This window comes from Mesorhizobium sp. WSM4310, assembly GCF_007003935.1.
Taxonomy (GTDB): Bacteria; Pseudomonadota; Alphaproteobacteria; order Rhizobiales; family Rhizobiaceae; genus Mesorhizobium.
Genome location: NZ_VFTA01000015.1, coordinates 1 through 112,882, shown reverse-complemented (window position 1 = coordinate 112,882; position 112,882 = coordinate 1). Strand labels below are relative to the sequence as shown.

Annotated in this window: 106 protein-coding genes (1 of these 106 cut by a window edge); 54 read left to right on the top strand and 52 right to left on the bottom strand. The window is 63.6% G+C overall.

Annotated features, from left to right (window positions below):
• Window positions 1–1,324: the 3' portion of a phenylalanine--tRNA ligase subunit beta gene (pheT, locus tag FJV80_RS17905; protein ID WP_142877081.1), read on the top strand. The gene continues 1,085 nt to the left of window position 1, outside the view; only the last 1,324 of its 2,409 coding nucleotides appear in the window; its start codon lies beyond the left edge, outside the window; it ends in the stop codon at window positions 1,322–1,324.
• Between the two features lie 94 nt (window positions 1,325–1,418).
• Entirely contained in the window at window positions 1,419–2,021 is a 603-nt protein-coding gene (locus FJV80_RS17900; protein WP_095789400.1) for a nucleotidyltransferase family protein, read from the top strand.
• A 144-nt stretch (window positions 2,022–2,165) separates the two neighbouring features.
• Here FJV80_RS17900 and FJV80_RS17895 read toward each other — a convergent pair whose 3' ends face one another.
• Window positions 2,166–3,161, bottom strand: coding sequence for an aldo/keto reductase (locus FJV80_RS17895; RefSeq protein ID WP_142877080.1), 996 nt, complete (start codon window positions 3,159–3,161; stop codon window positions 2,166–2,168).
• 96 nt (window positions 3,162–3,257) lie between these two features.
• Here FJV80_RS17895 and FJV80_RS17890 point away from each other — a divergent pair, with 96 nt between their 5' ends.
• From FJV80_RS17890 to FJV80_RS17870, 5 genes are all read left to right on the top strand, one after another.
• On the top strand, window positions 3,258–4,148 hold the full coding sequence (locus FJV80_RS17890; RefSeq protein WP_095771518.1) for a LysR family transcriptional regulator: 891 nt from the start codon (window positions 3,258–3,260) through the stop codon (window positions 4,146–4,148).
• Between the two features lie 192 nt (window positions 4,149–4,340).
• Window positions 4,341–4,913 (top strand): cytochrome b, encoded by a 573-nt coding sequence (locus FJV80_RS17885; RefSeq protein ID WP_142877079.1) that lies wholly within the window; start codon window positions 4,341–4,343, stop codon window positions 4,911–4,913.
• Between the two features lie 68 nt (window positions 4,914–4,981).
• A complete protein-coding gene (locus FJV80_RS17880; protein WP_142877078.1) occupies window positions 4,982–5,557 on the top strand; it encodes a YceI family protein in 576 nt (191 codons plus the stop codon).
• 80 nt (window positions 5,558–5,637) lie between these two features.
• On the top strand, window positions 5,638–6,624 hold the full coding sequence (locus FJV80_RS17875) for a Gfo/Idh/MocA family oxidoreductase (protein ID WP_142877077.1): 987 nt from the start codon (window positions 5,638–5,640) through the stop codon (window positions 6,622–6,624).
• Window positions 6,625–6,664: 40 nt separating this feature from the next.
• Window positions 6,665–8,323, top strand: a complete 1,659-nt coding sequence (locus FJV80_RS17870) for an FAD-binding dehydrogenase (protein ID WP_142877076.1) — start codon at window positions 6,665–6,667, stop codon at window positions 8,321–8,323.
• Between the two features lie 39 nt (window positions 8,324–8,362).
• Here FJV80_RS17870 and FJV80_RS17865 read toward each other — a convergent pair whose 3' ends face one another.
• From FJV80_RS17865 to FJV80_RS17830, 7 genes are all read right to left on the bottom strand, one after another.
• Entirely contained in the window at window positions 8,363–9,301 is a 939-nt protein-coding gene (locus FJV80_RS17865) for an alpha/beta hydrolase (RefSeq protein WP_142877075.1), read from the bottom strand.
• Window positions 9,302–9,517: 216 nt separating this feature from the next.
• Window positions 9,518–10,300 carry a carnitinyl-CoA dehydratase gene (locus FJV80_RS17855; protein ID WP_095771512.1) on the bottom strand — a complete coding sequence of 261 codons (783 nt, stop codon included), beginning with the start codon at window positions 10,298–10,300 and terminating at the stop codon, window positions 9,518–9,520.
• Window positions 10,293–12,371 carry an acetate--CoA ligase family protein gene (locus FJV80_RS17850; RefSeq protein WP_142877074.1) on the bottom strand — a complete coding sequence of 693 codons (2,079 nt, stop codon included), beginning with the start codon at window positions 12,369–12,371 and terminating at the stop codon, window positions 10,293–10,295. Before FJV80_RS17850 ends, FJV80_RS17855 begins: the two co-directional genes overlap by 8 nt.
• Before the next feature lie 83 nt (window positions 12,372–12,454).
• Window positions 12,455–13,618: an acyl-CoA dehydrogenase gene (locus FJV80_RS17845; protein ID WP_142877073.1), complete on the bottom strand. Its 1,164-nt coding sequence runs from the start codon at window positions 13,616–13,618 to the stop codon at window positions 12,455–12,457.
• Between the two features lie 4 nt (window positions 13,619–13,622).
• The gene (locus tag FJV80_RS17840) at window positions 13,623–14,717 is read right to left on the bottom strand and encodes a carnitine 3-dehydrogenase (RefSeq protein WP_142877072.1); all 1,095 of its coding nucleotides are present in this window, start codon (window positions 14,715–14,717) and stop codon (window positions 13,623–13,625) included.
• Window positions 14,714–15,346, bottom strand: coding sequence for an HD domain-containing protein (locus FJV80_RS17835; RefSeq protein ID WP_142877071.1), 633 nt, complete (start codon window positions 15,344–15,346; stop codon window positions 14,714–14,716). Before FJV80_RS17835 ends, FJV80_RS17840 begins: the two co-directional genes overlap by 4 nt.
• A gap of 13 nt (window positions 15,347–15,359) precedes the next feature.
• Entirely contained in the window at window positions 15,360–16,283 is a 924-nt protein-coding gene (locus FJV80_RS17830) for a 3-keto-5-aminohexanoate cleavage protein (protein WP_095771917.1), read from the bottom strand.
• 136 nt (window positions 16,284–16,419) lie between these two features.
• Between FJV80_RS17830 and FJV80_RS17825 the strand changes: the two genes are divergently transcribed.
• The gene (locus tag FJV80_RS17825) at window positions 16,420–17,400 is read left to right on the top strand and encodes a GlxA family transcriptional regulator (RefSeq protein WP_095771508.1); all 981 of its coding nucleotides are present in this window, start codon (window positions 16,420–16,422) and stop codon (window positions 17,398–17,400) included.
• Window positions 17,401–17,415: 15 nt separating this feature from the next.
• Here FJV80_RS17825 and FJV80_RS17820 read toward each other — a convergent pair whose 3' ends face one another.
• Window positions 17,416–17,619: a hypothetical protein gene (locus FJV80_RS17820; RefSeq protein WP_095771507.1), complete on the bottom strand. Its 204-nt coding sequence runs from the start codon at window positions 17,617–17,619 to the stop codon at window positions 17,416–17,418.
• A 420-nt stretch (window positions 17,620–18,039) separates the two neighbouring features.
• Complete coding sequence (gene xylA, locus FJV80_RS17815) at window positions 18,040–19,365, bottom strand: xylose isomerase (RefSeq protein WP_038651459.1); 1,326 nt, start codon at window positions 19,363–19,365, stop codon at window positions 18,040–18,042.
• A 113-nt stretch (window positions 19,366–19,478) separates the two neighbouring features.
• Here xylA and FJV80_RS17810 point away from each other — a divergent pair, with 113 nt between their 5' ends.
• Complete coding sequence (locus FJV80_RS17810) at window positions 19,479–19,841, top strand: nuclear transport factor 2 family protein (RefSeq protein WP_095789393.1); 363 nt, start codon at window positions 19,479–19,481, stop codon at window positions 19,839–19,841.
• A gap of 32 nt (window positions 19,842–19,873) precedes the next feature.
• Here the strand turns inward: FJV80_RS17810 and xylB are convergent, their stop codons facing one another.
• Together xylB and FJV80_RS17800 are read right to left on the bottom strand one after the other, a co-directional pair.
• Window positions 19,874–21,328, bottom strand: a complete 1,455-nt coding sequence (gene xylB / locus FJV80_RS17805) for a xylulokinase (protein WP_095789392.1) — start codon at window positions 21,326–21,328, stop codon at window positions 19,874–19,876.
• A gap of 82 nt (window positions 21,329–21,410) precedes the next feature.
• Entirely contained in the window at window positions 21,411–22,733 is a 1,323-nt protein-coding gene (locus FJV80_RS17800) for a tetratricopeptide repeat protein (protein ID WP_142877070.1), read from the bottom strand.
• Window positions 22,734–22,961: 228 nt separating this feature from the next.
• On the opposite strand from FJV80_RS17800, the gene FJV80_RS17795 reads away from it, so the two are divergent.
• On the top strand, window positions 22,962–25,808 hold the full coding sequence (locus tag FJV80_RS17795) for an autotransporter outer membrane beta-barrel domain-containing protein (RefSeq protein ID WP_142877069.1): 2,847 nt from the start codon (window positions 22,962–22,964) through the stop codon (window positions 25,806–25,808).
• Between the two features lie 36 nt (window positions 25,809–25,844).
• On the opposite strand, the gene FJV80_RS17790 is transcribed toward FJV80_RS17795, so the two are convergent.
• Window positions 25,845–26,468 (bottom strand): LysE family translocator, encoded by a 624-nt coding sequence (locus tag FJV80_RS17790; RefSeq protein ID WP_095771502.1) that lies wholly within the window; start codon window positions 26,466–26,468, stop codon window positions 25,845–25,847.
• Window positions 26,469–26,624: 156 nt separating this feature from the next.
• Window positions 26,625–26,747, bottom strand: a complete 123-nt coding sequence (locus FJV80_RS35580; RefSeq protein ID WP_095771501.1) for a hypothetical protein — start codon at window positions 26,745–26,747, stop codon at window positions 26,625–26,627.
• A 239-nt stretch (window positions 26,748–26,986) separates the two neighbouring features.
• Here FJV80_RS35580 and FJV80_RS17780 point away from each other — a divergent pair, with 239 nt between their 5' ends.
• From FJV80_RS17780 to FJV80_RS17765, 4 genes are all read left to right on the top strand, one after another.
• Window positions 26,987–27,754: a L,D-transpeptidase gene (locus FJV80_RS17780; protein WP_142877068.1), complete on the top strand. Its 768-nt coding sequence runs from the start codon at window positions 26,987–26,989 to the stop codon at window positions 27,752–27,754.
• Between the two features lie 165 nt (window positions 27,755–27,919).
• Window positions 27,920–29,086, top strand: a complete 1,167-nt coding sequence (locus tag FJV80_RS17775; RefSeq protein ID WP_142877067.1) for a diphosphate--fructose-6-phosphate 1-phosphotransferase — start codon at window positions 27,920–27,922, stop codon at window positions 29,084–29,086.
• The gene (locus tag FJV80_RS17770; protein WP_142877066.1) at window positions 29,086–29,802 is read left to right on the top strand and encodes an MBL fold metallo-hydrolase; all 717 of its coding nucleotides are present in this window, start codon (window positions 29,086–29,088) and stop codon (window positions 29,800–29,802) included. The genes FJV80_RS17775 and FJV80_RS17770 overlap by 1 nt, the downstream gene beginning before the upstream one ends.
• A gap of 199 nt (window positions 29,803–30,001) precedes the next feature.
• On the top strand, window positions 30,002–31,546 hold the full coding sequence (locus FJV80_RS17765) for a DegQ family serine endoprotease (RefSeq protein ID WP_142877065.1): 1,545 nt from the start codon (window positions 30,002–30,004) through the stop codon (window positions 31,544–31,546).
• A 75-nt stretch (window positions 31,547–31,621) separates the two neighbouring features.
• On the opposite strand, the gene coaA is transcribed toward FJV80_RS17765, so the two are convergent.
• From coaA to hisB, 8 genes are read right to left on the bottom strand one after another with little or no spacing between them, the layout of a single operon-like run.
• A complete protein-coding gene (coaA, locus tag FJV80_RS17760) occupies window positions 31,622–32,581 on the bottom strand; it encodes a type I pantothenate kinase (protein ID WP_095771496.1) in 960 nt (319 codons plus the stop codon).
• Between the two features lie 24 nt (window positions 32,582–32,605).
• The gene (locus tag FJV80_RS17755; protein WP_142877064.1) at window positions 32,606–32,929 is read right to left on the bottom strand and encodes a phosphoribosyl-ATP diphosphatase; all 324 of its coding nucleotides are present in this window, start codon (window positions 32,927–32,929) and stop codon (window positions 32,606–32,608) included.
• 35 nt (window positions 32,930–32,964) lie between these two features.
• Entirely contained in the window at window positions 32,965–33,759 is a 795-nt protein-coding gene (gene hisF, locus FJV80_RS17750; protein WP_179296026.1) for an imidazole glycerol phosphate synthase subunit HisF, read from the bottom strand.
• On the bottom strand, window positions 33,756–34,592 hold the full coding sequence (locus FJV80_RS17745; RefSeq protein ID WP_142877063.1) for an arginase family protein: 837 nt from the start codon (window positions 34,590–34,592) through the stop codon (window positions 33,756–33,758). Before FJV80_RS17745 ends, hisF begins: the two co-directional genes overlap by 4 nt.
• Window positions 34,589–35,338, bottom strand: coding sequence for a 1-(5-phosphoribosyl)-5-[(5-phosphoribosylamino)methylideneamino]imidazole-4-carboxamide isomerase (hisA, locus tag FJV80_RS17740; RefSeq protein WP_142877062.1), 750 nt, complete (start codon window positions 35,336–35,338; stop codon window positions 34,589–34,591). The genes FJV80_RS17745 and hisA overlap by 4 nt, the downstream gene beginning before the upstream one ends.
• Before the next feature lie 26 nt (window positions 35,339–35,364).
• Window positions 35,365–36,015, bottom strand: a complete 651-nt coding sequence (gene hisH, locus FJV80_RS17735; RefSeq protein ID WP_142877061.1) for an imidazole glycerol phosphate synthase subunit HisH — start codon at window positions 36,013–36,015, stop codon at window positions 35,365–35,367.
• A 1-nt stretch (window position 36,016) separates the two neighbouring features.
• Entirely contained in the window at window positions 36,017–36,493 is a 477-nt protein-coding gene (locus FJV80_RS17730; protein WP_142877060.1) for a DUF2628 domain-containing protein, read from the bottom strand.
• Between the two features lie 3 nt (window positions 36,494–36,496).
• The gene (gene hisB / locus FJV80_RS17725) at window positions 36,497–37,096 is read right to left on the bottom strand and encodes an imidazoleglycerol-phosphate dehydratase HisB (protein ID WP_095771489.1); all 600 of its coding nucleotides are present in this window, start codon (window positions 37,094–37,096) and stop codon (window positions 36,497–36,499) included.
• A gap of 237 nt (window positions 37,097–37,333) precedes the next feature.
• Here hisB and hslV point away from each other — a divergent pair, with 237 nt between their 5' ends.
• From hslV to FJV80_RS17695, 6 genes are all read left to right on the top strand, one after another.
• A complete protein-coding gene (gene hslV / locus FJV80_RS17720; RefSeq protein WP_095771488.1) occupies window positions 37,334–37,885 on the top strand; it encodes an ATP-dependent protease subunit HslV in 552 nt (183 codons plus the stop codon).
• The gene (locus FJV80_RS17715; protein WP_142877059.1) at window positions 37,875–38,390 is read left to right on the top strand and encodes a GNAT family N-acetyltransferase; all 516 of its coding nucleotides are present in this window, start codon (window positions 37,875–37,877) and stop codon (window positions 38,388–38,390) included. The genes hslV and FJV80_RS17715 overlap by 11 nt, the downstream gene beginning before the upstream one ends.
• The gene (locus FJV80_RS17710) at window positions 38,387–39,547 is read left to right on the top strand and encodes a hypothetical protein (RefSeq protein WP_185975230.1); all 1,161 of its coding nucleotides are present in this window, start codon (window positions 38,387–38,389) and stop codon (window positions 39,545–39,547) included. The genes FJV80_RS17715 and FJV80_RS17710 overlap by 4 nt, the downstream gene beginning before the upstream one ends.
• Before the next feature lie 49 nt (window positions 39,548–39,596).
• On the top strand, window positions 39,597–40,196 hold the full coding sequence (locus FJV80_RS17705) for a DUF2585 domain-containing protein (protein WP_095792116.1): 600 nt from the start codon (window positions 39,597–39,599) through the stop codon (window positions 40,194–40,196).
• Between the two features lie 4 nt (window positions 40,197–40,200).
• A complete protein-coding gene (gene hslU, locus FJV80_RS17700; protein ID WP_095771485.1) occupies window positions 40,201–41,511 on the top strand; it encodes an ATP-dependent protease ATPase subunit HslU in 1,311 nt (436 codons plus the stop codon).
• A 166-nt stretch (window positions 41,512–41,677) separates the two neighbouring features.
• On the top strand, window positions 41,678–42,637 hold the full coding sequence (locus tag FJV80_RS17695; protein WP_095771484.1) for a DUF1402 family protein: 960 nt from the start codon (window positions 41,678–41,680) through the stop codon (window positions 42,635–42,637).
• 6 nt (window positions 42,638–42,643) lie between these two features.
• Here FJV80_RS17695 and FJV80_RS17690 read toward each other — a convergent pair whose 3' ends face one another.
• The 3 genes from FJV80_RS17690 to FJV80_RS17680 are packed head-to-tail and all read right to left on the bottom strand — an operon-like array spanning window position 42,644 to window position 45,318.
• Window positions 42,644–43,882, bottom strand: coding sequence for an FAD-dependent oxidoreductase (locus FJV80_RS17690; protein WP_185973444.1), 1,239 nt, complete (start codon window positions 43,880–43,882; stop codon window positions 42,644–42,646).
• Window positions 43,879–44,193 (bottom strand): MocE family 2Fe-2S type ferredoxin, encoded by a 315-nt coding sequence (locus FJV80_RS17685; RefSeq protein ID WP_095771483.1) that lies wholly within the window; start codon window positions 44,191–44,193, stop codon window positions 43,879–43,881. Before FJV80_RS17685 ends, FJV80_RS17690 begins: the two co-directional genes overlap by 4 nt.
• Window positions 44,194–44,226: 33 nt before the next feature.
• Window positions 44,227–45,318: a fatty acid desaturase family protein gene (locus FJV80_RS17680; protein WP_095792186.1), complete on the bottom strand. Its 1,092-nt coding sequence runs from the start codon at window positions 45,316–45,318 to the stop codon at window positions 44,227–44,229.
• 166 nt (window positions 45,319–45,484) lie between these two features.
• Between FJV80_RS17680 and FJV80_RS17675 the strand changes: the two genes are divergently transcribed.
• From FJV80_RS17675 to FJV80_RS17640, 8 genes are all read left to right on the top strand, one after another.
• Entirely contained in the window at window positions 45,485–46,516 is a 1,032-nt protein-coding gene (locus FJV80_RS17675; protein ID WP_095771914.1) for a LacI family DNA-binding transcriptional regulator, read from the top strand.
• Window positions 46,517–46,811: 295 nt separating this feature from the next.
• A complete protein-coding gene (locus FJV80_RS17670) occupies window positions 46,812–47,753 on the top strand; it encodes a sugar ABC transporter substrate-binding protein (RefSeq protein ID WP_095771482.1) in 942 nt (313 codons plus the stop codon).
• 103 nt (window positions 47,754–47,856) lie between these two features.
• On the top strand, window positions 47,857–48,933 hold the full coding sequence (locus FJV80_RS17665) for an ABC transporter permease (RefSeq protein WP_095771481.1): 1,077 nt from the start codon (window positions 47,857–47,859) through the stop codon (window positions 48,931–48,933).
• 2 nt (window positions 48,934–48,935) lie between these two features.
• A complete protein-coding gene (locus tag FJV80_RS17660; RefSeq protein ID WP_095771480.1) occupies window positions 48,936–49,703 on the top strand; it encodes an ATP-binding cassette domain-containing protein in 768 nt (255 codons plus the stop codon).
• Window positions 49,704–49,824: 121 nt separating this feature from the next.
• On the top strand, window positions 49,825–50,820 hold the full coding sequence (gene iolG / locus FJV80_RS17655) for an inositol 2-dehydrogenase (RefSeq protein WP_142877057.1): 996 nt from the start codon (window positions 49,825–49,827) through the stop codon (window positions 50,818–50,820).
• 37 nt (window positions 50,821–50,857) lie between these two features.
• Window positions 50,858–51,652, top strand: a complete 795-nt coding sequence (locus tag FJV80_RS17650) for an SDR family oxidoreductase (protein WP_142877056.1) — start codon at window positions 50,858–50,860, stop codon at window positions 51,650–51,652.
• Between the two features lie 181 nt (window positions 51,653–51,833).
• Entirely contained in the window at window positions 51,834–52,070 is a 237-nt protein-coding gene (locus FJV80_RS17645) for a type II toxin-antitoxin system Phd/YefM family antitoxin (RefSeq protein ID WP_142877055.1), read from the top strand.
• A 190-nt stretch (window positions 52,071–52,260) separates the two neighbouring features.
• Window positions 52,261–53,352 carry a 3-deoxy-7-phosphoheptulonate synthase gene (locus FJV80_RS17640; RefSeq protein WP_010912860.1) on the top strand — a complete coding sequence of 364 codons (1,092 nt, stop codon included), beginning with the start codon at window positions 52,261–52,263 and terminating at the stop codon, window positions 53,350–53,352.
• A 115-nt stretch (window positions 53,353–53,467) separates the two neighbouring features.
• Here FJV80_RS17640 and FJV80_RS17635 read toward each other — a convergent pair whose 3' ends face one another.
• Window positions 53,468–54,103, bottom strand: coding sequence for a LysE family translocator (locus tag FJV80_RS17635; RefSeq protein ID WP_142877054.1), 636 nt, complete (start codon window positions 54,101–54,103; stop codon window positions 53,468–53,470).
• A 129-nt stretch (window positions 54,104–54,232) separates the two neighbouring features.
• On the opposite strand from FJV80_RS17635, the gene FJV80_RS17630 reads away from it, so the two are divergent.
• Entirely contained in the window at window positions 54,233–54,928 is a 696-nt protein-coding gene (locus FJV80_RS17630) for a YafY family protein (protein ID WP_142877053.1), read from the top strand.
• Between the two features lie 12 nt (window positions 54,929–54,940).
• Here the strand turns inward: FJV80_RS17630 and FJV80_RS17625 are convergent, their stop codons facing one another.
• The gene (locus tag FJV80_RS17625) at window positions 54,941–56,050 is read right to left on the bottom strand and encodes a Gfo/Idh/MocA family oxidoreductase (RefSeq protein WP_142877052.1); all 1,110 of its coding nucleotides are present in this window, start codon (window positions 56,048–56,050) and stop codon (window positions 54,941–54,943) included.
• Between the two features lie 156 nt (window positions 56,051–56,206).
• Here FJV80_RS17625 and FJV80_RS17620 point away from each other — a divergent pair, with 156 nt between their 5' ends.
• The 11 genes from FJV80_RS17620 (at window position 56,207) to FJV80_RS17570 (ending at window position 67,046) form a co-directional block, all read left to right on the top strand.
• The gene (locus FJV80_RS17620; protein ID WP_179296099.1) at window positions 56,207–57,052 is read left to right on the top strand and encodes a MurR/RpiR family transcriptional regulator; all 846 of its coding nucleotides are present in this window, start codon (window positions 56,207–56,209) and stop codon (window positions 57,050–57,052) included.
• Window positions 57,053–57,283: 231 nt separating this feature from the next.
• On the top strand, window positions 57,284–59,218 hold the full coding sequence (gene iolC / locus FJV80_RS17615; RefSeq protein WP_095792122.1) for a 5-dehydro-2-deoxygluconokinase: 1,935 nt from the start codon (window positions 57,284–57,286) through the stop codon (window positions 59,216–59,218).
• Between the two features lie 35 nt (window positions 59,219–59,253).
• The gene (gene iolD / locus FJV80_RS17610; RefSeq protein ID WP_142877051.1) at window positions 59,254–61,104 is read left to right on the top strand and encodes a 3D-(3,5/4)-trihydroxycyclohexane-1,2-dione acylhydrolase (decyclizing); all 1,851 of its coding nucleotides are present in this window, start codon (window positions 59,254–59,256) and stop codon (window positions 61,102–61,104) included.
• Between the two features lie 110 nt (window positions 61,105–61,214).
• The gene (iolE, locus tag FJV80_RS17605) at window positions 61,215–62,132 is read left to right on the top strand and encodes a myo-inosose-2 dehydratase (RefSeq protein ID WP_142877050.1); all 918 of its coding nucleotides are present in this window, start codon (window positions 61,215–61,217) and stop codon (window positions 62,130–62,132) included.
• A 43-nt stretch (window positions 62,133–62,175) separates the two neighbouring features.
• Window positions 62,176–62,394, top strand: a complete 219-nt coding sequence (locus tag FJV80_RS17600; RefSeq protein WP_142877049.1) for a DUF3329 domain-containing protein — start codon at window positions 62,176–62,178, stop codon at window positions 62,392–62,394.
• 4 nt (window positions 62,395–62,398) lie between these two features.
• On the top strand, window positions 62,399–63,211 hold the full coding sequence (gene iolB, locus FJV80_RS17595; protein WP_142877048.1) for a 5-deoxy-glucuronate isomerase: 813 nt from the start codon (window positions 62,399–62,401) through the stop codon (window positions 63,209–63,211).
• Window positions 63,212–63,362: 151 nt separating this feature from the next.
• On the top strand, window positions 63,363–64,070 hold the full coding sequence (locus FJV80_RS17590; protein ID WP_142877047.1) for a DUF1045 domain-containing protein: 708 nt from the start codon (window positions 63,363–63,365) through the stop codon (window positions 64,068–64,070).
• Between the two features lie 35 nt (window positions 64,071–64,105).
• Window positions 64,106–65,260, top strand: coding sequence for an alpha-D-ribose 1-methylphosphonate 5-triphosphate diphosphatase (locus tag FJV80_RS17585; protein ID WP_095773133.1), 1,155 nt, complete (start codon window positions 64,106–64,108; stop codon window positions 65,258–65,260).
• Window positions 65,257–65,886 (top strand): phosphonate metabolism protein/1,5-bisphosphokinase (PRPP-forming) PhnN, encoded by a 630-nt coding sequence (gene phnN, locus FJV80_RS17580; protein ID WP_185973445.1) that lies wholly within the window; start codon window positions 65,257–65,259, stop codon window positions 65,884–65,886. The genes FJV80_RS17585 and phnN overlap by 4 nt, the downstream gene beginning before the upstream one ends.
• A 192-nt stretch (window positions 65,887–66,078) precedes the next feature.
• Window positions 66,079–66,834 (top strand): COG4280 domain-containing protein, encoded by a 756-nt coding sequence (locus FJV80_RS17575; protein WP_095773134.1) that lies wholly within the window; start codon window positions 66,079–66,081, stop codon window positions 66,832–66,834.
• Window positions 66,831–67,046, top strand: a complete 216-nt coding sequence (locus tag FJV80_RS17570) for a hypothetical protein (RefSeq protein ID WP_095773135.1) — start codon at window positions 66,831–66,833, stop codon at window positions 67,044–67,046. The genes FJV80_RS17575 and FJV80_RS17570 overlap by 4 nt, the downstream gene beginning before the upstream one ends.
• A 67-nt stretch (window positions 67,047–67,113) precedes the next feature.
• On the opposite strand, the gene FJV80_RS17565 is transcribed toward FJV80_RS17570, so the two are convergent.
• The 11 genes from FJV80_RS17565 to FJV80_RS17515 all read right to left on the bottom strand — a co-directional run bounded on the left by FJV80_RS17565 (window position 67,114) and on the right by FJV80_RS17515 (window position 80,372).
• Window positions 67,114–67,995: an SMP-30/gluconolactonase/LRE family protein gene (locus FJV80_RS17565; protein WP_142877046.1), complete on the bottom strand. Its 882-nt coding sequence runs from the start codon at window positions 67,993–67,995 to the stop codon at window positions 67,114–67,116.
• 2 nt (window positions 67,996–67,997) lie between these two features.
• Window positions 67,998–68,966 (bottom strand): ABC transporter permease, encoded by a 969-nt coding sequence (locus tag FJV80_RS17560; protein WP_142877045.1) that lies wholly within the window; start codon window positions 68,964–68,966, stop codon window positions 67,998–68,000.
• Window positions 68,963–69,985 (bottom strand): ABC transporter permease, encoded by a 1,023-nt coding sequence (locus FJV80_RS17555; protein ID WP_246688992.1) that lies wholly within the window; start codon window positions 69,983–69,985, stop codon window positions 68,963–68,965. The genes FJV80_RS17560 and FJV80_RS17555 overlap by 4 nt, the downstream gene beginning before the upstream one ends.
• Window positions 69,986–69,994: 9 nt before the next feature.
• Window positions 69,995–71,497, bottom strand: coding sequence for a sugar ABC transporter ATP-binding protein (locus tag FJV80_RS17550; RefSeq protein ID WP_246688990.1), 1,503 nt, complete (start codon window positions 71,495–71,497; stop codon window positions 69,995–69,997).
• A 67-nt stretch (window positions 71,498–71,564) separates the two neighbouring features.
• Window positions 71,565–72,632, bottom strand: coding sequence for a sugar ABC transporter substrate-binding protein (locus tag FJV80_RS17545; protein ID WP_095792127.1), 1,068 nt, complete (start codon window positions 72,630–72,632; stop codon window positions 71,565–71,567).
• A gap of 57 nt (window positions 72,633–72,689) precedes the next feature.
• The gene (locus FJV80_RS17540; RefSeq protein ID WP_245437744.1) at window positions 72,690–73,754 is read right to left on the bottom strand and encodes a substrate-binding domain-containing protein; all 1,065 of its coding nucleotides are present in this window, start codon (window positions 73,752–73,754) and stop codon (window positions 72,690–72,692) included.
• A gap of 262 nt (window positions 73,755–74,016) precedes the next feature.
• On the bottom strand, window positions 74,017–74,781 hold the full coding sequence (locus tag FJV80_RS17535; RefSeq protein WP_095773141.1) for a GntR family transcriptional regulator: 765 nt from the start codon (window positions 74,779–74,781) through the stop codon (window positions 74,017–74,019).
• An 82-nt stretch (window positions 74,782–74,863) separates the two neighbouring features.
• Entirely contained in the window at window positions 74,864–75,589 is a 726-nt protein-coding gene (locus FJV80_RS17530) for an E3 binding domain-containing protein (protein ID WP_142877042.1), read from the bottom strand.
• Entirely contained in the window at window positions 75,586–76,596 is a 1,011-nt protein-coding gene (locus FJV80_RS17525; protein WP_142877041.1) for a C-terminal binding protein, read from the bottom strand. The genes FJV80_RS17530 and FJV80_RS17525 overlap by 4 nt, the downstream gene beginning before the upstream one ends.
• A 34-nt stretch (window positions 76,597–76,630) precedes the next feature.
• Window positions 76,631–79,015 (bottom strand): thiamine pyrophosphate-dependent enzyme, encoded by a 2,385-nt coding sequence (locus FJV80_RS17520; RefSeq protein ID WP_246688991.1) that lies wholly within the window; start codon window positions 79,013–79,015, stop codon window positions 76,631–76,633.
• Window positions 79,016–79,151: 136 nt separating this feature from the next.
• Window positions 79,152–80,372 carry a mandelate racemase/muconate lactonizing enzyme family protein gene (locus tag FJV80_RS17515; RefSeq protein WP_185975229.1) on the bottom strand — a complete coding sequence of 407 codons (1,221 nt, stop codon included), beginning with the start codon at window positions 80,370–80,372 and terminating at the stop codon, window positions 79,152–79,154.
• 116 nt (window positions 80,373–80,488) lie between these two features.
• On the opposite strand from FJV80_RS17515, the gene FJV80_RS17510 reads away from it, so the two are divergent.
• The 4 genes from FJV80_RS17510 to FJV80_RS17495 are packed head-to-tail and all read left to right on the top strand — an operon-like array spanning window position 80,489 to window position 84,313.
• Entirely contained in the window at window positions 80,489–81,283 is a 795-nt protein-coding gene (locus tag FJV80_RS17510) for an SDR family oxidoreductase (protein WP_142877038.1), read from the top strand.
• 4 nt (window positions 81,284–81,287) lie between these two features.
• Window positions 81,288–82,136 carry a transketolase gene (locus tag FJV80_RS17505; protein ID WP_142877037.1) on the top strand — a complete coding sequence of 283 codons (849 nt, stop codon included), beginning with the start codon at window positions 81,288–81,290 and terminating at the stop codon, window positions 82,134–82,136.
• Window positions 82,133–83,122 carry a transketolase C-terminal domain-containing protein gene (locus tag FJV80_RS17500; RefSeq protein WP_142877036.1) on the top strand — a complete coding sequence of 330 codons (990 nt, stop codon included), beginning with the start codon at window positions 82,133–82,135 and terminating at the stop codon, window positions 83,120–83,122. The genes FJV80_RS17505 and FJV80_RS17500 overlap by 4 nt, the downstream gene beginning before the upstream one ends.
• Before the next feature lie 9 nt (window positions 83,123–83,131).
• A complete protein-coding gene (locus FJV80_RS17495) occupies window positions 83,132–84,313 on the top strand; it encodes a mandelate racemase/muconate lactonizing enzyme family protein (RefSeq protein ID WP_142877035.1) in 1,182 nt (393 codons plus the stop codon).
• 4 nt (window positions 84,314–84,317) lie between these two features.
• On the opposite strand, the gene FJV80_RS17490 is transcribed toward FJV80_RS17495, so the two are convergent.
• Window positions 84,318–85,349: a LacI family DNA-binding transcriptional regulator gene (locus FJV80_RS17490; protein WP_179296094.1), complete on the bottom strand. Its 1,032-nt coding sequence runs from the start codon at window positions 85,347–85,349 to the stop codon at window positions 84,318–84,320.
• A 245-nt stretch (window positions 85,350–85,594) separates the two neighbouring features.
• On the opposite strand from FJV80_RS17490, the gene FJV80_RS17485 reads away from it, so the two are divergent.
• From FJV80_RS17485 to FJV80_RS17465, 5 genes are all read left to right on the top strand, one after another.
• Window positions 85,595–86,605, top strand: a complete 1,011-nt coding sequence (locus FJV80_RS17485) for an ABC transporter permease (RefSeq protein WP_095773150.1) — start codon at window positions 85,595–85,597, stop codon at window positions 86,603–86,605.
• Window positions 86,606–86,659: 54 nt separating this feature from the next.
• Window positions 86,660–87,634 carry a substrate-binding domain-containing protein gene (locus FJV80_RS17480; protein WP_095792132.1) on the top strand — a complete coding sequence of 325 codons (975 nt, stop codon included), beginning with the start codon at window positions 86,660–86,662 and terminating at the stop codon, window positions 87,632–87,634.
• A 55-nt stretch (window positions 87,635–87,689) separates the two neighbouring features.
• A complete protein-coding gene (locus FJV80_RS17475; RefSeq protein WP_142877034.1) occupies window positions 87,690–89,252 on the top strand; it encodes a sugar ABC transporter ATP-binding protein in 1,563 nt (520 codons plus the stop codon).
• Entirely contained in the window at window positions 89,249–90,010 is a 762-nt protein-coding gene (locus tag FJV80_RS17470) for an SDR family NAD(P)-dependent oxidoreductase (RefSeq protein ID WP_142877033.1), read from the top strand. Before FJV80_RS17475 ends, FJV80_RS17470 begins: the two co-directional genes overlap by 4 nt.
• A 127-nt stretch (window positions 90,011–90,137) precedes the next feature.
• Window positions 90,138–91,127, top strand: a complete 990-nt coding sequence (locus FJV80_RS17465; RefSeq protein ID WP_245438144.1) for a methyltransferase domain-containing protein — start codon at window positions 90,138–90,140, stop codon at window positions 91,125–91,127.
• Here the strand turns inward: FJV80_RS17465 and FJV80_RS17460 are convergent.
• Entirely contained in the window at window positions 91,113–92,771 is a 1,659-nt protein-coding gene (locus tag FJV80_RS17460; protein ID WP_245318134.1) for a methyltransferase domain-containing protein, read from the bottom strand. The two genes, FJV80_RS17465 and FJV80_RS17460, sit on opposite strands and share 15 nt — an antisense overlap.
• 97 nt (window positions 92,772–92,868) lie before the next feature.
• On the opposite strand from FJV80_RS17460, the gene FJV80_RS17455 reads away from it, so the two are divergent.
• Window positions 92,869–94,146 (top strand): rhamnan synthesis F family protein, encoded by a 1,278-nt coding sequence (locus tag FJV80_RS17455; RefSeq protein ID WP_142877032.1) that lies wholly within the window; start codon window positions 92,869–92,871, stop codon window positions 94,144–94,146.
• A 29-nt stretch (window positions 94,147–94,175) separates the two neighbouring features.
• On the opposite strand, the gene FJV80_RS17450 is transcribed toward FJV80_RS17455, so the two are convergent.
• The 6 genes from FJV80_RS17450 to FJV80_RS17425 all read right to left on the bottom strand — a co-directional run bounded on the left by FJV80_RS17450 (window position 94,176) and on the right by FJV80_RS17425 (window position 100,188).
• Window positions 94,176–95,081 (bottom strand): aldose 1-epimerase, encoded by a 906-nt coding sequence (locus tag FJV80_RS17450; RefSeq protein ID WP_142877031.1) that lies wholly within the window; start codon window positions 95,079–95,081, stop codon window positions 94,176–94,178.
• Entirely contained in the window at window positions 95,065–95,655 is a 591-nt protein-coding gene (locus FJV80_RS17445) for an SDR family oxidoreductase (RefSeq protein WP_246688989.1), read from the bottom strand. Before FJV80_RS17445 ends, FJV80_RS17450 begins: the two co-directional genes overlap by 17 nt.
• Complete coding sequence (locus FJV80_RS17440) at window positions 95,652–96,431, bottom strand: SDR family NAD(P)-dependent oxidoreductase (protein ID WP_142877030.1); 780 nt, start codon at window positions 96,429–96,431, stop codon at window positions 95,652–95,654. The genes FJV80_RS17445 and FJV80_RS17440 overlap by 4 nt, the downstream gene beginning before the upstream one ends.
• A gap of 84 nt (window positions 96,432–96,515) precedes the next feature.
• Window positions 96,516–97,511, bottom strand: coding sequence for an ABC transporter permease (locus tag FJV80_RS17435; protein ID WP_095773158.1), 996 nt, complete (start codon window positions 97,509–97,511; stop codon window positions 96,516–96,518).
• A 60-nt stretch (window positions 97,512–97,571) separates the two neighbouring features.
• Window positions 97,572–99,110: a sugar ABC transporter ATP-binding protein gene (locus FJV80_RS17430; protein ID WP_095792189.1), complete on the bottom strand. Its 1,539-nt coding sequence runs from the start codon at window positions 99,108–99,110 to the stop codon at window positions 97,572–97,574.
• Between the two features lie 115 nt (window positions 99,111–99,225).
• Window positions 99,226–100,188 carry a sugar-binding protein gene (locus tag FJV80_RS17425; protein ID WP_095773159.1) on the bottom strand — a complete coding sequence of 321 codons (963 nt, stop codon included), beginning with the start codon at window positions 100,186–100,188 and terminating at the stop codon, window positions 99,226–99,228.
• Between the two features lie 604 nt (window positions 100,189–100,792).
• Between FJV80_RS17425 and FJV80_RS17420 the strand changes: the two genes are divergently transcribed.
• Window positions 100,793–101,893 (top strand): LacI family DNA-binding transcriptional regulator, encoded by a 1,101-nt coding sequence (locus tag FJV80_RS17420; protein ID WP_179296093.1) that lies wholly within the window; start codon window positions 100,793–100,795, stop codon window positions 101,891–101,893.
• Between the two features lie 245 nt (window positions 101,894–102,138).
• Complete coding sequence (locus FJV80_RS17415; RefSeq protein WP_142877029.1) at window positions 102,139–103,473, top strand: site-specific integrase; 1,335 nt, start codon at window positions 102,139–102,141, stop codon at window positions 103,471–103,473.
• A 136-nt stretch (window positions 103,474–103,609) separates the two neighbouring features.
• Here FJV80_RS17415 and FJV80_RS35070 read toward each other — a convergent pair whose 3' ends face one another.
• Both FJV80_RS35070 and FJV80_RS17405 read right to left on the bottom strand, forming a co-directional pair.
• Window positions 103,610–103,948 carry a hypothetical protein gene (locus FJV80_RS35070; RefSeq protein ID WP_142877028.1) on the bottom strand — a complete coding sequence of 113 codons (339 nt, stop codon included), beginning with the start codon at window positions 103,946–103,948 and terminating at the stop codon, window positions 103,610–103,612.
• 30 nt (window positions 103,949–103,978) lie between these two features.
• Window positions 103,979–104,188, bottom strand: a complete 210-nt coding sequence (locus FJV80_RS17405) for a hypothetical protein (protein ID WP_348643976.1) — start codon at window positions 104,186–104,188, stop codon at window positions 103,979–103,981.
• Window positions 104,189–104,407: 219 nt separating this feature from the next.
• On the opposite strand from FJV80_RS17405, the gene FJV80_RS17400 reads away from it, so the two are divergent.
• Window positions 104,408–106,150 carry a DNA methyltransferase gene (locus tag FJV80_RS17400; protein WP_142877027.1) on the top strand — a complete coding sequence of 581 codons (1,743 nt, stop codon included), beginning with the start codon at window positions 104,408–104,410 and terminating at the stop codon, window positions 106,148–106,150.
• A gap of 204 nt (window positions 106,151–106,354) precedes the next feature.
• Here the strand turns inward: FJV80_RS17400 and FJV80_RS17395 are convergent, their stop codons facing one another.
• Both FJV80_RS17395 and FJV80_RS17390 read right to left on the bottom strand, forming a co-directional pair.
• Window positions 106,355–106,603: a hypothetical protein gene (locus tag FJV80_RS17395; RefSeq protein ID WP_142877026.1), complete on the bottom strand. Its 249-nt coding sequence runs from the start codon at window positions 106,601–106,603 to the stop codon at window positions 106,355–106,357.
• A 38-nt stretch (window positions 106,604–106,641) separates the two neighbouring features.
• Window positions 106,642–107,187, bottom strand: a complete 546-nt coding sequence (locus FJV80_RS17390) for a hypothetical protein (RefSeq protein WP_142877025.1) — start codon at window positions 107,185–107,187, stop codon at window positions 106,642–106,644.
• A gap of 533 nt (window positions 107,188–107,720) precedes the next feature.
• Between FJV80_RS17390 and FJV80_RS17385 the strand changes: the two genes are divergently transcribed.
• Entirely contained in the window at window positions 107,721–109,442 is a 1,722-nt protein-coding gene (locus FJV80_RS17385; protein ID WP_142877024.1) for a hypothetical protein, read from the top strand.
• 36 nt (window positions 109,443–109,478) lie between these two features.
• Here FJV80_RS17385 and FJV80_RS17380 read toward each other — a convergent pair whose 3' ends face one another.
• Together FJV80_RS17380 and traA are read right to left on the bottom strand one after the other, a co-directional pair.
• On the bottom strand, window positions 109,479–109,685 hold the full coding sequence (locus FJV80_RS17380; RefSeq protein WP_142877023.1) for an AlpA family phage regulatory protein: 207 nt from the start codon (window positions 109,683–109,685) through the stop codon (window positions 109,479–109,481).
• A gap of 128 nt (window positions 109,686–109,813) precedes the next feature.
• Window positions 109,814–112,861 carry a Ti-type conjugative transfer relaxase TraA gene (traA, locus tag FJV80_RS17375; protein WP_142877095.1) on the bottom strand — a complete coding sequence of 1,016 codons (3,048 nt, stop codon included), beginning with the start codon at window positions 112,859–112,861 and terminating at the stop codon, window positions 109,814–109,816.
• Window positions 112,862–112,882 lie beyond the last annotated feature (21 nt).

Genomic DNA, 112,882 nt, shown 5'->3' with positions numbered 1-112,882 from the left:
CGGCGTCGACCCTGAATTCATGGTCCCCGGCATCGAGCTGGCGACGAGGCTGGTGCTCGATCTCTGCGGCGGTGAGCCGGCCGAGACCGAAGTCGTCGGTTATGCCGGCCACAAGCCCAAGATCGTCTCCTTCCCGCTGTCGGAAGTGACGCGGCTGACCGGCATCGAGGTGCCTGAGGCGGAAAGCCTCGACATCCTGTCGCGCCTCGGCTTCAAGCCGCAGGGTTCGGGCGATGTCGTCGATGTGGCGGTGCCGTCCTGGCGTCCCGATGTCGACGGCAAGGCCGACCTGGTCGAGGAGGTGATGCGCATCCACGGCGTCGACAACATCGCGCCGCAGCCGCTCGGCGCGCATGACGCGGTCAATTCGAAGATCCTGACCACGCTGCAGGTCCGCACCCGCACCGCCAAGCGCGCGCTCGCCGTGCGCGGCATGATGGAGGCCGTCACCTGGTCGTTCATCCCGGCCAAGCATGCCGAGCTGTTCGGCGGCGGCCAGAAGGCGCTGAAGCTTGCCAACCCGATCGCCGCCGACATGTCCGACATGCGGCCGTCGCTGCTGCCGGGGCTGATCGCCGCCGCGCAGCGCAATGCCGACAAGGGCATTGGCGATGTCGCGCTGTTCGAGGTGTCGGGCACCTATGAGGGCGACGGCGCCGACCAGCAGCGGCGCGTCGCCGCCGGCGTGCGCCGCGGCACCGCCAAGCTCGACGGCTCGGGCCGCAGCTGGGCCGGCAATTCCGGCCCCGTCGGCGTGTTCGACGCCAAGGCCGATGCGATCGCGGCGCTCGAAGCCTGCGGCGCGCCGGTCGAGCGGCTGCAGATCGAGGCGGGCGGTCCAGCCTGGTACCATCCCGGCCGGTCCGGCACGATCAAGCTCGGGCCGAAGACCGTGCTCGGCACGTTCGGCGAATTCCATCCCAAGACGATGGAAGGGCTCGACGTTTCCGGCCCGCTCTGCGGCTTCGAAGTGTTCGTCGACGCCGTGCCGGAGCCGAAGGCCAAGCCGACGAAGACCAAGCCGAAGCTGGAACTCTCCGCCTTTCAGGCGGTGAAGCGCGACTTCGCCTTCGTCGTCGACAAAGCGATCGAGGCCGGCGCGCTGGTGCGCGCAGCACTTGCCGCCGACAAGAAGCTGATCACAGCCGTCACGGTCTTCGACATTTTCGAAGGAGCGTCGCTCGGCGCCGACAAAAAATCGATCGCCATCGAAGTGTCGATCCAGCCGGTCGAGAAGACGCTGACCGACGAGGATTTCGAGGCGCTGGCCAAGCGCATCGTCGAGAATGTCGGCAAGCAGATGGGTGGCGTGCTGCGCGGCTGAAGCAATTCCAGGAAAAGTGCTTGGCGGTTTTCCGTCCGGAATTGCGCAGAAACCACGGCTTGCAGGCAGATGGCGAATCGTCCTCCAAAGGGCGATGGATCATCTGCGCTATTCCGGGCTGCCGTTCGAAGCACAGCGCGCGGCGTTCCTCGACATCATCTTGGGGGACCCGCTCGTCCATGAGGCGCTGGCGCGGGCCCGCACGCTTGAGCTGCCGGACTGGCTGGTGGTTTCTGGGGCGCTCTACAATACAGTCTGGAACCATCTGACCGGCAAGCCGTCGGGTTACGGCATCAAGGATGTCGACCTGTTCTATTTCGACGACAGCGACCTGTCCTATGAGGCCGAGGATGCTGTCATCCGCCGGGCGGCGCGGCATTTCGAGAGGCTGGCGCTGCCGGTCGAGGTGCGCAACCAGGCGCGGGTGCATCTGTGGTATCCGCAGAAATTCGGGCAGCCCTGCCCGCGCTATACGAGTTCCAGCGAACCCATCAGCTATTTTGCCTCGAAGACGCATGGGGTCGGGGTGCGCTACGATGCCGGCGGGCAGATGGAGCTGGTGGCGCCGTTCGGGCTTGATGACGTCTTCTCGTTTCGCATCACGCCGAACCGGGTGACGGACAACCAGCGAACGCATGAGGCGAAGGGCAAGCGGGCAAAGGAGAACTGGCCTGAGATTATTGTGGTGCCTTGGTGACTTTACCCTCCCCCTTGTGAGGAGGGTCGATCCGCGCAGCGGATCGGGGCGGGGTACTCGTAGGGCGCTCCCCCACCCCGTCTCGCTGCCTCCGCTTCGCTGCGGCCGCGAGCCGACCCTCCCCACAAGGGGGAGGGTGAAGGCTTACCCATTCACCAGAGCCAGCAGCTCCTCGGTGTAGCGCTTGCCGACCACCTTATCCGGCGACAGCGCATCGCCGATCGCCGCCACTTCGGCCGCGCTCAGTTCAATCCCGGCCGCCGCCGTGTTCTGCTCCAGGTGGCGGATTTTTCGCGCACCCGGGATCGGTACGATGAAATCGCCCTGGTGCAGCACCCAGGCCAGCGCCAGCTGCGCCGAGGTCACGCCCTTTTCCGCCGCCATCCCTTCCAGCGTGGCGATGACCTTGGCATTGGCTTGCATGGCCTCGGCCTGGAAGCGCGGCAAGGTCCGGCGCCAGTCGCCATCGTCAAGTGTTTCGGGCCTGGCGATCTTGCCCGTCAAAAGACCACGGCCGAGCGGGCTGTAGGGAACGAAGCCTATGCCGAGTTCGCGGCAGACGGCGAAGACCTCCTCTTCCGGGTCGCGGCTCCACAGCGAGTATTCGCTCTGCACGGCAGCGATCGGATGCACGGCATGCGCCCGGCGGATGGTCGCCGCACTTGCCTCCGACAGGCCGAGCGCGCGCACCTTGCCCTCGCGCACCAGCTCTGCCATGGCGCCGACCGTATCCTCGATCGGCACGTTGGGATCGACGCGGTGCTGGTAATAGAGGTCGATGACATCGGTGCCCAACCGCTTCAGCGAGGCCTCGGCCACCGCCTTGACGTGCTCGGGGCGGCTGTCGACGCCGGCCATGCGGTCGAGGCCGGTGCCTTCCTCCAGAATCTTGAAGCCGAATTTGGTGGCGATCGTCACTTTGTTCCGCACCGACTTCAGCGCCTTGCCGAGCAGGATCTCGTTCTCGTAAGGACCATAGACTTCCGCCGTGTCGAAGAAGTCGACGCCGATCTCGACGGCGCGGTGCAGCGTGGCGATCGCCTCTGCCTCCGGCTGGCCGCCATAGGCGAAGCTCATGCCCATGCAGCCGAGGCCGACGGGATAGACGTTCAATTCAGTTCCTAGCTTGCGGGCTTGCATCACGCGTCTCCTTGTTGTGATGCAGCAGAAATAGCGCCTTGCAGTCTGTTCGATAATCGGCTCTCATTTGTACGGGCTGTTCCAAGAAATAGATCAATGAACCGAGCACATCTTTCCCAACTTGCCGTGCTGGCAACCGTTGCCCAATGCGGCAGTTTTCGCGGCGCGGCCAGGGAATTGGCCATCGCGCCGTCGGCGGTCAGCCATGCGGTGTCCAGCCTGGAGGCACGGCTCGGCGTGCGGCTGCTGGCGCGCAGCACCCGCAGCGTCGCGCCGACGGAAGAGGGTGCGCAATTGCTGGAGCGGTTACGTCCTGCCCTTTCCGAAATCGACCTGGCGCTGGAGACGGCACTCGAGGCGCGCGACCGGCCGGCCGGGAATCTCCGGCTCAGCGTGCCGCGCACGGCGGCGCATCTGGTGCTGACGCCACGGCTCGGCGCCTTTGCCAAGGCCTATCCCGACATCGTGCTGGAGATCCTCATCGAGGATCGTTTCACCGATGTGGTGGAAGGCGGTTTCGACGCCGGCGTGCGGCTTGGCGAGAGCCTGCAGCGCGACATGATCGCGGTGCGTATCGGGCCGGACATTCGCGGCGCTGTGGTCGGCGCGCCATCCTATTTCGCGGCCATGCCGAGACCGCATCATCCGCGCGACCTTGCCGATCATCGCTGCATCCGCTTCCGCTTCTCCAGCGGCGTTCTCTATCGCTGGGAATTCGCGAAGGGCGGCGAGGAAATCGAGATCGCCGCGCAAGGGCCGCTGATCCTCGACGAGGATCATCTGATCGCGCAAGCAGCAATCGACGGCACCGGCCTCGCCTTCGTCTTCGAAGACTATGTCCGCGCGCCGCTGGCCGACGGCAGGCTGATCCGCGTGCTCGAGGACTGGTGCCCGCCCTTCGACGGGTTCTTCGTCTATTACCCCAGCCGCCGGCAGATGCGCCCGGCGCTCAGGGCATTTGTGGATTTCTTCAAGGTGAGCGGTTAGGCAACGTCCCTCACCCTCCCGGTTGTGGGGAGGGTCGGCTCGCAGTCGCAGCGAAGCGGAGATTGCGCGCCGGGGTGGGGGGTAGCGCCCTACGAGGACCCCGACCCCGATCCGCGTTGCGGATCGACCCTCCCCACACGGGGGAGGGTGAGGGCGCCGGAAGAAAGCCGACCCGGCATTCGTTCACACGCCATGCAGACTTCAATCACAAACACGCCAACCCGCTACGGCTGGGCGACGATCCTCCTTCACTGGCTGATCGGCATCATCTTCATCGGCCAGTTCGCCCTCGGCTTCATCATGGTGCGGCTGACCAGCCAGCGCACCGCTTTCGAGCTTATCCAGTTGCACAAATCGTTGGGCTTTCTGCTGCTTGGCCTCATCATCCTGCGCATCGCCTGGCGGATTGGCAATGCGACGCCGCCTCTGCCGCCTTCGGTCGGCACGCTGGAACGGCGTACGGCGCCGCTCGCACATCTGGCGCTCTATGCATTCCAGATCGCCTTGCCCCTGTCCGGCTGGGCGCTGGTTTCGGTCTCGACGCTGGAAATCCCGACCATGCCGTTCAACCTGTTCGTGATGCCCAATCTGCCGCTCGCCGAATCCGATGCCGCCGAAAGCTTCTGGGCGGCCGCACACTGGTATCTCGCCTATCTGGGCATCGCACTGGTCGCGCTGCATATCGCGGCCGCCCTGCGCCACCACTTCCTGCTTCACGACAGCGTGCTCACGCGCATGATCACGCCTTCGTCAGAAGGGGAATAGAGCGGGGACCTCCCGCGTTTGTGAGGTGAGGACGCCAAACGCGTTGCCTCCAGGAAAGGAACAATCCCATGCATGCGCGCATCCTTGGATTCGCGGCTTTTGCCGCATGCCTTGCCGTGCCCGCAGCCGCGGCGGTGGCGTTGAGCGACGCCGCCGGCAGCTACACGGTCAGCCCGGCAGGCTCCAGCATCCGTTTCACCATAGGCAAGGCCGGCGGCGGCGGCTTCGACGGCGCCTTCGCCCGCTTCAAGGGCACGATCCGCATCGACAATGGCGATGTCGGGCGCTCGAAGGTCGACCTTACCATCTATCCCGAAAGCGTCGGTACCGGCCAGAGCCGCATCGATGCCTTCCTGCGCTCCGACGCGGTGTTCGATGCGGCAAACAGCCCGGAGATCCAGTTCCGATCGACCAGCGTGACCCGCACCGGCGATACGTCAGCGCTTGTCACCGGCAGGCTGACGGCGCGCGGCAAGACGTTTGCGGAAAAGTTTACCGCCGAACTCGACGGCTTGAAGGGCGGCACAATCAAATTTCATGTCACCGGCAATGTGCTGCGGTCGCGCTACGGCATGGATGTCGGCACGCCGCTCTATTCCAACGTCGTCAACTTCGACATGACGCTGATGGGGAAGCGGGGCTGAGCTAGGGTCAGCCCCGGTCATTGGCTTTTCCGTCGATTTCGGGCAAACCTCGCCTGATGTAACCGACATGGAGAAGCGTGATGTTCCGATGGGGTGTGTTGTCGACGGCCAAGATCGGCCGCGAGCAGTTGTTGCCGGCAATCGTCGAGGCGGAGAACGGCGTGCTGTCGGCGATCGCCAGCCGCGACCTGTCGAAAGCCAAGGCCTTGGCCGAGCGCTTCGGCGCCCGCCACGCCTTTGGCTCCTATGAGGAACTCCTGGCCTCCAAGGATATTGACGGCGTCTATATCCCGCTGCCGACCTCGCAGCATGTCGAATGGACGGCGAAGGCGATCGAGGCGGGAAAACATGTGCTGGTCGAGAAGCCGCTCGCGCTTGACGCCAAGGATATTCTCCCCCTGATCAAGCTGCGCGATGCCAAGAAAGTGCTGGTCTGCGAGGCCTTCATGGTCATCTACCATCCGCAATGGATCAAGGTGCACGATCTCATCGCCAGCGGCGCCATCGGCCGGCTGCGCCATGTGCAAGGCGCGTTCTCCTACTACAATGTCGACCCCAACAACATGCGCAACCAGCTCGACCTCGGCGGCGGCGCATTGCCCGACATCGGCGTCTACCCGACCGTGTCGACGCGCTTCTCGACCGGCAAGGAGCCTAGCCGCGTGCAGGCGACGATCGAGCGCGACAAGAAATTCGGCACCGACATCTACTCCTCGATCCGCGCCGATTTCGGCGATTTCGAACTGTCCTTCTATTTGTCGACGCAGATGGCTGCGCGTCAGGTGATGGTGTTCCACGGCGAGAAGGGTTTCATCGAGGTCTTTTCGCCCTTCAATGCCGGGCTCTACGATCATCACCGCGTCGAACTGCACAACCAGAACCACACCGAGGCGCAGGTGTTCCGCTTTCCCGGCACGCAGCAGTACCGGCTGGAGGTCGAGACTTTCGCGCGCGCGGCACAGGGCGGCAAGGAACGTGTCTTCACGCTGGAGGAATCCGTGCTCAACCAGAAGGTCATCGACGCCATCTTCCGCGCCGGCGGCAAGGACGGCTGGGAGGCTGTCTAACTCTCCGCAATAAAGTAGCCGGCTAATTCTGGGAGGAAAAATGGCTGACGAAGCGGACGTGATCATTGTCGGCGCCGGCCTTGCCGGGCTGGTTGCCGCCGCCGAGCTTGCCAAGGCCGGCAAGAGGACCATCATCGTTGACCAGGAGCCGGAGCAGTCGCTGGGTGGCCAGGCATTCTGGTCGTTCGGCGGGCTTTTCCTCGTCGATTCCCCAGAGCAGCGGCGCATGCGCATCCGCGATTCGCATGATCTGGCGCTCGAGGACTGGATGGGCACCGCCGCTTTCGACCGGCCGGAGGATTTCTGGCCGCGCAGATGGGCGGAAGCCTATGTCGGTTTCGCCGCCGGCGAGAAACGCTCCTGGCTGCTGCAGCGCGGCCTGAAATTCTTTCCCGTGGTCGGCTGGGCCGAGCGCGGCGGCGGCAATGCCATCGGCCATGGCAATTCGGTGCCGCGCTTCCACATCACCTGGGGCACCGGCCCCGGCGTGCTCGAGCCGTTCGTGCAGCGCGTGCGCGAGGCGCAAAAGCGCGGATTGATCAGCTTCAAGTTCCGTCACCGGGTCAACGAATTGACGCGGACGGGCGCCGTGGTGACCGGCGTGCGCGGCGATATCCTCGAACCCAGCACCGTCGAGCGCGGCCACAAGAGCTCGCGTGACATATCGGGCGATTTCGAGCTGCATGCGCAAGCGGTGATCGTGGCCTCCGGTGGCATCGGCGGTAATCACCAGCTGGTGCGGGAAAACTGGCCGAAGCGCCTGGGCACGGCGCCGAAGCGCATGATCACCGGCGTGCCCGACCATGTCGACGGCCGCATGCTGGCGATCACGGAACAGGCCGGCGGCTCGATCATCAACCGTGACCGCATGTGGCACTATGTCGAGGGCATCAGGAACTGGGCGCCGATCTGGACCGAACACGCGATCCGCATCCTGCCCGGCCCGTCGTCGCTCTGGCTCGATGCCAGAGGAAAACGCCTGCCGGTACCGCTCTATCCCGGCTTCGACACACTGGGCACGCTCAGCCACATCATGAGCACCGGCTTCGACTATTCCTGGTTCATCCTGACCAGGAAGATCATCCAGAAGGAGTTCGCGCTGTCGGGTTCCGAACAGAACCCGGACCTGACCGGCAAGAGCTGGCGCCAGGTGCTCGGCCGCGCGACATCAGGCATTCCGGGTCCGGTGAAGGCCTTCATGGAGAAGGGCGAGGATTTCATCGTCGAGGCCGACCTTTCGAAGCTGGTGGCGCGCATGAACGCGCTGGCAGGCGGCGAGCCGCTGCTCGAGCTCGCGCAGGTGGAACGCGAGATCCGCGCCCGCGATCGCCAACTCGACAATCCGTTCTCCAAGGACATGCAGATCACCGCGCTGCGCGGCGCCCGCGCCTATCTCGGCGACAAGCTCATCCGCACGGCCAAGCCGCACAAGATGCTCGATCCGGCAAACGGCCCGCTGATCGCGGTGCGCCTCAACATCCTGACCCGCAAGACGCTGGGCGGCCTGCAGACCGATCTCGACAGCCGCGTGCTGGATGCGGATGGCCAGCCGGTCACAGGGCTCTATGCGGTGGGCGAAGCGGCCGGCTTCGGCGGCGGCGGCGTGCACGGCTATGCCGCACTGGAAGGCACGTTCCTCGGCGGCTGCATCTTCTCGGGCCGCAGCGCCGGCCGGGCGGCGGGACGCTCGGTGGCGTGAACCGACGTCACCGTAGCCCGTCGTGAGACGGGAAACCGCTCACCAGAGCCAGGCGCCTCGTCCAAGTGCGGCCACCGCTTCGACAATCCGCGTGAAACTTTCGCGGGCGCGACCGACCGTGTGGCGGGCCCTGAGATAGCCGTGCACCAGACCCGGTTCCTCGAACCAGGTGGCTCGCCCGCCCGCTGCGATGATGCGGTCACGATAGGCCTCGCCGTCCGAAGACAGCGGGTCACACTGCGCGGTGATCAGCACGGTCGGCGGCAGTTTGGCGAAGTCGGTATCGGCAAGCGGCGCCAGCGTCGCATCGCCGCTGCGATCCTGCCCGCCGGTGCGGATGTGCTTGTAGAATTCGAGATCGCGCATGGTCAGCATCGGCGCTTCGGCATGCGTGATATAGGAGCCCTTCGAGCGGTCGCCGCCAAGGCCGGGATAGATCAGCAACTGGCCCGCCGGCCGTTTCGCATGGCCGCGCGTGGCGTGGCCGACGGCGGCGCAGAGATTGCCGCCGGCGCTGTCGCCGCAAAGCAGGATGGGTCGGTCGCGCGTGGAAGCGGCCCATGCAAAGGCGCTCATCGCGTCGTCAAAGGCGGCCGGATGCAGATGCTCCGGTGCCAGCCGGTAATCGACGGAGACAATTTCGTAGGTGGTGCGGGCGCAGAGCTCGGCGCAGACGTCGTCATGGCTCTCCAGCCCGCCAAGGATGAAGCCGCCGCCATGGATGTAGAGCACAGTCGCCGCCGGTTGCGGGGCGCTTCGGTAGATGCGGGTCGGAATATCGCGCTCGGGCGTTGCAATGGCCGAGGTTTCGACCGTCACGCCCTGGGGATAGCCGGCAAAGAATTCCCGGCACATGCGGTCATAGATCTCGCGCTGCTGGGTGATCGTGTAATCGATTGTATCGGGCGGATAATAGGAATTGGTCCGCTCGATGAAGGCCCAGGTCTCTGCGTCGATGAGTTTTGTGTAATCGGTCATGGCATCTGGACCGACTTGAAAGGTTGAGCCCAAGCACCCCCCTCTGGCCTGCCGGCCATCTCCCCCTCAAGGGGGGAGATCGGATGTCGGGAAGGGTTTCGCCAATCTTCTGCGTCGCGAGAAGAGCGTCGAGACCGAGGCTGCCAATCTCCCCGCTTGCGGGGGATATGCCCGGCAGGGCAGAGGGGGGTGCTTCGCGCTGTCATCTCAGCAGAGTCACTTCCCCTTCCACACCGGATCGCGCTTTTCGGCGAAGGCGCGGAACCCTTCCATATTGTCTTCCGACCCATAGAGCGCGTCGACCGTCGCCAACTGCCGGCGCGTAACCTTGTTCATGGCGTCCTGGAAGGTCAGCGCCTCGGCCACTCGCGCGGTCTCCTTGATGGCTGCAAACACCAGCGGCGGGCCGCTGGCGAGCAGGCGAGCGATCTCCCAGACGCGGTCCTCGAGCTTTTCCTTGGGCAGCACTTCGTTGACCAGGCCCCAGCGATGCGCTTCCGCGACATCCATCCAACGGCCGGTGAACAGAAGGTCCATGGCGACATGATAGGGAATGCGCTTCGGCAGCTTGATCGTCGCCGCGTCGGCCAACGTGCCGGCGCGGATTTCGGGCAGCGCGAAGGAGGAGTGGTCGGAGGCGTAGATGAGATCGCAGGACAGCGCGAGTTCGAAGCCGCCACCCACCGCCATACCGTTGACGCAAGCGATGACCGGCTTGTTCAAGTCGCGCAATTCCTGCAGGCCGGCGAAGCCGCCGACGCCATAGTCGCCGTCGACCGCGTCGCCGCCGGCGGCCGCCTTCAGGTCCCAGCCGGCGCAGAAGAACTTGTCGCCGGATGTCTTGACGATGGCGACGCGCAATTCCGGATCGTCGCGGAACGCCTTGAAGGTTTGCCCCATCAGCCGCGAGGTCTTCAGGTCGATGGCGTTGGCCTTGGGCCGGTCAAGGGTGACCTCGAGGATCGAGCCTTCGCGACGGGTCGAAATGACATCAGACATTCTTGTTCTCTCCCAGCACCAGCAGCGCGTCTGCGATCCAGGCACCCTTGCCTTCGACGCAGACGATCAACGGGTTGATGTCGAGTTCCTCGATCTCGCCGGCATTCTTCTGCACGAAGCCGGCAATGCCCGCGATGGCGTCGATGGCGGCCGCGACGTCGGCCTTCGGCCGGCCGCGATAGCCTTCGAGCAGCGGGAACAGCTTCAGGCCGCGCAAAGCCGCCTCGATGTCGTCGCGGGTCGCCGGCAACATCAAGGTGACGCTGTCGCGCAGCAGTTCGACCAGCACGCCGCCAGTGCCCAGCGTCATGACAGCGCCGAACATCGGATCCCTGGTGAAACCGACGATCAGTTCGGCGACGCCGTCGCGCACCATGCGCTCGACATAGAGGCCGGTGCCAAGCGGCAGCAGATCATGCGCCGCCGTGCTGACGGATTCGGCGTCCTTGAGGTTGAGCCGGACAGCGCCGACCTCGGATTTGTGGGTGACGCCCAGCGCCTTCAGGGCAACGGGAAAGCCGAGCGCCATCGAGGAAATCACCGCCTCGACCGCGTTGCCGGCGCGCTCGCCCTTGGGCACGGGAAGCCCGGCCTTGATCAGCCGCGCCTTGGCCTCGGCCTCGTCGGGCGTGACATGCGCGCCGCCGGCGGCGCCGGCAGCGGAGGTGTCGACCGGCTGCGCCTGCGGTTCGGCCCATGCCCAGCCGATGAAGGCCGCTGCGCCTGCGGCATCCATGGCCTCGGAAATGCCGAACAGCGGCACCATGCCGCGCGCCATCAGCTCCGCGGTGTATTCCTCCGGCAGGTTCTCCGGCAGCGAGGAGACGATCGCGCCATGCGCCTTGTTGGTCTTCAGCGCCGATTCGAAGGCGCGCAGCGTCGCCCACCAGTCGGTGACCGAGCAACGGTCCGGGCGCGGAAAGTCGAGCACCAGCATGTTCAAGTCAAAGCCGCCCGACACCATGGCGGTGAAGGTGGCGGTCATCGCCGGCTCATTGTTCCAGATGAAGGTGTGGTAGTCGAGCGGGTTGGCGACCGCGACCAGCGGCCCGAGCGTCGACTTGACATGGGCACGGTGTTTTTCCGTCAAAACCGGGAAATTGACCCAGCGACCTTCGGCGCTGTCGGCCATGACAGAAGCCTCGCCGCCAGAACAGCTCATAGACGACAGGCGATAGCCCGGGAGCGGACCAGTGATGTGCAGCAGCTTCAGCGCCTCGATGAAGGCCGGAATGGAATCGACGCGCGCAATGCCCAGCCGCCTCAGGAAAGCGCCGGACGCCGCGTCCGAACCGGCCAGCGACGCGGTGTGCGAGACAGTGGCCTGCCGCGCCTGTTCGGAGCGACCGACCTTCATGGCGATGATCGGCTTCTTCAGTTCGCGTGCCCGCGCAGCCAACCGTTCGAAGCCGGCTACCGAATCGAAGGCCTCGATATGCAGGCCGAGCGATGTCACCCGCTCATCCTCGATCAGGCCGAGCGCCATTTCGGAGAGGCCGGTCTGCGCCTGGTTGCCGGCGGTCATCAGGAAGGCGATCGGCAGGCCGCGCTTCTGCATCGTCATGTTGATGGCGATGTTGGAGGATTGGGTGATGATGGCGACGCCCTTGCCGCCCTCCTCCAGCCGGATGCCGCCATGCTGGTCGGGCCACAAAAGCGCGCCATCGGCATAGTTGATCAGGCCGTAGCAATTCGGCCCGATGATCGGCATCTCGCCGGCGGCCGCGACCAGTTCGGCCTGCAGCCGCTCGCCGTCATCGTCATAGGCCTCGGTCTCGAGGAAGCCGGCGGCAAAGCAGACGGCACCGCCGGCGCCGCGTTCGGCCAGCGCCTTGACCACCTCGATGGTCAGATGCCGGTTGACGCCGACAAAGGCGGCATCCGGCGCGCCGGGCAGATCGGCGACCGACCGATAGGCCTTGCGTCCGGCAACCTCGTCCTTGGTCGGGTGCACCGGCCAGATATCGCCGGCAAAACCCATCTTGATCGATTGTGCGACGACGGCGGCGGCCTGCACGCCACCGAAGACGGCGATGGATTTCGGGCGCAGGAGACGTTCGAGTTTATGCATGGTCATCTTTTCGTTTGAGCATCTCAGGACAAACGATCTCGTTTGCCCGACAAAACCGAATCTCGGCTTTGGGCGATCATGCTCTAAGCACCGAACGGACGCAGCAGCGCCCGCGAAATAATATGTCGCTGAATCTCGGACGTGCCCTCCCAGATGCGTTCGACGCGGGCGTCGCGCCAGATGCGTTCCAGCGGCAGGTCGTCCATCAGCCCCATGCCGCCATGGATCTGGATGGCCTCGTCGGCAACAAATGCAAGCATTTCGGTGGCCTTCAGCTTGGCCATGGCCATGTCCTGGTCGGTGACGGTGCCCTGATCGTACTTCCAGCCGGCTTCGAAGACCATGAGGTCGGCGGCCTTCAACTCGGTCGCCATGTCGGCGAGCTTGAACGACACGCCCTGGAACTTGCCGATCTGCTGGCCGAATTGCTGGCGCTGCGCGGCATATTCCACCGCATGGCCAAGCGCCCGCTCTGCGCGGCCGAGGCAGGTGGCGCCGACCTGCAGGCGGGTGGCGCCAAGCCAGGAATTGGCGACGTCGAAGCCCTTGTGCACTTCGCCGAGAACCTGGCTGGCCGGCAGCCGGCAATCGTCGAATTCGAGGATGGCGTTGGTGTAGCCGCGATGCGAGACGTTGCGGTAGCCATCGCGCACCGTGAAACCCTTGGTGCCCTTGTCGACGAAGAAGGCGGTGATCTTCTTGCGCTTGCCACGCGGTGAATCCTCTTCGCCGGAAGCCATGAAGACGATGGCAAAATCGGCGAGATCGGCGTGGCTGATGAAATGCTTGGTGCCGTTGAGCACCCAGTCGTCGCCGTCCTGCACGGCTGACGCCTTCATGCCGCGCAGGTCGGAGCCGGCGCCCGGCTCGGTCATCGCCAGGCAGTCCCATTTCTCGCCGCGGATGCAAGGAAACAGATATTTTTCGCGCTGCTCGGGCGTGCCGGCCAGCAGGATGTTGGAAGGCCGCGCCACGCAGGTCCAGTGCAGCGCGTAATTGGCGCGGCCGAGTTCCTTTTCGTAGAGCAGCCAGGTCACCGTATCGAGCCCCGCGCCGCCGACATCCGCCGGCATGTTGGCGGCATAGAGCCCGGCCGCGATCGCCTTGGCCTTGAGCTCCTCGATCAGCTCGCGGCGTAGCACACCGGTGCGCTCGACCTCTCGCTCATGCGGGTAGAGCTCATTCTCGACGAAGGCGCGCGTCGTCTCGACGATCAGCTTCTGCTCTTCCGAAAGACCGAAATCCATCGTCTCAGCCCTTCTTCTTTTTCTTCGGCTTTTCCGCCTTCTTCACCGGCTTGGAGGCCTTGGCCTTTTCGGCGGCCGTGGAAGCAGCCGGCCTCTTTGCCGCCAGCTTGGCCAACTGTTTGGTGTAATCCTTGTGCAAGGCGCCGGCGCCCCAGCCCTTGCCCTTGTTCTGCTTCGACAGCGCATCCATGATCGCGACCAGATTGTCGTCGCGGGTCTTTTCCAGCTCGCGGATCGACAGGCCATGCGCCTGGTCGTCCGACTGGGTGGCGATCAGGTCGACCAGTTCGTCGTTGAATTCCGGCACGTCCATCAGCTTGGTCCACGGCCATTTCAGGCATGGCCCGAACTGCGCCATGAAGTGGCGCATGCCGGCCTCGCCGCCGGCGACGCGATAGACCTGGAACATCCCCATCTGCGCCCAGCGCAGGCCGAAGCCGTAGCGCATGATGTCGTCGAGTTCCTCGACCGTGCAGATGCCGTCCTTGATCAGCCACAGCGCCTCGCGCCAGGCGGCCTCCAGCAGGCGGTCGCCGACGAAGGCCTCGATCTCCTTGCGGATGACGACAGGCTTCATGCCGATCGAGGCATAGATCTCCTTGGCGACCTCGATCGCCTCGGGGAAGGTCTGCTCGCCGCCGACGACTTCGACCAGCGGCAGGAGATAGACAGGGTTGAACGGATGGCCGACGACCAGCCGCTCCGGGTGCTTCTTCATCGCCACCTGCATGTCGGTCGGCTTGATGCCGGAGGTCGAGGAGCCGACAATGGCGTTGGCCGGCGCATGGGCGTCGATCTCGGCCAGCACCTTGTGTTTGAGGTCGAGCCGCTCCGGCACGCTTTCCTGGATGAAATCGGCGTCCGCGACCGCCTCGGCGATGGTCTTGGCGAAGGTGAGCTTGCCCTCTTTCGGCAAGCCGCCGGGCACCATCTGCTTGTAGGCGCGGCGCGCGCCCTTCATCACTTCCGAGACCTTGCGCGAGGCTTCCGGATCGGGATCGAAGATCGACACGTCGATGCCGTTGAGCAGCAGCCGCGCCACCCAGCCGGCGCCGATGACACCGCCGCCAATGGCGGCCGCCTTGTTGATGATGCTCATGCGCAAGCTCCGGTTCTTGTCCTGGCTGTTTCGGGATCGATGAGAGGCACGCGCTCGCCGGCGCGGATCACGGATGCGTCGTAGGCCTTGCGGGCGAAGACCTCGAGCACGAAGGGCCGAAAGAAGTCGATCGACAGCGTCTCATAGTCGGGATCGAAGCTCGACTGGTCCCAGCGCTCGCAGAACTGGTCACAATCGTCGAAATAGGCGTGGCCGGCGAAGCGGTCGCGGGCATGGCGGTTGCCGCCGAGATGATGGGCGTAATAGAGCCGCTGGAAGTCGCCATGCTTTTCCACCACCCAGGTGCATTGCTCGCGCACGAAGGGCTTCAGTATCGAAGCGGCGTATTCGTCGTGATTGTACGGCGCGTAGATGTCACCAATGTCATGCAGCAGCGCACAGGCGATCCAGTCGATGTCGGCGCCGTCGCGCCAGGCGCGCGTCGCCGCCTGCAACGAATGGCCGAGCCGGGTGATCTTGTAGCCGGACAGACCCTCGTCGAGCTGGACCAGCGCGTCGAGCAGCCGCTCGCCGGTCCTGGCGGCATAGTCGGTCTCATGGGCGGTCAGGAACTCGTAGTCTTGCCTGTCGCCATCCTTCATCGCGGTGAATTTGACGGTAGTAGCCATCGCCAGCCCCCGCCTATGCCGCGGCTGCGATCGGCGCCCGCTTGGTCAGGTTGAGCTTCTTGCGCACTTCCTCCGGACCGAGGATCCTGGCGCCGAGATTGGTGACGATGCTGGCAGCGCGCTCGACGAGCTGCGCATTGGTGGCCAGCACGCCCTTGTCGAGCCAGAGATTGTCCTCCAGACCGACGCGGACGTTGCCGCCGGCGATCACGGCCGCCGCAGCATAGGCCATCTGGTTGCGGCCGATGGAAAAGGCCGACCAGTTCCAGGTCGACGGCACATTGTTGACCATGGCCATGAAGGTGTTGAGATCGTCCGGCGCGCCCCACGGCACGCCCATGCAAAGCTGCACCAGCGCATCGGGGTTCAGCACCTTTTCCTCGACCAGCTGCTTGGCGAACCAGAGGTGGCCGGTGTCGAAAGCCTCGATCTCGGGCTTGACGCCGAGCGCCGTCATCATGCCGCCCATGGCGCGCAGCATGCCGGGCGTGTTGGTCATGACGTAGTCGGCTTCGGCGAAGTTCATGGTGCCGCAGTCAAGCGTGCAGATTTCCGGCAGGCACTGGCGCACATGTTCCATGCGGTTGGTGGCGCCGCCCATGTCGGTGCCTTTTTCGTTGAGCGGCAGCGGCGCTTCCGGCGACCCGAACACCATGTCGCCGCCCATGCCGGCGGTGAGGTTCAGCACGACGTCGACGTTGGCGTCGCGGATACGCTCGGTCACTTCGCGGTAGAGATGCACATCGCGGCGCGGCTTGCCGGTCTCGGGGTCGCGGACATGGCAATGGACGATGGCCGCGCCGGCCTTGGCGGCGTCGATGGCCGAATCGGCGATCTGCTTGGGCGAACGCGGCACATGCGGAGAGCGATCCTGCGAGCCGCCGGATCCGGTCACGGCACAGGTAATGAAGACCTCACGGTTCATCGCGAGCGGCATGGAATTCTCCTCCCAATTCGAACAGCCATGCATGTCGCCCAAAAGTGGGAACCGGCTTCGGAACAACGACATGCACAGGGACCCGCATAACATTGCGCGACTTGCAGGCGGCTGCTTTGCGCTTTACGAAGGCTGAATGACAAAAAACGAAAAAGCGACAATCTTTCGCGCCGAGCAGTCGCCGCTCAAGGTGACGCTGCTGGTGTTTTCCGGGGCATCCATCATGTGCGTGGCGTGCGCCGTCGATCCGCTGCGGGCCGCCAACCGCATCGCCGGCGAAACCCTGTTCGACTTCAAGCTGGTTTCGGTAACCGGGGAGGCGCCGGTCACAACATGCGGCCTGCCCGTGGCGGTCAGCGGCCGATTCGATGCAACGGAACCGACCGATGTCCTGGTCGTGGTCGCGGGCTTCGGTACGCAGAATTATGCGACGTCGGCCTTGCTCGCCGGGTTGCGCCGCGCGGCGCGGTCGGCCCGCGCCTGCGGCGGCGTCGAGGCGGGCACTTGGCTGGTGGCGCGCGCCGGCTTGCTGGAAGGGCGCAGCGCCACCACCCATTGGGAGGACATGGAGGATTTTTCCTCCGCATTTCCGGGCGTCGACGTGCGCCCCGACCGATACATCATCGATGGGCCCGTCTTCACCACGGGCGGCGCGTCGCCGACCCTGGACCTGATGCTGCACCTGATCCGCACCCGGCTCGGCATGGCCGTGGCGCTCGATGTGGCAAGCGCGTTCATCTACGACCAGGCGCGCGTGGCGACCGATGCGCAGCCGCTGGTCTCGCTCGGCCGGCTTGATGGCTACGATCCGCGCCTGGCGCAGGCCATCCGGCTGATGGAAGCGCATGTCGACCAGCCGCTGACCATAGAAGCCATCGCCAAGCGCGCCGGCGTGACGGCACGGACCCTGGAAAGCATCTTTCGCAAGTCGATCGGCGAGACGCCGGGCGCCTATTATCTGAGGCTGCGGCTGGGGGCCGCGCGCCGGCTGGTGGTCGACACGCGCGTGGCCATGGCGGATATTGCCGGGCGGACCGGATTCTCGTCCGCCGCGGCATTTTCCAGAGCGTTTTCAAGAGCGTTTGGCGAAGCCCCGGTGAGGTTGCGCCGGGGCTAAGTCAGTTCAGGGGAATCAGGCGGCGTTCTGGCGATCGCTGCCGGCGTCGATCTGCGAGCGCATCTGTCGCACCAGCCGGATTTCAAAGCGGTTGCTGACGGCGCGATCCCATTGGTTTTTCACATCGTCGGTCGGCCGCGGCAGCGCCATCAGCCCGTCGATGATCGATCCGGTCTCACCGGATGAGAGCAGGGCGTCGATTTCGCGTTCGTGCTGCATATCGGTTCGCCTCCTTCCTTTTCACCCGCCACAGGTCCCTTTTATACGAGATACGTGACGGCAGTTTGAAGGCAAGAGCGAGGTCATTGAGGGGCGGCGCGGGCAAACCTTTTGGTATTGCGCTACATTGACTCCGGACATTCCGGCGCAGGCCCGCGGGCGGACAATGCCTCGAGAAGACGCAATGACACGCATTCCGGCACTGGCGGAATTCCCCGACGCGGCGCAGTGCTACAAGGCCGGCGCAACCCTCAGCGTCGTGTTCCGGCGACAGGCTCGTCCCCACGCGTCCACGCCCGGCGCCGATCGCCGGCGAGGTGGTCAACGCCTCGCCGAGTTCTATCATGCTCGTGTGGCTCCACCCCGCGCGGAATGCAATTTTCAGCTCTGCGGCGCCCGAATCGGGCACCGCAAGACACCTCACACGTAGCGGTTGACGATGTTTTCCAGCAATTCCTGACGGCCGGAGCGCGGCTGCGGTTCGATCTTCTTCTTGACCACGCGCTCGGCGATGTCCTCCAGCGTGCGCTTGCCCGACAGCATTGCCTTGCCCTCTGCCGTGTTCCAGCCGGCATAGCGCTCGGCCAGCGGCGCCGACAGCGCCTTGTCCTCGACCATGCGGGCCGCGGCCTTGAGGCCGCGCGCACAAGAATCCATGCCGCCGATATGGCCGATCAGCAGGTCCTGCGGGTCGAGCGACTGACGGCGCAGCTTGGCGTCGAAATTGGTGCCGCCGGTCTTGAAGCCACCAGCCTGCAGGACCTGGTAGTAGGCCAGCGCCATTTCCGGCACGTTGTTGGGGAACTGGTCGGTGTCCCAGCCCGACTGGTAGTCGTTGCGGTTCATGTCGATCGAACCGAAGACGCCGAGGGCATTGGCGAGCGCCAGTTCGTGCTCGAAGGAGTGGCCGGCGAGGATGGCGTGGCCCTGCTCGATGTTGAGCTTGACCTCCTTCTCCAGGCCGAAGCGCTTGAGGAAGCCGTAAACGGTTGCGACGTCATAGTCGTACTGATGCTTTGTCGGCTCCTGCGGCTTCGGCTCGATCAGGATGGTGCCCTTGAAGCCGATCTTGTGCTTGTAGTCGACGACGAGGCTGAGGAAGCGGCCGGCCTGTTCCTGCTCGCGGGCAAGGTCGGTGTTGAGCAGCGTCTCATAGCCTTCGCGCCCGCCCCACAGCACATAGTTCTCACCCTTCAGCCGCTTGGTGACGTCGATGCAGCTTTTCACCGTCGCCGCCGCATAGGCAAAGACATCCGGATCGGGATTGGTGGCGGCGCCCGACATGAAGCGGCGATGCGAAAAAAGGTTCGCCGTGCCCCAGAGCAGCTTGACCCCGGTCTGCTTCATCTTGCCGGCGAAATAGTCAGCGATCTCGTCGAGGCGGGCGGCACTTTCTGAAAAGTCCTTGCCCTCGGGCCGGACATCGGCGTCGTGGAAGCAGAAATAGGGCGCGCCGAGCAGCGAGAACATCTCGAAGGCGACATCGGCCTTGAGCTTCGCCAGTTCCATCGTGTCGATGCCGCCCGCCTTGGGGAACCAGGGGCGGTCGAAGGTCTGGCCGCCGAACGGGTCGCCACCCGGCCAGGCAAAGGAGTGCCAGTAGGCGACGGCGAAGCGCAGATGGTCTTCCAGCCGCTTGCCGGCCACCACCTCGTCAGGATTGTAGAAGCGGTAGGCCAGCGGATTGGTCGAATCCGGCCCCTCATATTTGATCTTCTGGATGTCGCCGAAAAATCCGCTGCTCATGATTTCCGTCCTCTCTCGAATAGTTCGCCCTGATTACCTCAGGCGTAATTGGTTTCGGTCCCAGGCTGGTCGAAAAGGCTGATGTCAAAGCCATCAAACAAAGGAGACAGACCATGACCGACCTCAACAAGATCGCCGAGGGCTACATCACCGCCTGGAACGAAAGCGATGCCGGCCGCCGCGCCGAATTGCTGAACGCCACCTTCACCGAAGACGTCAGCTATCGCGATCCGGTCATGCAGGGCGACGGCCATGACGGTGTCGCGGCGCTCATCGACGGCGTGCAGCAACGCTTTGCCGGCTTCCGCTTCTCGCTGAAGGGCACGCCGGACGGCTTCGCCGACAAGATCCGCTTCTCCTGGAACCTCGGGCCTGAAGGCGTTCCTTCGGTGATCGAAGGCACCGACATCGGCGTCATCGAAAACGGCCGCCTGAAGAGCATCACCGGTTTTCTGGACAAAGTGCCGGCGCAGTGAGGCCGGAAGTCGCGGCGTGGGCGAGAAATCGTTCACGCCGTGGCACTCCTGATTGCCGGATAGAGCGCCCGGTAGCGATGATAGGCGTCCGCATAGGCGCCGCCGAGCTTGGCATCCGGTTCGATCGTGGCATCCGTCCTTGGGGCGGAGCAGACGGCCAGCGGAGCGGCACCCGTCGCCGCGATCAGACCGAGCCTGGCGGCACCGAAGGCGGCGCCGAAATCGCCGTCGGCGGGAATGTCCACCGGCACCTGCAGCGCGGTGGCGATCGATTTCAGCCAGTAGCGCGAGCGTGAGCCGCCGCCGATCGCCGTCACCCGCGTCAATGTGGTGCCGGCCGTCTTCAGGGCTTCGAGACTATCGCGGAAGGCGAAGGCGACGCCCTCGAGCACCGCTTGCGTCAGCACTGCGCGGCTCGATTCATGCGCCAGCCCGGTGAAGGAACCGCGGATGGCGGAATCATTATGCGGCGTGCGCTCGCCAGAGAGGTAGGGCAGGAAGGATACACCGGTCGGCGCCTTCAGCGCGTCGCCGAGTTCGGCGGTCAGTTCACCCGCGCCCTTTCCAGTGATCTCCGACAGCCAGTTGAGCGAATCGGTCGCCGACAGGATCACGCCCATCTGGTGCCAAGTGTTGGGCAGCGCATGGCAGAAAGTGTGGACAGCACTTGCCGGGTTGGGCAGATAGGACGCGTTGGCGGCAAACAGCACGCCCGACGTACCGAGAGAGACAAAGGCATGGCCAGCGCCGACCGTGCCCATGCCGCAGGCCGAGGCTGCATTGTCGCCGGCGCCACCGGCAATCGGGATGCCGGCCTCGACGCCCCATTTCGATGCCAATTCAGCGCGCAAACCGCCGGCCTTCTCGGTGCCTTCGACCAGCGACGGCATCTGCTTCTCGTCGAGCGACGTTGCCGCCAGCAATTCGGGCGACCAGCGGCGCTCCCCGACATCAAGCCAGGACGTGCCGGCGGAGTCGGACATTTCGGAAATGTGCTCGCCGGTCAGCCAAAGCCGCAGGAAATCCTTCGGCAGCAGCACCTGCGCCACTTTGGCGAAGACGGCGGGTTCGTTGTTCTTAACCCAGGCGAGCTTGGGCGCGGTGAAGCCGGGGAAAACGATGTTGCCTGTGAGCTTGCGGAAGCGCGGATCGGCGTCGAGCGCCGCCGCCTCGACATGGCTGCGCGTGTCGTTCCACAGGATGCAGGGGCGCAACACTTTGTCAGCTGAATCGAGCAAGGTCGCGCCGTGCATCTGGCCGGACAGGCCGATGCCTTTCACCGCCGCGAATTGCCTGGGATGGGAAGCCTTGAGTTCGGCGATCGCATCTTCGCAGGCGCGTATCCAGTGGGACGGATCCTGTTCGGACCAGCCGGGATGCGGCCGCGAGACGTCAAGCGAGCCATGGCCGGAACCGACGACGGTCTGTCCGGCATCGATCAGCAGCGCCTTGACGCCCGACGTGCCCAGGTCGAGGCCGAGATACATGTCATCCTCCCATGCCAATTATTTTTTTCGGATCTCGAAAAAATCTGGCTGAGCCAGTTTTTAAGGCAAGATCGGCTTGCGGTCAATTCTCTGACAAATCGGCCGCGCGTCGCGCAAGCAGCACGGAGAGTGGGCTATCCGGCCGCGCCATCGAACGCTCGGCCGCGAGCGCCCCGGCGAGCGCGCGGTCACCGGCCCGCAAGGCCGCTTCGATCAGCGTCAGGTCGATGACGTCGCGCTGTGCGTGGCTGCCGCCGAAGCGGTTGGCGATCGTCCGGATCGGCCGGATCAGGTGCACGGCCTCTGTGTAGTTGCCCTCGCCGAACGCCTTGATTGCCAGCGTCAGCGGATGGCCGACATCGCGCGTGAAAGCGGCGTTGTCGCCATTGCCGCGCATGGCCTCGCGCTGGGCATCGAGCAAGGTCCGCGCCGGGGTGTCGAGCCCGGCGCCAACGAAGGCCATCATCGCATGCGCATCGTTGAAGGCATAATCGCCGGCGCCGGCCTTGGGCCAATTGGCGGCGAGCGCCGTCCAGCGGTCACCGACATCGATGCCGCCGAGATGCAGCCGCCACAGGATTGCCGACGCATCGACCATGTTCAGCGCCATCGCCGATGGCGCGCCATAGATCGGTCCGTCATAGAGCGCCAGCACCTGGTCGATCTCGCCGAGATCGTAATGGAACAGCGCCAGGTGCCACCAATTGTGCACCTGCAGGAAGCTCTCCTTTGTCCAGGCTTCGGGATTGGCGCGCATCCAGGCGATCCCGTCCCTTTGCCGGCTTTGCATTTCCATGACATGCGCGACCGCATGCTGCGCCCAGCCGTCGCGCGGCTCGATCTCGACCGCTGCGCGACCGAGCTGTTCGGCCCTGGCATAGTCGCCCATTTCCTCCAGCCCGAAGGCCTGCATTCCGAGAATAGCGTGGTAGCCCGGCATGCCGCCCTGCCATGACGGCAAGGCACGGGCGATGCGGTCACGCAGCATGCGGGCATTGCCGGTGAAGAAGTCGATCTGGTGCCCGACCTGCAGCGCCAGTGCGTCGAGGGGGGTCTCGATGGCGATATCCTCGAGGATCCTGGCGGCGTCATGCCAGCGCCCGTTGGCGAGGTGGCCAAGGGCCAAGACATGCGCCTCTTCGCGCGTCGTCGCGGCAAGCGGCAGCGCCGCCTCGTGGCAAGCCCTGGCCACCGCCGTCGCGTCGCGCTCGGTGGCGAGGCCGAAGAGATAGCCCTTGAAAACATGCGCCATGACGAAACCGGGATCCTCCGATATGGCACGGTCGACGGAGGCGACCGGATCGCCGATGAAGCACAGCAATTCACGCACGGCCTGGCCGTAGGGCGTGAATCCCGCTTCGGTGGCGCCCGAAAATGTCAGGCCGAATGCGTCCCTGATTGCCATGCAACATCCTCTGATCGACCTGGGACAAGCCCCAGACCCTTCGGGCCAAGGCGATCTTAAATCATGGGCCACGGACGTGCCAATCCATGCACTGCACAAGGTTCATGCCAGCTGCCTTTGCAGTTCATCAACCATCGGATGCAGATTAGGCTTTGTAAAAGCGAACGAATTGTGGCTTCATTGCGGCGCGGCGAAGGGCTTGTAATCGCGATCTGAGAGGGGGACGCGATGCAGCATTTTGAAATACAGCGTCCGAACGGCCGTTCGGAAAACGCCGATGAGTCGAATTCTTTGTCGTGGCGAAAGCCGCAGCAAATCCATCCATGGTTTATTAGCTTATTTGCAACTACAGCACTTGTGTTGCTGCCGAATTCCGCGGCCCTGGCGGCCTGCATTCTGGTTCCGTCGGCCGGAAACACCACCTTCACCTGCGACAGCGGCGATTCCGGCGGCAGCCTTACCGATACCAGCGGCAACAACACGCTGACCTTTCCCGCAGGCGGCACCGGGCAGGTGAGCGGCAACGTCATCTTCGGCGCCGGTATGGATCGCATCGACATGCAGTCCGGCACCATCACCGGCACGGTCGACCAGGGCGACGGCACCGATTTCTTCACCATCGGCGGCGGCACCGTCGCCGGCAATGTCCAGCAGGGCGCCGGCATCGACGATTTCAACATGAGCGGCGGCCAGATCGGATCGCTCAACCAGGGCGACGGGCTGGACACATTCACCATGACAGGCGGGCGCATCGTCGATTTCTTCGACGATGGCGACAACGCCGTGATGACCGGCGGCCGCATCGGTCGGGTCAACATGAAGCTCGACAAGAACTATTTCAACATGTCCGGCGGCACCATCGACCGCAACCTCGTCACCGGCTTCGACCAGGACACCATCATCCTGTCGGGCGGCACGATCGGCGGCAACATCAGCGTCAGCGGCGGCAATGACAGCGTGACGATATCAGGCGGTACGGTCGGCGGCGATGTACTGATGAGCTTTGGCTCCGACAGTTTCGTCTGGAATGGCGGCGGCATCATCTATGGCGCCGTCGATCTCGGCGCCGACAACGATACCGCCAAGCTCAGCAACCTCACCAACGCCAATCTCGGCGGCACGGATGCCTTGAATGGCGGCCTCGGTACCGATGCGCTGACCTTCGACAACGTCAAGCTGGAGGGGATCAGCCGGGTCCAGAACTGGGAAAGCATCCGCGCCACCGACGACACACAGCTGATGCTCGACGGCAATCTCAAGCTCGGCGACAGCGGCACCGGCACGGGCTCGCTCAGCGTCGATGCTTCGAGCACGCTCTATGGCGGCGGCTTCAACTCGACGATCCAGGCCTTCACGGCAGGCCAGTTGGCGGAAGTGACCAATGCCGGGCGCATCGACCTGACCAACGGCGCCACGGGCGCAACCGACCGGCTGACGATTTCGGGCAATTATGTCGGCGCCGGCGGCGTGCTGCTTGTCCAGACCGAACTCGGCGACGATTCTTCCGCGTCCGACAGGCTGGTGCTTTCGGGCGGCACGGCTTCCGGCTCGACCGGCATTTCCGTGCTCAACGCCGGCGGCGCGGGTGCCGCGACCACCCAGGACGGCATCATGCTCGTCCAGGCGGTCAACGGCGCCACTTCGGGCGCCTCGACCTTCGCGCTTGACGGGCCGGTCGCCGCCGGCGCCTTCGAATACTATCTTTTCAAAGGGGGCGTCAGCGCCGGCAGCGAGGAGAACTGGTATCTGCGCTCGACGCTGATAACACCGACGACGCCGGCCGCGGCGCCACCGACGGTCGAGCCCCCTCCGCCGGTGGAACCGGTGCCGCCGGCGGCCGAGCCGCCACCGCCGCCGCCCTCCGAACTGCCGCCGACCCCGCCGCCGAGCGAGGGCGACATCAACAATCCGCCGGTCGACCCGACACCGCCCGTGCAGGCCAGCGACCCGCAACCCGAACCACCGCCGCCACCACCACCGGCGCCTCCGGCGGATCCGCCACCACCACCGCCGGTGGTGCCGACCGAAGCGCCGGCGCTTCCAGTGCCGACACTGCCTGGCCCGCCGCCTGTCCAGCCGGCGCCGCCGACACCCGGAGCGACGGCGGTGCAGGCAGCCGTGATCCCGCTCTACCGCATCGAGGTGCCGGTCTATTCGGCCTTGCCGCCGGTGGCCGAACACCTGGCGATGACGACGCTCGGCACCTTCCACGAGCGGCGGGGTGAGCAAAGACTGCTGTCGAACCCCGAGCTATCGCCGGTCTGGGGCCGCATCTATGGCCAGGACGCCAAGATGGGCTGGTCGGGAACGGTGTCGCCCTCCTTCGACGGCACGCTGTACGGCCTCCAGGCGGGCTTCGACGTGTTCGGCCGCGACACCGCCTCGGGCGGAATCGATCGCGCCGGCCTGTTCGTCGCCTATGCCAGCATGAAGGGCGATTTGCGCGGCCAGGCGCTGGGATGGAACGATCTGTCCGTCGGCAGCCTCGACGTCACCGGCACCAGCATCGGCGGTTACTGGACCCGGATCGGCCAAAGCGGCTGGTACCTTGACGGCGTCCTCATGGCCACCTTCTTCGGCGGCGACGCGACATCGTCGCGCGACATCGGCATCGATGTCGGCGGAACAGGCGTCACCGCTTCCCTGGAAGGCGGCTACCCAATCGCGCTGGCGCAGGGCTGGACGCTTGAGCCGCAGGCGCAACTGGTCTGGCAGCATCTGTCGCTCGACGACACCAACGACCGCTTCTCGTCGGTTTCCTTCGATACCGACGACAGCGTCAGCGGCCGGCTGGGTGCGCGGCTGCAGGGCGAGACCACCATCAACGGCGTGGCGCTGCAGCCCTACCTCAAAGCCAACATCTGGCACGATTTCGGCGGCACCAGCCATGTCAATTTCGACACCACCGACATCTCGACCGAGGGCCGGTCGACCTCCTTCGAGTTCGGCGGCGGCGTGGTCGCTGAGGTGACCGACAAGGTCAGCCTCTTTGCCACCGGCGACTACACGACCAATCTGGGCGGCGACAAGCGCCGCATCCTCGAGGGCAATGTGGGTATCAGCGTCAAATGGTGAGGCCCTCGGGGCCTCACCTGCGTCCCCGTCGGGACATCAATTACCCGAACGCATCGCCACCGTGGCGATGCCGGCGCCGACCAGCAGCGTGCCGCCGGTGCGGTTGAAGATGCGGATCGCCTTGGGATTGCGCACGACGTTTCGGGCGCGGGCCGCAATCAGCGCATAGCCGAAGGCATTGGCGAAGGCGAGCGCCAGGAAAGTCGTCTCGAAGATCAGCATCTGCGTCCAGAAATCGGCGTGCCGGTCGAGGAACTGCGGCAGGAAGGCGACGAAGAAAGTGATGCTTTTCGGGTTGAGCGCGGTGACCAGCCAGGCATGCGCCATCATCTTGGCCGAAGACACCGCGTCGGTGCGCGGCTCGGCTTTCAGCGCGCCGCCGGCGCGGAACAGTTTCACGCCGAGATAGATCAGATAGCCGGCCCCGATCAGCTTCAGCATGGTGAAGACGGTTGCCGAAGCGGCGAGCAGCGCGCCGATGCCGAGCATCGACAAGGTCATGGCGGTGAAATCGCCGAGCGCCACGCCAACCGCCATCGGCAAAGCGGTGCGCCAGCCCTGGCCCAGCGCATAGGACACGACCAGCAGGATGGTCGGACCCGGAATGATGAGCAGGATGGTCGACGCGGCGGCGAAAGCGGCCCAGTTCTCGAAGGACATGTCTGTCTCCCTTGGGTTAAGGAGAAGGATAAATCCTCAGCCTAGGGGCAATGTAAAGAGGCCTGATTTTTGTTTTTACGAACATTCGGGCGGAAGACCGCCACGCACTTTCCCTGGAATTGCCGTGCTATCAATTGCGCCAAAGGCAGGTCGGCGTCAGTTCGCGCCGCCCAGCGTGCTCACGATATCGGCCAGGCTGACATCGGCGCCGAGAACCAAGGCCGCCGCGACAATGGCAGCGGCAACAAGCGTGATGTCGGTTTTTAGCGTCTTGCACATGCAGGCCCCTCGCTGACCGCCTGATGCGTAGGAAAGGCCGGCGCCGGGATTATGACCCGACCTGGGTCTTTTTATGTAGCAACGTCCGGTTGCCAGTTCATTCGGGACGGCCCGATGCCGCCATGCCAGGCGCAAATGCAGGCAGAGCAAGGCATTCACGCTTTATCAACCATGAATGATGAAAATGCCCGCTATCCGGCCGGACCGTGCTTCCCGCCGACAGCGTAGGGTTTGGGTATATGCGTGAGTTGCCGCAAGGTCCGACGCCGCCACGAAACGGCGACGCAATCGAAACCGATCGTCATCTTTCCCGCCGCGCCGTCCTGTCCGGGGCAGGCGCCCTGGCGCTGCTCGGTGCGGCCGGATGCTCGACTTCCGGCGGTGGCATGCCGGCGCTCGAACTCGACAATACGGTCACCGGTTCCGTACCGCCGATGCGGCCGGCAATCAGCGTCGACAGGAACATCACCAGCCCCGACCTGATGTACGCCGCTTTGACGGACAATGGTTTCAACGTGCCTGAAGTGCCTTATCTCAAGGTCAAGCCGGAATTCCGCCGCCAGATCGTCGTCGACACGACCGGCGAGGCGCCCGGAACCATCGTCGTCCATCTCAAGGAGCGCATGCTCTATCTCGTCCAGCCGGGCGGCGACGCCATCCGCTACGGCGTCGGCATCGGCAAGGACGGCTTCCGCTGGTCCGGCCGCGCCAACATCCAGTATGGCCGGGAATGGCCGACGTGGACGCCGCCGCCGGAGATGATCCAGCGCAAGCCCGAACTGGTGAAGTGGCAGGGCGGCCAGCCCGGCGGCCTCACCAATCCGCTCGGCGCGCGCGCGCTCTACATCTACCAGGACGGCAGGGACACCGGCTACCGCATCCACGGCTCGCCCGAATGGTGGAGCATCGGCCAGGCAATGTCGTCGGGCTGCGTGCGCCTGATCAACCAGGACATCATCGACCTCTACAGCCGCGTTTCGAAGAAAAACCCGGTCGTCGTCAGCTGATTGTTTGGGCGGCCTACGCTGCCGCTTCCATCTTCCTGTTCGAGCATGAACTTTTGCCGAAAACCCGTTTCCACTTTTCGGGATCATGCTCGCGACTCTCCCGTTGCGTGATGCGGCAAGACAGGCCAAGGTGCCTTGAAAACCATCGCTCGGGAGACGTCAGGAATGGCCGGAACTTTTGTCATCGCGCAAGGCGGCGGCCCGACCGCCGTCATCAACCAGACGGTGGTCGGCGCCACGCTGGAGATCCGCAGGCGGCATCCGGGCGCCAAGGTCCTGGGCTCCATCCATGGCGTGCGCGGCATTCGCGACGGCAATTATGTCGACCTTTCGGCCATCCCCGAGGATCGGCTGCGGCTGATCGCCGGAACGCCAAGCGCGGCACTCGGCTCGACGCGCGACAAGCCGGATGCGGCCTATTGCGACGTCATCCTCAACGGCCTGAAGAAGGCCGGCGCCGACGCCTTCATCTATATCGGCGGCAACGACACGTCGGGCACACAGCAGATCCTGACCGACGCCGCCGGCGGCTCGATCGCTTTCGTCCATGCGCCGAAGACCATCGACAATGATCTGGAGGAGAACGACCATACGCCGGGATTCATCTCGGCGGCCGAGTTCGTTGCCGGCGCCTTCCTCTCCGTCGATCTCGATTTCCGCGCGTTGCCCGGCATCTATGTCGGCATCGTGATGGGCCGGCATGCCGGTTTTCTCACCGCAGCGGCGGCCGCCTGGCAGCTCGATCCCGACAGCGGCCCGCATCTGGTGTACGTGCCGGAGCGGCCATTCTCGGCCGCGGGCTTCATCGATGATGTGCGCGCCACGCTCGACCGCCACAAGCGCTGCATCGTCGCCGTGTCGGAAGGGGTGAGCACCGCCGACGGCAAGGCGCTGGTCGAAAGCCTGGTACCGCCGGACAAGCTGGAGCGCGACGCGCATGGCAACGTCAAATTGTCGGGCAGCGACCTGCCGGCAGCCCTCGAGCGCGCATTGGCCGAAGGCCTGCCGGGCAAGCGGGCCCGCGTCGACGCGCTCGGCTATATGCCGCGCGGCTACGTCGGCGCCATCAGCGCCGTCGACGCACAAGAGGCGTTCGATGCCGGCGCCTTCGCCGTGTCCGTCGCCGAACAGGGCGGCGGCTCCGTGGCGCTGCAATATGACGGCGCAAAGACCGTTCTGAAGAAGGTGCCGCTGAAGAACGTCGCCGGCAAGACCCGTCACATGCCTGACGATTTCATGAAGCCCGACGTCAACCAGTTGTCCGAGGCCGGCATGGCCTATCTCAAGCGGCTGGTGCCGGAAAAGTACAAGGTCGGGAAGCCTTTCGTTTAATGGAGTGGTTCAGCAAGAGCATTGTCGACGACAGGACGACGATGCTGACCGAGCCGTTCGTGCATGCCTATGTGCGCGCCAACATCTGGCATCTGCGAGGCCGCGACGCCGACCTCCTGGTCGACACCGGCATGGGTATCTGCCCGCTGGCGCCGCAGATCGAGACGCCGCAGGGCAAGCCGCTGCTGGTCGTCGCCACCCACATCCATCTCGACCATGTCGGCTCGCTGCATGAATTTCCGTGGCGGGCCGGGCCGAGGATGAGCGCCGCGCAGTTCGAGAGCATGGATGAGGCGGCGACCTATGCCTACATGTTCCATGATCTCGAAGGCGCCGTGTCGAAATTGCCGGCGCCAGGCTGGAAGGCCGCCGACTACAAGATCCCCTCGGCACCGCTGACGCGGACGCTTGACGAGGGCGACGTGGTCGATCTCGGCGACCGGCAATTCCGCGTGCTGCACCTGCCCGGGCATTCGCCGGATTCGATCGCGCTTTTCGACGAGGCCGACGGACTGTTCTTCAGCGGCGATGCCATCTACGACGACACGCTGATCGACTCGCTGCCGGATTCCGATCGGGCCGCCTATGCCAGCACCATGCAGCGCCTGCTCGACCTGCCGATCCGCATCGGCCATGGCGGCCACGGACCGAGCTTCGACGGCAAGCGTATGCGCGAGATTGCGACCGACTATCTGCATCGGCATGACAATCCGTAAGCGCTCCCTGAATTAAATCTTCGTAAGGTCGGCCAAAAACCCTAATTCGGGCCGATCGGCACCCTAAATACCTCGGTGTCGATCCGGCCGACCGCCATGTACGGCGAGACAGGCAAGCCCGGCCGTCGACACGCCGACGGGCGCTTCTCCCAAGAGCCACCCGCGGCGCCGGATCAACCCTCGCCCGGACAGAACGACCATGTCACCTCTTGGTATTCTTCGCAGACATCGCGTCGCCGCCCTGCTGGGCGCTGCGCTGATTATCTCCCCTGTCGTCGTCTCGTTTGCCCAAAGCGGCGGCAACGCCGGCCTGAGCAACGCCGTTGCGACGACCCAGACCCCAATCGTGGGGATCAAGGCGCCGAACGGCTCGTTCGCGCCGGTCGTGGCCACCACCAAGCCGGCCGTAGTGACGGTCACAACGGTCATGAAGGCACAGGCTGAAACCATGGGCGAAACCTCGCCTTTCGACGGCGGTTCGCCTTTCGACGACTATTTCCGCCAGTTCTTCGGCAATCAGGGCGCCCCAATGCCCAAGACGCCGCCGCAGCAGGCACCGCGCCAGGAAGCCCTCGGTTCCGGCTTCATCGTCGGCACAGACGGCACCATCGTCACCAACAATCACGTCGTCGACGGCGCCTCTTCGATCAAGGTGACGCTCGACGACGGCACCGAACTTCCCGCCAAGCTTGTCGGCCGCGACGCCAAGAACGACCTTGCGGTGCTCAAGATCAAGGCCGACAAGCCGCTGCCGACCGTCAAATGGGGCGATTCCGACAAGCTGATGACCGGCGACCAGGTGCTGGCGATCGGCAACCCGTTCGGCATCGGCACCACGGTGACCGCCGGCATCGTTTCGGCACGCGGCCGTGACCTGCACAGCGGGCCGTTCGACGATTTCATCCAGATCGACGCGCCGATCAACCATGGCAATTCCGGTGGCCCGCTTGTGGATGTGAACGGCAACGTCGTCGGCATCAACACGGCGATCTATTCGCCCAATGGCGGCAGCGTCGGCGTCGGCTTCGCCATTCCGTCCGACCAGGCCCAGAAGGTGGTCGCCAAGCTGATGAAGGGCGGCAACATCGAATACGGCTATCTCGGCGTCGAGATCCAGCCGGTGACCCCGGACGTGGCTGCCGCCGTAGGGCTCGATCATGCAGGCGGCGCACTGGTCTCGCAGGTCAATGACGGCTCGCCGGCGGCCAAGGCCGGCATCGAAACCGGCGACGTCATCACCGGCTTCGCCGGCCAGGACGTGAAAGACCCCAAGGACCTGTCGCGGGCCGTCGCGGACGTCTCGCCGGGCGCCAAGGAAACGCTTGAAGTCTGGCGCAAGGGCAAGGCCATGCAGATTTCCGTCAACGTCGGGCAAAACAGCGACGATGTGAAGACGGCATCGACGGACGATTCCGGCGCGCCGAGCGCCGAGCAGGGCGCGCACGCACCCGCGATCGGCCTCGGCCTGCTGGACATCACGCCCGACATTCGCCAGCAGCTGAACCTCGCCGACGACGAGCGCGGCGCGGTGGTCGCCAGCGTCAATCCCGACAAGGCGGCGGCCGCCGCCGGCGTCCAACCCGGCGATATCATCGTCGCCGTCAACCAGGCTCCGGTGAAGAGTGCCAGGCAGGTCACGCAGGCGATCGCGCAGGCGAGCAAATCGGGCCGCAAGTCGGTGCTGCTTTTGGTCGAACGCGACGGCAGCCAGATCTATGTCGCGGTGCCGTTCGCCAATGGCTGAGCCGCGATGCGGATGAAATGAATGCCGTGTGGCGGGGTTGTCGGTGACAGGCCCGCCACATTTCCTGGAACTGCTTTAAAGTTTGCGCAGCGCCACTTCCTCGACCAGATGGTCGGCGCCCTTGCGCAGGATGAGGTCGGCGCGGGCGCGGGTCGGCAGGATGTTCTCGCGCAAATTCTTCAGATTGATGTTGGACCACAGGCCTTCGGCGATGGCGCGCGCCGCTTCCTCCGAAAGCTGCGAGTAGCGGTGGAAGAAGGAGTCCGGATTGCGGAAGGCGGTCTCGCGCAGCCGCATGAAGCGCGAGATGTACCATTCGTGGATCAGCTTCTCGTCGGCATCGATATAGATGGCGAAGTCGAAAAAGTCGGACAGGAAGGGCACGATCTTGCCGTCCTGCGGCAACTTGCCCGGCTGCAGGACATTGATGCCTTCGAAGATCAGAATGTCGGGCCGGTCGATGGTGACGAACTCGCCGGGAATGACGTCATAGGTGAGGTGGGAATAGACCGGCGCGCGGACATCCGGCAGCGCCGACTTGATGCCCGAGAGGAAACGCAGCAGCGCGCCGACGTCGTAACTGTCGGGAAAGCCCTTGCGTTCCATCAGGTTCTCGCGGCGCAGCACCTCATTGGGCAGCAGGAAACCGTCGGTGGTGATGAGATCGACCTTGGGGCTCGACGGCCAGCGCGCCAGAAGCTCCTTCAGCACGCGTGCGGTGGTCGATTTGCCGACGGCGACGGAGCCCGCGATGCCGATGATGAACGGCGTCTTGACGATGTCGACGGCGTTGAAGAAGGCCTGGCGCTGCCGGAACAAGAGCTGGCTCGCCTCGACATGGGCGGACAGAAGCCGCGACAACGACAGATAGATGCGCTTGACCTCCTCAAGGTCGACCGGATCGTTGAGCGAACGCAGGCGGCGGAACTCGTCCTCGCTCAGCGTCAGTGGCGTGTCGGCGCGGAATTGCGACCATTGCTCGGCCGAGAAGAAGCGAAAGGGGGAATATTTCTCGGTTGGCGCGAGCTGATCCATCGAGATTCCTGCCCTCCCTCGCGGTCAGCCCTTGGGCCGTGACCCCTTCTCGGCGATGCCCGAACGCCCGGTGCGGCTTTCGAGCTCCTTGAGCACGTCGCTCAGCGGAACACCCGAGAGGCCGAGGACGACGAGCCAATGATATATAAGATCGGCACTTTCGGAAACGAGCCCCTGTCTGTCGCCCTTGACGGCGGCAATCACCGTCTCGACCGCCTCCTCGCCGAGTTTCTGGGCGGCCTTGTCGATACCGCGCGCGAACAGTTTCGCTGTCCAGGAATCCGGGTCGCCGGAATGGGCGCGGTCCCTGATGGTTGTCTCCAGATCGGAGAACGAAAATTCAGCCATGGCGCCTGGGGCCCTTTTCTTAGCCGGAACAGCCTCTAGGGCCGATCGCCCGAGGAGTCCAGCCGCATCGGCAGCCCCGCGGCGGCCATATGCGCCTTGGCCTGGGCGATCGTGTAGGTGCCGAAATGGAAGATCGAGGCCGCCAGCACCGCGCCGGCATGGCCGTCGCGAATGCCTTCGACCAGGTGATCCAGCGTGCCAACGCCGCCCGAAGCGATGACCGGCGCGCGCACCGCATCAGCGATCGCACGTGTCAGCGCGATGTCGTAGCCGGCCTTGGTGCCGTCGCGGTCCATCGAGGTCAACAGGATCTCGCCGGCGCCTCGATCGACCATTTGACGCGCGAATTCGACCGCGTCGATGCCGGTCTTCTCGCGCCCGCCATGGGTGAAGATCTCCCAGCGGTCGGCCTCGCCGATACCGGACACTTTCTTGGCGTCGATGGCGACAACGATGCACTGGTTGCCGAACTTGTCGGCGGCTTCGGCGACGAAATCCGGGTTCTTCACCGCCGCCGTATTGATCGACACCTTGTCGGCGCCGGCCAGAAGCAGCTTCCTGATGTCGGCGACCTGGCGCACGCCGCCGCCGACGGTCAGCGGCATGAAGCACTGCTCGGCGGTGCGGGCGATGACATCGAAGATGGTTTCACGGTTGTCGGACGAGGCGGTGATGTCGAGAAAGCATAGCTCGTCGGCACCGGCGGCGTCATAGGCCTTGGCCGCCTCGACCGGATCGCCGGCATCGATGAGGTCGACGAAGTTGACGCCCTTGACAACGCGGCCGTCCTTGACGTCGAGACATGGGATGACACGGGCTTTCAGCATCAGCGGCCCTCTATAGTGGCGATGAGATCGTTGAGCAGCTCGCCGACCAGCGGCGGGACGTCGCCCTGCGCGTCGAAGGCCGGATCGTAGGCGGAAATAGTGATGCCGACGACCGGAACGGCAAGGGCCATGGCGCAGGCCGCGTTGCGCAATTGTTCCGGGCTTGGCCCGCCTGAAATTGCGTAGCGGTTGGCCTGCAGCTCCTTGGGGTCGTGCACGTCGAGGTCGAGATGCATGTGCACGCTTTTGGCGCCTGCGGCCTTCAGCTTCGCGGTTGCCGGCCCCACGCCGGGACATTCGGTGCGGACCACCGGCAAGGTCTTGAGGAGCTCTTCCTCGGCCGGATCGAGATCGCGGGCGTTGAGAAGCACGCAGCGCGAGGGATCGATCGGCTTGAAGCCTGGAATGGCCGCTGCCATCGGGCGCCAGCACAGGCCAAGCACGGTCGCCAGCGCCATGCCGTCGAGAAAGCCGTAGACGGAGGTCTCGGGCGTGTTGAGGTCGCCATGCTGGTCGGCCCAGATGATCGCATCGGCGCCCGCGCCGGCGATCGCACCGGCCGATGTCAGGCAATTTCCGGCGAGCACGATGGGGAACCGTCCCCTGTCGATGGCAATGCGCACCTCGCCCGAGACGGCATTGCAGACGGCGAAACCGGTGGCGATCTCGCGTTCCTGGTCGTCACCGACCCTGCCGATATCCGCGACCGCGACCTCGTGGCCGGCAATGGTCAGGGCGTCGACCAGGCCGCCTGCGATCAGCGCGTCCGGGCCCTGGCCCATGCCGCCATGATAGTGGCCGCTGTCATAGGAGGCCAGGATGAGGGTGATTTTCACGATTTCGCCTCCGCCGCGGGCCGGCCCTGCAGGATCGCCAGCGCCTCGGCCGGATCGATGCGGCCGTCATAGAGCGCGCGGCCGGAAATTGCGCCTTCGAGCTTCCGTGCATCGGGCATCGTCATGCGCACGATGTCGGCGATCGAGGCGAGGCCGCCCGAAGCGATGACCGGGATCGACACGGCCTCGGCGAGGTCGATGGTGGCGTCCCAGTTGATGCCGGTCAGCACGCCGTCGCGATCGATGTCGGTGTAGATGATGGCGGCCACGCCGGCACCCTCGAATTTCCTCGCCAGTTCGACGACGCCGAGGCTCGACGCCTCGGCCCAGCCCTCGACGGCCACCTTGCCGCCCTTGGCGTCGATGCCGACGGCGACCTTGCCCGGGAAAGCCTTGCAGGCCTGCCTGACCAGGTCGGGATCGCGCACCGCCACCGTGCCGAGGATGACGCGGGCCAGCCCCCGGTCGAGCCAGTCCTCGATCTGGGCCAGCGTGCGGATGCCGCCGCCGAGCTGCACCGGGTTCTTCGTCGCCTTGAGGATGGCGCCGACCGCCGCGCTGTTGACGCTCTGGCCCTTGAAGGCGCCGTTGAGGTCGACGACGTGCAGCCATTGGAAACCCTGGTCCTCGAAGGCTTTTGCCTGGGCGGCGGGATCATTGTTGTAGATGGTGGCGGTCGCCATATCGCCGTGCTTCAGGCGCACGCATTGGCCGTCCTTGAGGTCGATGGCAGGAAACAGGATCACGATTGAGGCGCCTTCTCGCTCATGCTCTAGGGCCTCCAGCGCAGGAAATTGGTGATCAGCGCCAGGCCGAGCGCCTGGCTCTTCTCGGGATGGAACTGCGTGCCAACGAGATTGTCGCGGGCGACGGCCGCCGTCACCGGACCACCATAGTCGGCGACGGCCACAACCTCGTCCGGCTTTTTCGCGTCGAGATGGTAGGAATGGACGAAATAGGCGTGCAGCCCGTCTGGTCCGGTCGGGATGCCGGTAAACAGCGGGTGCTGGCGCCTGAGCTCGATCGTGTTCCAGCCGATCTGCGGGATCTTCAGCGCGGGATCAGTGGGTGTGATCTCCTTGACGTCGCCTGATATCCAGCCGAAGCCATGGGTGACGGTCTTTTCCAGGCCGCGCTCAGACATCAGCTGCATGCCGACGCAGATGCCGAGGAAGGGCCGGCCCTTGGCGATCGCGACGTCCTCGACCGCCTCCCACATGCCGTCGACGGCACGCAGGCCGGCCGCGCAGTCGGCATAGGCGCCGACGCCGGGCAGGACGATGCGGTCGGCGCTGCGCACCCGGGCGGCATCGGCCGTCAGGTCGATCTCGGCCGATATGCCGGCTTCGCGCGCGGCACGCTCGAAGGCCTTGGTGGCCGAGCGCAGATTGCCCGAGCCGTAGTCGATGATTGCTACCCGCATGTCAGTGCCGTCCCGGTATGTGGGTCAGGCCCAGCGCCATGCCCGGCTGCGCCGGGCGCGCCAGGGCGGCATCGGGAACGATACGCGGCGGCGGCGTGATTTCCTCCGCGTGCCCCTCGACCTCCAGCGCATAGCGGATGTCGGCATCGTCGAGCCGGCCGGCCTGAACCACGCCCCATTCATGCCAGCCGCGCCGGCGAAGGGCCGCGACGCGCAACCCCTGCCCTTCCAGGCCCACATAGAACGAAACCAGGAGCGACAGCAGCGAACTTGCCAATCCAAGGCCAAGGTTTTCCCCTGCCATCAAAAGCAGGCCCATGACGACGAAGGCAAGTCCGGCCTCGATCCACAGCCGGTGCCAGGCGAGCCATAGCGGCGGTACCAGCAGGCCGAGCCAGGTGAAGCCGTCGCGGATCAAGGCCGTTGCATCGACCTTCTCGCTGCGGCCGGGCGGTTGCATCACAACATAGGTGGCCATGGCCTATCCCTTCAACGATCCCTTGGTGGAGGGAACCGCGTCCGGCTGGCGCGGGTCGGGCTCGAGTGCGGCACGCAGCGCGCGCGCCACCGCCTTGAAGCAGGTCTCCGCGATGTGGTGGTTGTTGGCGCCGTAATGATTGGTGACGTGCAGCGTGATGCCGGCATTCTGGGCCAGAGCCTGGAAGAATTCCCGCACCAGCTCGGTGTCGAAGGTGCCGATCTTGGGCGACGAGAAAGATACGTTCCAGACCAGGAACGGCCGGCCGGACACGTCGATCGCCGCGCGCGTCAGCGTCTCGTCCATGGCAAGGTCGATCGAGGCATAGCGCATGATGCCGCGCCGCTCGCCCAGTGCCTTGGTCAAGGCCTGGCCGAGCGCGATGCCGGTGTCCTCGACCGTGTGGTGGTCGTCTATGTGCAGGTCGCCCTTGGCCGTCACCGTCATGTCGATCAGCGAATGGCGCGAAAGCTGGTCGAGCATATGGTCGAAGAAGCCGACGCCCGTGGCGATATCGGATTTGCCCGAACCGTCGACATGGACCGACACCGAGATGTCGGTTTCCTTGGTCTTGCGGCTGGCTTCGGCGGAACGGGGCGCCATGACCTTGTCCTTGTCTCAGGGTTTCAAAGCTCCGCGGGCGAGCTTCGAACATTCACCGGCTTGAAAACGAAAGCCTTCTATCAGCATGATCCGGCGATTGCCAGTTGCCTCGGACAGAGGTATCGGCCTTGCCGGAGGGGCGATTTGCAATCATTGGTCCCATGCATACATATGGCCGATAAAATCACTCGTACCGCGCCAATCGCCTTTTGGGATCGCGCGAATCGGAGCCAATAAATGTCTGATAATCTGACCATGCACGCCACGACCATCGTGACGGTGCGCAAGGGCAACAAGGTGGTGATCGCCGGCGACGGCCAGGTCAGCCTTGGCCAGACCATCATGAAGGGCAATGCCCGCAAGGTCCGCCGCATCGGCAAGGGGGGCAATGTGATCGCCGGTTTCGCCGGCGCTACCGCCGATGCCTTCACGCTGCTGGAACGGCTGGAAGCCAAGCTCGAACAATATCCCGACCAGCTGACGCGCGCCTGCGTCGAGCTCGCCAAGGACTGGCGCACCGACCGCTATCTGCGCCGGCTGGAGGCGATGATGCTGGTGGCCGACAAGTCGGTCTCGCTGGCGCTGACCGGCACCGGCGACGTGCTCGAACCCGAACATGGCGTCATGGCCATCGGTTCGGGCGGCAATTACGCGCTGGCCGCGGCGCGGGCGCTGATGGACTCCGACAAGGATGCCGAGGAGATCGCCCGCAAGGCGATGCAGATCGCCTCCGACATCTGCGTCTACACCAACAACAACTTCGTCGTCGAAACGCTCGATGCCGCTTGAGCAGGCCGTGCTCTACGATTTTCGGCCGGTGACGGAAAAAGACCTGCCGATGATCGCCGGCTGGCTTGCCGAACCGCATGTCGCGGAATGGTGGAACGACCCCGAGACGGAAATCGCCGAGATTCGCGATCATATCGACTCGATTTCGGTCGAGCCGCTGATCGTCGAACTCGACGGCAAACCGATCGCCTATCTGCAGAGCTACGACCCGCATCTGGAAGACGACCACCCCTATGCCGACCAGCCGTTCGGCACGCTCGGCATCGACCTGTCGATCGGCCCGCCGGAACTGGTCGGCCTCGGTCACGGCTCGGCGATCGTGCGGCAATTCGTCGAGCAGCTGTTCGAGGAAGGCGTGCCGCGCGTCATCATCGACCCCGACCCGGGCAATGCTCGGGCCATCCGGGCCTATGAAAAGGCTGGCTTTGTTGCCTTTGACACCAGAACATCGGAGTTCGGCCCGGCGTTGATGATGGTGCGCGACGCGCCGCAGGAGCCCGATTGATCAGCGCCGAAACACTCGACAAAGCAGTCGCGAGAGGTTTGATCTCGCAGACCCTGCGCGATCAGTTGGAGGCCATGGAACGCGCGGGCGCTCTCGCCCCCGAGGCCGGGCGCGCCGATGACGAGGGTGACGAGGAAAACCTGCGGCTGGTCGGCGGCGGCAACGATCTGTTCGTCACCGTGGGAACCGTTCTGCTTAGCGCCGGCTTCTTCTTTGTCCTCACCACCTTGCTTCCAGGCCAGACATTCTGGATCGCTGGCATCCTCGCGGTTTTCGCCTGGGGGCTCGCCGAAATTGTCACGCGTCAGCACCGGATGAAATTATCGTCGTCCGTGCTTGCCCTGATTTTCATGGCCGCCATTCTGGTCGCTCTGGCGCTACGGGTGGAGGCCAGCTTCGGCATACGCAAGCCGGAGACGATCTGGCAGCTATTGGCGTTGCGCCAGACGGCGTCCCGGGCCGGATATCTGTTCCTGGGCGGAGGAATAATTGCGGCGGCGATCTATTTCTGGCGCTTTCGCGTCCCCATCATTGCCGGGGCTATCGCCATCGCCTTCACACTGCTTGCCTTTCTGCAAACGGCGATAATCCTGTATGATAGCGTGACAACGGGCGCGATTGCGCCGCCACGCCTTGAGGATGTTCCCGAACTGCTCCGCGCGGCCCTCTACATGCCGCTGGTCTGCGGCCTGATCGTGTTCGCGACGGGTGTGGCTTTTGACATTTACGACAGGGATCGACGCAAGATCTGGTCCGATTGCGCCTTCTGGCTGCATGTCGTCTCGGCGCCTATGCTGGTGCATCCGCTCTTTATCATGGCAACCGGGCAGAACGTCGTATTCGGACATATCGCGCCGGACGCCAATGCAACCATCATGCTGGCGGTCCTGATCCTCGGCTTCCTCTATGTCGCGCTCGCCATAGACCGCCGTTCGCTTCTGGTTCCTACATTGGCTTACTTCGGCTCGCTGGGTATCTATTATCTGGTGAATTCAGCCTCCGATTCGACGGGTATCCCGCCTTTTGCCTTGATCCTGGTCGTTGTCGGCGCGCTGATTATTCTTTTCGGGGCTGGCTGGCAGCGTATTCGGCGGATTGTCGTCAAACCCACTTTGCCGGCGGCCGTGATCCGCCGGCTACCGCCGCTGAAGGCGTGACGGGCTTTGTGATGGTCGAGACGGCCACGCGGAAGAGGGGCAATAGGGCATGATCGCATCCGTCGGGGACAAAGAGCTCTCGGCCTACGAAAACAGCTGGCGGATGGGGTTGCTGATCGTTGCCGGCCTGATCATCGTCCAGGCCGTGACGCTCTATTTGATGGGCCACCCGCCGATCTGCACCTGCGGCTATGTCAAACTGTGGCACGGCGTGGTGAACAGCTCCGAGAATTCCCAGCACATTTCCGACTGGTACACTTTCTCGCACATCATCCACGGCTTCCTGTTCTATGCCCTGGCGAGGTTCCTCTTTCCGCGTTCGCCGATCGGCTTGCGGCTGGCCTTCGCCGTCCTCATCGAGGGCGGCTGGGAATTGCTGGAGAACAGCCCGTTCATCATCGACCGCTACCGCGCCGGCACCATCTCGCTCCACTATTATGGCGACAGCATCATCAATTCGGTGTCCGACACACTGGCCATGGTGCTGGGATTTGTGATGGCGCGAAGGCTACCTATATGGGTGATCGTCAGCCTCGCCATCCTCTTCGAACTGGGTACCGGCTATCTTATCCGGGACAATCTGACACTCAACGTGATCATGCTGCTGCATCCGTTCGAGGCCATCAAGCAGTGGCAAAGTGGAATTTAGTGATATGAGCACATTCTCCCCCCGCGAAATCGTTTCGGAACTCGACCGCTTCATCATCGGCCAGAAGGACGCCAAACGCGCCGTGGCCATCGCCTTGCGCAACCGCTGGCGCCGCCAGCAGCTGGAAGGCCAGATGCGCGAAGAGGTGATGCCGAAGAACATCCTGATGATCGGCCCGACCGGCGTCGGCAAGACCGAGATCTCGCGCCGCCTGGCGCGCCTTGCCGGCGCGCCCTTCGTCAAGGTCGAAGCGACCAAGTTCACCGAGGTCGGCTATGTCGGCCGTGACGTCGAGCAGATCATCCGTGACCTCGTCGAGATCGCCATCGGGCTCGTCCGCGAAAAGATGCGCGAGGACGTCAAGGCGCGCGCCCACATCAATGCAGAGGAACGCGTTCTGGAAGCGCTGGTCGGCAAGACCGCCAGCCCGGCGACGCGCGACTCTTTCCGCAAGAAGCTGCGCGACGGCGAGCTTGACGACAAGGAAATCGAGATCGAAGTGGCCGACACCGGCAATGGCGGCATGCCCGGCTTCGAGATTCCCGGCATGCCGGGCGCCAATATCGGCGTACTGAACATCAACGACATGCTGTCGAAGGCGATGGGCGGCAAGAAGACCAAGCTGCGCAAGACGACGGTAAAGGAATCCTACGATCTCCTGGTCAGCGACGAGTCCGACAAGCTGCTCGACCAGGACGAGGTGGTGCGCCGGGCGCTCGATGCCGCGGAAAACGACGGGATCGTCTTCCTCGACGAAATCGACAAGATCGCCGCCAGGTCCGACATTTCCGGCGGCCCTTCGCGCGAAGGCGTGCAGCGCGACCTGCTGCCGCTGGTCGAGGGCACCACGGTGGCGACCAAATACGGGCCGTTGAAGACGGATCACATCCTGTTCATCGCCTCGGGCGCGTTCCACGTCTCGAAGCCATCCGACCTGTTGCCGGAATTGCAAGGCCGCCTGCCGATTCGCGTAGAACTGCGGGCCTTGGAGAAGCAAGATTTCGTCCGCATCCTGACCGAGACGGAAGCGAGCCTGATCAAGCAATATATCGCGCTGATGAAGACCGAGGGTGTCGACCTGACCTTCACCGACGACGCCATCGATTCGCTGGCCGGCATTGCCGTCGACCTCAATGACAGCGTCGAGAACATCGGCGCCCGGCGGCTGCAGACGGTGATGGAGCGGGTGCTGGACGAAATTTCGTATGACGCGCCAGACCGCAACGGCACGTCGGTCACGATCGACGCCGCCTATGTGGAAAAGCATGTCGGCGACCTGTCGCGAAACACAGATTTGTCGCGATTCATCCTTTAAAGCACGGCACCGGTTGATCCGGCGCCGGTTCAGGCAGCCGGCAGAACAATCATGTGTGGCCAGATGGTACCATCTGGCCACCTTTCGACTTGCCGGGTGAAGGGGCTCTCGACTCGACCCAGAGCACTACCCTAGTTTGCGCGGCAATACCTTTAGGCGGCGGCGCATGAAAAAATTCATCCCAATCATTCTCGGCTTGATGCTGGCGGCGACGCTGTTGGCGGCTGAAGCAGCGACACTCGTGCCGCCGGGAAACCGCAATGCCGAGCAGCCCGACATTCCCGGCGCCTCGAGCCGGCGCACGCAGGCGACCAACACCACCTTCCAGGCGAAATACCGCAAGGTCTATGCCTTGCTGCAGAACGACCCCGATCTGCGCGGCAAGATCAAGAAGGCTGCCGCCGCTTATGGCATCGATCCGATGCATATCGTCGGCGCCATCGTCGGCGAACACACCTACAATGTTGACGCCTACGACCGGCTGCAGACCTATTACGTCAAGGCGATCTCCTATCTCTCCAGCAAGCTGTCCTTCGCCTATGACGGCGAGGACATCACCGATTTCGTGCAGCGGCCGGAATTCAAGAAATGCGCAGGGATGTCCGACAGCTACGACCTCTGGGAATGCCGCGAGCAGGTGTGGAACCATGCGTTTCGCGGCAAGAACGTCGGCGGCGAGGACTTTCCCGACGACCGATTCGGCGCCACCTTCTTCCAGCCCTATTATGCCGGCCAGACTTTTGGGCTCGGCCAGCTCAACCCGCTGACCGCACTGCAGATGAGCGATCTCGTGCACAAGGTGTCGGGCCTGCCGAAGCTCGATGTCGGCGATCCCAATTCGGTCTACAAGACCATCATGGATCCGGACCTGACGCTGCCTTATGTCGCCGCGACGATCAGGAAATCGATCGATGCCTATAAGAGCATTGCCGGCTTCGACATTTCGGGCAATCCGGGTCTGACCGCGACACTCTACAATGTCGGCAATCCGGAGCAGCGCGCCGAAGCGCTGAAAGCGGAAAACGGCAGGCGTCGCGCCGCAGGCGAGCCGGAAAAACTGCCTGAGGAGAATTATTACGGCTGGCTGGTCAACGACAAGCTGCCGGAACTGAAGGCGCTGTTCTAGATCGTTTCACGCCGCCAGCAGCGACTTCAGCTTGACGGCCTGTGATCCCAGTGCTTCCGGTGCCGGGCTGGCGCGCTTGCCGATCAGCATTTCGGCCAGCCGGATGTCGCGGGCGACCGCATTGCCTGGGCCGATGCCGCTGGCCGCCACGAGCCTGCCGTCCTCATCCAGATGGAACAGGATGAAGGCGCCTTCACCGAGATCGCGTCGCACTGTGCCGCTGCCTTCGTCCGAAAGCCCTGCGATCTGCAAGGTGAGACCATACTGATCCGACCAGAACCAAGGCACAGCCGCATGCGCCTCGCCGGCGCCGAGCATATTCCTTGCCGCCAGCGCACCTTGCTCCTGCGCATTGCGCCAGGCTTCGAGCCGCACACGGCGGCCGCCGTAGACTGCAAGCGGGAACGAACAGCAGTCGCCGGCAGCGAAGATGTCGGGATCACTGCTGCGCAGTTCGGCATCGACCGCAATGCCGTTGTCGATGGTCAGGCCGGCTTCGGCTGCGAGCCCGGTCACCGGCACCGCGCCGATGCCGATAATGACGAGGTCGGCTGATATTTCGCGCCCGCCGGCGAGCGTCACGCGCACCTCCTTGCCGTCGTCGGCGATGGAGGCGATGCCATCGCCGCACAGTATGTCGACGCCTTCGGCGATGTGCGCCTGATGGATGATTTCGGCGATCTCGGCCGGCACGCCGCGCATCAGGATGCGCGGCTGCGCCTCGATGACGGTGACCGCAGCGCCGAGCTTGCGGGCCGCCGCGGCGAGTTCGAGGCCAATGAAGCCGCCGCCGACAATGGTGATACGGTTGCCGGCGCTGAGATGGGCGCGAATGGCCAGCGCATCGGCGAAGGTTCTGAGATACACGCAGCGCGCGCCAAGGCCCGGCATCGGCAGTTTGCGCGGGGCCGAGCCGGTGGCCAGCAGGAGCTTGTCGTATGGCAGTACCGAACCGTTGGACAGGCGCACCCTATGCGCCGCACGATCGATCGCCACGGCCTGGACGGAATGGGTATGCCGGATCGACTTCTCGGCCAGCACCGCGTCGCTGGCGATCGCCTTGATTTCGGGCGCATCGCTGGCCATCGCCTCCTTGGACAGAGGCGGGCGCTCGTAGGGCAGATGCGGTTCGTCGCCGACCAGCGTCACCGGCCCCTCATAACCGAGATCGCGCAGCGTGAGCGCTGCCCGCCCGCCGCATTCGCCGGCGCCGATGATGACCATTCCCCGCGCCATCCCCATCATCCGACCTGAACGAGGACTTTGCCGGCGTCGACCTTGACCGGATAGGTTTTCAGGTTGACGCAGACCGGGGCGCCCCTGGCCGCGCCGGTCTTGTAGTTGAAGCGGCCATTGTGCTTGGGGCATTCGATGATGTCGTCCATCACCAGACCGTCGGCGAGGTGTACCTTCTCATGCGTGCAAAGCCCGTCCGTGGCGAAATATTCGTCGTCTGGGCTGCGATAGATGGCGAAGGTGCGCCCGCCATGATCGAAGCGCATCACATCCTCTTCATCGATGTCGTCGGCAGCACAGGCCTCGACCCAGTCGCTCATTCGGTCCTCCCCGTAAAAATGGATTCGCCGCGATCATTCCGCAGCGGCGGCGACGGCGTCGCCGTGGAATTCCTCGCGGTACGGCCGGGCGGTCGGCGGCAGTTCGCGCTTGAGGAAATAGTCCTCGTTGCGCAACTGGCGCAGGAAGGCCGGGATCATCTCGCGGTAGCCGGCCAGGATCGACGGTGTCGGCGCCGGCAGATCGTGCTTGATCAGTTCGTGCAGCTTCGGCAGCGCATGGTAGGGCACCATCGGGAACATGTGATGCTCGACATGATAGTTCATGTTCCAGTAGATGAAGCGGCTGATCGGGTTCATGTAGACGGTACGGCTGTTCAGCCGGTGATCGATGACATTGTCGGCCAGGCCGCCATGCTGCAGCAGACCGACCATGACGTGATGCCAGGCGCCATAGAGCCTGGGCAGGCCGACCAGCATCAAAGGCAGGAACGAGCCGGAATAGACCGCCAAGCCGATGGTTGCGGCATAGATCGCCGTCCAGATGCGGGCGATGCGGATCGCCTTGCCCTGTTCCTGCTCGGGAATGAAGGTCTTTTCGGCGGCGCTGATGTTGCCGGCGGCGTTGCGCAGCATGTCCGACATCGCATGCCAGGCGTCGAGGACACCGACAAAGCCGAGGAGCGCGCGCACCAGGTCCGGCGGCCGCATGACCGAGATTTCGGGGTCGCGGCCGACGATGATGGTGTCGGTGTGGTGGCGCGTGTGGCTCCAGCGCCAGGTCACCGGATTGCGCATGATCATGAAGCAGGCGATCTGATAGATCGCATCATTCATCCACTGCGTCCGGAACGCCGTGCCGTGCCCGCATTCGTGCCAGCGGGAATCCGTCGATGAACCGTAGAGGACGCCATAGACGAAGAAGAACGGCACGCACCACCAACTGCCCCAGAACCAGGCGCCGCCGGCGCCGCTGGCGATGAGCGCGGCGAGCCAGATCGCAGTGTCGCGGATCGCCGGCCCGTCGGAGCGCTGCATCAGTTCCTTCATCTGCTTGCGGGGCACGTCGGTGTGATACCACTCGGCCGCCGACAGTCCGTTTTCCACGGCGAGTTTGGCGTCGCGGCCGATCAGGCTGTAGTCCCGCCGGGACGGCGCAGTGGTCATGATTGCCTCCTCGGCAAGGCACTCGTCCAAGCGAATGTCGGTTGCCCATATACCTTCCAGCCTGAAAATACCGTTTGCTCGTGATAGACTCAATCTCACAAAGATAGTTTCTATCATTTCCTATCAGAATGATGTATCAATGCTCGGCAGTCAAACGAGGACGATCATGGCGAAACGGCCGACTATATCCGATCTGGCGCGCATCTCCGGCGTCAGCGTCGCCACGGTGGACCGCGTACTCAACAATCGCCTGCCGGTGCGCGAGGAGACCGCGCGGCGCGTCTATGAGACCGCGACCGAGATCGGCTACCATGCGGCCGGCCTGATCAAGCAGCGGATGCGCCATGAACTGCCGGAGTACCGGCTCGGCTTCCTGCTTTTGCGAGGCAACGATGTCTTCTACGGCGATTTCGCAGCGGAGCTCGAACTGGCGGTGTCGCAGTCGCAGAGGTTCCGCGGCGCCGCAACCATCGACTTCGCCAGTTCCCTGGTCCCCGACGAGATCGCCGCCCAGATGCGCAAGCTGGCGGCGAAATCGAGGGCCATCGCCGTTGTCGGCCCGGACCACCCGACCCTGACGGCGGCCGTCGAGGCGTTGAAGGCGCGGGGACAACCGGTCTTCTCGCTGCTGTCCGACTTTGCCGCCGGTATCCGCGAGGGCTATGTCGGCCTCGACAACCGCAAGGTCGGTCGTACCGCGGCCTGGATGATCGCCAAAGCAGCGCGGCAGCCCGGCAAAGTCGCCCTCTTCGTCGGCAGCCATCGCTTCCATGGCCACGAATTGCGCGAGATCGGCTTCCGCTCTTTCTTTCGCGAGCATGCACCCGACTTCAGCGTGCTGGAAACGCTGGTCAACCTGGAAGCGAACCAGGTAACCCATGATGCGATGATCGATCTTCTGGCGCGCTATCCGGATCTTGCCGGCTGCTACGTCGCGGGCGGCGGCATGGAAGGCGCGGTCTCGGCGCTGCGGGCAGCAAGGCCCGTAAATATGCCGGTGGTGGTCTGCAACGAGATCAACGCCGAGTCGCGCGCGGCACTCGCCGACAACATCCTCACCATGGTGATCTCGACGCCGCTGGCCGCTCTGTGCCGCGAGTTGGTCGATCGGATGGTGCATGCCATCGAAACCGGCGCGGCCAACGCGCCTGGCCAGACCTTCCTGCCCTTCGACATCTATCTGCCGGAAAATATCTGAGCTTTCCCGGGCGGGAGCAACCGCCAGAATGATAGAATCCATCAGAGCGATCCGAAAATCCGGCGGCAGGCCGCGGAATCGCCCTTGACGTTCCGCTGGAATGGAATAAATATTTCACCCACTGTACATTTTGGTTCTTTCGTTCCGGAACGTCTGTTTCAGACAGAGGGTTGGGTTCCAGCCCAAGCAGAGAATGCCCACGGAGCGAAGCGATATCAGGGAGAGATTCCCCGGGGAGATCGGGGATTCCGGATAAATCGGTGCAACCGGACACCAAAAGTGGAGGAGAGATACAATGAAGAAACTGCTTTTGGGCGTCGCTTTCGCGGCGCTGATGAGTTCATCGGCTTTTGCCGCCAAGATCGGCGTATCGATGGCCAAGTTCGACGACAACTTCCTCACCGTGCTGCGCAACGGGATGATCGCCCAGGCCAAGGGCATGAGCGGCGTCGAGTTGCAGGTCGAAGACGCACAGAACGACGTTGCCAAGCAGCTCGACCAGATCAAGAACTTCGCCGCGTCGGGCGTCGACGCGATCATCGTCAACCCGGTCGACACCTCGGCCACACAGGCGATGTCGGATGCTGCCGCCGCCGCCAAGATTCCGCTGGTCTATGTCAACCGCGAGCCGGTCAATGTGAACTCGCTGCCCGACAACCAGGCCTTCGTCGCCTCGAACGAAGCCGATTCCGGCACGCTCGAGACCAAGGAAGTCTGCCGTCTGTTCAAGGAAGCCGGCAAGAAGGAAGCCAATGTCTATGTGATCATGGGCGAGCTTTCCAACCAGGCTGCCGTGCAGCGCACCAAGGACATTGAAGAGGTGATCGCGACGCCGGACTGCAGCTTCATCAAGATCATCGACAAGCAGACCTCGAACTGGGATCGCGACCAAGCGCAGAACCTGATGACCAACTGGCTGTCGACCGGCAAGAAGTTCGACGGCGTCATCGCCAACAATGACGAAAGCGCCATCGGCGCCATCCAGGCGATGAAGGCCGCCAACATCGACATGAAGGCGGTTGTCGTCGGCGGCGTCGACGCCACGCAGGATGCCCTTGCCGCCATGCAGGCCGGCGACCTCGACGCAACCGTGTTCCAGGACGCGGCCGGCCAGGGCGCGGGCGCGCTGGATGCGGCGCTGAAACTGTCCAAGGGTGAGAAGGTCGAGCACAAGGTCTATGTGCCGTTCCAGCTTGTGACCCCGGCGAACATCGACAAGTTCCTGAAGAAGAACTGAGCCGCGGATATCGAGAGCGGCGCTGCACAGGCAGCGCCGCTCCCCCTTCCCTCGGCGCCTGAAGGCGCTCGAGGCGCGACCGTGGCTGACGGAGGATAGAAGATTGGCACAGACATCTCATGGCGTCGGAGGGCTCACCTACGATGCGAAGAAGCGCACATGGCCGGCCGAATTCAATGTCTTCCTGGCGCTCGTCATTCTCGTCGTCATCTTCGAACTGATCGGCCGCATCTTTCTCGGCGACAGTTTCCTGTTCAACACCCGCAGCGACGTCTCGGGGATCTTCAACGAGGCACGCCTGCAGATCATCATCCTGCAGGTGTCGATCGTCGGCATCATCGCCATCGGCGTGACGCAGGTGATCATTTGCGGCGGCATCGACCTGTCTTCCGGTTCGATCGTCGGCGCGACCGCGATGATCGCCATGAGTTTCGCCCAGGTGGCGACGGTCAACGGCAATCCCAACCCCAAGGCGATGTTTCTGGCGCAAGGCTGGACCGACCTGCCCGTCATCGTGCCGCTGCTGGTGGCGATCGGCTGCGGCCTGCTCGCCGGTCTGGTCAACGGTGCCTTGATCGCCTACACGCGCATCCCACCGTTCATCGCCACGCTCGGCATGATGGTGACCGCGCGCGGCATCGCCAAATGGTGGTCGAAGGGCCAGCCGATCTCGTTTCCCACCGACAGTTTCGCGGCGATCGGCAAGGGCCTGATGCCCGTCATCATCTTCCTGTCGCTGGCCGTGCTGTTCCAGCTCATCATGACCTACACGCGCTACGGCAAGCATTGTTACGCAATTGGGTCCAATGAGGATGCCGCACGCATGTCCGGCATCAAGATCGCCAACCACAAGATCCTGGTCTATGTCATCGCCGGCATTCTCGCCTCGCTCGCTGCCGTGGTGCTCTGCTCCAAGAACCTCACCGCCCAGGCCGGCATGGGCGTGATGTACGAACTCGACGCCATCGCCATGGCGGTCATAGGCGGCGTCTCGCTGTCGGGCGGCCGCGGCTCGATCATCGGCACGGTGATCGGCTCGCTGATCTTCGGCGTCATCATCTCCGGCTTCACCTTCCTGCGCCTCGACGCCTACTACCAAGAGATGGTCAAGGGCGTGATCATCGTCGGTGCGGTCGTTCTCGACCAGTGGCGCCAACGCCTGCGGGCATTGAGGGCTTGACCATGTCAGACATCGTGTTGAAAACCGAAAACCTGACCAAGCGCTATGGCGGCGTGCATGCGCTGGAAGGCGCCAACTTCGAGCTGCGCAAGGGCGAGCATGTCGCCATCATGGGCGACAATGGCGCAGGCAAATCGACCTTCGTGCGCCAGATCACCGCTGTCGAGCAACGTACCAGCGGCCAGATCTGGTTCGACGGCAAGGAGGTGAATTTCACCGGCCCGATCGCGGCGCGCGAGGCCGGCATCGAGACGGTGTTCCAGAACCTGGCGCTGGCCGACGATCTCGACGTGCCGTCGAACCTTTTCCTCGGTCGCGAAAAGGTGCTGTTCAATCTCGGACCTTTCTCGATCCTCGACCGCAAATACATGCGCAAGGCGACCGAAGCGGCGCTGGTGCGCACCGCGGTGAAGATCCCCAACCTTTCCAACACCATCCGCCACATGTCCGGCGGCCAGCGCCAGTGCGTGGCGATCGCCCGGACCGCGACCTTCGCCTCCAAGCTGATCATCATGGACGAGCCGACCGCCGCACTCGGCGTGCAGGAGACGGCGCAGGTCGAAAACATCATCCGCACGCTGAAGGACAATGGCGAGCCGCTGATCCTGATCAGCCACAATATGCGCCAGGTGTTCGACCTGTGCGACCGCATCGTGGTGTTCCGGCGCGGCCGCATCGTCGCCAATCTGCGCAAGGAAAACACGGACGGCCAGGACATCGTGTCCTACATCACCGGCGCCAAGACCGGGGAGGCGGAACTCGCGGCCTAGGCGGGAGGGGTCACCCGCTTCCGGGACGATCTGCCGCGCCAGGAAAATACCCCAGCCACCTTTCCCTGACGGGAAGGTGCGGACACAACTCTCTCGAACCCATCCCTCAGAGGAAATATCCATGACTGTTCGTTTCGCCCTCCTCGGTGCCGGCCGCATCGGCAAGGTCCACGCCCGCGCTGTCGGCTCCAACCCCAATGCAAAACTGGTGGCGGTGGCCGATGCCTTCGAGAAGGCGGCAAAAGAGCTGGCGAGTGCCTATGGCGCCGAGGTGCGCACCATCGACGCCATCGAGAAATCCAAGGATATCGACGCCGTCGTCATCTGCACGCCGACCGACACCCATGCCGATCTGATCGAGCGTTTCGCCAAGGCCGGCAAGGCGATCTTCTGCGAGAAGCCGATCGACCTGAACGTCAAGCGCGTCGAGAAATGCCTGGCCGTGGTCGAGAGGGCCAAGGCGACGCTGATGGTCGGCTTCAACCGCCGCTTCGATCCCCACTTCGCCGCCGTGCGCAAGGCAATCGACGACGGCGCCATCGGCACGGTCGAGATGGTCACCATCACCTCGCGCGATCCGGGTGCGCCGCCGATCGACTACATCAAGCGCTCGGGCGGCATTTTCCGCGACATGACCATCCATGATTTCGACATGGCGCGCTTCCTGCTCGGCGAGGAGCCGGTGGCGGTCTCCGCGCACGCTTCGGTGCTGGTCGACAAGAAGATTGGCGAGGCCGGGGATTTCGATAGCGTCAGCGTCATCCTGGAGACGGCTTCCGGCAAGCAGGCCGTCATCTCCAATTCGCGCCGCGCCACCTATGGCTACGACCAGCGCATCGAGGTGCATGGTTCGAAAGGCATGATCGCGGCGGAAAACCAGCGGCCGGTGTCGATCGAACTGGCCAATGAGAAGGGCTATACGCGCCCACCGCTGCACGATTTCTTCATGACCCGCTATCTCGACGCCTATGCCATCGAGATCGCCTCGTTCATCGCCGCCGCGACGTCCGGCAAGAAGGCGGCGCCGAGCGGCGCCGACGGCCTCGTCGCGCTGAAGCTGGCGGATGCGGCGCTGAAATCGGCAACGACAGGCAAGACCGTTCGTCTCGACAAGTAAGAACCGGAAATCGGACCCAAGCCACAGGAGCAAAGCGATGAGCGCATCCGCCGATCGCAATTCACAGACACGCGCCATCGTTACCGGCGGGGCGCAAGGCATCGGCTTCGCCGTCGCCGAAGCGCTGGCCGACGAAGGCTGCCGGGCATTGGCGCTCATCGGCCGGTCGCAGGAGAAGGGGGACAAGGCCGTCGCCCACTTCAAAAAGGCCGGCGTCGACGCGATCTTCATCAGCGCCGACGTTTCGAAGGTGGCGGACTGCAAGCGCGCGGTGGCGACCGCGCTCGCGCATTTCGGCACGCTGAACGCGCTGGTCAACGCCGCCGCCACCTCGGCGCGCGGCTCACTGGTCGAAACCACGGAAGAGCTTTTCGACCAGATCGTCGAAACCAATGTGCGCGGACCCTTCTTCCTGATGCAGGGGCTGGTCGCGCATCTCTTGGAGCGCAAGGCCCCGGGCTCGATCGTCAACGTGCTGTCGATGTCGGCGCATGCCGGCCAGTCCTTCCTGACGCCCTATTCGACCAGCAAGGGCGCGCTGATGACGCTGACCAAGAACGTCGCCAATGCCTATCGCTTCAACCGCATCCGCTGCAACGCCGTGCTGCCGGGCTGGATGGATACCGAGGGCGAGGACATCGTACAGAAGAAATGGCACGACGCTCCGGACGACTGGCTGGCGAAGGCCGAGGCCGCGCAGCCGATGGGCCAGTTGGTCAAGCCGGACCAGCTCGCGCGGCTGATCAGCTACATGGTCAGCCCGCAATCGGGCGTCATGACCGGGTCGTTGGTCGACTACGACCAGAGTGTTGCGGGGTCGTCGCCGGAATAGTGTCGACCGGCAGCCGCACGTCCGGAAACAGCTCGGCCATACGTCGGCGAGACGACCAAAATATTGGTGCGGACGTAACCGACTCCGCACCCAAGCAACGAACGCGGCTTCAAAAGGTCCCCGTTGCGGCGGCATCGCCATTCCCGCATATTCATGTAGTCAGAACGCTCATGGGGATGGGATGCTATCTGGATCCAAAGATGCCAACTGGACTGTCACCGCAGCAAAAGCCCGGTTTTCGGAAGTTATTGAGCGAGCGCAGTCGTCGCCGCAGACGGTCACCAGAAACGGCAAACCAGTCGTGGTTATCGTCTCGGCTGAAGAATGGCGTCAGAAAACCACGCGAAAAGGCACACTTGCGGAGTTCCTGCTGGACTCGCCGCTGCGCGGTGCCGATCTCCTCGCATCAAGCACGTGACAAACGCCCCGGCTTCGACTATATGAGCCGCATGATCCACCTGTCCGCCACCTATTGGTACTTTAGCAGCTCGCTGGCGGCGGGAGGATTGCGCTCGATCTGAAGATTGCAGCAACAAGATCCGAACAGCCGCCAGACCTGGCGGCTTTTTTGTTTCAGCCGGCAGGTCTCCTAACAGGAGCAGAAAGCCGTGTTGACCACCACAGACGACCTCCGGGTCAAGGAAATCCGAGAACTGAGCACGCCGGACCAGGTGATGCGGGAGATCCCGCGCACGCTGACGGCGACGCGCACCGTGAGCGCCTCACGCAACGCCATCCATGCTATTCTGAACGGCACCGACGACCGGTTGCTTGTCGTCGTCGGACCTTGTTCGATCCACGATCCGGTCGCGGCCGTTGACTATGCCAGCCGTCTGGCGGCGCTGCGCGAGACCCTGTCCGACCGGCTCGAGATCGTCATGCGGGTGTATTTCGAGAAGCCGCGCACAACGGTCGGCTGGAAGGGCCTGATCAACGATCCCGACCTCGACGGCAGCTTCAACATCGACAAAGGGCTGCGGATGGCGCGCAATGTGCTGTCGGCCGTCAACAATCTCGGCCTGCCGGCGGCGACCGAATTCCTCGACATGACCACGCCGCAATACATTGCCGACCTCGTCGCCTGGGGCGCCATCGGCGCGCGCACGACCGAGAGCCAGATCCACCGCGAGCTGGCCTCGGGCCTGTCTTGCCCGGTCGGCTTCAAGAACGGCACCGACGGCAATCTCAGGATCGCCGGGGAGGCGGTGAAATCGGCCGCCCAGCCACATCATTTCATGGCGGTGACCAAGGGCGGACGCAGCGGCATCGCCACGACCACAGGCAATGAGGACTGCCACGTCATCCTGCGCGGCGGCGTCCAGCCCAACTATGACGCGGCGAGCGTCGAGGCGGCCTCGGTCGAACTCGCCCGCATCGGTGTCGCGCCGCGGCTGATGATCGACGTCAGCCACGCCAACTCGGCCAAGAAGCCGGAGAACCAGCCGAAGGTGGCGGCCGATGTGGCCGGCCAGGTGGCGGCGGGCGACGAGCGCATTATCGGCCTGATGATCGAGAGCAATCTCGTCGCCGGCCGGCAGGACGTGGTGCCCGGCAAGCCGCTGGTCTATGGCCAGAGCATCACCGATGGCTGCATCGACTGGGCGACCACCGAGACCGTGCTGCACGGCCTTGCCGGTGCCGTCGAGTGGCGCCGGTCGGCACGCCGCGCCATGCTGGAAAGCCGGCAGGGCGCCGCCTGATCCGATGACGATGTGGGAGGGGCGGCGCTGGAGCATGATCCCGAAAAGTGGAAACCGGTTTTCTCGGACAAACGGTTTCCGTTTGTCCAGAGATCATGCTCCAACAAAGGGCAGATTACGCCGCCCTCAGCCCTTCCCAGGCGGTGAACACCGAGACCGCAAAGAGCAACAGCCCGGCCGCGCGGCCGGCAAGAATGGTCGCCCGCGGATTGGCGATCAGAAGCTTGCGGCTGCGCCCGGCGGTGATGGCAAGCCCACCATAGATCGCGGCCTGCGTCAGCACCGTCATCAACCCCATCACGGTCGCCTGCACCCAGATCGGGCCGTAGTCCGGCTTGAGGAACTGCGGATAGACGGCAAGCACGAACAGATAGGCCTTCGGGTTGATCAGGCAAGTCACCAGCCCCTGGCGAAACGCCTTCCACGCCGAGCGGCTGCCGACAGGCCCGTCATGACCGACGGTTATGGAGCTGCGCATCAGCGTGATGCCGATGAAGGCCATGTAGGCGGCGCCGGCGATCAGCAGCGGCTTGAACAGGATCGGCACGAAATGCATGAGAAGGCCAACGCCAATCGCCCCGTTCAGCGTGTGCACCATACCGCCGACCATGATGCCGCCGGTCGCGGCCAAGCCCCTGTCGCGGCCGCCGGTCAGTGCATTGGCCAAGACGAACAGCATGTCCATGCCCGGAACGGCGATGATGCCGAACAGCAGGATAAAGAAAAGCCAGAGATTTTCCTCGTAACCCATGTCAGTTGCCTGTCGCCTTGTCCCACCAAGCCGCAGCGGAACCTGTTGATTTTCAATTCGATAGGCAGTCCTATAGGTCGACCCAACTGACAATGGTGTGTCAGTTGCGGCCGGAACGTGGTGAGGAAAATGCGCAAGGCGTCACGCCTGTTCGAGATCATCCAGATCCTGCGGCTGGCGCGGCAGCCGGTGACGGCCGCCATGATCGCCGAGCGTTTGGAAGTGACGATCCGATCGATCTATCGCGACATCGCCGCACTGCAGGCGATGCGCGTGCCGATCGAGGGCGGGCGCGGCATCGGCTACATACTGCGCCCCGGTTTCGACCTGCCGCCGCTGATGTTCTCGATCGAGGAGATGGAGGCGATCGTGCTGTCGCTGGCGCTGCTGGAGCGCACGGGCGACGACGAGCTCAAGCAGGCGGCCAAGCGCGTCAGCAGCAAGATCGCCGGCGCGGTGCCGCCGCCGCTGCGCCAGACATTCGACGCCAATGCGCTGCATGCCTGGGGTTTTTCCGCACCCTCGGCTGGCACGATCAACCTGGCGCTGGTGCGGCGCGCCATCCGCGACGAGGAGAAGCTCGATCTCTCCTACCGCGACGAACTTGGCCGCGCCTCCGAGCGCCTGATCCGCCCGATCGCGCTAATCTACTACGCCGAAACCGCCAACATCGTCGCCTGGTGCGAGTTGCGTCAGGCGATCCGCAATTTCCGCAGCGACCGCATCGAGGATTGCCAGCCGACCGGGTTGCGGTTCAAGGGCGAAGGCGATCGGTTGCGACAGATCTGGGTCGACGGCTGGGAGACCCCGGCTGTCGGCGGGTAAGGCGAGAGGGAGCTACCGCACATCCACCCAGCGCTTGTCCTCGAACGAGCGTGCCATGGCATGCACGGTGCGCTCGATCTCCAGTCCCTCGGCGAATTCGATGAGGCGCGCCGGCCTGCCGGCAAGCCGCGTCAGCAATTCGTGGCACTCGATGATCTTGAGGTCGTTGAAGCCCAGGCCATGGCCGGGCGCCGGCAGGAAGGCGTCGTAGGGCTTGTGGTGCGGTGCCACCAGGATGGTGCGGTAGCCCTGTTCGGTTGGGCGGTCCGCGCTGAGATAGAGCTGCAATTCGTTCATCCGCTCCTGGTCGAACAGGATCGAGCCCTTGGAGCCGAATATCTGGATGGCGATGCGGCCCTTGCGGCCCCAGGCCGAGCGGTTGACCTGGAGCGTGCCGGCAATGCCGTTTTCCAGATGCATCAGGACGCTCGCTATATCATAGGTCTCGACCGTGCGGCGTCCGCCGCCGGCGAGCTTGCGGTCGGCATAGGGCTTGGCCATGTCGCAGATGACGCTGGCGACGCGGCCGAACAGCACCGAGACCAGCGACAGCGGATGCACGGCGAAATCGTCGAGCGCGCCATAGCCGGAAGCGGCCTCGTGCTTCCAGAAGAACAGTGCCTCGGGATCGGCCATGAAATCCTCATCCATCTCGATGCGCAGATGGTTGACCTCGCCGATGATGTTCTCGTGGAGCAGCGCGCCGATGTGACGGATGGCCGGGCTCTGGATATAGTTGTAGCCCAGCGCGGCGACCTTGCCTGATGTCTTGGCCGCTGCCGCCATCGCCTCGGCTTCGGCAAAGCTCGGCGCCATCGGCTTTTCGCACCACAGATGCTTGCCGGCCTGGAGGATGGCGATGGCCATTTCCGGATGGAACTGGTTGGGCGTGGTCAGGGAGACGATGTCGACCTCGGGATCGTTGACGACGGCGCGCCAGTTGCCTGAGGCCTTGGCAAAGCCGAATTCGCCGGCCTTACGCCGGGCAAGCTCCTCATTGACCTCGCCGAGATGGACGAGCCTGGGCTTGGCCACATCCGGAAAGACGGCGCCGACGGCACTCCACGCGATGGCGTGACATTTGCCCATGAAACCCGTGCCGATAAGACCGACGCCGACCATTTTCCGTTTCCTCCGCTGCCTGAAGCACTGCGTGGATGAATTAGTCCATTTTCTCCAAGAATGGAATGTCTGCCTCATTTTTTATGGCGTTCTTGCGCAGGCTCGCTATGATGGGGCAGAGAGGACGCTTCACGGATGAGCTTGGACGGGCCGACGATGGACGAACGGATACCTCGCGACTTCGAGACGCTGCGCGCCACCATCCTCGATCGGCGCGAAAGCCTGCCGAAGCGCATCGCCCAGATCGCCGCCTACGCGCTCGACAATCCCGACGACATCGCCTTTGGCACCGCCGCCAGCATCGCCGCCTCGGCCGGCGTGCAGCCCTCAACCCTGATCCGCTTTGCCCAGCAGCTCGGTTTCGACGGCTTCACCAGCCTGCAGCAGGTGTTCCGCGAGCGGCTTCGCGAGCGCAACTCATCCTATGACGAGCGGCTGCAGGCGCTGCGCGCCAAGGCCGAGGGTGGCGCCGGCCACCGGGCGATCTTCGACGGATTCGTCGCCGCCGCCAGCACCTCGCTCGACGACATTTCGCGCACGCTGGATGACGCGCATCTGGAAGACGCGATTTCGCTGCTGGCGAAGGCGCAGACCATCTATGTCTTGGCCAAGCGGCGCTCCTATCCGGTGGCGACCTATATCGCCTATGCGCTGGGCAAGCTGAAAATCCGCAACCAGTTGATCGAATCGGCCGCCGGCCTGAACGCCGAGATGATCGCCTTCGCCACGCCGGCGGACGCCGTCATCGCCATCTCCTTCTCGCCCTATGCGCCGGCCACCATCGAGGAAGCACGCACCATTTCCGAACAGGGCGTGCCGATCGTCGCCATCACCGACAGCTCGTTTTCGCCGCTCGCCCAGTTCGCCAGGGTCTGGTTCGAGGTTGCCGAGGCGGATTTCGCCGGCTTCCGTTCGCTGTCGGCGACGATGGCGCTGGCCATGGCGCTGACCGTCGGCGTCGGCGAGAAGCGGCGCGATATGGGCCGCAAGCGCAAAGGCTGATGGGCACCCCTTCTTGTTTGACCATGATCTTTTCCGAAAACCGGCAGCCACTTTTCGCTTACGCGGTCCCTTGGTTCGGGATCATGGGCAGGCAATTTTAGGCGAAGGAACGCTCATTCCATATTGACTATGGATTGGAATTATTATTTCATATTCCCGGCACCACGCTGCCGCTCGCGCGTGTTACCCAAACAATGTTGTTCCTGACAACAAGACTGACGGGAGGATCCAATGAGCGAAGCCGTGGACGCCAAACAGGTGCCGCTCGACGTCATCACCATCGGTCGCGCTTCCGTCGACCTCTATGGCCAGCAGATCGGCTCGCGGCTGGAGGACATCACCTCCTTCGCCAAGTCGGTCGGTGGCTGCCCGGCCAACATTTCGGTCGGCACGGCGCGGCTCGGCTTGCGTTCGGCGCTGCTGACGCGTGTCGGCGACGAGCAGATGGGCCGCTTCATCCGCGAACAGCTGAAGCGTGAAGGCGTCAACACCGACGGGCTGAAGACCGACAAGGAGCGGCTGACCGCCCTAGTGCTGCTTTCGGTCGAGAGCGAAGGCGTTTCGCCGATGATCTTCTACCGTTCGGACTGCGCCGACATGGCGCTGGCGCCGGAAGACATTGACGAGGCCTTCATCGCTTCGGCGCGTTCGATCGTCGTCACCGGCACGCATTTTTCGCGCCCCAACAGCGACGCCGCCCAGCGCAAGGCGATCCGCATCATGAAAGCCAAGGGCGGCAAGGTTGTCTTCGACATCGACTATCGGCCCAATCTGTGGGGCCTCGCCGGCCATGCCGAAGGCTTCGAGCGCTACGTCAAATCGGACCGGGTCTCGGCCCAGCTGAAGACGGTTCTGCCCGATTGCGATCTCATCGTCGGCACCGAGGAAGAGATCATGATCGCCTCGGGCGCCGACGACTGCCTGAGCGCGCTGAAGACGATCCGCGCGCTGTCGTCGGCCACCATCGTGCTGAAACGCGGCGCCATGGGCTGCATCGTCTATGACGGACCGATCAGCGACGATCTGGAAGACGGTGTCGTCGGCAAGGGTTTTCCGATCGAGATCTACAATGTGCTGGGCGCCGGCGACGCCTTCATGTCCGGCTTCCTGCGCGGCTGGCTGGGTGGCGAAGACCATGCGACGGCAGCGACCTGGGCCAATGCCTGCGGCGCATTCGCCGTGTCGCGGCTGCTGTGCGCGCCGGAATATCCGACCTTCGAGGAGCTGCAGTTCTTCCTCAAGAACGGCAGCAAATACAGGGCGCTGCGCAAGGACGAGGCGATCAACCATATCCATTGGGCAACCACCCGGCGGCGCGACATCCCGTCGCTGATGGCGCTCGCCTGCGACCACCGCGTGCAGCTCGAGGACGTGGCGGCGAAGGCCGGTGCCGATCCGGCGCGCATCCGCGATTTCAAGGTGCTGGCGGTCAAGGCAGCGGCGAAGGTCGCTGCCGGCCGTGACGGCTACGGCATGCTGATCGACGAGAAACATGGCCGCGAGGCGATGTTCGAATTCGCCGGGCATCCCTTCGCCTGGCTCGGCCGTCCTGTCGAATTGCCGGGCTCGCGGCCGCTGCGCTTCGAATTCTCGCAGGATATCGGCTCGCAGTTGGTGGAATGGCCGGTCGATCACTGCATCAAGTGCCTGTGCTTCTACCATCCCGACGATCCGGCGGCCTTGAAGGAAGAACAGCAGCAGAAATTGCGCGCGCTGTTCGAGGCGGCGCGGAAAGTCGGCCGGGAACTTCTCATCGAGATCATCGCCGGCAAGCACGGCAAGCTCGACGACACGACCATTCCGCGCGCGCTGGAAGAGCTCTATGCGCTCGGCATCAAGCCGGACTGGTGGAAGCTCGAGCCGCAGGCGTCGAGCGGCGCCTGGGCGAGGATCGAAGCGGTGATCCTGAAGCATGATCCGTGGTGCCGTGGCATCGTGCTGCTTGGCCTGGAAGCGCCGCAGGACGAGTTGGAGGCAGCTTTCGCCGCCACCGCCAAGGCGCCGATCGTCAAGGGTTTCGCCGTCGGCCGCACCATCTTCGTCCATGCGGCTGAGGAGTGGCTGGCCGGCAGGATGTCGGATGACGAGGCTGTCGCCGACATGGCCTCGCGCTTCGAACAGTTGACCGAGGCGTGGCTTGCCGCGCGCGGCCGCAAGGCGGCATAAGGAGGCGCGGCATTGGGACTGCGGAGGAAAACACCATGAGCAAGACAATCCGCCTGACGATGGCGCAGGCGCTGACCCGCTTCCTGTCCCGCCAGATGACCGAGATCGACGGCAAGAAAACGCCGATCTTCGGTGGCGTCTGGGCGATCTTCGGCCACGGCAATGTCGCTGGCATAGGCGAGGCGCTCTATCAGGTTCGCGACGAATTGCCGACCTTCCGCGCCCATAATGAACAGGCGATGGCGCATGCGGCGATCGCCTATGCCAAGGCCAATTTCCGCAGCCGCTTCATGGCGGCGACCTCTTCGATCGGTCCCGGCGCGCTCAACATGGTGACGGCTGCCGCACTTGCGCATGTAAACAGGTTGCCTGTCCTGTTTTTGCCCGGCGACGTCTTCGCCAACCGCATTCCCGATCCGGTTCTGCAGCAGGCCGAGGATTTTTCCGACGGCACGGCGACGGTCAATGACTGCTTCCGTCCGGTCTCGCGCTATTTCGATCGCATCACCCGGCCCGAGCAGATCATCCCGGCGCTGAACCGCGCCATGCAGGTGCTGACCGATCCGGCCGATTGCGGTCCGGTGACGCTGTCGCTCTGCCAGGATGTGCAGGCCGAAGCCTATGACTATCCCGAGAGCTTCTTCGCCGAACGGGTCTGGCACCAGCGCCGGCCACGCCCGGACCGCCACGAGCTTGCCGCCGCTGTGGCGGCACTCAAGGGCGCCAAGAAGCCGCTGGTGATCGCCGGCGGCGGCGTTCTCTATTCGCAGGCCTCCGATGCGCTGGCCAAATTCGCCGAGGGCGCCGGTATTCCGGTCTGCGAGACACAAGGCGGCAAATCCTCGCTGCCGGACGATCATCCGCTCAACATGGCGGCGGTTGGCGTCACCGGCACCTCGGCGGCCAACCGGCTGGCTGAAGAAGCCGATGTCGTGCTCGCCATCGGCACGCGCCTGCAGGACTTCACCACCGGCTCATGGTCGCTGTTCAAGAATTCCGGCAAGACCATCATCGGGCTCAACGTCCAACCTTTCGACGCCGGCAAGCACCGCGCCCTGCCACTGGTCGCCGATGCGGCCGAGGGGCTGGCCGAACTCGGTGCCGCGCTGAAGGGCTGGAAGGCGCCTGCCGCCTGGACCGACAATGCGGCCAAGGGCAAGAAGGCCTGGCAGGCCGACGCGGCCAAGGTGACGGCGTCGACCAACGCCGCCTTCCCGTCCGACGCGCAAGTGATCGGCGCCGTGCAGCGGGCCATGGGCTCTGGCGTGACCTTGTTGCATGCAGCCGGCGGTCTGCCCGGCGAATTGCACAAGCTTTGGCAGGCCGGCGCGCCGGGTTCCTACCATGCCGAATACGGCTTCTCGACGATGGGCTACGAGATTGCCGGCGGGCTCGGCACCAAGATGGCCAAGCCCGGCGAAGAAGTCGTCGTCATGATCGGCGACGGCTCCTATCTGATGCTGAATTCCGAGATCGCCACTTCGGTGATGCTGGGTTTGAAGCTGACTATCGTGCTGCTCGACAACCGAGGCTATGGCTGCATCAACCGGCTGCAGATGGCGACCGGCGGCGCCAACTTCAACAATCTCCTGAAGGATTCGCGCCACGAAATCCTGCCCGACATCGACTTCGCCGCGCATGCGGCGAGCATGGGCGCGATATCAGAGAAAGTGCCGTCAATCGCCGGCCTGGAAAACGCCTTGCAGAAGGCCAGGACGAACGACCGCACCACGGTGCTGGTCATCGACACCGACCCGCTGGTCTCCACCGACGCCGGCGGCCATTGGTGGGATGTGGCGGTGCCGGAAGTCTCCGCGCGGCCGCAGGTCAACGCGGCGCGCAAGGCCTATGACGAGAAGCGCCAGATGCAGAGCGTCGGCGATTGATGCAGCTACCCCCCTTCTTCCCGTCCCCATACGGGGAGAAGGTGCCGGCAGGCGGATGAGGGGCAGCGCCGGCGGCCCAAGAATGAACTGTTCTAAACCGGAGTGACGACTTGAAAGCCAAACTGGGCATGTCCCCCATAGCGTGGTGGAACGACGATCTTGCGGAACTCAGCGATGACGTGTCGCTTGAGGAGTGCTTGCGGCAGTCGCGTTCGGCCGGCTTCACCGGCATGGAGATGGGCCGGCGTTTTCCCAACGACCCTGCCGTCATGCTGCCGATCCTCAAAGCCGCCGACGTGACGCTGTGCGGCGGCTGGTTTTCCGGCACGCTGGTCGATGAGGATATGAGCAAGAACAAGGATCGCATCCAGCCGATGATCGAGCTGTTCAAGGCGGTCAACGCGCCTTGCATCGTCTATGGCGAGGTCGGCCGCTCGATCCAGGGCGACCGCTCGAAGCCGCTGGCCACCAAGGCGAAACTTTCAGGCGACGAGATGAAGGCCTATGGAAGGCGCCTGACCGAATTCGGCGAATGGTGCGCCGAACAAGGCATGCCGCTGTCCTACCACCATCACATGGCGGCTGTGGTCGAGACCGAGCCGGAACTCGACGCCTTCATGCGCCATTCCGGCGAAGGCATTCCGCTGCTGCTCGATGCCGGCCACCTGGCCTTCGCCGGCGGCGATGTGCTGCGCGCCATCGACAACCACCACAAGCGCATCAGCCATGTGCATGTGAAGGATGTGCGCATGGCCGTGATCGACAAGCTCGACCGCACGAAACAGTCCTTCCTCGACGCCGTGGCGCTCGGCGCCTTCACCGTGCCGGGCGACGGCTCGCTCGACTTTGGCGCCATCGTGCAGCGCTTCGCCGACCATGGCTATGAAGGCTGGTTCGTGGTCGAGGCAGAGCAGGACCCGAAGAAGAACCCGCCGCTCAAGATGGCGCAGGTCGGCCACAAGGAGCTGATGCGGGTAATGACGGCGGCCGGCTACACGGTCGAAACCCAGGGTTTTCCGAATGCCTGACGCGACGGGTTCACGGCGCGGCAGGTTGCTGTAGATTGGCCCGATGAAAGATTCCGAGCACCCCTTCTTCCGCCCGTTGTGGCGGCGTGTCGCCGTCGTCGCGGTCTGCGTCATCTGGTCGATCATCGAGTTCGCCACCGGCACGCCATTCTGGGGCACCATCGCGCTCGGCTTCACCGGCTATGCCGTCTGGCAGTTTTTTTATCTGTACAAGCCGGCCGACGAGAACAAGGCGACGGCCGAGTCCGAACCGAAGGAGTAACCCGATGTCCAAGCTGCTCGTCAAAGCCGACAAGGGCCATGGCCGCGTTGCCCATGTGACGCCGAAAAGCGCCGGCTGGACTTATGTCGGTTTCGACCTGCATCGGCTGCAACCCGGCGAAAGCGCCTCGGGAAAGACGGAAGACCGCGAAGTCTGCCTGGTCTACGTCACCGGCAAGGGCACAGCGAAAGCCGACGGCAAGGATCTCGGCCTGCTCGGCGAGCGCATGTCGCCCTTCGAGGGCAAGCCTTGGTCGGTCTATGTGCCGGAGGGATCGGACTGGTCGGTGACGGCTGACACCGATCTCGAACTCGCCGTCTGCTCGGCGCCCGGCCTCGGCGGCGGCCTGCCGGTTCGGGTGATCGGGCCGGACGATCTCGGCCAGGAGGTGCGCGGCAAGGGCACCAACACGCGCTACGTCACCAACATCCTGCCGGAAGGCAAGCCGGCCGATTCGCTGCTGGTGGTCGAGGTCATCACGCCCGGCGGCCACACGTCGAGCTATCCGCCGCACAAGCATGACCAGGACAATCTGCCCGCCGAATCCTATCTCGAGGAGACCTACTACCACCGCCTCAACCCGCCGCAGGGCTTTGCCTTCCAGCGCGTCTACACCGATGCCGACAAGGATGGCCATCGCGAGCTCGACGAAGCCATGGCGATCGAGGATGGCGATGTCGTGCTGGTGCCCAAGGGGTATCACCCCTGCGCCGCCTGCCATGGCTACGACCTCTATTACCTCAACGTCATGGCCGGACCGAGGCGGACGTGGAAATTCCACAATGCGCCCGAGCACGAATGGTTGATGAAGGCCTGACCGGTCCGAGATTCCTCCTGAACCTGTTGATCCAGCTCGGAAAAATCGTCGGCTAAGGACCTATTGGGGTGATTTGCCTTCGAAAACCCTGCAAAGCTTCGTCAATCCGTCATGGAAATCACTTATGGCAGCGGTCTGACGAGGATTTTTGATGCGTTATGCCATCTATTTCACCCCCCGGCAGGACGAACCGCTGGCGCGGATCGCCGCCAACTGGCTGGGCTGTGACCCGTTCGGCGCGGCGACAAGGCCGGTTGAGGCCGTGGCCGATTTGTCGGCGGCGGAAGTTGCCTTCCACACCGCCTCGGCCCGCCGCTATGGCTTCCACGCGACGCTGAAGGCACCCTTCCGCCTGGCCGCCAACGAGACCGAGACTTCGCTGCGCGCGGGGCTCGACCAATTTGCCGAAGCGACGCCCGTCGTGACGATCCCACGTCTCGTCGTCAGCCAGATCGACAGCTTCTTCGCGCTGGTGCCGGAGGGGCCGCTGCCGCCGCTCAACCGTTTCGCCGATGAGGTGGTGCGCGATTTCGACCGGTTCCGCGCGCCGCTGACCGAGGCCGAGATCGAGCGGCGCAGCCCGGATTCGCTGAAGCCGGCCGAGTTCCGCAATCTCTGCCAATGGGGCTACCCCTATGTCTTCGAGACCTTCCGCTTCCACATGACGCTGTCGGGCCGCGCCGGGCCACAGGAAAGCCCTCGTTTGCGCGCAGCAATCGACAGCCTGTTCGCGGATGTGCTGCGGCAGCCGGTGCTGGTCGACGCGCTGACGCTGTTTGTCGAACCCGAACCGGGCGCGCCGTTCATGGTGCTTTCGCAGCACGCGCTGGGACGCCGCCCGGCAAGGAAAATCGCCTGAACACCCCTGCTCGAAGAACCAAAGGACTGCCCGAAATGACCGCCGAGACCGTTCTTTCCAACGCCCGCATCGTGCTTGCCGACGAGATCGTCGAGGGGTCGCTGGTGCTGCGTGACGGCTTTATCGCCGACATCGATGCCGGCAGCAGCCACACCAGCGGGAACATGGCCGGCGAGGACATGGGCGGCGACTATGTCATTCCCGGGCTGGTCGAGCTGCACACCGACCACCTGGAAGGCCATTACGCACCCCGGCCGAAGGTGCGCTGGAACCCGATCGCCGCGGTGCTTGCCCATGACGCGCAGGTGGCGACGGCCGGCATCACCACCGTGCTCGACGCCTTGCGCGTCGGCATGGACGAGGACGCCGACCTCACCTTGGCCGATATCCGCAAGCTGGCCGATGCCATCGAGGACAGCGTCGCGCAGGATCGTCTGCGGGCCGATCACTTCCTGCATCTGCGCTGCGAGGTTTCGGCGCCGGATTGCCTGCAGGCCTTCGCCAATTTCGACCGGGACGACCGGGTCAAGCTGGCTTCGCTGATGGATCATGCGCCCGGCCAGCGTCAGTTCGTCAATCTCGAAACCTATGCCTACTACTACCAGCGCAAGCTGAAGCTGACCGATCGCGACTTCCAATTGTTCTGCGAGAAGCGGATGGCGGAATCGGCGCGCTATTCGGCGCCGAACCGCGCGGTGATCGCGGCTGCCTGCCATGAGCGCGGCATCGTGCTCGCCAGCCATGACGACGCCACTTCGGGCCATGTCGACGAGGCGATCGAGCAGGGCGTGCGCGTTGCCGAGTTTCCGACCACCGAGGAAGCGGCGCGCGCTTCGAAGGCCGCGGGCCTGGGCGTTCTGATGGGTGCGCCGAACGTCATGCGCGGCGCCTCGCATTCGGGCAATGTCTCGGCGCGCACGCTGGCCGGCGACGGGCTGCTCGACATCTTGTCATCAGACTATATTCCCTTCAGCCTGATCCAGTCGGCCTTCTTCCTCGGCGACATGGTCGAAGGCATTTCGCTGCCGCAGGCGGTCGCCATGGTGTCGAAGAACCCGGCCGAGGCCGTTGGCCTGACCGACCGCGGCATCATCGAGCAAGGCCGCCGCGCCGACCTGGTGCGCGTGCGTGTGGATGACCATGTTCCAGTGGTGCGCACCGTCTGGCGGCAAGGGCGCCGGGTCGCATGATGGTGTCGGCCTTGATCGAGCGTGAATTGTCAGCTGAAACGTTCCCCGTTCGTCATGGCGTGTTTGTCGCGGTCGTGGGGCCAAGCGGCGCCGGCAAGGACACGGTGATCGGCTACGCCCGTGCCCTCTTCGCCGACGAGACCCGGCTGGAGTTCGTGCGCCGCGTCATCACCCGGCCGAGCGATGCGGCGAGCGAGGATCACGACACGCTGGCCGACGCCGCCTTCGTCGAGGCCGAGGCCGACGGCGCCTTCGCCATTTCCTGGGAAGCGCATGGCTTGCGCTACGGCCTGCCTGCCGATGTCGACTGGTCGGTCGCCAATGGCCATGTGGCGGTGGCGAACGTGTCGCGCGCGATCATTCCCACCTTGCGCGAGCGCTATGCCAATCTGGCCATTGTCGAGATCACTGCTTCGCCTGACGTGCTGGCCTCGCGGCTGGCGATGCGCGGCCGCGAGTCGCGCGGCGAAGTGCTGGCGCGCCTGGCGCGCAGCGCCAATGTGACCCTGACCGGCCCCGGCGTGACCACGATCGACAATAGCGGCCCGCGCGAAGTGGCCGGCGAGCGCTTCGCCGAGCTGCTGCTCAAGGCAATGGCCTTCTCCGACATGTCGGGCATGATCTGATTTAGGCGTGCGTCCCGCAGCCGCAGTATGCGCGGCTCGATTGGCCCCAAGCGCCGCCCATGGGCGTTCACTTGCTTTCCCGCGGCTTCCGGAGCGCTATGTGGTGCTGACCATAGAAGTGATTCCGGGCCACGCGTCCTGGAACACCCGCTCAGAGAACCCGTGGCGAACGAGACAGGACAGGAAGCTTTGATGCAGACGCTGACGCCCATCCTCCCGACGGTCACGGCGGCATTTCTCGCCTCCTTCGTCGAGGTCGTCGAAGCCTTCACCATCGTGCTTGCGGTCGGCGTGACGCGCAGCTGGCGCCCGGCGCTGACGGGCGCCGCCTTGGCGCTGGCGTTGCTGGCGGCGCTGGTGCTGGCATTCGGACCGCTGCTGGCGCTGGTGCCGATCACCACGCTGCAGTTCGTCGTCGGGGTGCTGCTGATCCTGTTCGGCATGCGTTGGCTGCGAAAGGCGATCCTGCGCAGCGTCGGCGTCATCGCGCTGCATGACGAGGACGCGGCCTTTTCCAAGGAGACCGCCGCCCTCACCCAGCAGGCCAATGACCGCCGCGCCGACCACCTCGCCGGCCTGGCCTCGTTCAAGGCGGTGCTGCTCGAGGGTGTCGAGGTGGTGTTCATCGTCATTGCCGTCGGCGCCGCCCATGGGCAGACGCTCTACGCCAGCCTGGGCGCGCTGGCAGCCTTCGTCCTGGTGATGCTTATCGGCCTGGCGGTGCACCGGCCGCTGGCGCGCGTGCCGGAGAATGCGCTGAAATTCGTGGTCGGGCTGATGCTGACCAGCTTCGGCATCTTCTGGACCGGCGAAGGCATCGGCGCCGACTGGCCGGGCGCCGATCTCGCTCTGCTCGCCATCTTCGCCATCGTCGCGCTGGCGTCCTTTGCCATGGTGCGCTGGCTGCGCGGCACCTATACTGTATCAGCCGGAGGGTTCGCCCGATGAGCGTCATCCGCCTTGTTGCCAGGGAATTCCTCGGCATGTTCGTCGATGACGGCAATCTGGCGCTGCTGGCACTGATGCTGGTGGCCGCCGTCGCGGCGGCGGTGAAGCTGCTGGCCCTGCCGCCGCTGCTCGGCGGCGCGCTGCTGCTGGTCGGCTGCCTCGCCATCCTGCTGCAAAGCGTTCGCCGCGCGGCACGTGCGGTCAAACGATAAAGACGGCACGCATGGCCACTACTTCAGACATCGTTTCGATAGCGAAACGATGTTCGAGGTACACTGGCTATCCCTTGAACGCCGGCAGGGTCAGGCCCTTGACGCCGACATCGAGCGCGAACAATCCGCCCGGATTCTTCTGGCGGACGAAGTGGCTTGCCGGGCGCCTGAGCACGGCCGAGGTGACATAGAGGATGTCGAGATCCTTGCCGCCGAATTCGCAGCACGTCGGCAGGTCGGTCGGCAGAACCACGGTCTGCATCAATTCGCCATCAGGATCGTATCGGCAGACCTTGCTGGTCACCGGGATGGTCACCCAGTAGCAGCCCTCGGCATCGACAGTGGCGCCGTCGGCGACGCCGCCGGTCATCGTCATGTCGATGAACGTCCGGCGATTCTCGATATCGCCGGTGGCGGCATTGAAATCATAGGCCCACACCGCGCCGGCATGGCTGTCGGAGAAATACATGGTCTTGGAATCCGGGCTCCAGGCGAGCCCGTTGGAGCAGCCGATGCCGTCGATCATCTTGTGCACCGACAGATCAGGATCGAGCCGGTAGAGCGCGCCGATGAATTCGATCGGCTGACCCGGCACCTCGAACATCGAACCCGACCAGAAGCGGCCCTGGCGATCCGGCTTGCCATCGTTGAAACGGGTATTCGGCATATGCGATTCCGGGTCGACGATCGCCGCGAACGTGCCGGTCGCCGGGTCGAAGAAGTGAAAGCCATTGGCCATGGTCAGCACAAGGCCGCCCTTCTCGCGCAGGCCGAGGCAGCCGAGATATTCCGGTGTCTCGAAGGTCTCGTCCTTGCCGGTCGCTGGGTCGTAGCGATGGATCAGCTTCTTCCAGATGTCGATCCACCACAGCACGCTGGCCTTGGGATCCCAGAGCGTGCCTTCGCCGAGTTCGGCCCTGGCATCGACGACGCAAGTGATTTCGACCATGGTCAGCCCTCTTTTCTCCGCAGCCTGCCGCCGAGGCCGGCGAAGGTCTCGCTGCCGATCGAGACCGTGAGCAGGATCACCGCGCCGTAGACGATGAGCAGCGCGCCGCTCGACAGGTTCAGCGCCGGCAAAAGACCAGTGAGGATGGTGAGCACCATGGCGCCGGCGACGGTGCCCAGATAATGGCCGCTGCCGCCGAGGATGGAGGCGCCGCCGATGGCCACCGCCGCGATCGAGGTGAACAGATAGGCGTCGCCCATGCCGAGATAGGCCTGGCCGGAATAGCCGGTCAAGAGTATGCCGGCGAAAGCGGCTGTGAGGCCCGAGATGACATAGGTGAGGATGGTGGTGCGCGCGGTCGGCACGCCGGAGAATTCGGCGACCGTGGCGCTGGTGCCGAGCGCGTAGAGATGGCGGCCGAACGCCGCCTTGGAGAGCAGCAGCGTCGCCACCAGCGTCAGCGCCAGCCAGATCAGCGCGATGACCGGAAAACCACTGAGCCGCCCCACCGACAGGAACTGGATCAGGGCCGGCGCCGATGGCGTGGGCGAACCGCCGGTCAGCACCAGGATCAGGCCTTGCAGGATCACGTTCGTGGCCAGCGTCATGATGATCGGCGGCACGCCGAACTGGGCAACGCCGATGCCGTTGATGAGGCCGATGAAGGCGCCGCCGGCAAGCAGCAGCGGCATGACCCAGACCAGCGGCAGATCCTGCCCGCCGCACAGCAGCGCCATGATGATGGCGGCCGAATTCAGCACCCAGGGCACCGACAGGTCGATGCCGCCGCCGATGATGACGAAGGTCTGGCCGAGCGCGACGATGCCGACGAAGGCGGCCAGCACGACGGTGGAGCGCATGTTGGAGACCGACAGGAATCCCGGCGAGAACAGCGCCGTGACCAGGAGCAGCGCCAGCATGCCGGCATAGGCGAGCACGATGAGGCGGTTGCGGGCGAGGAAAGCGCTCATTGGGCACGGTTCCTTGCAGCTTTCTCGGCGACGGAACTGGCCAGCACCGAGAGCAGCAGGATGACGCCGGAGGCGACCGGCTGCCAATAGCTCGACACATGCAGGACGAAGACCAGATTGCCGATCAGGGTGAGCACGAAGGCGCCGATCAGCGTGCCGGCGAGATGGCCGCGTCCGCCGAACAGGCTGACGCCGCCGATGACCGCCGCCGCCACAGAGGGCAGGATATAGTCCTTGCCGATGGTGGGCGAACCGGCGCCGGTCTGCGTCACCAGGAACAGCGCCGCACCGGCCGCGAACAGGCCGGACAGGCCGTAGGTGACGAGGTTGACCCTTGCGATCGAGACGCCGGACAGGAAGGCCGACTTTTCGTTGGAGCCGGTCGCCTGGATGGCGATGCCGACCCGCGTCGCCCGGAACCACCACCAGAATAACAGCAGCGCCAGCAGCATCCAGACAGGGCTGGTCAGGCCGAGGAGCTGTGCGGAAGCGAAGCCGACCCACCATGAGGGAATGCTGCCGCCATCGGTCGGCAGGATAATCATGGCGATGCCGTTGAGGATCGACCAGGTGGCGAGCGTGACCAGGAAGGGCTGCAGCTTGAGCAGCGAGATCAGCAGGCCGTTGAGTGCGCCGATCAGGAAACCGAGCGCCAGGATGATCAGCGCCCAAAGTGCGGTGGTCGACACATCGTCGGTAAAGCGCGTCGCGGCGATCACCGTGCCGAGGCTGATCATGCCGCCGATCGACAGGTCGATGCCGCCGCGCAGCAGCACGATGGTCTGCCCGGTCGCCGCCAGCATCAGCGTCATCGCCGCCGCCGTGTCGAGGTTGAGCTCGTCCAGCGAGAAAACGCCGGATTGCAGGCTGCCATAGATGCCGACAATCAAGGCCAGCATCAGGCAGGCGACCAGGAACGGCGCCCGGTCGAGCAAGCGGCCGCGCCAGTCGATGGCCGGCCTGGTGGGATTCGTCCCGGCCGGCTTCTGCGCCATCTCCACAGTCTGCTGCACGGACATCACCATGATTCAGGCCGCCCTGGTTTCAAGCATGGCGGCGCGCAGGATTTCCTCCTCCGAAATGTGAACCCCCTCCAGCGTCGCGGCAATGCGGCCGTTGCGCATCACCAGCACGCGGTCGGCGACATGGACGAGTTCCGGCATGTCGCTGGAATGGAACAGGATCGCATAGCCCTTGGCGGCGAGGTCGCGCATCAGCTGGAAGATCTCGCCCTTGGTGCCGACATCGACGCCGCGCGTCGGATCGTAGAGCAACAGCACGCGCGCCTGCGTCAAAAGCATCTTGCCGAAGATGACTTTCTGCTGGTTGCCGCCCGACAGGGTGCCGGCAAGTTGTTCCGGCGTGCCGGCCTTGATACGCAGGAAATCGACCATTTCCTTGACGAGCGCTGCTTCCTTTTGCCGGCTGAGCAAGCCGTTTTCGGTGAAGCGCTTGATGACCGACAGCGTCAAATTATCGCGCACGCTCTTGGTCAAAAGCAGGCCCTGGCCGCGCCGGTCCTCCGGCACCAGCGCGATGCCGTCCTTGCCGGTCAGCGCCTGGCGCGGATTGCCGATCGAGACCGGCTTGCCCCACAGTTCGATCGAGCCGCTCGCCTTGGTGGCGCCGAACAGCGCCTGAAACAGTTCGCGCTGGCCATGACCTTGCAAACCGCCAACGCCGAGTACCTCGCCCTCGCGCAGCGCGAAGTCGACGCCGGAAAGCCGGCTGCCGCTCGAAAACCCCTTTACCCCAAGAGCGATGCGATCGGTCGCGGTGGACACACGCTCGGGATAGAGCCGGTCGAGATGGCGGCCGATCATCTGGGTGACGATCTCATTGTCGGACACGGCATCGGCCGCATGCGCGGCGACGGTGCTGCCATTGCGGAAGATGGTCAGCCGGTCGGCGATGGCGCGCACTTCGGCCATGCGGTGCGAGATGAAGATGACCAATCTGCCCTCGGCGGCGAGCTGCCGGGTAAGGTTGAGCAGCCATTCGGCTTCCCGTGCCGGCAGCGCCGAGGTCGCCTCGTCGAGGATCAGGATGCGCGGGTCCTTGGCCAGGCCCTTGGCGATCTCGACGATCTGCCGCTCGGCCAGGGTCAGCCGCCGCAACTCCTGATCCGGGCGAAGCGCCGGAAAGTTGTATTCTTCCAGCAGCGCCAGCGTCTTGCGGCGCATCTCCGTGCGATTGACGGTGCCAAGCCACTTGCGCGGCTCATGGCGAAACCAGATGTTCTGTTCGACGCTGAGATCAGGGATCAGCGACAATTCCTGGAAGACGGCGGCGATGCCGCGTGCCTGCGCCGCATCCGGATTGGCCGGGCGATAATCCTGGCCATCAACCAGGATCGAGCCGCCATCATGCCGCACGGCGCCCGACAGGATCTGGATGAAGGTGCTCTTGCCCGCACCGTTCTCGCCAAGCAGGGCATGCACCTCGCCGGCGCGGGCGCTGAACGTCGCCTCGCTCAGCGCGACAATGCCGCCATAGCGTTTGGACAGGCCGTTGACAGTGACAAGGTCCATGCATGCGCCTTCGAAAAGCTCTCCCGACATCTTGCGATGCCGGGAGACAGGGTCGTGGTCACGGATGTTACTTGCTGCCGGCGGCTTCCGCAGCGGTGATCTCGACCCAATCGGGCGTGATCGGCAGCGTCAGGCCGGGCGCCTGGTCCGGGAAGGCATTTTCGCCAATGGCGATCTTGATCATCTTGGTGCCCGGATAGAGCTTGGACTCGAAGGGATCGGTGGTGACGAAATCGCCCTTGACCGAGACGGAACGCTCGGCCGGCTTCTTTCCGGTGTCGAGAATGTCGACCGCCAGCTTGATCGCTTCCGAAGAGAGATAGGCCGGGTTGGATCCCAGGATGCACTTGGCGCCTTGCGTCTGCGCGCAGGTGACGGCGGCGACATTGTAGGAGAAGCCGACGACCGGGACGATCGGCCGGCCGGCATCCTTCAGCGCCTGGATGGCGCCTGAGCCATAGCCTTGCGTCATGATGCCGTCGATCTTCGGATTGGCGGCAAGCAGTGCCGCGACACCCGACTGTTCCGGTCCGAGGGCATAGTTGCCGTTGTAGTAGCCGACGACCTTGATGTCGGGATATTTGGCCAACACCTTCTCATAGCCCCCCTGCAGCTGCGCCGAGATCGGCGCGCCGGCGAGGCCGCGGTCGAGGATGATGTTGCCCTTGCCGCCGAGCTGCGTGGCCATCCACTCGGCCATGACGGAGGGGATGCGGTCCCAGTCTGAAGCAACGGCATAAGCGCAGGGTTCGGTCACCACCTGGTCGAAGGAGATGACGACGATGCCAGCGTCGCAGGCTTTCTTGATGGTCGGGTTCAAGGCCGAGTCCGAACCGGCATCGACGAGGATGGCGTCCGGCTTCTGGCGGATGATGTTGTTCAGCGAGTTGATCTGCGCCTGGACGGTGTTCTCGACATTCTCGATCTTGAGGTCGACACGGCCCTTCAGCGGTCCCTTGTTGACCGAGACGGTGGCGACGCGCTCCATCTGCTGGCGCCAGTCATTGCCGACGAAATTGTTCGAGAGATAGATGGTGTAAGGCTTCTTGTCCTCGGCGTGGCCAGTCTGCATGCCGGCAGCCATCATGGTGGCGGCAAAAGCTGCTAGGCCGATGTTACGGCTCAATGATTTCATGATTTTCTCCTCCCGTTTTTCGTTTCGCGCCTGATGTGGCGCATCGCAATCACCAAATCAGGTTCCCGAGGCCTCCTTGGGGGTGATCTCCACCCAGCTCGGCGACACCGGCAAGGAAAGCCCTGGCGCGAGATCCGGAAATACGGTCTTGCCGAGCTCGATCTTCACCGCCGAGGAATTCGGCGTGTATTTGGCGTCGACCATATCCGTGGTCAGGCCGGGTGAATTGAACAGCACGGTGGTGTCGGCGGGCTTCTTGCCAGTGTCCAATATGTCGACCGCGAGCTTGATGGCTTCGGCCGACAGCGACGGCGGATTGGCGCCGAGCCAGCATTTGGCGCCCTTGGTCTCGGCGCAGGTGACACCGGTGCCGTTGAAAGCGGCGGCGACGATCGGCACCATCGGCCGGTCGGCATTCTGCAGCGCCTTGATGGCGCCGGTGCCATAGCCCTGCGAGAAGATGCCGTCGACTTCCGGATGCGCGGCAAGCAGGCTGGCCACGCCTTCCTGCTCGGGTCCGGCGGCATAATTGCCGTTGAAATAGCCGACGATCTCGATGCCGGGATATTTCTTCAGCACGGCACCAAAGTTCTTCTCGAACTGTTCCGAGATCGGCGCGCCGGCGAGGCCGCGATCCATGAAAACCTTGCCCTTGCCGCCAAGGATGGAAGCCATCCATTCGGCCTGGTTGTTGGCCATGATGTCGAAGTCGGAATGCAGCTTGTAGGCGCATTCGGCCGACACGGTCTGGTCGAAGCTGACGACGATGATGCCGGCGTCGCAGGCCTTCTTGATGGTGGGATTGAGCGCCTCGGCCGACGACGCATCGATGAGGATGGCAGCCGGTTTCTGACGGATGATGTTGTTCAGCGAATTGATCTGAGCCTGAACGGTGTTCTCGGCATTTTCGATCTTGAGGTCGACGCGGCCCTTCAGCGGCCCCTTGTTGACGGCGACATTGGCGACGCGTTCCATCTGCTGGCGCCAGTCATTGCCGACGAAATTGTTCGAGAGATAGATGGTGTACGGTTTCGGGGTCGATGTATGGCCCGGCATCGCAGCCATCGACGCCGCGAACCCGGCAAGCGCCACGAAGCAGGCGCTCAAGCTCCTTAGTCTCATGGTCTTCCTCCCTGTATTTCCTGCCCAGCCGGTGATGGACTGCGCCATCTTAGTCGGATGAAGACGGTAAATTGATACCGGTACCAATCACCTTTGTCAATTTGCCCAGACTTGCCAAAGGCTGCGTCCACGAGCCGAATTCGCCGGAGTTCCCCTCTTGCGACGTCTCCCGTGGCCGACCCTCCAGCCTAGCTATCATGCTATTATAATTTTATGAGCCTGTCTATGCGATGTCAGCAGAAAATCCCGCCTCCGGCGCGCTTCAGGACAGGTCGTTCGGCGCGTCGTAAGTGATGCTGAAGATATCGGCGGGGTGGCGGGCGACCGAGAATTCGATGCTGCGCTGGTCCGCCGACTGGTAGAGCATCTCTACCGTCAGCACCGGACTGCCGAGCGTTATGCCGAGGTCGGCGGCAACCGCCTCGTCGGCGATCTCGGCGCGCACCGTGACATGCGCCACGTCGAGTCGCAAGCCGAGATGTTTCTGCACCGAACGGAAGATCAGCACGTCGGAAAAATCCTCCCGCTTCAGGCGCGCGCCGATGTCGGGCGGGAAATAGGTGGTGATCTGCGCCTTGCGCTGTTCGCCGATCGACAGCACGCTGCGCAGGCAATAGCCGGCCTCGTCCTTGCCCATGCCGAAATGGCGCTGGAGCACGGGCGAAACCTCCTTGCGGTAGGATTTCACCGTCAGCTCGGCATCCTTGGTGAAGGCCGCCATGTCGGCGAAATTCTTGAACTTCCAGCTCAGATTGACCGAGGGGCTGCGCGCCGCGACCACGGCAGGCTTGGCCGAACGCTTGCGGATCAGCCCGTCGGCCTCGAGATCGCGCAGCGCCTGGCGAACCGTGATCAGGCTGACGCCGAAATGCTCGGCGATGGTCGCTTCCTTCGGCAGTTCGCCGCCGACGGGGAAGGTGCCGTTGCCGATCGGCTCGCGCAAAATGTCGGCGAGCTGGCGGTAAAGCGGCCCGTTGGCGCGGCCGAGCGTGCGCCTGGGAAGACTGTCTATGGTCGGGTGGTCCATGTGCCTCGTCGCGCCTGTGTCGAAGCTTTTATAATAGCTTCCCACGCCCGAGGCTAGGCAAGGCTGTTGACGATCAACCGTCTCAGACAAAGAGCCGAAGCGGCTGTTCGATCGCCGATTTCAGGGTCGCGAGCCATGCGGCAGCGGTAGCCTCGTCAACGCTCGCCGCGTCTGTCGTCAGCAGGCATTCGGCATGATCGCCCTGCATGTCGGACGAAACGGTCAGGCGCATGGTGCGGCCCGGCAGAAGCGGCGTTATCATCGGCCTGATGTCGCTGGCCGGCAGCAGCCGCAGGGATAGGGTCGCTGGAGTTTCCGTCTCATCCCGGCTGTCGGCCAATGCCGCAAGCCGCAAGGCGCGCAGCGATGTCAGGGCCATTTCGGGGATCATGGCGAATACGGTTTGCCGGCCTGCCAGTTCCAGCGCCACGGAAGCGCCACCGAACCTGGCTGCCTGCGGCATCTCGACAAATGCTCGACCGGCGGCACGCAGCAGCACGTCGTCGATGGCGAACACATGGCCCGAGCTCTCAAGCGCCGCCAGCAGGTCTTGCAGCGCGCCGAGGGCAACGGCGGTGGCAAAGGCGGCGATCCGGTGCGCGGTCGGGGATAGGGCCGCTGCCGGGGCGACGGCATTGGGCGAGGCGAGCGGTGCGGCAACCGGAACGAAGCCTTGCACATCGGCGGCCAGGATGCGCCCGCCAGGACCGCTGCCGCGAAGTGTTTCGAGCGGCAGGGAACGCTCGCGCGCCAGGCGGCGGGCATAGGGCGAAACCGCCACCCGGACCTGCGCCGTCGCGATGTTCATTTCAGATACTCCGAATTCACGCAGTTGGTCAGCCGTCCCTCGGTGAGATAGGCGTGGACCACCTCGATCGATTTCAGCCGGAGGTCGCGCATCGACGCCGGGCTGTAGAAGGCGGCATGCGGTGTGACGATCAGCCGATTGGCGATCCAAGGCTCGCGGGCGCGCCAGGCGGCGAGCAGCGGATGATCGAGATCGCCGGGCTCGCTCGGCAAGACGTCGAGGCCGGCGCCGGCGACGATGCCCTCGCGAATCGCCGCTTCCAGCGCGTCGAGATCGACGATCGGACCACGCGCGGTGTTGATGAGGACAAGGCCTGGCCTGGCGGCGGCGAAGGCGGACGCGCCAAGCAGCTTGCGGGTCTCCTCGCTGAGCGGCGTGTGGACGCTCACCACATCCGCCCGCTCCATCAATTCACGGAGCGAATGGACGCGTTCGTAGCCGGTCGACAGGTCGACACCGGACAGAAGGTGCGGATCGTAAAACACCACCTTCATATCGAAGGCGGCGGCGCGACGGGCGGTCGCAAGTCCGATGCGGCCGAGACCGACAATGCCGAAGGTGGCGCCCTTGTGCCGGCGGACCAGCGGCGCCTTGGAGAAATGCCAGCCTTCGGCGCCAAAGCTGGAAAGCTCGACGCCATAGGCCGATGTGCCGCGCGTCAGCGCCAGCATGAGGCCGATGGCGTGATCGGCGACCTCGGTGGTGCCATAGTCCGGCACGTTGCAAGCCGGAATCTTCCGCGCACCCCAGCCCGCCGTATCGATGTTGTCGAAGCCGACGCCGGAACGCACCGCTATGCGCGCCTTGGGAAAGGCCGATGGCGCGGCGGCGACATTGTGGGTGGGCGAATAGTTGATGACGGCGTCGACCACCTCGCAGACGGCAGGATCGAGTGCGGCTGCCTTGTCGTTGGTCGAGCGTGCGAGGATGAACTCCATATCGGGATAATGCTGCCGCTCGAGTTCGGCCTCGTCGGCGGCTTGCCAGTTGGCGCACAGGATCTTCATGCCAGCCCCTTCGGATTTCAAGTTCGGTGATGGGTTATTTCTTGATGCCGCCGATGCGGCCGCCCATCGGCACCACGGCGCCGACCGGCTGATCGATGGCGTTGAGTGTCCCGCTGGCCGGTGCCTCGATCTCGACCACGGCCTTGTCGGTCTCGATCTCGGCGATCAGTTCGCCTTCCTTGACCTGATCACCGACCGTCTTCAGCCATTTGACGACGGTGCCTTCGCTGACGGTGAGATCGCCGAACGGCATTGTGATCGGCTCGTCGTCGCTGGGAGCGGCAGCCGCTGAAGCGGCGGGCAAAGATCTGGCCGGAGCAGGCGCTGGCTTAGCCGGCGCAGCACTTTTCAGGCCGACCGTATACCAATGGTCCGGCACCGGCGGTTGGCCCGATATGACGTCGCGCACGCCCTGGGCGATGCGCGCCGTGTCGACCAGCATGGCGCGCTCCAGCACCGGCGCGAAGGGATGCGAGGTCGGCGCGGTGTGCAGCCTTCCCGGTGGGGCGTCGAGTTCGTCGAAGGCGAACTCGTTGATGGCCTGGGCGATCTCGCCGCCAAGGCCGCACATCGCCCAGGCTTCGTCGACGATGAGCAGGCGATGGGTCTTTCGGACGCTGGCGACGATGGTGTCAATGTCGAGCGGCATGATGGTGCGGGGATCGATCACCTCCGCCTCGATTCCTTCGGCGGCGAGCGCCTCGGCTGCCTCCAGCGCGCGCTGCACCATCTGGCCGGCGGCAACGATGGTGATGTCGGTGCCTGCCCGCGCAATGCGCGCGACGCCGAAAGGCACAAAATGCTCGCCGACCGGCACCTCGCCCTTGGAGGCGAACAGCGCCTTGGGCTCAAGCATGATGACCGGATCGCCGGCCCTGAGCGCGGTCTTCATCAGGCCCTTGGCATCGGCAGGGGTCGACGGCACGCAGACGATAAGGCCCGGCATATGGGCGAAGACCGGATGATAGATGCCGCTGTGATGCGGCCCGGAGCTGCGCAGCGCGCCGGCGCCGACGCGCACCACCATCGGCGCGCTCATCAGGCCGCTGGTCATGTAGCGCAGCTTGGCCGCCTGCAGGAAGATCTGGCCGGCGGTTTCGAAGGCAAAGTCGGCGAACATCAGGTCCGAGACGGTGCGCGCACCGGTGGCCGAGGCGCCGACGGCGGCGGCGGTGAAGCCCTGCTCGGAGATCGGCGTGTCGACCATGCGCTCGGCGCCGAATTCCTGCCAGAGGTTTTTGGTGTGAGCGAAACTGCCGCCGCGCTCGCCGGTGCCCTCGCCGAAATAGAGGATCGCCGGATTGGCGCGCATTTCCTCGGCGATGCCGTCACGTACGGCCTCGAGCCATCCCTGCGTGCGGGTCTCGCCGACGGCTCGCCAAGCCAAGGCGGCGGGCGGATTGATCGGATCGGCAAAGACATGCAGAAGTACCGTCGCCGGATCGGGCTCGGGCGAGTTGCGGGCAAAGGTCAGAGCCTCCTCGACCACCTTCTCGATCCTCGCTTCTATTGCCGCGAGCGCCTCGACATCGGCGATGCCATAGTCCTCGATCAGCCGCTTGCGGAACATGTCGATGGGGTCGCGCTTGATCCAGGCGTCGAGTTCCTCCTGCGTGCGATAAGTGCCGATGACCGGATCGCCCTCATGGTGACCGACGGTGCGGTAGGTCTTGGCCTCGATCAGCGTCGGGCCCTTGCCGGAACGGGCGCGCTCGGCGGCCTCCTTCATCGCCAGCCAGACGGCGAAGACGTCGTTGCCGTCGACCGCAACCCCAGGCATGCCGTAGGAGGCGGCCTTGGTGGCGATCTCTGGGTTCAGCGTGATCGACTTCAGCGGCGTCGCCGTGGCGTAGAGGTTGTTCTCGCAGATGAAGACCGCCGGCGCCCGCTGCACGGCGGCGAAGTTGAGCGCCTCGTGGAAGCCGCCATGGTTGGCGGCGCCGTCGCCGAAGAAAGCGACGCCGATGTCGTCGCGGCCCTGCTGGCGGGAGCCCATGCCGATGCCGACGGCATGGCCGATGCCGGCGGCGACGATGCCGTTGGTGCCGAACAGGCCGACCGAGCGGTCGTAGAGATGCATGGTGCCGCCGCGGCCGCCGCAAAGGCCGTCAACCTTGCCGAACAGCTCGGCCATCACCCGGCCGGGATTGGCGCCCTTGGCCAGCGCGTGGCCGTGGCCGCGATGGGTCGATGTCACCCAGTCGGTTGGCCGCAGATGCGCGCAGACGCCGGCGCCCGTCGCCTCCTCGCCGATATAGAGATGCAGGAAACCGGGTGTTTCGCCCTTGCGGCAGGCGATCTGGGCGATGCTTTCGAAACGGCGCAAAAGCACCATGCGTTCGAACAGATCGAGCAGGATTTTTGGATTGGGCAGGTTTGGAGCGCCCTTGAAATCGTCGCGTGCGCGCGCCGCAGACATTGCCACCAGAGCCTCCCTGAAATGCGTCCGACGCCGGGCGGCAGCGCCGGCGGCGAGCTTGTTGGCCGCTCGCTTTGGTGCATCATAGATTATAATAGCATAATGTCTACTGGCTTCGGACTGAGCCGTGCGATGGCTAGAGTCTGGTGATCCGAACGGTCGCGTCGGGCCGCTGAAACAGCTCCGGCCGCAGGCTGAGACCCAGCCCCGGCCCTTCGAGCGGCGCAACGTGGCCGTCCTTGACCGGCGGAATGTCGGCGACGATCTCGGTGTACCAGCCGGTGAAATAGGCGCGCACCGCCTCCTGGTAGTTGACGTTCGGCAAGGTCGCCGACAGCGCGCAACTGGCGGCATAGACGATCGGCCCGGTGCAATCGTGCAAGGTGACAGGCAGTTCGCTGGCCTCGGCCATGTTGGCGATCTTGCGCGCTTCGGAGAGGCCGCCGCACCAGGCGAGATCAATCATGATCACGCTGGCCGCGCGCTTGTCGATCAGTTGCTTGAAAATCTGCCGCGAGGCGAGCCGCTCGCTGGCGGCGATCGGTATTGATGTATGGCGGGCAAGCTCGGCCATGGCGTCAAGCTCGTTGTAGCGGATCGGCTCCTCCAGCCAGGCGACGTCATGGGCTTTCAGCGCCTCGGCGATGCGCAGCACCGGCGGCAAGGTCCACAGCCCGTGCAGTTCGACCATGATTTCCATGTCGCGGCCGACGGCGTCGCGGATTTTCTGGATAGGCTCCAGCGCCTTGTCCAGATCGGTCAGCGAAATGCGCGTGCCGTTCGATGCCTCGGCGGCGATGTCGAACGGCCAGATCTTCATCGCGCCGATGCCTTCCGACTTCAGGCTCCTGGCGAGATCGCCGGCATTGTAGCGCCAGGCGAGCAGGTCCTCGTACGGGCCTTCGTTGGAATCGCCAGGCTTGAGCGACCAGTCCTCGCCGCGCTCGAACAGGGCGTTCCTCTTGGTGGCCCGGACGTGCTTGTACCCGGCGCAGGTGTTGTAGACCGGCACGCTCTTGTGGGTGCGCCCGCCAAGCAGCCGCCAGATCGGCTCGCCGAGCGCCTGGCCATAGATATCCCATAGCGCGATGTTGACGGCGGAATTGCCGCGCAGCTCGGCGCCGGAATCGCGGGCGCCGACATAGACGCTGCCCAGCATGCGGTCGTGCAGTTCGATGTCGCGCGGATCCTTGCCGAGGAGATAGGACGCGACATTGTCGTGGATGTAGGCGGCGACCGGCCCCGGCGCCCAGAACGTCTCGCCGGTGCCGATCAGGCCGGCATCGGTGTGGACGCGCAGCCAGAACAGGAAGGGGAATTCCGCCAGCTGCAGCGTCTCGAGCGCGACGACTTTCATTGTTTTCTCCCCATTGCAGCGAACCATGCGGTCGGCGGGACAATAGCACATCGCCGTTGACAGCCATTTATGGTACCGGTATCAATCGCGTCAAGATGGCCACCGGGAGGGTTTTCTTGCCAGCCGAGAATCACAACACGCCGCCACGAAGGGCACTTGTCACCGGTGCCGCCGGCGGCCTCGGTCGCGAGGTGGCGATCCAGCTGGCGCGGCGCGGCTGTGTCGTCGCGGTCACCGACATCAATGGCGAGGGACTGGCCGAGACCGCCACGCTGGTCGGCGAAACCGGCGCGGAAAGCGAAAGCATCGTCAGCGACTTCACCGGGGAAGGCGCGCCGGAGGCGGCGGTGGAGAAAGTGGTGGCGCGCTGGGGCGGCATCGACATCCTCGTGAACAATGCCGGCTATGGCGTGATCGAGCCCTTCCTCGACGCCACCTTCAAGGCCTGGACGCGCACGCTGGCGCTCAATGTCACCGCGCTTGCCATGGCCTGCAAAGCGGCGGGCCGAGTGATGCGCGAGCAGCGTTCGGGGCGCATCATCAACATCACCTCGCCGGGTTCGCGCATGGCGCTGCCCGACTACACCGCCTACACGGCGAGCAAGGCTGGGGTCGATTCCATTACCCGCGCCGCAGCGGTAGCGCTGGCGCCCTATGGTGTGCTGGTCAACAGCCTGGCACCGGGCATGATGGACACCGAAATGCAGCGCTCGACCGAGGTCGACCTGGCCCGCGCCAATGGCCGCAGCGACCTGCAGGCCTTCCTCGACGAGCGCACCCGCCGCATCCCGCTCGGCCGCCGGGCCGAGATTGCGGAAATCGCGGAAGCCGTCGTCTGGCTCTGTCTCGATGCGCCCAAATACATGACCGCCGAGCGGCTCAACATGTCGGGCGGGCTCGACAAGGACTGATCAGATGCAGCGGAACTCCCCACCCGGCAGCGCCGATGTCGGCGCGCTCGAACGCAAGGCGATACAATTGCGCCGTCACATGCTGACCATGGCGCGCGGCCAGGGCCAGGGTTATATCGGCCAGGGCCTCGGCATCGCCGATGTGCTGGCCGCGCTCTACTTCCACGAACTGCGTTACGATCCACACAATCTGGCGTGGGCCGACCGCGACCGCTTCCTGCTCTCGACCGGGCATTATTCGATCGCACTGTGGGCAGCGCTGGCCGAGGCCGGCATCATCCCGGCCGAGGAACTTGCCACCTATGGCGCCGACAACAGCCGGCTGGAGATGTCGACGCTCGACACGACGCCAGGTGTCGAGGTCATCGGCGGCTCGCTCGGCCATGGCCTGGGGCAAGGCGTCGGCCAGGCGATGGGCCTGCGCATCGACAAATCCGAGGCGCGCGTCTTCGTCGAACTGTCCGATGGCGAAATGCAGGAAGGCTCGACCTGGGAAGCGGCGATGTCGGCCAGCCATTTCAAGCTCGATGGGCTGGTGGCACTGGTCGACTGCAACGGCATCCAGGCCGACGGGCCTGTCGTGCTCGACATGGAGCCGGTGGCCGACAAATGGCGCGCCTTCGGCTGGCAGACATCGGAGATCGACGGCAACGACATGAAGGCGGTGGTCGGCGCGCTGGCCGATGCGCGCGAGCGCAACGGCAAGCCGAAGGCGATCGTGCTGCGCACGCTGCCTGGCAAGGGCGTGCCGCGTATCGAAACCGCCGAGAAATCGCATTTCTTCCGCATCGACGTGGCGCAATGGGACGGCATCATCGCCGAGTTCGAAAAGACCGTGGGAGCAAGCCAATGAGCGGCACGGCGACGGAGGCCGGCCGCACGCTGGCCATGGGTCAGGACGAAGCGGTCCGCGGCGGCCGGCAAAGCGTGGAAGCGCCGTTTGGCAAGGCGCTGACGCGGCTCGGCCACAGCCGTCCCGACATTGTTGGGCTGACCGCCGACCTCGGCAAATACACCGACATCCTGCCGTTCCGTGACGCTTTCCCCGACCGCTTCATCAATGTCGGCATGGCCGAGCAGAACCTGGTCGCTGTCGCCGCCGGGCTGGCGCGTACCGGCAAGGTGCCGTTCGCCACCACCTATGGCGTGTTCGCGACAAGGCGGGCCTATGATTTCGTCGCCATCGCGCTCGCCCACTCCAACCTGAACGTCAAGATCGTCGCCGGCCTGCCGGGATTGACGACCGGCTATGGCGGCACGCACCAGGCGATCGAGGATCTGGCGCTGATGCGCATGATCCCCGGGCTGACCATCATCGACCCCTGCGACGCGACCGAGATCGAAGCGGCGACCAAGGCGATCGCAGAGCGTCACGGGCCGGTCTACATGCGGCTGCTGCGCGGTTCGGTGCCCGTGGTATTTGAAGCCGGCTATCGTTTCGAAATCGGCAAGGCGCGCAAGCTTCGTGGCGGTTCCGATGTCGGCATCATCTCGACCGGCTTCATGACCGAGCGGGCACTGGATGCGGCGGACGCGTTGCGAAAAAAAGGCATCTCCGCCGGCGTGCTGCACGTGCCGACCATCAAACCGTTCGACACCGAGGCGGTGGCCGCGTTCGCGGCTGGCGTCAGCCACATCGTCACCACGGAAAACCATGTTGTCGTCGGCGGCCTGGCCAGCCTCGTTGTCGAGACCTTGTTCGACGCCGGCATTGCGAAGAAAGTCAGCCGCATCGGCTTGCCCGACCGCTACATCGAATGCGGCGCGGTGCCGACCCTGCAAGCGAAATACGGCCTGACATCAGAAGCCGTCATCGCCGCGATCATAGCCCTGGCTTAGGACGACCGCATGAAAATCACCGAAATCGAGACCTTCGCCGTCGGTGCCGGCTGGAAGAACTGGCTGTTCGTCAAAGTCCATACCGACAACGGCATCCATGGGATTGGCGAAGGCACGCTGAACGGCTTCATCAAGACCACCGAAGCCGGCGTGCACGAGCTCAAGCATCTCGCCATCGGCCAAGACCCGCGCCGCATCAATGCGCTGGCCAAGCGCATGCTGGACAGCGTCTCGCTCGACGGCGGCCACATCCACCGCACGGTGATCGCGGCGGTCGAGATTGCCTGCTGGGACATTCTGGGCAAGAGCCTCGGCGTGCCGATCCACCAGTTGCTCGGCGGCCAGGTGCGCGACAGCGTGCTCGGCTACGCCAATGGCTGGTACCGCACCGAGCGCACGCCGGAGGCCTTCCTCGAGGCCGCCAAGGCGGTTCTGACCAAGGGTTTCAAGGCGTTCAAGCTCGACCCGTTCGGCACCGCGCAAGGTTTTATCTCGCGCGAGGAATTGCAGCTTTCCTACGCGATCTGCCGAAAATTACGTGATGAACTGCCTCGCGATACGCTGATCCTGATCGACGTGCATGCGCGCTTCACCGAGATCGCCGCCCTGCAGGCCGCGCAGAAATTCGCCGATCTCGACATCTTCTGGTGGGAGGAGCCGACCTCGCGCGACCGGCAAGAGACGGTGCACGAAGTGGCGCATCGCTCACCGATCCCGGTGGCGACCGGCGAAATGTACGACACGGTCGGGCAATTCTACACGCTGGCCGCAGGTGGGGGCGTCAACATCTTCCAGCCCGAACCGATGTCGCTCGGTGGCATTGCGCCGTCCATGCAGGTGGCCAACCTCGCGCTTGCGCATGGCAGCCACATCGCCCCGCACCAGAGCGGCGGACCGGTGGCGACGGCGGTGTGCCTGCAGCTGGCGGCCGCGGTGCCGAACTTCGTCATCCAGGAGCACTTCGACGCTTTCAACGACCCGTGGACGCGCGACCTCGTGACCTGGCACCCGACCGTCAACCCGGCCAATGGCCATCTGTCGCTGCCCGACGCGCCAGGGCTCGGCATTGATCTCAACATCGAGGCGATCAAGAACCACCCTTACGATCCCAACGCCTATCTCAACGTCCACGCGGAGGGCTGGGAAAAGCGCCTCGGGCGTCGGGAAGAGACGGGGTGGCGTGGCCTCTAGTCCGTCACGCGCTTTCGCGATCGACGATCTCGAAGCCGAGGCTGGTGATGGTCGGCACCTTGGTGTCGCCGCCGAGCCTTGCCAGCAATTGCCGCACCGCACGGCGGCCCATTTCGTAGCGGTTGACCTTCACCGTGGTCAGCGGCGGATAGAGCTGCGCGGCGAGATCCATGTCGCCATAGCCGGCGATGGCGATCCTGCCCGGCACGGCCCAGCGCCGGCGGTGGCATTCCTGCACGGCGCCGACCGCGAGCGTGTCGCTGGAAAAGAAGATGGCATCGATATCCCGGTGGCGGGTGGTCAGCGTCACCAGCGCCTCGGCACCGCCCTGCGCGGTGATTGGCACTTCGACCTCCATATCGGCATGGTTCTTGATGCCGAGCTCCGTCAGGGCGGCATGGTAACCGGTGCGGCGCTGCCGCAGGCGGTCATTGCCGTGGATCGGCGTCGAGACGAAGCCGATGCGCTTGTAGCCCTTGGCCGCCAGATGCATGGTCATGGCATAGGCGGTCTCGAAGTTGGAGACGCCGACCACCATGTCGATCGGCTTGCGGCCCTTGATTTCGGAAATTTCGACCACCGGGGCGCCGCTGCTCTTCAGCAAGGCACGCGCCGCTTCGCTTTGCACGAAGCTCTGCAGGATCATGCCGACCGGGCGCCAGCCGAGCAGGTTGCGGATCGACTTCTCCTCGGCCTCCTGCGTGAACTCGCCCTGCACCAGGAGCATCGAATAGCCGCTCTCATGGCATTCGTCGGACATGCCTTGCACCTGTTCGGCAATGCCCGAATTGATCAGCGGTGGCACCACCGTGCCGATCATGCGGCCGTTGCCGCGCATGCTGGACGCAAGCCGGTTGGGTACGAAGCCGGCCTGTTCGATCGCCTCCAGCACCTTGGCGCGCGTCTCCGGCGAGACCATGTCGGGATTGGACAGCGCGCGCGACACCGTCATCGGCGCCACGCCGACCCGCTTGGCGATCTCGCGGACGCCGAGGCGTTGCGGCTTCTTCTCGTCCGCCGGCGGCTTATCGACCATCACCATGCTCCAAGAAAGCGCTATCCGCCAAGGCAATGTCCTGCGGATCACGCCGAAACGTCCATTCATAGCGGTTGCCGCGAGTGCTTGCCAGCGATGGACCCAGCTATGCACCGCCAGAAAATTTCATCGTTGACAAGTTATAATATTATAATCTTAATGGTTGAGAGGAGCGCGCCAGGATCGGCGCGGGCGCATGGGGCCGGCCGCAAGAGCCGGCGACGGTCGCTGCCAGGGAGGTCGGGATGAACAGCGCGGCTGAGGTGAGCGCGTCGCCCAGGGACGCGCGTTCGTTCCGGCGGCGACTGATCGGCTTGATTGCCGTCGGCGAGGTCGGCGTGCTGGCGGCCATGGCTTTGCTGATCGCCTTCTTCTGGCTGCTCGAGCCGGCCTTCCTGTCGGAGCGCAACATCCGCGCCATTCTCAACGTCGTCTCCTTTGTCGGCATCATCGCCATCGGCCAGACCATTCTGCTGGTCGCCGGCGAGTTCGACCTGTCGGTCGGCTCGGTGGCTGGTCTCTCCGCCGTGGTCGCCGCCAAGCTGATGACCGCGGCCGCCCTGCCGGTGAGCGTCGGCATTCTCGGCGGCATAGGCGTCGGCGCGCTGATCGGCCTCCTCAACGGCCTGATCGTCGTCAGGCTGGGCATCCCTGCCTTCATCCAGACGCTCGGCATGCTGTTCATCGGCCAGGGCCTGATCCAGGTGGTGACGGGCGGCTATCCGGTCTATCCGCTGCCCGAGGCGATCAACACCATTGGCGGCACCGATCTCGCCTTCGGCCTCGGCTGGAGCTTTGCCTTCTTCATCGTCGTCGCCCTCCTTGCCGACTTCGTGCTGCGGCGCACCGTGCTCGGGCGCAACATGTATGCCACCGGCGGCAACAAGGAAGTGGCGCATCTCGTCGGTATCAACACCAGCGCCTACAAGATCGGCGCCTTCATCACCGTCGGCGCGCTGTCGGCGATCGCCGGCATGTTCGTAATGGCCGATCTCGGCAGCGGCGGCACTTCGATCGGCAGCGGCTGGGAACTGACCGTCATCGCCGGCGTCGTGGTCGGTGGCGTCAGCCTGTTCGGCGGCGCCGGCACGGTGGCCGGCGGCGTCGTCGGCATCCTGATGCTGAAGGTGGTGCAGAGCGGCCTCGTCGTCATTGGCGTCAACTCCAACTGGCAGCAGATCGCGGTCGGCGTGATCATGGTCATGGCTGTCGGCCTCGACATAGTGCGCCGCCGCTACTTCATCGCCGGCGCCTGAGAGGCCGCTTATATTGCGCCGGCAAAAATGCCGGCGAACCAAGGGAGGTAAGGCATGAAGACCCATTTGAAAAAGCGGCTGATCCGAACCGCATTGGTGGCGGCGGCACTCGCCACCTCGCTCGGCTCGGCGAGCCTGGCCCGGGCGGCGGACATTCACCTGCTCTGGGTGCAGGCGATGAAGGATCACCCGGTGCATCGGCTGATGCAGGCGGGCTTCCTCAACAAATGCAAGGAACTTGGCTACACCTGCGAGGTGGTCGGCGACCCGAGCGCCACCAACTGGGATATTCCGGCGACCTTGCCGCTTGCCGAGGCCGCCCTTGCCCGCACCAAATACGACGCGATCGGGGTCTACGGTCCCGATCCGGCCATCTATTCCTACATCTCCAAGCTGGCCAAGGAAGGCTTCCCGATCGTCACCTGGCACGTCCTGCCGCCCGAAGGGACCGTCAACGGCCTGAAAGCGGCAACGGGAGAGAACATCGCCGAAGCGGGAACCAATGCCGCGATCGCGATCGGCGACAAGCTCGGCGGCAAGGGCACCGTGGCGTTGACGCAGGGCGCTTCCAACGACACCGAAAACGCCATGTCGGATGCCTTCCGCAAGACCATCGCGGCGAAATATCCCGGCATCAAGGTGCTCGACACTCAGATGGAAGGCTTTGAACCGTCGGCGGCCGAGGCAAAAGCGGTGGCGATCCTGCAGGGCAATCCCGATGTGACCGCCGCCTTCGGCACCACCGGCAACAGCATCCAGACCTGGTCGGGCGCCGCCCGCAAGGCCGGACGCGACGTCGTCATCGTCGGCATGGACTATATCAGGCAGAATCTCGATCTGGTGAGATCCGGCGCCGCCTACGGCATCGTCGCGCAGCCGCTCTATGAAGAGAGCGCCAAGGTCGCCGAACTTCTCGGTGATCTCGCCCAGGGCAAGACCGTGCCCTACAGCAATCCGCTGCCGGCAAAGGTGATCACCGCAGCTGATCTCGATCCCTATTACAAGATGCTGGACAGCGCCGGCCAGTAACACCTGCCGCCGGGCCCGCGCCTTGCAGGCCCGGCGCTTTCCGAAGGGATGCGTCTTGTCCATCACCACCCCAGCGCCGCTGTTTTCGGCCACCGCCATTGCCAAGAATTTCGGCGGCGTGCAGGCGCTGCGCGGCGTCGATTTCGATGTCGTGGCCGGCGAGATCCACGCCTTGCTCGGCCAGAACGGCGCCGGCAAGTCGACGCTGGTCAAGATCCTCAACGGCGTGCATCCGGCCGGTTCCTACACCGGCACGATCCAGCTCGACGGCCGGCCCGTCAGCTTCGCTTCGCCGGCCGATGCACGATCGAACGGCGTCGGTTACGTGCCGCAGGAAATCGAGGTGCTCGAACAGCTGTCGGTCGCCGAGAATGTCTTTGCCGGCCGCACCGGGCTGGGCACAGGCATGCTGGTCCACCAGCGCAAGCTCGAGCAGCGGGCCGGCGAAATCTTTGCCGACCTCGGCATCGACATCAACCCCAGGGCCTATGTCGCGTCGCTGACCTCGGCGCAGCGTCATCTGGTGATGATTGCGCGTGCCATCGTGCTGAAGCCACGCGTGCTGATGCTGGACGAGCCGACGGCCTCGCTCTCCGGCACCGAGGTGGATGCGCTGTTCGCCGTGCTACGCCGCCTGAAGGCGCAAGGCGTGGCGATGATCTACATCACCCACCGCCTGCCCGAGGTGCTGGCCATCTGCGACCGCGCCACGGTGCTGCGCGACGGGCAGGTGGCGGTACGGATCGCGCGCGAGGACTTCGATGCCGAGACCTTCATCTTCTCGATGTCGGGTCAAAGGCTACAGCGGCTGTTTCCCGAACACGCGGCACCCGTCGGCCGGCCGACGGCGCTGGAGGTTCGCCATCTCACGGTCGCCGGCCACAGCGGCGCGGTCCATGGCGCCAGGGATATCAATCTCTGCGTGGCGGCGGGCGAAATCGTCGGACTTGCCGGGCTGCTGGGCTCCGGCCGCAGCGAGATCCTGCACGGCATCTATGGCCGCGTTCCGGCCGACGGCGAAGTCCGGGTCACCGGCCAGAGCGTGTCGATCAAATCGCCCAGGGATGCCCGCGCAGCCGGCATTGCGCTGCTGACCGAGGATCGCAAACGCGACGGCCTGCTGTTCAACCTGCCGGTCGGCGCCAACATAACCATCGGCAATCTCGCGCCTCTGTCGCGGCACGGCATGGTGCGCGGCGGACTGGAGCGAAGCTCCATCCTCACCGCCATGCGCGCGCTCAACGTCAAGGCCTCCTCGCCGCAGGCTTCGGTCACCCATCTGTCGGGCGGCAACCAGCAGAAGCTACTGTTCGCCCGTGTGCTGATGCGGGCACCGAAAGTGCTGCTGCTCGACGAGCCGACCAAGGGCGTCGACGCGGCGACCCGTCATGAAATCTACCGGCTTGTGGTTGAACTCGCCGAGAAAGGCGTAGGCTTGCTGATCGTGGCTTCCGAATTGGAAGAGCTGATCGGCCTTTGCGATCGCTGCGTCGTGGTCGCCGACGGGCGCATCGTCGACGAATTTGGCCGCGGCGACGGTGGCGAGGATCGGGTGCTGCGCTCGGTGACGGCGGCGCAAGCGGAACGCCACGCCATCGCTTCACAGGCCTCAGCATGATGTTCGCCGGCAAACGCGTTTTCGTCACGGGGGCTGCCACCGGCATTGGCCGGGCGACCGCGGAGTACCTCGCCGACGAAGGCGCCAGGGTTTTCGGCGCCGGACTGGACGGCGAAGAGGGCAAGGCCTTTGCCGGCCGCTATGACGAAAGCCAGTTGATCTTCCGCGAGAGCGATCTCACCCGTGAAGAAGAGGTTCAGTCGGCGGTGACGGCAGCCACCGAACGGCTTGGCGGGCTCGACGCCGTCGTCAACTGCGCCGGCATCTACCCAACCGGCAAGCGGCTTGAAGACGTTTCCGACGCGGAGTGGGAAGAGACCATCGCCGTCAACCTCACAGCCATTTTCCGCGTCTGCCGCGCGACCTTGCCGCTGCTGCGCGCGGCCGGCGGCGGCTCGATCGTCAACATCGCGTCCGTGCACGCCGATGCCACGGTTCCCGGCGTGCCCGCCTATGCCGCGACGAAGGCGGCGGTCGTCGGCCTGTCGCGGCAGATGGCGCTCGACTATGCCGTCGACCGCATCCGCGTCAACGCCGTGCTGGTCGGCTCGGTCGCCACCCGCATGACGCTGGACGGGCTGGAAGCGGCCGGCGGCGCCGACGCGCTGGGCCTGTCCTTCGAGCCCAACAGAATCGCCCGCATCGCCAACCCTTCGGAGATCGCCAGCGCAATCGGCTTCCTGATTTCCGACGCCGCATCCTTCGTCACCGGCAGCGCCATGCAAGTGGATGGCGGCCTGCTGGCGCGGCTTCTCTAGGGTTCAGGCGCAATCGGCTGGTTGACTGAAGATCCGATTATACTGCCTCTTCAGTTTGCCGCGCACAGGCGCTACCCTACCGGGCACAGAATTCCGCAGCCATGGCTAGCGGGGGGGGCAGGCCACCATGAACATGGACTCGACCATTGCTGGTCCGACATCACATTTGACCGCCCCCGCCATCGGTAGCGAGCTTGTTTGCATCGTCGATCGCAGTTCGTGTTTCCACGGCGCGATTCACGTTTCAGGATTCACTTTTTCCGCAAAATCCCCTGTCGTTGGGCTCGCCTTGCTTCTGCCGGATGGCCGCACAGTCGTCCTGTCGCAAACTGGCCTTCCCAGTGCGGATTTGAGTCGACTCTATGGGCGGCTTGCGGCGTCGTGCCGGTTTGATGAGCGGGTCTTTACAGGGCTGGACAACGCTCAGATGCTGGATGTGAAACTCGAAATAAGATTGGCGGACGGGTCGAAGGAAGTGCGCCCGCTCGCGGCGGCAGATCCAAACGATTCGGTACTGCCCCTGGTAAACAGATTCTTTGCCGAGTTGCGGTCACGTTCCGGCGGGCATTTGCTGGAGATCGGTTCGCGCAACCGGACTGGTGCAATGTGGCGCAACAGCCTGCCGCCGGACTGGGTCTACACCGGCTTCGATATTCTTGACGGCGAGAACGTCGACATCGTTGGAGACGCTCATGAGGCGAGCCGCTTTCTGCCTCGCAAGACCTATGACGCCGTCATGTCATTTGCGGTGTTCGAGCACCTCCTGATGCCCTGGAAGGCCGCGATCGAAATGAACCGGGTTCTCAAGACAGGCGCTCTGGGGATTATCCTGGCGCCACAGACATGGGCTCTGCACGAAGAGCCGTGCGACTATTTTCGGTTTTCGAGTCACTCCTGGAAGGCCTTGCTCAACAGATCGACCGGGTTTGAAATCATCGAAGCCATCGATGGTGTGCGGGCATACATCGTGGCGCGAGTGCACAACATATCGACGCATTTTGGCGAGATGCACACCGGAGCGTTGATGTCGGCCGTCCTGTTTCGCAAGACAGGTGAAACAAAATTGGATTGGCCGGTTTCGCTTTCCGACGTTGCCGAAGATCTATACCCTTTTTAGACCCTTTTTTGCGGTTGGCAGGGGCCGCGGTTTTTCATGCGTAGCCTTGGGGCTGCGCCTCGCCAGGATCGACAGAGACGGACCATGCTCGTTGTCCGGCGTCTCGTGTGCGATCGCCAGATCGTCGAACCCCAGTTTGGCCAGGCCCCACAGCAGATCGTCGCGATGTATCCAGCACGGTACGCGGTCCATGCCTCCGCAAAATGTCGATGCGCCAAGCGGTCCGTAGGGGCGCGGATAAAGCGTCACCGTTCGGCCGTGCCAGTCGCGTTGCTCTGGCGCTCCAAGCGCCGCGCGCCGCCGGTCGTCGGTCGGCATCGCATTGTCGTCGACGACGTGAGTCCATAAAAACAGGCGATCGGTTCGGTCCGCCAACAAGTCCAGCACGTGCAGCGGGTCCGTCATATGATAGAGAACACCGCTGGCAACGATCAGCGGCCAATGCTTTGTTTCGCTCTCCAGGAACGGAACAAAATTACCGAGCCGAAAGGTCGCGTCGCGCAAGCCAAGAATTTCCTTCGCGACCAGACAACGAAGAAAGGCATCGCGATTGGCCTCGATGGCCACGACCGACCCTGCACCTTGCGACAACAGAGTTGCGGTATGCGCCGCCTCCAGGGGACCCAGTTCGAGGACTTGCTTCCCGTTGAGCCAGCCATCCAGTTTCTCCGCGAGCCAAAGTATGCGTGGGTCCTCGTGCAAATGGGATGTGCCCGCCTGCAAGCCTTGCGCTGCCGGGAACGCGGTGACCCATTGGCCCTTGAATGCATCGATCGCATTTTGAGCTGACGGCGCTGATCCGATGTACACGGGAGGATCGACGACGGCCGCGGCGATGTGTTCAGGCCCGGCTTCGTTGATCGCGTCGAGCGCCAGGGCCAGTCTGTCGGGACCATGCGTCGCCGGCTTGGCGGACATTACCGCAAAGAACTCGCACCCTACAGTCGGGTAAAATTGCTCTTCACGAAGTCCCAGGACTCCTGCTGCGTGCAAATCCGCCATGGCCAGGCGGAAACTGGATGGCGTGAAGACCCAGGCGTGACAGTCGACATAGTCGTCTCCTTGCCTGGTTGCCATCGCGTAACCTGCTTGAGGCGTTCCGGCGAAAGCATACTCTCCCTTGAACCCTTCCAGCCAGACCTGCACGCCTCCGCGCGTTCCATGCGATGCGTGGTGATCGAACATGGCCGCCGTGCCATGCCTTTTTTGCCCTGCCATATAGGCGGCCAACAGATGGCCCGCGGTACAACTGGGGCGCAGATAATCGAAGGTGTATCGACGATCCGGAATCAAGAGATACACCCGCCCACCCGGTTTGAGTGCCCGTTCGCAGCGTTGGAGGAAATGAACAGGGTCCGTGAGATGCTCGAAGACGTGACTGGCCACTATGAAGTCGAAGCCCTCGCCAGTCAGGTCGAGTTGTCTGAATTCGCCGCCATCGTCGATGGCGTCCACCGTTTCAAGCCGTGAAACGTCGACGCCGATCGCAGCGTATTTCGAACGCAATCCGTCGGCATCGGCATGATCGACAACGAGCGTTTTGTAACCTTCGGCCTTGGGCAATATCGGCGAGTATGAAGCGCCAATCTCGATGCCGCGTCCATTCTTGCCGATTGCAGTCCGGATAGTCTTTCGGAAGTCCAAGTTCGCACCCCCAGCACCGAGCGTTGCACGTCATGAGTAAACCATTTCACAGCTTCGACTGAAGTGTTATCTGTCGGGGCCGGGAGGGGGCGCGGCCATGAAAAAGATCGGGCAAATTGCGAACTGGGCGGCCGCAGGAGCGTATGTTCTGGCCGCCAAGACAATTCAGTTCCCAGGCATTCTGGCCGAACGCGAGCCGCGATTTGCTTCCGATGAGACCGTGACGCCGGCAATTGGCAATTGTTATGCGATCGTCGTCAAATATCACCTCATCGGGATTACAAGCGACTTTCTCGACCTCCTGGCGACGCTTCGTCGCCAGCACGTCAACGCCATTGTTGTCTGCAATGGCGATCTTCGTCCGGATGAACTCGCGACCTTAAGGACATTTGCGCACCGCATCCTTGTCCGTAACAACATTGGGCGTGACTTCGGAGCCTACCGTGCCGCGACCTTGCATCTGGCGCTGGAGGAACTCCGACCCGAACGTATGATCTATCTGAACGACAGTGTCATTTACATTGCCGGACCTGGCTTGGACTCCATGATCAAAGCCCTGGTTCACAGCGACTATGACGCCGTTGGCACCTACGAGAACCATGAGTTTGCCCATCATATGGGCAGCTACGCATTTAGTGTAGCCGGCAAAGTATTCGCCGATGTGCAGATTCGGCGGTTTTGGCAAAGGTACAGGCCCTACGACATTCGCCCGCACGCGATACGGAAGGGAGAACTCGGCTTTTCGCAATGCCTAGAGCGTTGTGGCTACCGGGTTGATATTGTCTATTCCGCCGACAAGCTCGCGCTTCGGCTCGACAAGATGCCGATCTCCGAGCTGGTAGCAACACTTCGTTACGTCCCTTATGGCGCGCTTCGCGGTTACGATCTTGGCCCGCTTCTGAAAGGCGCTCAAAGAACCGGACAAATGCTGGCGGGCAATCCCAAATCAAAAAGGCGTAGACAAAAACGCGGAAAAGACTCTGCCATTCTCGACCAGCAATCGCGAACGCCCACAATATCCGAGTTTGGCAGGTTTTCGGCCGAAACAAAGGCCCGGCTTGAGGAAGCCGAGAAAAATGCATCCGTGGCCATTCAGATTAGACAAGAGACGCTGGTCAATCATATGATTGGGACCATCGTCAATGGCAGCCAGATACACTTCGGCTTCGGGCTCTTTCATCGGGTGATGGATAGTCCTTTGGTGAAGCGCGACCTACTTATTCGAGGGATTTTGCTTGAACATGACTGTGCTCGTATCCTCGAACATCTGACGCCGCCGCGGCGGGAGCCGATCATGCGCGAGTTGTTGAACCGTGGGCGGGCCGTCAATGTGCGTGGCATGCGCCGCTTCAAACTCAGGAATGGGCTTATTTAGACGATTCGTCTTCGTCAGGCGCACCCGCCTTATGCCCCGCCCTCAAGCGCAAAGGGCGTGAAACAGACGGTGCCGGCGGCACTTTCGCCCTGGGCGAGGACGATGACGCCCTCATCCGGATCATCCCATCGGCCGCGGTTGAAAGCGCAGGAGGCGTTGGTCTGCGGCTCGACGCAGAAATATGGCTTGGTCGGATCGGCGTAAAGCATCAGGTGCTTGAAGATCGGGGCGGCCCTCATGCGCAGTCCCGCGCCCCGTGCCGGGAAGCGCAGCGTCGCTTCGCCGTCCCAGCCGCCATAGTCGTTGTTGCGCCAGCCGCCCGGCAGGGGTCTGCCTTCGGCAAAGTCGAGTTCGGGCGGCAAGGTGACGGGATCGCCCGAAATGCCATCGGGCTCTTCGAGATAGAAGCGCTCGGCCTTGAACTGCACTGTTACGTCCGGATCGCGATCGAACCAGGGATGCAAACCAAAACCGAACGGCAGGGCGACCGGACCGATATTGGTCAGCGTCATGGTCACGCTCAGTCCCTCGTCCGAAACCGCGAAAGCCTGTGTCGCGCGGTAGGAATAGGGCTCGGCTCCGGCGGCGATGACCAGCGACAGGGTTGCGTTGGCGGGACCTGACCCGGTGACCGTCCAGGCGTGTTGCCAACCGCTGCCATGGACGTTGAATTTTTCGGGCGGATTGTTGGGCAGGACCTGCCAGCGTCTTGCCCCGAAGTCGAAGGCGTTGCCGGCGATGCGGTTGGCATAGGGCGTCATCGGAAACATGGCGACGCCAAGCACATTGCCGGATTTGCGATCATCATCCGAGAGCCGGCGCATGAGATCGATGCCGCGCCAGCGCAACGCGCTCGCGCTGCCGCCGATGTGCGGCACCAGGGCAACCTCGAGCGCTCCCGATTCGATGCTCAGCAATTCAGAAATTGCGGCCATAGCCTGCCGTCCATCCACCGTCGACGCCCAGCATCTGGCCCGTGGTGTAGGTGTTGAGCGGATCGCAGAAGAACAACACGGCCGCGACCGCTTCCTCGATGCAGCCGGCGCGGCCGACCGGCGTGTGGCTGAGCATCGCCCTGTCGCCCGAGACCATGGTTTCGTCCTCGACCGCGCCGAAGCCGACGGCATTGACCAACACCCTCGGCCCGAACTCCATGGCCAACGCACGCATGCCGGCCAGAATCGCCGCGTTCTCCATGGAAAAGCGCGGATGGCGGCGCATCGGCATGCCGGCCGTGGCCGAGACCAGGAAGACGATGCGCCCGCCGCCGCGCTCGGCCATGGCCACGGCTGCCCTGCGCGCATCTGCATGCTGGCAGCGTGGATCCTGCATCGTCGTTCCCGGGCGCAGCGGATTGGACATCAGCAGGATGTCGGCGGCATCCCCTGCTTCGACGACCGTGCCGCCATTGGCACGCAGCGCGGCAAGCACGGCGTCGACGATCGGGTTGGTCTCGCCATCGAGGGCCACCGCGGCGCCGTTGAGATCGATTTCCATCGCGCCACTCACATCATGTATCCCGCCGTCCAGCCGCCATCGACGGCCAGCACCTGGCCGTTGACGTAGCTGGCGGCCGGCGAGGCCAGGAACAGCACCGCCTCGGCGATCTCCCGCGGCTCGGCCGGACGGCCGAGCGGCACATGGGCCAGGAATTCCTGCGTGCGGCCGGCGAACTTGCCGTCATCGCCGTAAAACAGCTTGGCGGTCAGCGCCGTCATCACCGAACCTGGAGCGACCGCGTTGGTCAGGATGCCCTTGGCGCCGAGTTCGATCGCCATCGACCGCGTCAGATGGATGATGCCGGCCTTGGCGGCGACGAACGGGCTCTGCAGGCGCATGGCGGCAAGGCCGACGACCGAGGCGATGTTGACGATGCGCCCGCCCCTGCCGGCGGCGAGCATGGGACCGAGTGCCGCGCGGCTCATAATGTAGAGGCCGTCGAGATCGACGCCGGTGATGCGGTCCCATTCCTCGGCCGGGAATTCGTCGATTGTGACACGATGCGCCAGCGTGTTGACGCCGGCATTGTTGATGAGGATGTCGAGGCGGCCGTAACGCCGCATGATCGCGGCGATCGCGCTGTCGACCGATGCGCCATCACGGATGTCGGTGACGCAGGCCATGGCATCGGTCAAGCCGGCCGCGACCTGTCTTGCGCCCTCGCCGTCGATGTCGGCGACGACGACCGCGGCGCCATTGTCGGACAGGCGCCTGGCAATGGAACTGCCTATGGCGCCCCCCGCTCCCGTGACCAGCGCCACCTTGCCTCGCAAATCGCAGCGCATGTCCCGCACACCCCCCGAGCAATACCGGGTTATGCTATTATAATATCTACTGGAGTCGGGCAAGCGGCAGCGTTGCCGGCGCGATTATTCCGCCGGCGCGCCGGCAACGTTCTTGCGGGCGGCATCGACCATCAGCCGCCGTGCGCGGAACACGCCCCATTGCTGGTCGACGAGGACGCCGATGAGAATGACGCCGCCCATGACCGCGAAGTTGAGGGAGGACGGGATGCCGAGCAGATTGACGAGGTTCTGCAGTTCCTGCAGCAGCACGGTCCCGAGGATGACGCCGATCAGCGAGCCTTCGCCGCCGCGCAGCGAGAAGCCGCCGAGCACGGCGGCGGCAATGGCGTAGAGTTCATAGAACTGGCCGTGGCTGGCCGGCGAGATCGAGCGTGTGTACATGGCGAAATAGATCGCCGACAGCGCCGTCAGCACGCCGCAGATGACATAGGCGGCCATGACGATGCGGCCGGTACGGATGCCGGAATATTTCGCCGCCTCCTCATTCTTGCCGATGGCGTAGAGATAGCGGCCGAACACCGAACGGTGCAGCACCACCCACATGACGATGGCGATGACGATCAGCGCGATGAAGCTGTTCGGCACGCCCCAGGAGCGGCCCGCGGTGAGGAATTCGAGCTCGGGGAAATTCTGGCCGAAGGCGAAGCCGGCGGTGCCGTCGGCGGTGTAGAAACGGGCGACGCCGCGATAGATCAAGAGGCCGCACAAGGTGACGACGAAGGGCTGCAGCTTCAGCCTGGTGATCAGCCAGCCATGCACCAGGCCGATGATGGCGCCAAGCGCGATGATCAGCACGAAGGCCAGAGGCCAGTCCAGTTCGCGCACGGCGATGAAGTCGATGAACAGCGTTCCCAGCAGCGCCACCACCGAGCCGACCGACAGTTCGATGCCGCCGGTGATAATGACGAAGGCCTGGCCGATCGACAGGATCCCGAACAGGCCGATCAGGTTCGAGGTGTTGGCAAGGTTGATCGGCAAGAGGAAGCGCGGATTGATGATGGCCACGATTGCGCCGACCACCAGGATCAGGATCAGCAGGCCGAGATCTTTCTTGCTCATCGTCTTCTCCCCAATGCCTGCCTGAGCAGGTTGCGCGGTCTCGCGACCCCGGCGCAAAAACTATTTCGGCTGCTTGCCCACCGCCAGCAGCAGCACGTTTTCCTGGCTGAACTGGTCCTTGTCGAGAATGCCCGATATCTGGCCCTCATGCATGACGGCGATGCGGTCGGACACGCCGATCACCTCCTCCATGTCGCTGGAGATCATCAGCACGGCGACGCCGGCATCGGCCAGCGCGCGCATCAGCCCGTAGATTTCCGCCTTGGCGCCGATGTCGATGCCGCGCGTCGGCTCATCGAGGATCATCACCTTCGGGTTCATGGCCAGCCATTTGCCGAGCACGACCTTCTGCTGGTTGCCGCCCGACAGCGTGCCGGTCCGCGTCTGCACCGACGGCGCCTTGATACCGAGATTTTTCTTCTGTTTCTCGGCGGTTGCCGTCTCGGCGCTTGCCGACACCAGTGAGCGCCTCGCATGCGCCGGCAGATTGGGCAGCGAAATATTCTGCGCGATCGACAGGTCGAGCAGGATGCCGGTCAGCTTGCGGTCTTCCGGCACCAGGAAAATGCCGTGCGCGACGGCATCGGCCGCCGACCCCAGCACAAGCGTCTTGCCGTCGAGCTCGAGCGTGCCGCCAAGGCTGCCGTCGATGCCGAAGAACACGCGGGCCAGCTCGGTGCGGCCGGAGCCGACAAGGCCGGCAAGGCCGAGGATCTCGCCACGCCGGACATCGAGGTCGACCGGCCGGCTGGGATAGGTGGGGGTGCGGATGGCCTTGGCCGCAAGTGCCGTGGCGCCGGGCGCCCGCGCGGCCTCGGAGGCCTTTTCGCGTTCCTTCAGCATGCGGCCGATCATCAGCTTGACCATCTGGTCGTGATTGATGTCGCGCTTGCCCAGCGTGCCGGCCAGCATGCCGTCGCGCAGCACGACGACGCGATCTGCGACGCGCTCGACCTCGTGCAGGCGGTGCGAAATGAAGATGACGCTGATGCCGTCGGCCTTCAGCGCCTTGATGACGTCGAGCAGTTTGTCGGTCTCGGCGAGCGGCAGGCTCGATGTCGGCTCGTCGAGGATGACCAGCCTTGCCTTGATCGACAGCGCCTTGGCGATCTCGACCATCTGCTGCTGCGCCAGCGACAGGTCGGCGACCTGCGCATCGGCGGAGAAATTGGCGCCGACGCGCTTCAAGAGCGGCGCCACCATCTCGCGCAGCTTCGAGCGGTCGACGAGTTTCAGCGGCCCGGCGCGCAGCGGCTCGCGGCCGAAGAAGATGTTGGCGGCGACATCGAGATTTTCGAACAGGTTGAGTTCCTGGTGGACGAAGGCGATGCCCGAGCCCAGGCTGCCTTCGACGGTCAAGCTGTTGTGAGCGGTGCCGTCGACCGTGATCGTGCCGGTGTCCGGCGTGGTGACGCCTCCGAGGATCTTCATCAGGGTCGACTTGCCGGCGCCGTTCTCGCCGACGAGGCCGATGACCTCGCCCGGCCTGACCTCCATCGAAAACCCGTCGAGCGCGACGACGCCCGGATAGGTCTTGCGCACGTTCTCGAGGCTGAGAAACGGGGTGATTGCCGCGATGGATGTATCCGAATAATTCATCATGCCTGACAGGGATTGGCGGGCCGACTTTTAAGGCAGACTGACGCTCCTCGCGGTGTTCGTCAATGCGAACAGCCGGCTCAAGCAAGTTGAGCCGGCTGAACTGCCTGTGGTCTTAGTTTCCTGCCATCGCCTTCAGGTTGGCGGCGTAGGCGTCGACATCATCCTTACCGATGATCTTGGTCGGGATGATGATGAGGTTGCCGGCCGGGATGCCCGACTTGTCGCCCTTGAGATAGGCAGCCATCAGCTTCATGCCCTGATAGGCCCATTCGAAGGGCTGCTGCACGACGGTGGCGGCAACGGTGCCTTCCTTGACGCCGCCCAGCGTGATCGGATCGTCATCGAAACCGACGACCGTGATGGAGCCGAGCTTGCCGGCATCGCGCAGCGCTTCATAGATGCGCGGCGTGTTGTAGGAATAGAAGCCGACCATGCAGGTGACGTCGGGGCTGGCGACCAGCGCGTCCTCGACATTCTTCTTGGCACGCGCCTGGTCGATATCGTCGCCGCGCACGTCGACGAGCTCGATCTTGGTGCCGGCCAGGCCATCTTTCATGCCCTGGATGCGCTCCTTGGCGTTGTCGGCGCCGAGCAGGCCGACGAAGCCGAGGCACTTGCCGCCATTGGGCATCGCCTTCTTGGCGATTTCGGCCGCCTGCTTGCCGGCGTCGACATTGGACGAGCCGATATAGGCGACGCGCTTGGTCTGCGGTGCGTCGCTGTCGGTGGTGAACAGCGCGGTTTCAGACGCGATCTTGTTCAGGCCATCGGTCGAGGTCTTCGGGTCGACGGCCGAGACCATGATGCCCTTGACGCCGGCCGTCACCAGATCGTCCATCAGCCGCTGCTGGATGGCGACCGAGGATTGCTCGGGATATTTGAGTTCGAGATTGTAGTCGGGCAGTTCGCCCTGCGCCTTCTTGACGCCAGCTTCGGCCGCTTTCCAGAAATCGGAAGCGCCGTTGACGACGAAAGCCAGTGTCGGCTTGTCGTCGGCGCGCGCGATGGCCGTCGCCGTCAGGCCGACAACCAGGGCCGCGGCGGCCACGGATGCATTGCGTATCAAGGACTTCATGTTCAACCTCCCGTTTGGGTCCAGCCGTCGGGCTGGACCGTCTTGCTCACTAGAATTGCCTGCTCACCTGAATTTGCCGTTTGCGGCTTGGATACCCCTCCTCCTCAGGGTTTCCCGGCACTCACAAGAATGGCCTCGTTCCAGCCACGGCCACGGACTTTAGAGACTCATTCTGCGTTCGTAAATAGTCCGATTTGTCTGACATATCACTTATCCGAGACAGAGCTTGCGGAGGCAATCCGCTCGCCATCGGGTCATCGACGTTCGCTTTCCCGCCGCCCCGAACCCTACAAGGCCGGACGCGACGGATTGACGTTACAGCGCATTTTTGTATTAGTAAACACTATTAGTTTTCAGCCAATATCCGGGCACATCGTGGCACCACAGTGAACGAAGCGCTGGCGAGCCCATGCCTTGGCCGCTCGGCATACAAAGCCGCGCAGTCGTTGCTTTCCTCCCACATAAGGAGCCTGATGATCGATGGACCGCATGGCCACTAATAGATATAAACGAAGCGGCGGTTTCTATAAGCTGGCGCCGCCGCGCCATCTTGTCGGGCCGGCAGGCTGCCGCTAGACAGGCCGGGATTGGGGACAAGACTGCCATGAGCGAAACGACGGATCCGGCCATCGAGACGATCAAGCGCCGCAAGGCGCCGGCCAAGCCCAAGGGGCGGGTCACCATGACAGACATCGCCCGAGCGGCCGGCTGCTCGCAGGCGACGGTTTCCTTCGTGCTCAACAATTCGCCAGGGATCAAGCTGTCGCAGCAGACCCGCGAGCGGGTGATCGAAGCCGCGCGGGCGCTGGGTTACAGCGCGCCCGCCTTCTCGGCGCTGCGCAAGCCGGTTGCCGCCTTCGACGGGCTGGACGGAGTGATCGGCTTTGCCGTCGACCAGCTGGCGACCAGCCCTGAGGCGGTGGTGGCGATCGAAGGCGCGCGCCAGGCCTCGTGGAATGCCGGCAACGTGCTTCTGGTGGCGCAGACCATGGGCGACGCCGTGATGGAGCCGCGCGCCATCCAGGCACTGACCCGGCGGGGTATTTCGGCGCTGATCTACATGACCATCTTCACCCGCGAGATCACCGCGCCCGACTTCCTCTACAGCCTCGACATTCCGGTGATCCTGCTCAATTGCTACACGGCCGACTACGCCTTTCCCGCCGTGGTGCCCTCCGAGATCGCCGGCGGCCAGAGCTCGACCCGGCATTTGATCAGCCACGGCCACCGCCGCATCGCCACCATCACTGGCGAGCCGTGGATGCAGGCCGCGCAGGATCGGCTCAAAGGCTACCGGCGCGCGCTCGCCACCGCCGACATCCCTTTTGACCCGGAGCTGGTGGTCGAGGGCGACTGGTCGGCAAGTGCGGGCTATGCCGCGACGGTGAAGCTGCTGGCGCTCAAAGACCGCCCGACCGCCATCTTCTGCCAGAACGACCGCACCGCGATCGGCTGCTACGAGGCGCTGAAGGAAGCCGGCCTGCACATTCCCCAGGACATCTCCGTCGTCGGCTATGACGACGAGGAAATCGCCCGGCATCTGTTCCCGCCGCTGACCACCTCGATCCTGCCGCATATGGCGATGGGCCAATGGGCGATCGAACAGCTCGAGGCACCAACGGCGCCCGGACACGGGCGCTATCCCATCACCAAGCTGGAGTGCCCGCTGGTGGAGCGGGAGAGCGTGCGGGCGGTGGCGGGTTAAGGCAAATTGAGGCAGTTGGCGCACCCGACAGGATTCGAACCTGTGACCTCTGCCTACGGAGGCCGATTTAGCCAGTCTTTTCAACAGCTTGTCTTTGTACGATATCGTTCGCTAAGCTACTACGACGACTGACTTTTTGTCGATCCGAAGACCGAAGCCAGTATCCTATCGCAGGCCGGAGTTTCCGTCCGGGTGCTTCCGTGGTGCTTCCGCGGAATCACTTCGACAGAGCCCCGAGGTGTGCGATGGCTAAGCTGAACAAACGAACCGTGGATCAAGCGGGACCAGAAAAGACGGACTACTTCCTTTGGGATGACGAGTTACCTGGCTTCGGGCTGCGCGTGTTTTCATCCGGTAAGCGCAGCTATCTCGTTCAGTATCGAGCTAAAGGTCGAACCCGCCGATTCACGATCGGCCCTCATGGGGTTTGGGCTCCAGAATCGGCTCGAAAGGAGGCGCGGATATTGATCGGTCGAATCGCGCAGGGCGACAATCCTGCGGAGACGAAACTTCTCGATTCCAAAACGATCACCGTCAAAGAACTTTGCACCCGATACTTGGCTGATTGTGAAGCTGGACTTGTGCCTGGCAAAGGCGGTCGCCCTAAGAAGCCATCGACCATGGAGATCGACCGTAGCCGTATAAAACGACACATCCTTCCGCTCCTTGGGAGCCGGAGAGTGACTGAGATCACATCGGCAGATATTGCCAAATTTCTGCGAGATGTTGCCAATGGCAAGACGCGGGCCGACATCAAGACGAAGAAGCGAGGGCGAGCGATCGTTCGCGGAGGCATTGGCACCGGCTCGCGCGGCGTAGGCCTTCTTGGCGGCATCTTCACGTACGCCATCCGGGAAGGGATCATCGAAAAGAACCCGGTTCACGGCTTTCGTAAACCAAAAGATCGCGTTCGAGACCGTCGTCTGACCGAGCGTGAGTATCGAGCGTTAGGCACGATTCTCGCGAACGCTGCATTCGACCCGCAGTTTTCAACGGCCACCAAAATGGTGCGCACACTCGCCATGACGGGATGTCGACGAGGCGAGATCATTAATCTCAGAATGGGCGAGGTCGATGTCCAACGCAGTTGCATCAGGCTCGAAGACTCCAAGGAAGGTGCATCGACCCGGGCCATCGGCTTGCCCGTAGTCGAGTTGCTCCAACCACTATTGTCCGACGATGAGGGTGGGTTTGTGTTTCCCGGCACAGAGGAAGGAAAGCCATTGGTCGGCTTCCCAAAATTGTGGGAAAAGCTGGTCAAAAACACTCCACTTGAGAGCGTTACACCCCACGTGCTTCGTCACAGCTTCGCGAGCGTGGCGAATGATCTCGGCTTTACCGAGTCGACAATAGCCGCCTTGGTGGGACATGCTCGCGGAACGATCACAAGCCGCTACATTCACACAGTGGACACTGCGCTGGTAATGGCAGGTGACACAGTCGCCAGCTATATTCAGGCCTTGCTTGATGGAGTGAAGTTCGACCGATCAAGTTATGCGCTCGATCACAGCGCCCGTAAGGAGGCTATGCGGAAATTTTTGACGGCGGCTGTCGAGCCTAATGGGCGACCAGTCCTATGACGGTATCGGTGACGGTTATCCAGCTAAGTTGGGTGATGCCTTTCAAAGGCAGCGATTTTCGCGCCCCGTTTGTCTTTCTTTCAACCTTGCGTCTTTCGGAACTACAAACTTTATCACCTCAGCACCCCTCCATTTTTTAGACCTTGGCCTTCCGCCAGCCTGCCCACCAAGCATCCCATTGGGAGCAAAACCAGCGCTCGCCCTTGGCTGGATTGATGACCGTTTCGTTATAATAGCGCTGACCTGGCATGTGGTAGATACGCTCGCCCGTCACGCTGATATTGCCCTTGATAGTGCAGCCACTCGGCGCGCTAGGGCTGCCCTGACGATGCACTGTCGGAAGAGGATGCTGTTCGGTTTGCGGTATGAGGTAGCTCGCTCCGGCAACGCCGCAAAGCAAGACAGGAATTAGCGCCCGCTGCTCTAACAGCGAACGCCTTCGCCGCCTTATAGGCTTCTGCCCTTGAAGGCCCATAGCCCCTCCCCACTAAGGAGAATGCTACTCCTAAGACTTGGAGTCCAGATAGGGCGGCCTTACCGGTCCTGTGGTGTTCCACAGGATGAACTCGACTTCCTTCCCGGTCACGTCCCGCACGGCTTTCAACAGCGCCTTATGCAGGACGCGCGTCTGGCGATAGTGATCGCAATGCGGCGATATGAACGGCTTCACGATGCTTAGGTGCAGCGCTTCCGCCGCTGCCAGAAAGCGCTCGATTTCAGCCTGCGATAACTGCTTTGACGGTTTCTACCTAGCCATTGCGATCTCCTGCGAGAATCGCTCCACCTAGGATTATCGCCCTACAACTTACCGATGGCGTAGATGGGTTGAAAACGCCTCGGCTAACGGCTGGCGCAGAAGCCAAAATCGTTAAGAAACACCTAATTCTCAAATAGTTAACCACAGCCTGCGATGTTGTCGCCGGGGATTATTGTCATGAACGAACTGCACTTCGGTGACAACCTAGATGTGCTGCGGGCTATGCCTGCTGAATCGGTAGATTTGATCTATCTCGATCCGCCGTTCAATTCGAATGCCAATTACAACGTTCTTTACGGAACGAAACGCGGAGGAGCCTCGAAAGCGCAGTCTCACGCTTTCGAGGATACTTGGAAATGGGGAAAGGACGCTCAACGAGCGTTGGAAGAAACGGCAAAACGGCATCTTGAGGCAGGTGCATTGCTGGACGCTTTTCAGAAGGTATTCGCCGGAAGCGACATGATGGCGTACCTCGCTATGATGGGTGTCCGACTAATTGAGATGCGTCGTGTCCTTAGGCAGGCAGGCACGCTCTATTTGCATTGCGACCCTACCGCTAGCCACTACCTGAAAATTCTTCTCGATTCGATTTTCGGGTCGAGCAGTTACATCAATGAGATTAGTTGGCGGCGAACCACCGCAAAAGCCGACTATGCCCAAGGCGCAACTCATTTTCCAAGAGTTCGCGATATTATTCTCAGATATGCAAAAGACCCGAAAGAACGACAGATATTCAACCAGCAATTCGCGGAATACGATCAAGCATATTTGGCTTCCAAATACCGCCATCTCGACAAAGACGGGCGTCTCTACCGGCTCGACAACCTCACAGGGCCGGGAGGAGCGGCTAAAGGCAATGCCCATTACGAGGTCATGGGCATTGAGCGGTACTGGCGCTATTCGAAAGAAAAAATGGACCAGCTAATTGCTGAAGGCCGCATCATTCAAACAAAGCCCGGCACGGTCCCCCAATTCAAGCGATACCTGGATGAAATGCCCGGCGTTCCTATAAGCGACGATTGGGACAACATCCGCCCGATCAACTCTCAAGCAGGGGAACGTCTTGGTTACTCGACGCAGAAGCCGCTGGCCTTGTTGAAACGGATAATCCAGTCATCGTCCAACGAAGGAGATATCGTCCTCGATCCATTCTGCGGCTGCGGCACAGCCATCGAAGCCGCTCAAGACCTGAAACGCCGATGGATCGGGATTGATGTCACATACCTCGCCATTCATGTGATTGAGGGGCGGTTGCTGAAGTCGTTCGGATCCTCGATCAAAGGAACCTACAAGCTCTATGGCCGGCCAAAGGACGCCGCAGACGCAAGGGCGCTGGCGGGCCGCGATTGGCTGGAATTTCAAAAGTGGGCAGTCTTCACACTTGGAGGCCTACCCAAGGATCGCCCCGGCGCCGACGGCGGCATCGACGGCATTATCCGCTATCACCGGGTTGGCATCGAACAGCCCAACCGTGCAGTGGTATCGGTCAAGGGCGGTCTGCACGTCGGCGTGGATGCCATCCACAAACTCAAATCTGTCGTACAGCGCGAGGGCGCGGAAATCGGCGTTCTAGTGTGTCTCGATCCTCCGACCGCAGCCATGGTCAAAGAAGCCGCATCGGAAAATGAAGTCGGGCCTCCATCGCGCCGCGTACAAAAAATCCAGATCGTAACGATAGAGGGCATGTTTGAGCGGCACCCGATCGACTTGCCGGGAATGCTTGATCCGCCGGAGGCGGTGACTAGTTCGCCGGCTTTCCAGCCAAAGCGTGGCAAGAAGCGAGTTCTCGGTCAGACGGAGCTGCTACTCCCAATCCCGGGAGACCAGACAGTCAGTCATACAGAGGGCAAGCGCAATCGCCCAATCCGTGTAGTGGAAGTTGAAGTCACCCGCCCAGATTATAGGCGGAAGGCAAAATAGCCTTAGCGGTCAAAGGCTAACGCTTGACCTGCCAGAACATGTGCTTGCCAAGCTCTTCACTTGAAATACCCCTAGCGCGATGGTGCCGAAGGCAAGAGCCAACACGCTTGCCGACCGACTTTACAAGGCGCTTGTCAGCCGTGTTCATGCCACGCTCTGCCATGACATGCATCGTGGCGCGCGGAGGCGCGTTTCGGTCGCCCCTCAAAGGTAACTTTGGATGCTGGGGATGTCAGGGTCCTCTTTCGCGCATTCTTGCGCGAAAGAGCGCGCCTGAACGGTGTCGCCCATTTCTTTGGCGGCGTAAAAACACTCAAGCCAGCCGCTAAGTCGTATGGTCTCGTCGAAGCTGCCGATATTGCCCTTTACGAGGTCTATGGCCTTCTGAAATTCACCCTTACCACGAAGCGCCGCAGACTGCCTGACGACGTCTGAGCCAGCGAGATTTGACATGTAGCACCCTCCCAAAAATGACCTCTCCAATTATTATGTTAGGATGCAATTGGCGTCGAGGGTGGGTCAGTGGCGAGGGAGGCTTTACCGAACCGGGTCAGAAGGTTGTTTATCGTCTCTCGAAGGGCAACCTGGACCTGTTCAATGGAAGTTTGGTTTTCACCTTCAGCGACGCCGTTCGAATAGAGATGCCCCTCCCATCTCCCTTTTACGAACTGACCGCCAATAGAATGCTCGCCTGTTTTAACGTTTCTGACGATAGCCAAAAAGCCGTCATCAGGGTGGAGGCGACGGCTGCTGGGAAGTTCGGGAAATGCGAACGGAACGGGTGCTCCCTCCCATTCCAGTTCGGCCGGATTCCGCAGGCGCATTTTCACCCGCCATGCACCAAAATCATATCCGCTTGGCCTGTAGATATGGACGGTTATGCGGTCACTAAGGCGGCCATACTCTGCCTGAACAAATGCCTCAATAAGTTCTCTGGCCTTGGTAGTGGGCTGTACACCCAGCTCTTGGCAGATGCTCTCAAAATCGAGTTTTGTAGCCGACGATATGCGGGCTTTGATAAAACTATTTTTTTCCACTACCAAGTCTCCTGTGGGTACAGGAAACATATTTTGTGTTTCGTGTCTAGTCAACTGAATTTTGAGACAGGCTTGAGTCCTCGTCACGAGGGGCAGGCGTACGCAGATAGCGTTAAAGCGTTGCCTTTGAGACGTCGAAGCCCGGCTACTTCCTTTGCGGAGAGTGTGCGGTCAGTTAGAAGCGCCGCCGCCGCCGCCGCGTCTTTTTCCGAGAGGCGGCGTGGTCTCCCTCCACGCTTGCCTTTACGCTTCGCCTCGGCAAGCCCTGCCTTAGTGCGGCGCACCCAGAGGAAGTCGCGCGGCAGGATTGCGAGGCTGTGCTGCGCGCAGATTGACGCTCACGGTCGACGGCTGCCGAAATCCTGCGCGGTAAGACGTGCAGCATTTGGCGCTGAACGTTGACCGATGGTCCTGACAACAAATCGCCTTGCAGTAGATTCGGTGCGGCATTACGCTATTATTGGGCTTGGGGAGAATCGGTGCGTCCACCGAAACATAAATGGCCGAATACCGACGGCAGCAGAGGTATTCTGATGTTCGCTCAACTTATGGGCGAGATGCTGAATCCAACGACATTTGAAAGTTTTCGTGTCTACTCTCTGGACACGATCGCTCGACTAACAGAAGCGCTAAACCTAATCGATGATGTCAGAAGGCAGCGAGTTCCCCGAGCGGTGCTTGAACCTATCGCGGAAGAGCTTGAATGGTCTTTCAACAAGGATGCTGCGGCGCTCGCTTTGGCGGAGCCAGAAATAAAGTCTCTGATCCGAATCTTGGCTGCAAAAAATACATTCTCTCTCGATGATTTTTCGTCGCATCTGAAGCTGATAACAAAGCTGGTTGGCTCGACTTACAAAACGACGCTTGAAAAGCTGATCCTCCAGATATTCGATCAACCAAACCAGAAAATAGCGATCCGAAAGCTGGCTGGGTTTTACTGTAGCCACATTCTGAACATCGGATATTCGCGACGATTCATCCTGAAAACCGTGAACCGATTTTTCTTCGACTCGCCTGTCCAGCGGATGGGTCGAGCTTCACTCTCCCGCTTTTTCAAGGAATTCGATGGAAAGACGAAGAAGTTTATTGTGCATGCGTTCGTGTCCAAGGATTTGGGCAATTACCTGGGAGGCTTAGGTTTTACGATAAAGGATGCCGAGGATTTGCCCGAAGCACAGATCCACACGCTCGCAATTAATGACAATTATGAGAAATTGCCGGCAGCTCTGGAGATCGCGTTCGATCAGTTCGACCCTGAAGGCGCTATGGAGCATTGCTATCAGATCCTGAGCGCGCAGCGGGCAATATCTTATCTCGACCCGTATGGAATGCATTGTGAGTGGGGAGACACGATGCACGTGACGTTGCATCGGGCAAAGTCCGGTGTCGCAATCACCAAGGGCGATTTTCTCACCAACAAGGCAATCCATTCGGTCCCGAGATCGGGGCATCGCGCCCGGACGATCAGCAATTATGCACGGGAGATTATTGCCAATTTCGACAGCAGCTCGACGGAGAGATTACTGAGTTCAATCAGAACCGCTGCGCTCGCACGGACCTCGCAAAGCCCGGAAAATCGCCTCATATCACTTTGGTCGGCAATTGAGGTTTTGCTGAGCGAACCAAGAGATGACGTCCGCATTGTTCACTACACAAGGCTCATCGTACCCTGCATCGCGCTCAGGCATACGAGGCGGCAGGTCATCGCGGTCTACGACGAACTTCTTATACCGTACAGACACCGGCTAAATCGGCTTTTGAAGTCGATGCCCTCATTCCCGTCAAGTCACGGTCAGCAGGCTTTCGCCGAGCTGATGTTCCTGCCCGAGCACGTAGCCCTGAGGACAGAGCTCTGTCAGCTTTTGGCCGACAATCCATTAGCGCTTCATCGGGTGTGGAAGCTTCACAACGACTACATTGACATCAAGAGCGCGAATAGAACGATGTCTGACCATTTTGATCGCGTTAGATGGCAGGTTCACAGGGTCTACAGGGCTCGAAACCAGCTGGTTCATTCCGGCAAAATGCCGACCTATCTTGAATCGGTAATCCTGAATCTGGCCGAATATTACCGCTCATCAATCGCTACGATTGTGAACCGAGCCAAGCGCGAAACGCATAGTTCAGATATTGACCAGGTGGTGGCAGAAATCGGCATCCGCTACGACATCCTGCGCGGCCATTTCAATGTGAAAGCAGGAATCCCGTTTACTCAGGAGCATATTTCGATGCTCATGGATTTTCCGACAGCGTAGATAGGTCGACGTATCCTTGTGGTGGTGATGGCCCGATCACCTAACCGCTTCGCGAACACACCAGCCGGTGGGACTCTCTACCCATCGATTAACATCGGATTCCCGCCAGCCAGCGCCGTTGACACTGATCTTGATCTGGGCCGGGAACGTGCCTTCGGCGATCTTGCGATAGATGGTTGAACGGGACAGGCCAGTCCTGGCAAGGACGGTTTTGAGGCGAACGATACGATCCGGCTCGGACATAGCTTGCCTGCATCTCACTGGTGGTCGTTGATTTCTGCTGGGACAGACGGGGCGAACCCATGCCGCAGGCAATCAGGTTTGTCGCCTCAGCCGGCTGCGGCGTGGAAACGGCGGCGGATCGGACATGTTTAGATCCCGAGGCCCCGCCCCTTACCGATGCCATGGCTGAACACCAGTTCCGCACCCAAGCGACGACCCGAATCCACGTTGATGCCAAGCTCGCGTTTGCGGTTTGCCAGTAGGGATTCCAGCTGCGGATCGCGCTCAAGGCTCTTGGCCATATCGGACATGGCCGAGCGCGTTGACTTGTAACCGGACATGTCGCCGGCCTGATATTGCTCTCGTCCCGTCCGATCGAGCTTTTGCCAGCGTTCGACGAACCGGTCTGCGCGGCGGCCCGGATCGTTGTCTAGTCCGGTGCGGATTTCCGTCTCAAGCTGGAGAGCAAGCACGATGCGGCTGACCCGGCCGGCCCCCGCCTCGCGGACCAGCTCAGGATTCTTGACGTATGCCGCTTCGGCATCGCGCCAGCCATGCGGACGCACCTTCTCGAAAGCGCTACGGGCATCCCTCAATTCGCGCATCTGCTCGGGACTGCCCTGCCCGTGGGCATTTCCAGTACTGAGGATAGGGTCGATAGCGCGCGCGTGACGCACAAGCGCCTGGGTCCGGGCTCGGCGCATTTCTGCTTCTGGGTTCCCCGGCACATGCGTGTCGCGCGGCGCTCCGCCAGCAAAAGCTTCTCTTCCAGGCGTGGTGCCAACATCTCCGATCTGCGCCCCAACGCTGTCCCTTCCCCGCCCGCGCCCACCTTCCTGGATGGGCTCGCCATCTCCGGGCGAGCGCAACGCGTCCAGCAGCCCGCCGATCCCGTCGCGCAGCTTCTCCGGAACGATCCGACGCACGATCTCGACGACGCGCTCGCGGAACGTGATGCCGCGCCGCTCGGCATAGTGTTGCGCCGGGTCGACCTGCTCGTAATCCGACGCCATGTCCTTGGCGCGGTCGCGTGACAGCGTACGGTCCAGCCGCTCTCGCGTGCTGAAGTCGTCGCCGCCATAATGCAGGTCCATCCCGTCGCGATGTCGCGACAGGGCGACGTAGCTGCCATGCGCGTCCATGCCCGGCGTGGCGAGCACATGCGTGCGGTCGACGGTCATGCCCTGCGCCTTGTGAATGGTCGCGGCATAGCCGTGGTCGATGTGGGCATAGTCTTTCAGGTCGAAGCGGACCGACCTGCCGTCATCGGTGCGAACCGTCATGCTCTGCGTGCTGACTTCTTCCACGATGCCAAGCGTGCCGTTCTTGACGCCGAGCCCGCGCTCGTTGCGCAGGAACATGACGCGGTCGCCGCTGGCGAAGGCCCTTGCACCGCGTTCCACACTCACGTGAACATCGTCGCCGAGATCGCCGGCAATGCGCATGCGCTCGCGCGCTGCCTGGTTGAGCGCACGCACCTCGTCGTTTGTATGGGTGAGAATGATCCGGCTCGCCTCTGGATGCGCCTGCCTGTCGCGATCCCAGCGCTCGACGAGTTCACCTCGCGCCTCATCGCGCGTTGTAGCCTGATGCACCATGCCTTGCGCGTCATAGGCGCTGATTGCGGCACCGATCCTGCCGGTTGCCAGATCGCGCGTTGCATCGCGCTGCCAGTCCTGGCGCTGCCGACGCACCTGGCCGATTTCGACGCCGCCATGACGCTCGTGAATAGATCGGAATGCAGCGCCCGCTTCGATTGCCTGTAGCTGCTGCGGATCGCCGACGAGGACGATCTTTGCGCCAACGTCCGCCGCATGGGAAAGCACGCGCTCCAACTGGCGTGTGCCGACCATGCCGGCCTCATCGATCACCAGGACATCGCGCGCGGTGAGCAGATCGCGGCCCTGTCCCCAGCTGTGCTCCATACTGGCGATTGTGCGCGACGTGATGCCCGATCCGCTTTCGAGATTCTCGGCCGCAATGCCGGAGAGTGCGGCGCCTCGAACCTCGTAGCCGGCTGCGGCCCAAGCCTGGCGCGCAACCCCCAGCATGGCGCTCTTTCCCGTTCCGGCAAAGCCGACGACGACACCAAGACCGCGGCTATTCGTGATGTGATCCAGTGCATCGGTCTGCTCGCCTGAAAGGACAAGGCCGCCTCGCGCTGCACGCGCCAAAGCTGTCTCGCGGTGTGCGTTGCTCACCGCGTGTCGCTCGTTCAAATCGATACGCTCCGCCGCGCGGTGAAGGCGCTGTTCGGTCTCGATCATCTGCCGCGTGGTGAACCGATCGTCGCCGCGTCCGTCCTTGCCGAGTTCGACCAGATCAGGCGCGTTGCTGATGGCGCCCATGACTGCGTTGAACTGCTCCATTCCGTCGCTGTGGCGATGCGAGAACGTCGCAATGTCCTTTCGGGTGAAGGTCGATTGCTGATGCGTGATTGCCTCCAGCGCCACGGATGGATCGGCAATGATGCGCGCGCCATTGTTGCGCGCGATCTCGCGATGCAGTTCGGCGCGATCGGCTTCAGTGCCACCAGCGTCAAGGCCGCTGCCCTCAATGCGTTGAGCTGGTGCACCGATCTGGGTTTGCGGCTCAAGCGCAATGCCCTGCGCTTCCAGACTGCGATGATCGATGCGCGCGTCGATGTCGAGTTCGGCCAGGCGCTCATTGGCCAGTTCCGCCCATCGCTCGCGCCAGCGCTCGACCAACTGGGTAGCATTCCAATCTCGAACCTTGGCGCCAAAGCCATTCTGGTCCACCGACCGCATGGTCAGCATGACATGAGCGTGCGGTTTGGGGCTGCCATCCTCTGCCCTGTCCCAATGCACATTGAGATCGGCGACCATGCCCCGGCTAACAAACTCGGCTTGCACAAAGTCGCGCGCCAGCTCGATGCCCTGTGCCTGGCTCAGTTCGCGCGGCAGAGCAAACTCGACCTCGCGGGCCAGCTGCGCATCCTTGCGCACCTCGAACGCCTCGACGTCGTTCCACAGCCGCTCGCGGTCGCGCCAGGCTTCGGGTGCATTCTCCGGCAGCATCACCTCGGAATGGACGACACCGCGTTTGGCCGAAAAATCATGGCTGCGTTCAATCCGCGCGTCGCGCAACCGCGAGGCCGAGCGGTAGGCGGCGGATGCCACCGCACTGCTCCCAGCCTTGCGGCCAATGACCTTGACGTGAAGATGATAGATCGCCATCGCGACAGGATGTGCGTTGGG

Bases quoted from the DNA above. Each gene is read 5' to 3' on its own strand.
- FJV80_RS17425 (WP_095773159.1), bottom strand. From the start codon at position 100,188: ATGAAGTCCTTGATACGCAATGCATCCGTGGCCGCCGCGGCCCTGGTT.
- FJV80_RS17400 (WP_142877027.1), top strand. From the start codon at position 104,408: ATGAACGAACTGCACTTCGGTGACAACCTAGATGTGCTGCGGGCTATG.
- FJV80_RS17645 (WP_142877055.1), top strand. From the start codon at position 51,834: ATGCTATCTGGATCCAAAGATGCCAACTGGACTGTCACCGCAGCAAAA.
- FJV80_RS17635 (WP_142877054.1), bottom strand. From the start codon at position 54,103: ATGGGTTACGAGGAAAATCTCTGGCTTTTCTTTATCCTGCTGTTCGGC.
- FJV80_RS17770 (WP_142877066.1), top strand. From the start codon at position 29,086: ATGGAGTGGTTCAGCAAGAGCATTGTCGACGACAGGACGACGATGCTG.
- hisB (WP_095771489.1), bottom strand. From the start codon at position 37,096: ATGGCGCCCCGTTCCGCCGAAGCCAGCCGCAAGACCAAGGAAACCGAC.
- FJV80_RS17790 (WP_095771502.1), bottom strand. From the start codon at position 26,468: ATGTCCTTCGAGAACTGGGCCGCTTTCGCCGCCGCGTCGACCATCCTG.
- FJV80_RS17765 (WP_142877065.1), top strand. From the start codon at position 30,002: ATGTCACCTCTTGGTATTCTTCGCAGACATCGCGTCGCCGCCCTGCTG.
- iolD (WP_142877051.1), top strand. From the start codon at position 59,254: ATGAGCAAGACAATCCGCCTGACGATGGCGCAGGCGCTGACCCGCTTC.
- FJV80_RS17705 (WP_095792116.1), top strand. From the start codon at position 39,597: ATGATCGCATCCGTCGGGGACAAAGAGCTCTCGGCCTACGAAAACAGC.
- FJV80_RS17575 (WP_095773134.1), top strand. From the start codon at position 66,079: ATGCAGACGCTGACGCCCATCCTCCCGACGGTCACGGCGGCATTTCTC.
- FJV80_RS17380 (WP_142877023.1), bottom strand. From the start codon at position 109,685: ATGTCCGAGCCGGATCGTATCGTTCGCCTCAAAACCGTCCTTGCCAGG.
- FJV80_RS17435 (WP_095773158.1), bottom strand. From the start codon at position 97,511: ATGAGCAAGAAAGATCTCGGCCTGCTGATCCTGATCCTGGTGGTCGGC.
- FJV80_RS17630 (WP_142877053.1), top strand. From the start codon at position 54,233: ATGCGCAAGGCGTCACGCCTGTTCGAGATCATCCAGATCCTGCGGCTG.
- FJV80_RS17430 (WP_095792189.1), bottom strand. From the start codon at position 99,110: ATGAATTATTCGGATACATCCATCGCGGCAATCACCCCGTTTCTCAGC.
- FJV80_RS17415 (WP_142877029.1), top strand. From the start codon at position 102,139: ATGGCTAAGCTGAACAAACGAACCGTGGATCAAGCGGGACCAGAAAAG.
- FJV80_RS17485 (WP_095773150.1), top strand. From the start codon at position 85,595: ATGAACAGCGCGGCTGAGGTGAGCGCGTCGCCCAGGGACGCGCGTTCG.
- FJV80_RS17525 (WP_142877041.1), bottom strand. From the start codon at position 76,596: ATGAAGATCCTGTGCGCCAACTGGCAAGCCGCCGACGAGGCCGAACTC.
- FJV80_RS17585 (WP_095773133.1), top strand. From the start codon at position 64,106: ATGACCGCCGAGACCGTTCTTTCCAACGCCCGCATCGTGCTTGCCGAC.
- FJV80_RS17775 (WP_142877067.1), top strand. From the start codon at position 27,920: ATGGCCGGAACTTTTGTCATCGCGCAAGGCGGCGGCCCGACCGCCGTC.
- FJV80_RS17515 (WP_185975229.1), bottom strand. From the start codon at position 80,372: ATGAAAGTCGTCGCGCTCGAGACGCTGCAGCTGGCGGAATTCCCCTTC.
- FJV80_RS17755 (WP_142877064.1), bottom strand. From the start codon at position 32,929: ATGGCTGAATTTTCGTTCTCCGATCTGGAGACAACCATCAGGGACCGC.
- FJV80_RS17530 (WP_142877042.1), bottom strand. From the start codon at position 75,589: ATGAACATCGCGACGGCGCAGGTCCGGGTGGCGGTTTCGCCCTATGCC.
- FJV80_RS17680 (WP_095792186.1), bottom strand. From the start codon at position 45,318: ATGACCACTGCGCCGTCCCGGCGGGACTACAGCCTGATCGGCCGCGAC.
- FJV80_RS17875 (WP_142877077.1), top strand. From the start codon at position 5,638: ATGTTCCGATGGGGTGTGTTGTCGACGGCCAAGATCGGCCGCGAGCAG.
- FJV80_RS17895 (WP_142877080.1), bottom strand. From the start codon at position 3,161: ATGCAAGCCCGCAAGCTAGGAACTGAATTGAACGTCTATCCCGTCGGC.
- FJV80_RS17660 (WP_095771480.1), top strand. From the start codon at position 48,936: ATGTCAGACATCGTGTTGAAAACCGAAAACCTGACCAAGCGCTATGGC.
- FJV80_RS17835 (WP_142877071.1), bottom strand. From the start codon at position 15,346: ATGGCTACTACCGTCAAATTCACCGCGATGAAGGATGGCGACAGGCAA.
- FJV80_RS17900 (WP_095789400.1), top strand. From the start codon at position 1,419: ATGGATCATCTGCGCTATTCCGGGCTGCCGTTCGAAGCACAGCGCGCG.
- FJV80_RS35580 (WP_095771501.1), bottom strand. From the start codon at position 26,747: ATGTGCAAGACGCTAAAAACCGACATCACGCTTGTTGCCGCTGCCATT.
- xylB (WP_095789392.1), bottom strand. From the start codon at position 21,328: ATGTATCTCGGCCTCGACCTGGGCACGTCGGGCGTCAAGGCGCTGCTG.
- FJV80_RS17870 (WP_142877076.1), top strand. From the start codon at position 6,665: ATGGCTGACGAAGCGGACGTGATCATTGTCGGCGCCGGCCTTGCCGGG.
- iolC (WP_095792122.1), top strand. From the start codon at position 57,284: ATGAGCGAAGCCGTGGACGCCAAACAGGTGCCGCTCGACGTCATCACC.
- hslV (WP_095771488.1), top strand. From the start codon at position 37,334: ATGTCTGATAATCTGACCATGCACGCCACGACCATCGTGACGGTGCGC.
- FJV80_RS17845 (WP_142877073.1), bottom strand. From the start codon at position 13,618: ATGGATTTCGGTCTTTCGGAAGAGCAGAAGCTGATCGTCGAGACGACG.
- FJV80_RS17620 (WP_179296099.1), top strand. From the start codon at position 56,207: ATGGACGAACGGATACCTCGCGACTTCGAGACGCTGCGCGCCACCATC.
- hslU (WP_095771485.1), top strand. From the start codon at position 40,201: ATGAGCACATTCTCCCCCCGCGAAATCGTTTCGGAACTCGACCGCTTC.
- FJV80_RS17810 (WP_095789393.1), top strand. From the start codon at position 19,479: ATGACCGACCTCAACAAGATCGCCGAGGGCTACATCACCGCCTGGAAC.
- FJV80_RS17540 (WP_245437744.1), bottom strand. From the start codon at position 73,754: ATGAGACTAAGGAGCTTGAGCGCCTGCTTCGTGGCGCTTGCCGGGTTC.
- FJV80_RS17625 (WP_142877052.1), bottom strand. From the start codon at position 56,050: ATGGTCGGCGTCGGTCTTATCGGCACGGGTTTCATGGGCAAATGTCAC.
- FJV80_RS17420 (WP_179296093.1), top strand. From the start codon at position 100,793: ATGAGCGAAACGACGGATCCGGCCATCGAGACGATCAAGCGCCGCAAG.
- FJV80_RS17780 (WP_142877068.1), top strand. From the start codon at position 26,987: ATGCGTGAGTTGCCGCAAGGTCCGACGCCGCCACGAAACGGCGACGCA.
- phnN (WP_185973445.1), top strand. From the start codon at position 65,257: ATGATGGTGTCGGCCTTGATCGAGCGTGAATTGTCAGCTGAAACGTTC.
- FJV80_RS17730 (WP_142877060.1), bottom strand. From the start codon at position 36,493: ATGGCCACCTATGTTGTGATGCAACCGCCCGGCCGCAGCGAGAAGGTC.
- FJV80_RS17840 (WP_142877072.1), bottom strand. From the start codon at position 14,717: ATGAGCATCATCAACAAGGCGGCCGCCATTGGCGGCGGTGTCATCGGC.
- FJV80_RS17695 (WP_095771484.1), top strand. From the start codon at position 41,678: ATGAAAAAATTCATCCCAATCATTCTCGGCTTGATGCTGGCGGCGACG.
- FJV80_RS17450 (WP_142877031.1), bottom strand. From the start codon at position 95,081: ATGGCCGCAATTTCTGAATTGCTGAGCATCGAATCGGGAGCGCTCGAG.
- FJV80_RS17565 (WP_142877046.1), bottom strand. From the start codon at position 67,995: ATGGTCGAAATCACTTGCGTCGTCGATGCCAGGGCCGAACTCGGCGAA.
- FJV80_RS17865 (WP_142877075.1), bottom strand. From the start codon at position 9,301: ATGACCGATTACACAAAACTCATCGACGCAGAGACCTGGGCCTTCATC.
- FJV80_RS17820 (WP_095771507.1), bottom strand. From the start codon at position 17,619: ATGCAGCACGAACGCGAAATCGACGCCCTGCTCTCATCCGGTGAGACC.
- FJV80_RS17545 (WP_095792127.1), bottom strand. From the start codon at position 72,632: ATGAAATCATTGAGCCGTAACATCGGCCTAGCAGCTTTTGCCGCCACC.
- FJV80_RS17465 (WP_245438144.1), top strand. From the start codon at position 90,138: ATGAACATGGACTCGACCATTGCTGGTCCGACATCACATTTGACCGCC.
- xylA (WP_038651459.1), bottom strand. From the start codon at position 19,365: ATGAGCAGCGGATTTTTCGGCGACATCCAGAAGATCAAATATGAGGGG.
- FJV80_RS17690 (WP_185973444.1), bottom strand. From the start codon at position 43,882: ATGATGGGGATGGCGCGGGGAATGGTCATCATCGGCGCCGGCGAATGC.
- FJV80_RS17855 (WP_095771512.1), bottom strand. From the start codon at position 10,300: ATGTCTGATGTCATTTCGACCCGTCGCGAAGGCTCGATCCTCGAGGTC.
- FJV80_RS17670 (WP_095771482.1), top strand. From the start codon at position 46,812: ATGAAGAAACTGCTTTTGGGCGTCGCTTTCGCGGCGCTGATGAGTTCA.
- FJV80_RS17505 (WP_142877037.1), top strand. From the start codon at position 81,288: ATGCAGCGGAACTCCCCACCCGGCAGCGCCGATGTCGGCGCGCTCGAA.
- FJV80_RS17570 (WP_095773135.1), top strand. From the start codon at position 66,831: ATGAGCGTCATCCGCCTTGTTGCCAGGGAATTCCTCGGCATGTTCGTC.
- FJV80_RS17795 (WP_142877069.1), top strand. From the start codon at position 22,962: ATGCAGCATTTTGAAATACAGCGTCCGAACGGCCGTTCGGAAAACGCC.
- FJV80_RS17495 (WP_142877035.1), top strand. From the start codon at position 83,132: ATGAAAATCACCGAAATCGAGACCTTCGCCGTCGGTGCCGGCTGGAAG.
- FJV80_RS17490 (WP_179296094.1), bottom strand. From the start codon at position 85,349: ATGGTCGATAAGCCGCCGGCGGACGAGAAGAAGCCGCAACGCCTCGGC.
- FJV80_RS17685 (WP_095771483.1), bottom strand. From the start codon at position 44,193: ATGAGCGACTGGGTCGAGGCCTGTGCTGCCGACGACATCGATGAAGAG.
- FJV80_RS17675 (WP_095771914.1), top strand. From the start codon at position 45,485: ATGGCGAAACGGCCGACTATATCCGATCTGGCGCGCATCTCCGGCGTC.
- iolG (WP_142877057.1), top strand. From the start codon at position 49,825: ATGACTGTTCGTTTCGCCCTCCTCGGTGCCGGCCGCATCGGCAAGGTC.
- FJV80_RS17715 (WP_142877059.1), top strand. From the start codon at position 37,875: ATGCCGCTTGAGCAGGCCGTGCTCTACGATTTTCGGCCGGTGACGGAA.
- FJV80_RS17825 (WP_095771508.1), top strand. From the start codon at position 16,420: ATGACAAAAAACGAAAAAGCGACAATCTTTCGCGCCGAGCAGTCGCCG.
- FJV80_RS17850 (WP_142877074.1), bottom strand. From the start codon at position 12,371: ATGCATAAACTCGAACGTCTCCTGCGCCCGAAATCCATCGCCGTCTTC.
- FJV80_RS17885 (WP_142877079.1), top strand. From the start codon at position 4,341: ATGCAGACTTCAATCACAAACACGCCAACCCGCTACGGCTGGGCGACG.
- FJV80_RS17800 (WP_142877070.1), bottom strand. From the start codon at position 22,733: ATGGCAATCAGGGACGCATTCGGCCTGACATTTTCGGGCGCCACCGAA.
- FJV80_RS17385 (WP_142877024.1), top strand. From the start codon at position 107,721: ATGTTCGCTCAACTTATGGGCGAGATGCTGAATCCAACGACATTTGAA.
- FJV80_RS17880 (WP_142877078.1), top strand. From the start codon at position 4,982: ATGCATGCGCGCATCCTTGGATTCGCGGCTTTTGCCGCATGCCTTGCC.
- FJV80_RS17590 (WP_142877047.1), top strand. From the start codon at position 63,363: ATGCGTTATGCCATCTATTTCACCCCCCGGCAGGACGAACCGCTGGCG.
- hisH (WP_142877061.1), bottom strand. From the start codon at position 36,015: ATGCGGGTAGCAATCATCGACTACGGCTCGGGCAATCTGCGCTCGGCC.
- FJV80_RS17600 (WP_142877049.1), top strand. From the start codon at position 62,176: ATGAAAGATTCCGAGCACCCCTTCTTCCGCCCGTTGTGGCGGCGTGTC.
- FJV80_RS17455 (WP_142877032.1), top strand. From the start codon at position 92,869: ATGAAAAAGATCGGGCAAATTGCGAACTGGGCGGCCGCAGGAGCGTAT.
- FJV80_RS17500 (WP_142877036.1), top strand. From the start codon at position 82,133: ATGAGCGGCACGGCGACGGAGGCCGGCCGCACGCTGGCCATGGGTCAG.
- FJV80_RS35070 (WP_142877028.1), bottom strand. From the start codon at position 103,948: ATGGGCCTTCAAGGGCAGAAGCCTATAAGGCGGCGAAGGCGTTCGCTG.
- FJV80_RS17550 (WP_246688990.1), bottom strand. From the start codon at position 71,497: ATGGACCTTGTCACTGTCAACGGCCTGTCCAAACGCTATGGCGGCATT.
- FJV80_RS17440 (WP_142877030.1), bottom strand. From the start codon at position 96,431: ATGCGCTGCGATTTGCGAGGCAAGGTGGCGCTGGTCACGGGAGCGGGG.
- FJV80_RS17830 (WP_095771917.1), bottom strand. From the start codon at position 16,283: ATGCCGCTCGCGATGAACCGTGAGGTCTTCATTACCTGTGCCGTGACC.
- FJV80_RS17650 (WP_142877056.1), top strand. From the start codon at position 50,858: ATGAGCGCATCCGCCGATCGCAATTCACAGACACGCGCCATCGTTACC.
- FJV80_RS17480 (WP_095792132.1), top strand. From the start codon at position 86,660: ATGAAGACCCATTTGAAAAAGCGGCTGATCCGAACCGCATTGGTGGCG.
- FJV80_RS17890 (WP_095771518.1), top strand. From the start codon at position 3,258: ATGAACCGAGCACATCTTTCCCAACTTGCCGTGCTGGCAACCGTTGCC.
- traA (WP_142877095.1), bottom strand. From the start codon at position 112,861: ATGGCGATCTATCATCTTCACGTCAAGGTCATTGGCCGCAAGGCTGGG.
- FJV80_RS17520 (WP_246688991.1), bottom strand. From the start codon at position 79,015: ATGTCTGCGGCGCGCGCACGCGACGATTTCAAGGGCGCTCCAAACCTG.
- iolB (WP_142877048.1), top strand. From the start codon at position 62,399: ATGTCCAAGCTGCTCGTCAAAGCCGACAAGGGCCATGGCCGCGTTGCC.
- coaA (WP_095771496.1), bottom strand. From the start codon at position 32,581: ATGGATCAGCTCGCGCCAACCGAGAAATATTCCCCCTTTCGCTTCTTC.
- FJV80_RS17535 (WP_095773141.1), bottom strand. From the start codon at position 74,781: ATGGACCACCCGACCATAGACAGTCTTCCCAGGCGCACGCTCGGCCGC.
- FJV80_RS17395 (WP_142877026.1), bottom strand. From the start codon at position 106,603: ATGTCAAATCTCGCTGGCTCAGACGTCGTCAGGCAGTCTGCGGCGCTT.
- FJV80_RS17560 (WP_142877045.1), bottom strand. From the start codon at position 68,966: ATGAGCGCTTTCCTCGCCCGCAACCGCCTCATCGTGCTCGCCTATGCC.
- FJV80_RS17470 (WP_142877033.1), top strand. From the start codon at position 89,249: ATGATGTTCGCCGGCAAACGCGTTTTCGTCACGGGGGCTGCCACCGGC.
- FJV80_RS17555 (WP_246688992.1), bottom strand. From the start codon at position 69,985: ATGTCCGTGCAGCAGACTGTGGAGATGGCGCAGAAGCCGGCCGGGACG.